103 protein-coding genes and 2 riboswitches (1 of these 105 only partly in view) are annotated in these 113,691 nt (G+C 67.0%); of the genes, 52 read left to right on the forward strand and 51 right to left on the reverse strand.

Going from position 1 to position 113,691, the window contains the following annotated elements:
* Positions 1-323: 323 nt before the first annotated feature.
* On the reverse strand, positions 324-1,178 hold the full coding sequence (locus EEB19_RS10355; protein ID WP_187585867.1) for an alpha/beta fold hydrolase: 855 nt from the start codon (positions 1,176-1,178) through the stop codon (positions 324-326).
* 72 nt (positions 1,179-1,250) lie between these two features.
* Between EEB19_RS10355 and EEB19_RS10360 the strand changes: the two genes are divergently transcribed.
* The 4 genes from EEB19_RS10360 (at position 1,251) to EEB19_RS10375 (ending at position 5,076) form a co-directional block, all read left to right on the forward strand.
* Positions 1,251-1,853, forward strand: coding sequence for a TetR/AcrR family transcriptional regulator (locus tag EEB19_RS10360; RefSeq protein WP_187585869.1), 603 nt, complete (start codon positions 1,251-1,253; stop codon positions 1,851-1,853).
* 108 nt (positions 1,854-1,961) lie between these two features.
* Positions 1,962-2,040, forward strand: a riboswitch (cobalamin riboswitch).
* A gap of 66 nt (positions 2,041-2,106) precedes the next feature.
* On the forward strand, positions 2,107-3,168 hold the full coding sequence (locus tag EEB19_RS10365) for an ABC transporter substrate-binding protein (RefSeq protein ID WP_187585871.1): 1,062 nt from the start codon (positions 2,107-2,109) through the stop codon (positions 3,166-3,168).
* A gap of 110 nt (positions 3,169-3,278) precedes the next feature.
* Positions 3,279-4,256, forward strand: a complete 978-nt coding sequence (locus EEB19_RS10370) for an iron ABC transporter permease (RefSeq protein WP_187586143.1) — start codon at positions 3,279-3,281, stop codon at positions 4,254-4,256.
* 25 nt (positions 4,257-4,281) lie between these two features.
* Positions 4,282-5,076: an ABC transporter ATP-binding protein gene (locus EEB19_RS10375; RefSeq protein ID WP_187585873.1), complete on the forward strand. Its 795-nt coding sequence runs from the start codon at positions 4,282-4,284 to the stop codon at positions 5,074-5,076.
* On the opposite strand, the gene EEB19_RS10380 is transcribed toward EEB19_RS10375, so the two are convergent.
* From EEB19_RS10380 to betT, 5 genes are all read right to left on the reverse strand, one after another.
* Positions 5,070-6,128, reverse strand: coding sequence for an ABC transporter substrate-binding protein (locus tag EEB19_RS10380; protein ID WP_262365564.1), 1,059 nt, complete (start codon positions 6,126-6,128; stop codon positions 5,070-5,072). The genes EEB19_RS10375 and EEB19_RS10380 overlap by 7 nt on opposite strands.
* A gap of 54 nt (positions 6,129-6,182) precedes the next feature.
* Positions 6,183-6,291: riboswitch (cobalamin riboswitch) on the reverse strand.
* Positions 6,292-6,323: 32 nt separating this feature from the next.
* On the reverse strand, positions 6,324-7,244 hold the full coding sequence (locus EEB19_RS10385) for a DUF5996 family protein (RefSeq protein ID WP_187585875.1): 921 nt from the start codon (positions 7,242-7,244) through the stop codon (positions 6,324-6,326).
* Positions 7,244-8,812 carry a GMC family oxidoreductase gene (locus EEB19_RS10390; protein ID WP_187585877.1) on the reverse strand — a complete coding sequence of 523 codons (1,569 nt, stop codon included), beginning with the start codon at positions 8,810-8,812 and terminating at the stop codon, positions 7,244-7,246. Before EEB19_RS10390 ends, EEB19_RS10385 begins: the two co-directional genes overlap by 1 nt.
* Positions 8,809-10,323: an aldehyde dehydrogenase family protein gene (locus EEB19_RS10395; RefSeq protein ID WP_187585879.1), complete on the reverse strand. Its 1,515-nt coding sequence runs from the start codon at positions 10,321-10,323 to the stop codon at positions 8,809-8,811. The genes EEB19_RS10390 and EEB19_RS10395 overlap by 4 nt, the downstream gene beginning before the upstream one ends.
* On the reverse strand, positions 10,320-12,473 hold the full coding sequence (gene betT / locus EEB19_RS10400) for a choline BCCT transporter BetT (protein ID WP_187585881.1): 2,154 nt from the start codon (positions 12,471-12,473) through the stop codon (positions 10,320-10,322). The genes EEB19_RS10395 and betT overlap by 4 nt, the downstream gene beginning before the upstream one ends.
* 420 nt (positions 12,474-12,893) lie before the next feature.
* Between betT and EEB19_RS10405 the strand changes: the two genes are divergently transcribed.
* Complete coding sequence (locus EEB19_RS10405; RefSeq protein ID WP_187585883.1) at positions 12,894-15,440, forward strand: ATP-dependent Clp protease ATP-binding subunit; 2,547 nt, start codon at positions 12,894-12,896, stop codon at positions 15,438-15,440.
* A gap of 136 nt (positions 15,441-15,576) precedes the next feature.
* Positions 15,577-16,422, forward strand: a complete 846-nt coding sequence (locus EEB19_RS10410; RefSeq protein ID WP_187585885.1) for an enoyl-CoA hydratase-related protein — start codon at positions 15,577-15,579, stop codon at positions 16,420-16,422.
* Positions 16,423-16,437: 15 nt separating this feature from the next.
* On the opposite strand, the gene EEB19_RS10415 is transcribed toward EEB19_RS10410, so the two are convergent.
* Complete coding sequence (locus tag EEB19_RS10415) at positions 16,438-17,097, reverse strand: DUF305 domain-containing protein (RefSeq protein WP_187585887.1); 660 nt, start codon at positions 17,095-17,097, stop codon at positions 16,438-16,440.
* Positions 17,094-18,650, reverse strand: a complete 1,557-nt coding sequence (locus EEB19_RS10420; RefSeq protein WP_187586147.1) for an LVIVD repeat-containing protein — start codon at positions 18,648-18,650, stop codon at positions 17,094-17,096. Before EEB19_RS10420 ends, EEB19_RS10415 begins: the two co-directional genes overlap by 4 nt.
* A 204-nt stretch (positions 18,651-18,854) precedes the next feature.
* Between EEB19_RS10420 and EEB19_RS10425 the strand changes: the two genes are divergently transcribed.
* Complete coding sequence (locus EEB19_RS10425) at positions 18,855-19,763, forward strand: SGNH/GDSL hydrolase family protein (RefSeq protein ID WP_187585889.1); 909 nt, start codon at positions 18,855-18,857, stop codon at positions 19,761-19,763.
* A 28-nt stretch (positions 19,764-19,791) separates the two neighbouring features.
* Here EEB19_RS10425 and EEB19_RS10430 read toward each other — a convergent pair whose 3' ends face one another.
* The 3 genes from EEB19_RS10430 to EEB19_RS10440 form a co-directional block, all read right to left on the reverse strand.
* On the reverse strand, positions 19,792-21,129 hold the full coding sequence (locus EEB19_RS10430; RefSeq protein ID WP_262365565.1) for an acyltransferase: 1,338 nt from the start codon (positions 21,127-21,129) through the stop codon (positions 19,792-19,794).
* Positions 21,130-21,363: 234 nt separating this feature from the next.
* The gene (locus EEB19_RS10435; RefSeq protein WP_187585893.1) at positions 21,364-22,677 is read right to left on the reverse strand and encodes an MFS transporter; all 1,314 of its coding nucleotides are present in this window, start codon (positions 22,675-22,677) and stop codon (positions 21,364-21,366) included.
* Between the two features lie 92 nt (positions 22,678-22,769).
* The gene (locus EEB19_RS10440; RefSeq protein ID WP_187585895.1) at positions 22,770-23,369 is read right to left on the reverse strand and encodes a TIGR03086 family metal-binding protein; all 600 of its coding nucleotides are present in this window, start codon (positions 23,367-23,369) and stop codon (positions 22,770-22,772) included.
* An 88-nt stretch (positions 23,370-23,457) separates the two neighbouring features.
* On the opposite strand from EEB19_RS10440, the gene EEB19_RS10445 reads away from it, so the two are divergent.
* The gene (locus tag EEB19_RS10445) at positions 23,458-24,396 is read left to right on the forward strand and encodes a YafY family protein (protein ID WP_187585896.1); all 939 of its coding nucleotides are present in this window, start codon (positions 23,458-23,460) and stop codon (positions 24,394-24,396) included.
* A 163-nt stretch (positions 24,397-24,559) separates the two neighbouring features.
* Positions 24,560-26,854, forward strand: a complete 2,295-nt coding sequence (locus EEB19_RS10450; RefSeq protein WP_187585898.1) for a pyruvate dehydrogenase — start codon at positions 24,560-24,562, stop codon at positions 26,852-26,854.
* A gap of 5 nt (positions 26,855-26,859) precedes the next feature.
* On the opposite strand, the gene paaI is transcribed toward EEB19_RS10450, so the two are convergent.
* The 4 genes from paaI to EEB19_RS10470 all read right to left on the reverse strand — a co-directional run bounded on the left by paaI (position 26,860) and on the right by EEB19_RS10470 (position 30,341).
* Positions 26,860-27,294, reverse strand: coding sequence for a hydroxyphenylacetyl-CoA thioesterase PaaI (paaI, locus tag EEB19_RS10455; RefSeq protein WP_262365566.1), 435 nt, complete (start codon positions 27,292-27,294; stop codon positions 26,860-26,862).
* Positions 27,284-27,604, reverse strand: coding sequence for an EthD family reductase (locus EEB19_RS10460; protein ID WP_187585901.1), 321 nt, complete (start codon positions 27,602-27,604; stop codon positions 27,284-27,286). The genes paaI and EEB19_RS10460 overlap by 11 nt, the downstream gene beginning before the upstream one ends.
* Before the next feature lie 5 nt (positions 27,605-27,609).
* Entirely contained in the window at positions 27,610-29,649 is a 2,040-nt protein-coding gene (paaZ, locus tag EEB19_RS10465) for a phenylacetic acid degradation bifunctional protein PaaZ (protein ID WP_187585903.1), read from the reverse strand.
* 80 nt (positions 29,650-29,729) lie between these two features.
* Positions 29,730-30,341, reverse strand: a complete 612-nt coding sequence (locus EEB19_RS10470) for a TetR/AcrR family transcriptional regulator (RefSeq protein ID WP_187585905.1) — start codon at positions 30,339-30,341, stop codon at positions 29,730-29,732.
* A 90-nt stretch (positions 30,342-30,431) separates the two neighbouring features.
* Here EEB19_RS10470 and EEB19_RS10475 point away from each other — a divergent pair, with 90 nt between their 5' ends.
* The 10 genes from EEB19_RS10475 to EEB19_RS10520 all read left to right on the forward strand — a co-directional run bounded on the left by EEB19_RS10475 (position 30,432) and on the right by EEB19_RS10520 (position 39,179).
* Entirely contained in the window at positions 30,432-31,160 is a 729-nt protein-coding gene (locus EEB19_RS10475; protein WP_187585907.1) for an enoyl-CoA hydratase/isomerase family protein, read from the forward strand.
* Positions 31,157-32,059, forward strand: coding sequence for a 3-hydroxyacyl-CoA dehydrogenase family protein (locus EEB19_RS10480; protein ID WP_262365567.1), 903 nt, complete (start codon positions 31,157-31,159; stop codon positions 32,057-32,059). Before EEB19_RS10475 ends, EEB19_RS10480 begins: the two co-directional genes overlap by 4 nt.
* Positions 32,056-32,835, forward strand: a complete 780-nt coding sequence (locus EEB19_RS10485) for an enoyl-CoA hydratase/isomerase family protein (RefSeq protein WP_187585909.1) — start codon at positions 32,056-32,058, stop codon at positions 32,833-32,835. The genes EEB19_RS10480 and EEB19_RS10485 overlap by 4 nt, the downstream gene beginning before the upstream one ends.
* A gap of 86 nt (positions 32,836-32,921) precedes the next feature.
* A complete protein-coding gene (paaA, locus tag EEB19_RS10490; protein WP_187585911.1) occupies positions 32,922-33,881 on the forward strand; it encodes a 1,2-phenylacetyl-CoA epoxidase subunit PaaA in 960 nt (319 codons plus the stop codon).
* Positions 33,882-33,982: 101 nt separating this feature from the next.
* Positions 33,983-34,303 (forward strand): 1,2-phenylacetyl-CoA epoxidase subunit PaaB, encoded by a 321-nt coding sequence (paaB, locus tag EEB19_RS10495; protein WP_187586153.1) that lies wholly within the window; start codon positions 33,983-33,985, stop codon positions 34,301-34,303.
* 8 nt (positions 34,304-34,311) lie between these two features.
* Complete coding sequence (paaC, locus tag EEB19_RS10500; RefSeq protein ID WP_187585913.1) at positions 34,312-35,229, forward strand: 1,2-phenylacetyl-CoA epoxidase subunit PaaC; 918 nt, start codon at positions 34,312-34,314, stop codon at positions 35,227-35,229.
* 1 nt (position 35,230) lies between these two features.
* Positions 35,231-35,743, forward strand: coding sequence for a 1,2-phenylacetyl-CoA epoxidase subunit PaaD (gene paaD, locus EEB19_RS10505; RefSeq protein ID WP_187585915.1), 513 nt, complete (start codon positions 35,231-35,233; stop codon positions 35,741-35,743).
* Between the two features lie 4 nt (positions 35,744-35,747).
* Positions 35,748-36,860 carry a 1,2-phenylacetyl-CoA epoxidase subunit PaaE gene (gene paaE, locus EEB19_RS10510; protein WP_187585917.1) on the forward strand — a complete coding sequence of 371 codons (1,113 nt, stop codon included), beginning with the start codon at positions 35,748-35,750 and terminating at the stop codon, positions 36,858-36,860.
* 29 nt (positions 36,861-36,889) lie between these two features.
* A complete protein-coding gene (gene paaK / locus EEB19_RS10515) occupies positions 36,890-38,203 on the forward strand; it encodes a phenylacetate--CoA ligase PaaK (RefSeq protein WP_187585919.1) in 1,314 nt (437 codons plus the stop codon).
* A gap of 4 nt (positions 38,204-38,207) precedes the next feature.
* Positions 38,208-39,179 (forward strand): helix-turn-helix domain-containing protein, encoded by a 972-nt coding sequence (locus EEB19_RS10520; RefSeq protein ID WP_187585921.1) that lies wholly within the window; start codon positions 38,208-38,210, stop codon positions 39,177-39,179.
* A 152-nt stretch (positions 39,180-39,331) separates the two neighbouring features.
* Here the strand turns inward: EEB19_RS10520 and EEB19_RS10525 are convergent, their stop codons facing one another.
* Positions 39,332-40,444, reverse strand: coding sequence for an NDMA-dependent alcohol dehydrogenase (locus tag EEB19_RS10525; protein WP_187585923.1), 1,113 nt, complete (start codon positions 40,442-40,444; stop codon positions 39,332-39,334).
* A 28-nt stretch (positions 40,445-40,472) separates the two neighbouring features.
* Entirely contained in the window at positions 40,473-41,960 is a 1,488-nt protein-coding gene (styD, locus tag EEB19_RS10530; protein WP_187585925.1) for a phenylacetaldehyde dehydrogenase StyD, read from the reverse strand.
* A 185-nt stretch (positions 41,961-42,145) separates the two neighbouring features.
* Here styD and EEB19_RS10535 point away from each other — a divergent pair, with 185 nt between their 5' ends.
* The 3 genes from EEB19_RS10535 (at position 42,146) to EEB19_RS10545 (ending at position 44,564) form a co-directional block, all read left to right on the forward strand.
* Positions 42,146-42,598 (forward strand): MaoC/PaaZ C-terminal domain-containing protein, encoded by a 453-nt coding sequence (locus tag EEB19_RS10535; RefSeq protein ID WP_187585927.1) that lies wholly within the window; start codon positions 42,146-42,148, stop codon positions 42,596-42,598.
* A 99-nt stretch (positions 42,599-42,697) separates the two neighbouring features.
* Positions 42,698-43,795, forward strand: a complete 1,098-nt coding sequence (locus tag EEB19_RS10540) for an enoyl-CoA hydratase/isomerase family protein (protein ID WP_187585929.1) — start codon at positions 42,698-42,700, stop codon at positions 43,793-43,795.
* The gene (locus EEB19_RS10545) at positions 43,788-44,564 is read left to right on the forward strand and encodes an enoyl-CoA hydratase (RefSeq protein WP_187585931.1); all 777 of its coding nucleotides are present in this window, start codon (positions 43,788-43,790) and stop codon (positions 44,562-44,564) included. The genes EEB19_RS10540 and EEB19_RS10545 overlap by 8 nt, the downstream gene beginning before the upstream one ends.
* Positions 44,565-44,662: 98 nt before the next feature.
* Here EEB19_RS10545 and EEB19_RS10550 read toward each other — a convergent pair whose 3' ends face one another.
* From EEB19_RS10550 to EEB19_RS10565, 4 genes are all read right to left on the reverse strand, one after another.
* The gene (locus tag EEB19_RS10550) at positions 44,663-45,589 is read right to left on the reverse strand and encodes a VWA domain-containing protein (protein ID WP_187586155.1); all 927 of its coding nucleotides are present in this window, start codon (positions 45,587-45,589) and stop codon (positions 44,663-44,665) included.
* A gap of 63 nt (positions 45,590-45,652) precedes the next feature.
* Complete coding sequence (locus tag EEB19_RS10555; RefSeq protein WP_262365568.1) at positions 45,653-46,609, reverse strand: MoxR family ATPase; 957 nt, start codon at positions 46,607-46,609, stop codon at positions 45,653-45,655.
* Positions 46,606-47,460, reverse strand: a complete 855-nt coding sequence (locus tag EEB19_RS10560; protein ID WP_187585933.1) for a mycofactocin-coupled SDR family oxidoreductase — start codon at positions 47,458-47,460, stop codon at positions 46,606-46,608. The genes EEB19_RS10555 and EEB19_RS10560 overlap by 4 nt, the downstream gene beginning before the upstream one ends.
* 62 nt (positions 47,461-47,522) lie before the next feature.
* The gene (locus tag EEB19_RS10565) at positions 47,523-48,350 is read right to left on the reverse strand and encodes a mycofactocin-coupled SDR family oxidoreductase (protein WP_187585935.1); all 828 of its coding nucleotides are present in this window, start codon (positions 48,348-48,350) and stop codon (positions 47,523-47,525) included.
* A 122-nt stretch (positions 48,351-48,472) separates the two neighbouring features.
* Here EEB19_RS10565 and EEB19_RS10570 point away from each other — a divergent pair, with 122 nt between their 5' ends.
* Positions 48,473-49,114: a TetR family transcriptional regulator gene (locus EEB19_RS10570; RefSeq protein ID WP_187585937.1), complete on the forward strand. Its 642-nt coding sequence runs from the start codon at positions 48,473-48,475 to the stop codon at positions 49,112-49,114.
* A 151-nt stretch (positions 49,115-49,265) separates the two neighbouring features.
* The gene (locus EEB19_RS10575) at positions 49,266-50,261 is read left to right on the forward strand and encodes an alpha/beta hydrolase family protein (protein WP_262365584.1); all 996 of its coding nucleotides are present in this window, start codon (positions 49,266-49,268) and stop codon (positions 50,259-50,261) included.
* A 79-nt stretch (positions 50,262-50,340) separates the two neighbouring features.
* Here EEB19_RS10575 and kstR read toward each other — a convergent pair whose 3' ends face one another.
* Positions 50,341-51,003 carry a cholesterol catabolism transcriptional regulator KstR gene (kstR, locus tag EEB19_RS10580; protein ID WP_187585939.1) on the reverse strand — a complete coding sequence of 221 codons (663 nt, stop codon included), beginning with the start codon at positions 51,001-51,003 and terminating at the stop codon, positions 50,341-50,343.
* Between the two features lie 120 nt (positions 51,004-51,123).
* On the opposite strand from kstR, the gene EEB19_RS10585 reads away from it, so the two are divergent.
* The 7 genes from EEB19_RS10585 to EEB19_RS10615 all read left to right on the forward strand — a co-directional run bounded on the left by EEB19_RS10585 (position 51,124) and on the right by EEB19_RS10615 (position 60,294).
* Positions 51,124-53,322 (forward strand): acyl-CoA dehydrogenase family protein, encoded by a 2,199-nt coding sequence (locus EEB19_RS10585; protein ID WP_187585941.1) that lies wholly within the window; start codon positions 51,124-51,126, stop codon positions 53,320-53,322.
* 118 nt (positions 53,323-53,440) lie between these two features.
* Positions 53,441-54,538, forward strand: coding sequence for an acyl-CoA dehydrogenase family protein (locus EEB19_RS10590; protein WP_187585943.1), 1,098 nt, complete (start codon positions 53,441-53,443; stop codon positions 54,536-54,538).
* Positions 54,528-55,691, forward strand: a complete 1,164-nt coding sequence (locus EEB19_RS10595; protein ID WP_187585945.1) for an acyl-CoA dehydrogenase family protein — start codon at positions 54,528-54,530, stop codon at positions 55,689-55,691. Before EEB19_RS10590 ends, EEB19_RS10595 begins: the two co-directional genes overlap by 11 nt.
* A gap of 319 nt (positions 55,692-56,010) precedes the next feature.
* Positions 56,011-57,033 (forward strand): bifunctional MaoC family dehydratase N-terminal/OB-fold nucleic acid binding domain-containing protein, encoded by a 1,023-nt coding sequence (locus EEB19_RS10600; protein WP_187585947.1) that lies wholly within the window; start codon positions 56,011-56,013, stop codon positions 57,031-57,033.
* Positions 57,030-57,443, forward strand: coding sequence for a MaoC family dehydratase (locus EEB19_RS10605; protein ID WP_187585949.1), 414 nt, complete (start codon positions 57,030-57,032; stop codon positions 57,441-57,443). The genes EEB19_RS10600 and EEB19_RS10605 overlap by 4 nt, the downstream gene beginning before the upstream one ends.
* On the forward strand, positions 57,443-58,624 hold the full coding sequence (locus EEB19_RS10610; protein WP_187585951.1) for a lipid-transfer protein: 1,182 nt from the start codon (positions 57,443-57,445) through the stop codon (positions 58,622-58,624). Before EEB19_RS10605 ends, EEB19_RS10610 begins: the two co-directional genes overlap by 1 nt.
* 26 nt (positions 58,625-58,650) lie before the next feature.
* Complete coding sequence (locus tag EEB19_RS10615; RefSeq protein ID WP_187585953.1) at positions 58,651-60,294, forward strand: acyl-CoA synthetase; 1,644 nt, start codon at positions 58,651-58,653, stop codon at positions 60,292-60,294.
* Here the strand turns inward: EEB19_RS10615 and EEB19_RS10620 are convergent.
* Both EEB19_RS10620 and EEB19_RS10625 read right to left on the reverse strand, forming a co-directional pair.
* A complete protein-coding gene (locus EEB19_RS10620; RefSeq protein ID WP_187585955.1) occupies positions 60,287-61,585 on the reverse strand; it encodes an SLC13 family permease in 1,299 nt (432 codons plus the stop codon). The two genes, EEB19_RS10615 and EEB19_RS10620, sit on opposite strands and share 8 nt — an antisense overlap.
* A gap of 6 nt (positions 61,586-61,591) precedes the next feature.
* Positions 61,592-63,310, reverse strand: coding sequence for an MFS transporter (locus EEB19_RS10625; protein ID WP_187585957.1), 1,719 nt, complete (start codon positions 63,308-63,310; stop codon positions 61,592-61,594).
* Between the two features lie 172 nt (positions 63,311-63,482).
* Between EEB19_RS10625 and EEB19_RS10630 the strand changes: the two genes are divergently transcribed.
* Positions 63,483-63,623, forward strand: coding sequence for a hypothetical protein (locus tag EEB19_RS10630; RefSeq protein WP_187585959.1), 141 nt, complete (start codon positions 63,483-63,485; stop codon positions 63,621-63,623).
* A gap of 65 nt (positions 63,624-63,688) precedes the next feature.
* On the opposite strand, the gene EEB19_RS10635 is transcribed toward EEB19_RS10630, so the two are convergent.
* The gene (locus EEB19_RS10635) at positions 63,689-64,120 is read right to left on the reverse strand and encodes a hypothetical protein (protein WP_187585961.1); all 432 of its coding nucleotides are present in this window, start codon (positions 64,118-64,120) and stop codon (positions 63,689-63,691) included.
* 68 nt (positions 64,121-64,188) lie between these two features.
* Complete coding sequence (locus EEB19_RS10640) at positions 64,189-64,974, reverse strand: SDR family oxidoreductase (RefSeq protein WP_187585963.1); 786 nt, start codon at positions 64,972-64,974, stop codon at positions 64,189-64,191.
* 102 nt (positions 64,975-65,076) lie between these two features.
* Between EEB19_RS10640 and EEB19_RS10645 the strand changes: the two genes are divergently transcribed.
* Entirely contained in the window at positions 65,077-65,661 is a 585-nt protein-coding gene (locus EEB19_RS10645; protein ID WP_187585965.1) for a TetR/AcrR family transcriptional regulator, read from the forward strand.
* A 247-nt stretch (positions 65,662-65,908) separates the two neighbouring features.
* Here EEB19_RS10645 and EEB19_RS10650 read toward each other — a convergent pair whose 3' ends face one another.
* The 4 genes from EEB19_RS10650 to EEB19_RS10665 all read right to left on the reverse strand — a co-directional run bounded on the left by EEB19_RS10650 (position 65,909) and on the right by EEB19_RS10665 (position 70,724).
* Positions 65,909-66,772: a MaoC/PaaZ C-terminal domain-containing protein gene (locus tag EEB19_RS10650; protein WP_187585967.1), complete on the reverse strand. Its 864-nt coding sequence runs from the start codon at positions 66,770-66,772 to the stop codon at positions 65,909-65,911.
* Between the two features lie 4 nt (positions 66,773-66,776).
* On the reverse strand, positions 66,777-68,519 hold the full coding sequence (gene kstD, locus EEB19_RS10655) for a 3-oxosteroid 1-dehydrogenase (protein WP_187585969.1): 1,743 nt from the start codon (positions 68,517-68,519) through the stop codon (positions 66,777-66,779).
* 95 nt (positions 68,520-68,614) lie between these two features.
* Positions 68,615-69,583 (reverse strand): tyrosine-protein phosphatase, encoded by a 969-nt coding sequence (locus EEB19_RS10660; protein WP_187585971.1) that lies wholly within the window; start codon positions 69,581-69,583, stop codon positions 68,615-68,617.
* Between the two features lie 79 nt (positions 69,584-69,662).
* Positions 69,663-70,724 carry a ferredoxin--NADP reductase gene (locus EEB19_RS10665; protein ID WP_187585973.1) on the reverse strand — a complete coding sequence of 354 codons (1,062 nt, stop codon included), beginning with the start codon at positions 70,722-70,724 and terminating at the stop codon, positions 69,663-69,665.
* Positions 70,725-70,921: 197 nt separating this feature from the next.
* On the opposite strand from EEB19_RS10665, the gene EEB19_RS10670 reads away from it, so the two are divergent.
* The 3 genes from EEB19_RS10670 to EEB19_RS10680 all read left to right on the forward strand — a co-directional run bounded on the left by EEB19_RS10670 (position 70,922) and on the right by EEB19_RS10680 (position 74,221).
* Entirely contained in the window at positions 70,922-71,722 is an 801-nt protein-coding gene (locus EEB19_RS10670) for a mycofactocin-coupled SDR family oxidoreductase (RefSeq protein ID WP_187585975.1), read from the forward strand.
* Complete coding sequence (locus EEB19_RS10675; RefSeq protein WP_187585977.1) at positions 71,722-72,549, forward strand: mycofactocin-coupled SDR family oxidoreductase; 828 nt, start codon at positions 71,722-71,724, stop codon at positions 72,547-72,549. The genes EEB19_RS10670 and EEB19_RS10675 overlap by 1 nt, the downstream gene beginning before the upstream one ends.
* A 172-nt stretch (positions 72,550-72,721) precedes the next feature.
* Complete coding sequence (locus EEB19_RS10680; RefSeq protein WP_187585979.1) at positions 72,722-74,221, forward strand: MFS transporter; 1,500 nt, start codon at positions 72,722-72,724, stop codon at positions 74,219-74,221.
* A gap of 265 nt (positions 74,222-74,486) precedes the next feature.
* Here the strand turns inward: EEB19_RS10680 and EEB19_RS10685 are convergent, their stop codons facing one another.
* From EEB19_RS10685 to EEB19_RS10705, 5 genes are all read right to left on the reverse strand, one after another.
* A complete protein-coding gene (locus tag EEB19_RS10685; RefSeq protein ID WP_187586161.1) occupies positions 74,487-75,338 on the reverse strand; it encodes an alpha/beta fold hydrolase in 852 nt (283 codons plus the stop codon).
* Between the two features lie 58 nt (positions 75,339-75,396).
* Positions 75,397-76,170 carry an SDR family oxidoreductase gene (locus EEB19_RS10690; protein WP_187585981.1) on the reverse strand — a complete coding sequence of 258 codons (774 nt, stop codon included), beginning with the start codon at positions 76,168-76,170 and terminating at the stop codon, positions 75,397-75,399.
* 287 nt (positions 76,171-76,457) lie between these two features.
* Complete coding sequence (locus EEB19_RS10695; RefSeq protein WP_187585983.1) at positions 76,458-78,122, reverse strand: FAD-dependent oxidoreductase; 1,665 nt, start codon at positions 78,120-78,122, stop codon at positions 76,458-76,460.
* Positions 78,115-78,513, reverse strand: a complete 399-nt coding sequence (locus EEB19_RS10700) for a nuclear transport factor 2 family protein (protein WP_187585985.1) — start codon at positions 78,511-78,513, stop codon at positions 78,115-78,117. Before EEB19_RS10700 ends, EEB19_RS10695 begins: the two co-directional genes overlap by 8 nt.
* Positions 78,514-78,572: 59 nt before the next feature.
* Positions 78,573-80,108 (reverse strand): FAD-binding protein, encoded by a 1,536-nt coding sequence (locus EEB19_RS10705; protein WP_187585987.1) that lies wholly within the window; start codon positions 80,106-80,108, stop codon positions 78,573-78,575.
* Positions 80,109-80,442: 334 nt separating this feature from the next.
* Here EEB19_RS10705 and EEB19_RS10710 point away from each other — a divergent pair, with 334 nt between their 5' ends.
* Positions 80,443-82,026, forward strand: a complete 1,584-nt coding sequence (locus EEB19_RS10710; RefSeq protein WP_316245468.1) for an NAD(P)/FAD-dependent oxidoreductase — start codon at positions 80,443-80,445, stop codon at positions 82,024-82,026.
* Positions 82,027-82,084: 58 nt separating this feature from the next.
* On the opposite strand, the gene EEB19_RS10715 is transcribed toward EEB19_RS10710, so the two are convergent.
* The gene (locus tag EEB19_RS10715) at positions 82,085-82,594 is read right to left on the reverse strand and encodes a flavin reductase family protein (protein WP_187586165.1); all 510 of its coding nucleotides are present in this window, start codon (positions 82,592-82,594) and stop codon (positions 82,085-82,087) included.
* A gap of 202 nt (positions 82,595-82,796) precedes the next feature.
* Between EEB19_RS10715 and EEB19_RS10720 the strand changes: the two genes are divergently transcribed.
* On the forward strand, positions 82,797-83,426 hold the full coding sequence (locus EEB19_RS10720) for a PadR family transcriptional regulator (RefSeq protein ID WP_187586167.1): 630 nt from the start codon (positions 82,797-82,799) through the stop codon (positions 83,424-83,426).
* Here the strand turns inward: EEB19_RS10720 and EEB19_RS10725 are convergent, their stop codons facing one another.
* From EEB19_RS10725 to EEB19_RS10745, 5 genes are all read right to left on the reverse strand, one after another.
* Positions 83,427-84,386: an alpha/beta hydrolase gene (locus tag EEB19_RS10725; RefSeq protein ID WP_187585989.1), complete on the reverse strand. Its 960-nt coding sequence runs from the start codon at positions 84,384-84,386 to the stop codon at positions 83,427-83,429.
* Positions 84,383-85,249 carry an IclR family transcriptional regulator gene (locus tag EEB19_RS10730; protein WP_187585991.1) on the reverse strand — a complete coding sequence of 289 codons (867 nt, stop codon included), beginning with the start codon at positions 85,247-85,249 and terminating at the stop codon, positions 84,383-84,385. Before EEB19_RS10730 ends, EEB19_RS10725 begins: the two co-directional genes overlap by 4 nt.
* A 201-nt stretch (positions 85,250-85,450) precedes the next feature.
* Positions 85,451-86,356, reverse strand: a complete 906-nt coding sequence (gene bphC / locus EEB19_RS10735) for a biphenyl-2,3-diol 1,2-dioxygenase (protein ID WP_187585993.1) — start codon at positions 86,354-86,356, stop codon at positions 85,451-85,453.
* A 43-nt stretch (positions 86,357-86,399) separates the two neighbouring features.
* On the reverse strand, positions 86,400-87,578 hold the full coding sequence (locus tag EEB19_RS10740; protein WP_187585994.1) for an acyl-CoA dehydrogenase family protein: 1,179 nt from the start codon (positions 87,576-87,578) through the stop codon (positions 86,400-86,402).
* Positions 87,579-87,642: 64 nt separating this feature from the next.
* Positions 87,643-88,815 carry a Rieske 2Fe-2S domain-containing protein gene (locus EEB19_RS10745; protein WP_187585996.1) on the reverse strand — a complete coding sequence of 391 codons (1,173 nt, stop codon included), beginning with the start codon at positions 88,813-88,815 and terminating at the stop codon, positions 87,643-87,645.
* A gap of 192 nt (positions 88,816-89,007) precedes the next feature.
* Here EEB19_RS10745 and EEB19_RS10750 point away from each other — a divergent pair, with 192 nt between their 5' ends.
* From EEB19_RS10750 to dmpG, 4 genes are all read left to right on the forward strand, one after another.
* Complete coding sequence (locus EEB19_RS10750) at positions 89,008-89,784, forward strand: SDR family NAD(P)-dependent oxidoreductase (protein WP_187585997.1); 777 nt, start codon at positions 89,008-89,010, stop codon at positions 89,782-89,784.
* An 87-nt stretch (positions 89,785-89,871) separates the two neighbouring features.
* Positions 89,872-90,660 (forward strand): 2-keto-4-pentenoate hydratase, encoded by a 789-nt coding sequence (locus tag EEB19_RS10755; RefSeq protein WP_187585999.1) that lies wholly within the window; start codon positions 89,872-89,874, stop codon positions 90,658-90,660.
* Positions 90,661-90,793: 133 nt separating this feature from the next.
* Positions 90,794-91,699, forward strand: coding sequence for an acetaldehyde dehydrogenase (acetylating) (locus tag EEB19_RS10760; RefSeq protein WP_187586001.1), 906 nt, complete (start codon positions 90,794-90,796; stop codon positions 91,697-91,699).
* Complete coding sequence (dmpG, locus tag EEB19_RS10765) at positions 91,696-92,772, forward strand: 4-hydroxy-2-oxovalerate aldolase (RefSeq protein ID WP_187586003.1); 1,077 nt, start codon at positions 91,696-91,698, stop codon at positions 92,770-92,772. The genes EEB19_RS10760 and dmpG overlap by 4 nt, the downstream gene beginning before the upstream one ends.
* A gap of 112 nt (positions 92,773-92,884) precedes the next feature.
* Here the strand turns inward: dmpG and EEB19_RS10770 are convergent, their stop codons facing one another.
* Entirely contained in the window at positions 92,885-93,685 is an 801-nt protein-coding gene (locus tag EEB19_RS10770; protein WP_187586005.1) for a VOC family protein, read from the reverse strand.
* 170 nt (positions 93,686-93,855) lie between these two features.
* Here EEB19_RS10770 and EEB19_RS10775 point away from each other — a divergent pair, with 170 nt between their 5' ends.
* Both EEB19_RS10775 and EEB19_RS10780 read left to right on the forward strand, forming a co-directional pair.
* Positions 93,856-94,449: a TIGR03086 family metal-binding protein gene (locus EEB19_RS10775; RefSeq protein WP_187586007.1), complete on the forward strand. Its 594-nt coding sequence runs from the start codon at positions 93,856-93,858 to the stop codon at positions 94,447-94,449.
* Positions 94,446-95,036 carry a hypothetical protein gene (locus tag EEB19_RS10780; RefSeq protein WP_187586008.1) on the forward strand — a complete coding sequence of 197 codons (591 nt, stop codon included), beginning with the start codon at positions 94,446-94,448 and terminating at the stop codon, positions 95,034-95,036. The genes EEB19_RS10775 and EEB19_RS10780 overlap by 4 nt, the downstream gene beginning before the upstream one ends.
* Here EEB19_RS10780 and EEB19_RS10785 read toward each other — a convergent pair.
* The 3 genes from EEB19_RS10785 to EEB19_RS10795 form a co-directional block, all read right to left on the reverse strand.
* The gene (locus EEB19_RS10785) at positions 95,004-95,507 is read right to left on the reverse strand and encodes an NlpC/P60 family protein (RefSeq protein WP_187586010.1); all 504 of its coding nucleotides are present in this window, start codon (positions 95,505-95,507) and stop codon (positions 95,004-95,006) included. The two genes, EEB19_RS10780 and EEB19_RS10785, sit on opposite strands and share 33 nt — an antisense overlap.
* A gap of 89 nt (positions 95,508-95,596) precedes the next feature.
* Entirely contained in the window at positions 95,597-95,995 is a 399-nt protein-coding gene (locus EEB19_RS10790) for a hypothetical protein (RefSeq protein ID WP_187586012.1), read from the reverse strand.
* 4 nt (positions 95,996-95,999) lie between these two features.
* Positions 96,000-97,223, reverse strand: a complete 1,224-nt coding sequence (locus tag EEB19_RS10795; protein ID WP_187586014.1) for a Rieske 2Fe-2S domain-containing protein — start codon at positions 97,221-97,223, stop codon at positions 96,000-96,002.
* Between the two features lie 236 nt (positions 97,224-97,459).
* Here EEB19_RS10795 and hsaA point away from each other — a divergent pair, with 236 nt between their 5' ends.
* The 7 genes from hsaA to EEB19_RS10830 all read left to right on the forward strand — a co-directional run bounded on the left by hsaA (position 97,460) and on the right by EEB19_RS10830 (position 104,223).
* Positions 97,460-98,683, forward strand: a complete 1,224-nt coding sequence (hsaA, locus tag EEB19_RS10800) for a 3-hydroxy-9,10-secoandrosta-1,3,5(10)-triene-9,17-dione monooxygenase oxygenase subunit (RefSeq protein ID WP_262365569.1) — start codon at positions 97,460-97,462, stop codon at positions 98,681-98,683.
* Between the two features lie 191 nt (positions 98,684-98,874).
* Complete coding sequence (hsaC, locus tag EEB19_RS10805) at positions 98,875-99,783, forward strand: iron-dependent extradiol dioxygenase HsaC (protein WP_187586016.1); 909 nt, start codon at positions 98,875-98,877, stop codon at positions 99,781-99,783.
* A gap of 16 nt (positions 99,784-99,799) precedes the next feature.
* Positions 99,800-100,372, forward strand: a complete 573-nt coding sequence (gene hsaB, locus EEB19_RS10810; protein ID WP_187586018.1) for a 3-hydroxy-9,10-secoandrosta-1,3,5(10)-triene-9,17-dione monooxygenase reductase subunit — start codon at positions 99,800-99,802, stop codon at positions 100,370-100,372.
* Positions 100,369-101,586 carry a hypothetical protein gene (locus EEB19_RS10815; RefSeq protein ID WP_187586019.1) on the forward strand — a complete coding sequence of 406 codons (1,218 nt, stop codon included), beginning with the start codon at positions 100,369-100,371 and terminating at the stop codon, positions 101,584-101,586. The genes hsaB and EEB19_RS10815 overlap by 4 nt, the downstream gene beginning before the upstream one ends.
* On the forward strand, positions 101,583-102,395 hold the full coding sequence (locus tag EEB19_RS10820) for an SDR family oxidoreductase (protein ID WP_187586021.1): 813 nt from the start codon (positions 101,583-101,585) through the stop codon (positions 102,393-102,395). Before EEB19_RS10815 ends, EEB19_RS10820 begins: the two co-directional genes overlap by 4 nt.
* A complete protein-coding gene (locus tag EEB19_RS10825; RefSeq protein WP_187586024.1) occupies positions 102,388-103,545 on the forward strand; it encodes a sulfotransferase in 1,158 nt (385 codons plus the stop codon). Before EEB19_RS10820 ends, EEB19_RS10825 begins: the two co-directional genes overlap by 8 nt.
* A gap of 66 nt (positions 103,546-103,611) precedes the next feature.
* Positions 103,612-104,223 (forward strand): TMEM175 family protein, encoded by a 612-nt coding sequence (locus EEB19_RS10830; protein ID WP_187586026.1) that lies wholly within the window; start codon positions 103,612-103,614, stop codon positions 104,221-104,223.
* Here EEB19_RS10830 and EEB19_RS10835 read toward each other — a convergent pair whose 3' ends face one another.
* Positions 104,224-105,237, reverse strand: coding sequence for a LacI family DNA-binding transcriptional regulator (locus EEB19_RS10835; RefSeq protein ID WP_187586028.1), 1,014 nt, complete (start codon positions 105,235-105,237; stop codon positions 104,224-104,226).
* A 77-nt stretch (positions 105,238-105,314) separates the two neighbouring features.
* Here EEB19_RS10835 and EEB19_RS10840 point away from each other — a divergent pair, with 77 nt between their 5' ends.
* Entirely contained in the window at positions 105,315-106,766 is a 1,452-nt protein-coding gene (locus EEB19_RS10840; RefSeq protein WP_262365570.1) for an MFS transporter, read from the forward strand.
* A 102-nt stretch (positions 106,767-106,868) separates the two neighbouring features.
* On the opposite strand, the gene EEB19_RS10845 is transcribed toward EEB19_RS10840, so the two are convergent.
* The 5 genes from EEB19_RS10845 to EEB19_RS10865 form a co-directional block, all read right to left on the reverse strand.
* On the reverse strand, positions 106,869-108,119 hold the full coding sequence (locus tag EEB19_RS10845; protein WP_187586170.1) for an alpha-hydroxy acid oxidase: 1,251 nt from the start codon (positions 108,117-108,119) through the stop codon (positions 106,869-106,871).
* Positions 108,120-108,121: 2 nt separating this feature from the next.
* Positions 108,122-109,609, reverse strand: a complete 1,488-nt coding sequence (locus EEB19_RS10850; protein ID WP_187586032.1) for a rhamnulokinase family protein — start codon at positions 109,607-109,609, stop codon at positions 108,122-108,124.
* Positions 109,606-111,642 carry a bifunctional aldolase/short-chain dehydrogenase gene (locus EEB19_RS10855; RefSeq protein WP_187586034.1) on the reverse strand — a complete coding sequence of 679 codons (2,037 nt, stop codon included), beginning with the start codon at positions 111,640-111,642 and terminating at the stop codon, positions 109,606-109,608. Before EEB19_RS10855 ends, EEB19_RS10850 begins: the two co-directional genes overlap by 4 nt.
* Before the next feature lie 46 nt (positions 111,643-111,688).
* Entirely contained in the window at positions 111,689-112,849 is a 1,161-nt protein-coding gene (rhaI, locus tag EEB19_RS10860; RefSeq protein WP_187586036.1) for an L-rhamnose isomerase, read from the reverse strand.
* A 95-nt stretch (positions 112,850-112,944) separates the two neighbouring features.
* Positions 112,945-113,691 carry the 3' portion of an MFS transporter gene (locus EEB19_RS10865; RefSeq protein WP_187586038.1) on the reverse strand. 630 nt of this gene lie beyond the right edge of the window, so 747 of the gene's 1,377 nt are visible here — the last part of the coding sequence; its start codon lies beyond the right edge, outside the window; it ends in the stop codon at positions 112,945-112,947.

A 113,691-nucleotide genomic window follows, 5' to 3' on the forward strand; every position in this document is an offset into this window, starting at 1 on the left:
CCATCGAACCCCGAGACGTCGCCTAACCAAACACCGGCCAACCAGGGTCGCAACCACCGACCCCATTCCAGCATGCCCCAGGGGGTCAGCTACCCAACTCACCTCACCGAACTCTTCGGATCAGGGACCACCTGGTGGGTGACGCTCGCAAGCTCGCTCCTCAGGGACCACCTGGTGGGTGACGCTCGCAAGCTCGCTCCTCAGGGATCACTTACACCGGTCCCTGAGGAGCCTCGCGAGGAACGAGCGAGGCGTCACGAAGGGTTCGTCTGTTCTGTGGTGTGGACGTGCGGAACGAAGCGCCGGCGAAGTGGCTCGAAGGGTCACACCCGGGTCGACGCCGCCACGATCGCGTCGGCGACCGCGGCCGGCTCGTCCAGCGAGACGAAGGTGCGTGCGCCCGGAACGTCGATGAAACGCGAGTCGCCGAAGACGGCGGCGAACCGACGCCCGTGCTCGGGGGTGAAGCAGCGGTCGTCGGCGCCCCAGACCATCGTCACCGGGAGCGTCACCCGCGACATCCGAGGCGTGACCGCGGCCAGTTCGGCGGGATCGATCTTCTTCAGAAAGGCGATGAGGTCGTCACGAATCCGGGCGTCGGTGCGCAGTGGCTGAAACACCGACCAGGTGAGGTCGGGGTCGGGGTGGGCGAGCAGGAGACCGACGCCGAGCGGCGAATGCCGCAGAGCGCGGAATCGCATGGATTCGATCAGCGGCTTGAGCAGAGGGCGCTGACGCAGTAGCGCGAACAGCAACCGGAACGGCTGCGGTGGGAACAGGTCGAACGCATCGCAGTTGGTGAAGACGAGCGCACGGACGAACTCGGGGTCGGCGTCGAGCGCGAATTGGGTGACCGCGCCGCCGGTGTCGTTGGCCACCAACGTCGCGTCGGAGAGATTCAGTTCCGCGACGAACTCACGCACGAGGGTCGCCGCGCCGCGCGGGCTGCGGTCGGCCTGGGAACCCCAGGGGATGTGATGCGATCCCAACGGGAGTGTCGGTGCGTAACAGCGATATCCGGCGTCGGCCAGCAGTTCGGCGACGGGTTGCCACAGGCGGTGGTCGACCGCGACGCCGTGTACGAAGACGACCGGTGGGTGGTCCGAGTCCTCCGGTCCGTAGGTCGCGTACTCGATGGTGCCGGAGGGGAGTGTGATGGTCGTGATCGTCGCGGTCATGGTCACGTGGCCTTTCGATTAGGCTGATCGTCAACTTACGAACACTTGGTATGAAAGTTACGTGCAACCTGTATGAAAGTCAATCGTCGTACGCAGGCGGAACGGACCGCCGCCACCCGGTCAGCGCTCATCGGTGCGGGCCGCACCCTCTTCGGTGAGCACGGCTACGCCGCCGTCGGGACGCAGGCCATCGTCGACGCCGCCGGGGTGACGCGCGGCGCGCTCTATCACCAATTCGACGACAAGAAGGGTCTGTTCACCGCGGTCTACGACCACGTCGAGCAGGACATCACGGCGGAGATCGCTGATCGAGTCGGCGAGCTCGCACTCACCGATCCGGTCGCGGCACTCAAGGCCGGAGTCCGCGTGTTCCTGGAGCGCGTGACCGACCCGGCCCTGCATCAGATCTCGTTGGTCGACGCGCCGTCGGTCCTCGGGTGGAGCGAGTGGCGGGCCCGTGGTGAGGAGTTCGGATTCGCCCTCATCGAAGGCATCCTGCAGGCGGCGATCGCGGTCGGCCAGATCGAGGACCAGCCGGTGCGTCCGATCGCTCACGTCGCGATCGGGGCGCTCGACGAGTCGGCGCTGTATGTGGCGGCGGCCGACGACAAGGATGCCGCCACCGCCGAGGTACTCGTCGTGCTCGACCGGATCATCGACTCGTTCGTGGGGTGAGCGAGGGGCGCACGGCCTCGCGTGGCGATGCAGCCCGATCCGGGCAATCTGGACGCGACCGGTGCGCGGTAAGGTGACGGCGGCCGCTCTGCGGCACCGATCGTCGAGGGAATCCGGTGCGAATCCGGAACTGACGCGCAACGGTGAGTGCTCTGCCCTGGTTCGGGCAGGGGGCGAGTCCGATTACTGGATCGATCGGGTCAGGTTCACCTGGGCTCCGCGAGTGAGCTCATGACCAGAAAGTTCTGCACTTATGCGCATGTCAGCGACCCGCTGCGCCATCGTCCTCGCCGCCTCGGCGCTCGTGTTCTCCGGATGCGGCAGTACGGACTCCGACTCCGACGACGGGTCGTCGGCCGGTGCGGGTGCCGGTGGCTATCCGCTGAGTATCGAGAACTGTGGGCGCACCGTCACCGTCGATGGCCCGCCGGAGCGGGTGGTATCGCTCAATCAGGCGTCCACCGAGATCCTCTTGTCTCTCGGACTCGCCGACCGGATGGTGGGCACCGCGACCTGGACCGACCCGGTGCGGGAGAACCTCGCCGCCGCCAACGCATCGGTGCCTCGCCTTGCCGACACGAAGCCGTCCCTCGAGACCGTTCTGAACGCGGAGCCGGACTTCGTCACCGCTTCGTTCGGCTCGTCCATCGGCGACGGCGGGACGGCCGGGCGGGACCAGTACGAGAAACTCGGTCTGCCGACCTATCTCTCGCCCACCGACAACGGGTGCTCGGGCCAGGTGTCGTCGGCGTCCAATGCCGATGGTGCGCGCACAACGCCCTACAGCATGGACAGCGTGTATCAGGAGATCCGGGATCTCGCTGCGATCTTCGATGTCCGTGACCGCGGTGAGAAGTTCGTCGGCGAGTTGCAGGACCGCTACGCGAAGGCGTCGGGCTCGACCGATGCGAAGGGAGTGTCGCTGGCGTACTGGTTCGCCGACACCAACACCCCGTACATGGCCGGGTGTTGCGGCTCGTCCGGCGCGATCACGAAGGCGGTCGGCGCGACGAACGTCTTCGCCGACACCACCGACGAGTGGCCGCAGGTGACGTGGGAGACGGTCGCCGACCGAAATCCGACGGCCATCGTGATGGCGGACCTGAGCCGACGAAGCATCGACGGCGATGCACTCGAGAGCAAGATCGCGTTCCTCGAGTCCAATCCGGTCACCTCCCAGATGCAGGCTGTGCGCGAGAAGCGCTACATCATCGTCAATGGCGCGGACATGAATCCGACCATCCGTACCGTCGACGGTGTGGAAAAGGTCTCCGCCGCACTCCAGAAGTGGAATCTAGCCACGCCGCAATCATGAACGCGCCCGTAGCCGAATCAGATGCCTCGACCGGATCGCCTGGGGCGGCACGAGGGCGCAGACCGCTGACCGAATCGACGACCGTCCTCGCCGGAACCCTCGTCGGCGGGATGGTCGTGCTGGTGCTGTCGATCGCGGTGACCGTCACCATCGGGCCCGCGAACCTGTCTGTGCGGGACGTGTATGCGGCGATTCTCGACCACTGGGGGATCGGGAACTCGGGATTGACCCGTCTGCAGGACGGCATCGTCTGGGAGTTGCGACTACCTCGGACGTTGCTCGCCGCCGTGTGTGGTGCGGGACTCGCCCTCTGTGGTGCGATCATGCAGTCGCTTCTGCGCAACCCGCTGGCCGATCCGTTCGTGCTCGGTATCTCCTCGGGTGCCTCGACCGGCGCCGTGTCGGTCGCGGTGCTCGGCGTCGGTGGTGGTCTGCTCTCGTTGTCCACCGGCGCCTTCGTCGGTGCAGTGGTGGCCTTCGTGGCGGTCATCGCGCTGGCCGCCGGTGCGGGTGGTGGAACCGCGAAGGTCATCCTCGCGGGAGTCGCAGGGACACAGCTGTTCTCCGCGCTCACGTCGTTCATCGTGATGTCGTCGGCCGACGCCGAGCAGACTCGTGGTGTCTTGTTCTGGCTACTCGGTTCACTCAGCGGCGCCGACTGGACCGACGTCGTACTCTGCGGGGCCGTCACGCTCTTCGGCATCGTCGTGTGCCTGGCCGTGTCGTCGTCGTTGGACGCGTTCACATTCGGCAACTCGGCAGCGGCGTCGCTGGGCGTGTCGGTCCGACGGATTCGGATCGTGCTGCTGACGGTGACGGCGCTGATCACCGCGTCGCTGGTGAGCGCGGCGGGCGCCATCGGATTCGTCGGACTGGTCCTGCCGCATGCGGCTCGGTTCCTCGTCGGCCCGCGCCACGGTCGGCTGCTGCCTGCGACCGCACTGATCGGTGCGATCTTCATGGTGTGGGTCGACGCAGTGGCCCGGACGCTGTTCGCGCCGCAGGAGATCCCGGTCGGTGTGGTGACAGCACTGGTCGGGGTTCCGGCGTTCGCCCTGATCCTCTTCCGGATGCGAGGTACCCCGTGACCGATCGTGGTCGGAGGTACTGCTGATGCCTCTGCACGCCAAGCACATCGGCTGGAGCCGAGGCGGGAGCCTGGTCCTCGACGGGGTGACCGTCGAGCCGCATCCCGGCGAGACCATCGGACTTCTCGGCCCGAACGGGTCGGGCAAGTCGTCGCTCCTCGGCGTCCTCGCCGGCGTTCACCGGCCGGACTCCGGCCACGTGTTGCTGAACGACACCGACATCCGTTCCCTCCGTCGGCGTCAGATCGCACGGCGCGTCGCGACCGTCGAGCAGCAGGTCGACACCGAGGTGGACATCACGGTCACCGATGTCGTCCGCCTGGGCAGGATTCCGCATCGCGGGACATTCGGTGGCGATGACGCCGCCGACGCCTCGGCGATCGAGCAGGCGCTGCGCCACACCGGCATGCTCGACCATCGACATCGTCGGTGGCACACGCTGTCCGGCGGCGAGCGCCAACGCGTGCAGATCGCTCGTGCACTGGCTCAGGAACCCGACGAACTGCTTCTCGACGAGCCGACGAATCATCTCGACATCTCTCATCAACTCGAGTTGCTGGCGCTGGTCTCCGCGTTGCCGATGACCAGCTACGTGGCCCTGCACGACCTCAATCTCGCGGCGATGTTCTGCGATCGCGTCGTCGTCCTGGACCGAGGATCGGTTGTGGCGATGGGCATTCCGGCGGCCGTGATCACCGAGGAACTCGTCGAGCACGTGTATTCGGTTCGGGCACAGGTCACCGTCGACGACGGGATCCCGCAGATCAACTATCGGCGGGCGGTGAGTACCCGGACGGCCGGGTCACGTTCGCGTCACTGACCGAATGACTGCAACCCTGCCGCCAGCTTTTCCACTGCATCGACTTCCCGGATGCCGGGATCGAGTTCGGAACCGCTGAGCACCACGTATCGCTGACCACGGACGGCATCGAGCCGACTCGTCACCGGGTTCGAGGCCAAGAACGCCTTCTTCGTGTCCAGCGAATCTCCCTCGATGCGCTTGCGGCTGAGGTCGCCCAGCACGAGGACAGACGGATTGCGGTCGGCGACCGATTCCCAGCTCACCTCCGGCCAGTCCTCCCGAGCATCGGCGAACACGTTGGTGGTACCGGTCTCGTTCGCGTACAGCCCTGGAGCGGAACAACATCCGGCCATGTACGGGGTGTCGATACCGGAGAACCAGAACGCGATCGTCGGGGACTGCCCGTCGGGCACCGCCTCTGCGGCCTGCGCGGTCGCCGCATCCATCCGACCCCGCAGCTCGGAAACCAGAGCGGCGCCACGATCGCGGACATCGAAGATGGCGGCGAGTTCCCGGATCTCCTGATACAGGGTGTCGATGGTCAGCGGCGCGGTGCGGGTCACCGTCTCGCCGTCGACCGTGGCATCGACACACACCGACGGCGACTGGTAGGTCGGTACTCCCAGCTGTGCGAATGGCGCGCGATCGGCGACGACACCGGGAGTGAACGTATGTGCGCTCGCCGACGTCACCAGATCGGGATCGGTGGCGAGCACCGTCTCCAGCGACGGGTCGTTGTCTGCCAGCCTCGGCACCTGTGCGTTCGCCGCGGCCAGCTGGGGAAGAACCGGGTCGAACCAGGTGGACGTCCCGACCATCCTGTCCTGGAGGCCGAGTGACAACAGGATCTCGGTGGAACTCTGGTAGAGCGACACGGTGCGTTGCGGAGGCCCGTCGAAGGTGACCTTCTCGCCGCAGTTCTCGATCGTCAGAGGGTAGGTCGTCGCACCGGTGGCCTCGAGATCGGGTGTGCTCGGAGTACTTGTGGAGTCGTCCGAGGCGCCGCATCCGGTCAGGAGCAACTGCATCGAACAGGCGATGGCGGGGACGACCTTGGACCAGCGGGGCACGGCAGCTGCCTTCTTCAGGGGCCCGTGCGCGGGGCCCGTGGACAGGGTTCGGCTCGTCGAGACACCGCATCCCGGAGGCATTCGGACTCGGGGACACCCATACCGTTGCGCGTCAGTTCCGGATTCTCACCGGATTCCCCTGCCGGGACCGGCTCACTGTAGCAAGTCGGACAAGGCCCGCTTCGTCGTCCGCGGTCACCGTTCGAGCGCGGATCGATCCCAGCCGCCGGCGTCGGCGGCCGCCACGTAGGTGCTCTGCAGGAACTCGAGGAGCAGGGCATCGGGGTCGGCGGCCTCGCGAACGGCCGTGTACGGCAGCAGGAACTCGCCGAGCGACTCGTCGAAGGATGCGGCGTCGGGGCCGACCCGAGCCGCACGGAACCCGTCGGGTTCGGGATACGCGTACGAGTAGAAGCTGCCCTCGCCGTCCGGGCCTGGCCAGTATCCGGCGCTGCTGACCTCGTGCGAATACGCCTCCCACATCACGTGCGGACCGCAGTTGGGCGCTCCACCGGGATGCTTCGGTGCGGATCGACCCGAGAAACGGGTGACGGCGAGATCGCAGGCACCCCAGAAGAAGTGGGATGGACTCACCTTGCCGACATAGCACGATCGGAACTCGTCGAAGACGCGATTCATCTGAACAAGGGCGAGCCAGAACCGGTGCACCGCGTCGGCGTCGTAGGCGACGTGATCGCGGTCGGCGTCGAACGGGATGGCGTCGGGTATCTCGACCGGCATGGTCCAGATGTCCGTCTGCAGACCCAGCTCGTCGAGCATGTCCATGACATCGCGATAGAAGTCGGCGATCGGGCGTTCGCGCAGCGGCAGGGAGCGCTCCCGGCCGTCGGTGGTGGTGATGACCAGACGGTGGTCGACGAAGTCGAGGTCGATCGTGAAACCACGACTGCCATACGGGACGAGGCCGGTGGTCAGTCCGCGACTCGAGACGTACAGGACGACGTTCCACCAGTGACTCATGAGCGCGGTGTTGGCCATCCGGACCTTACCCACGATCTGCGTCATCAGTTGGAGGGTGTCCCGCGTCTGGGACCACTCCTCGACCGGTATCGCCGGCCACGCCGACTCGGGCGTCGAGATCTGCGCTCCTGACATCAGTCCCTCTCCGCGGCGACGAGTTCGGCGCACCGCTCGCCGACCAGCATCACGGTGATGTTGGGGTTGACCGTCGTGTGTGCGGGGAACACCGAGGCGTCGGCGACGCGCAAGCCGTCCACGCCCTTCACCCGTAGTTCCGGGTCGAGCGGCGACATCGCGTCGTCGGCCGGGCCCATCCGGACGGTTCCCACCGGGTGATAGACGGTGTTGTGGGTGCGGCGGATGTAATCGGCGAGGTCGTTGTCGGACACCGCGTCGGGACCGGGATACAGTTCTCGGGCAACCCATTCCGTGAGCGGCGCCGCGGCGGCGATCTCGCGTGCCTTGCGGATTCCCGCGATCATCACCCGCATGTCATGACCGTCGGGATCGGTGAAGTAGCGGGGGTCGACACGTGGCTTGTCGCGGAAATCGCGGGACCTCAGACGTACCGTCCCGCGGGATCGGGCGTGGGTGACGTTGGGCGTGAGGCAGAAGGTGTTCTCGCTGGTGGGGTAGCCCTGCCGCAGCGTGTGCATGTCGAACGGGACACTGCCGTAGTGCATCATCAGGTCGGGCCGGTCGAGCCCGTCGGTGGTGGTCGTGAAGATTCCCGCCTCCCACCACTGTGTGGACTCCCGGATCATCGGCCGGGTGGTCTCGAAACCGATCACCCCCTCGGGGTGGTCCTGCAGGTTCGCGCCGACGCCGGGCGAGTCGACGAGGACGTCGAGGCCGTGTTCGCGGAGATGCACGGTGGGGCCGATCCCGGACAGCATCAACAACTTCGGGGTGTCGATCGCTCCGGTCGAGACGATCACCTCGCGGTCGGCATGTACCGTGGTCGTCCTGCCGAAGGCGTTGTCGGTGATGTCGACGCCGACGGCGCGCAGTCCCGCCGACGTGCGCTCGATGACGATCCGCTTTGCCCAGGCGCCGGTGCGGATCGTGAGGTTCGGGCGGTCCAGGATCGGATGCAGATAACTCACCGACGAGGAGGACCGGACCCCATCCGGTCGGCGATTGATCTGGAAGAAGTTGGCGCCGTTGATCACTGTGGTCCCGGTGTTGAACTCAGTGCGGGGGATGCCGACGGACTCGCACGCGTCGAGTACCGCGACCCCGCACGGATCGTTCGGCGGCACCGTCATCAGGTGGACCGGGCCGCTGCGACCATGATGCTCGCCAGGTGCGTCGTTGGTCTCGATCTGCGGATACAGTCGGTACACCGACTCCGAACCCCAACCGGTGCATCCGTGGACGCGCTCCCAATCGTCGAGATCCTCGCGCGGCGCCCAGAACGCGATACAGCTGTTGTGGGAACTGCACCCGCCCAACACCTTCGCGCGCGCATGCCGCATGAAGTCGTTGCCGTTCTCCTGCGGTTCGATCGGGTAGTCCCAGTCGTATCCCGACTCGAGGAGCTCCATCCACCGGTCGAGTTGCAAGATGGCGTCGTCGCCGACATCCGACGGACCGGCCTCGAGCAGACAGACTGTGACGTCGGGATTCTCGGACAGCCGGGAAGCCACCGCGGCACCGGCCGAGCCGCCTCCGACGACCACGTAGTCGAAGGTGTCGCTCACGCCTGTCCTCCTCGATCGACGAACCAACCGGTCACTGCCGGTCGGAGGTTCTCGTACACATGCTTGGCCTCGCGATACTCGTCGAGTCCCGACGGGCCGAGTTCGCGGCCGACGCCCGAGTGTCCGAACCCGCCCCACTCGGCTTGGGGGAGATACGGTCCGAAGTCGTTGACCCACACCGTCCCGTGCCGCAGACGGGCGGCGACGCGCCGCGCGCGGGCTGCATCCGACGACCACACGGCCCCGGCGAGCCCGTACTCGGTGTCATTGGCGATGGTCACCGCCTCGTCCTCGGTGGTGAACGTCTCGACGGTGACGGTCGGGCCGAATGCCTCGTCGTGGACGCACGCCATCGACCTGTCGGCGTCGTCGATCACGGTCGGCAGATAGAACCAGCCGTCGTCGAGATCGCCCGAACCCTGGTCGCCGGTGGCGAATCGGCCGCCGGTGCGGATGGTGGCGCCGTCGCTGCGCGCCTGCTCGACGTAGGCGTGGACCTTGTCGCGGTGCGCCTTCGAGATGAGCGGTCCGGTCTCGGTGCCGTCGGCGAACGGGAGACCCAGGCGAATCTGCTCGGCGCGGCGCACGAGTTCGTCGACGAAACGGTCGTGTGCCGACTCCTCGACGACGAGTCGTGCACCCGCCGAACATACTTGGCCCGAGTGCAGGAACGCGGCGTTGAGCGCGTTGTCGACGGCGGCGGCGAGACGGTCGTCGGTGTCGCACGCGTCGGCGAAGATGACGTTGGGATTCTTCCCACCCAGCTCGAGGGCGACCTTCTTGACGGTCGCGGCGGCCTCGCGGGCGATGACCTTTCCGGTCGCCAGGCCGCCGGTGAACGACACCAGGTCGACGTCGGGATGCGACGAGAGCGGCGCGCCGGCCGTGGCACCCGCGCCGGTGATCAGGTTCGCGACGCCCGGCGGGAGACCGAGGTCGTCGAGCACCCGCATGATCAGGATCGACGTGTGCGGGGTGAGTTCGGCGGGTTTGAGGACGAAGGTGTTCCCGGCGGCGAGCGCGGGTGCGATCTTCCAGGCCGCCTGCAGCAGTGGATAATTCCACGGAGTGATCATGCCGCACACGCCGACCGGCTCGTAGACGATGCGGGAGTCGACGTCGGGGGAGCCGGCGTCGACGACCCGCCCGGCGTCGTCGGCGGCCAGCTTGCCGAAGTAGCGGAAACAGTTGGCGATGTCGGTCATGTCGAGATCGGACTCGTAGGGCCGTTTCCCGGTGTCGAGGGTCTCGGCACGGACGAACTCGTCGCGGCGGGCGTCGATCTGGTCGGCCACCCGCAGCAGCAGGTCACCGCGCTCGGCGGCCGGTGTCGCGCGCCATACGCCCGCATCGAACGCGTTTCGCGCGGCCGCGATTGCGGCCTCGGTGTCGTCGGCGCCGGCCTCGGACACCACGGCAACCGGGGAGTTGTCTGCGGGACAACGGATCTCCCGTGTGTCGCCGGACGCAGCACCTCGCCAGGCGCCGTCGATGAACAGGGTGTCGGTCATGGGGCCGGGGTTCCTTCGGGATCGCTGTCGGGGACATCGGCCACGGTATCCGTCGTCTGATGACCGTTCGCGGACCGACGCAAGTGCAGGTAACCGAGATGCCGCTCGTACTGGTCGAGGACGTCGCCGATGATCTGCTCCTTGCCGTACCCGTTGAGCGAGTAGCCCTGCGACCCCTCCGACAGGTAGACCTCGCACCGGAAGTACCGATCATCGGAACGCTGCGACAGCACCGCGTAGGTCGGTGTCGGCGCCGACACCGGCCACACGCAGTAGTCGAACCGGGGCTCGTGGGCGAGGTCGACGATGAGCCGGGGCGAGGGGAGACCCTCGTTGCTGGCCGACTCGTCGACCGTCGCGGTGATGCCCTCCTTCGCGAACTCACCCGCCACCTCGCGCATCGCCGGGAGGATCGTTCGCGTGATGAACCGATCGGTCGCGGCGGGACCCGGGTAACGCAGGGTGCCGAGCAGTCGCTGTCGCCAGCTGCCGTGCTCGGCGGGGCCACGTCCGGCGGCGATGACCTTCGGCAGGGTCGTCCGATAGCTGTCGGTCTTGTAGGACTCGTTGCGGACCGAACGCAGCAGTGAGACACCGATGAGGGCGAGGACGAACGAGAACGGCAGACCCATGATCACCGTCGCCGCCTGCAGGGTGAGGATCGATCCGTCGGCGCCACCGGCGAACAGCATCGACAAGGTCAGCAGGCCGATGGCGAGGGACCAGAAGATGCGCAGCGAACGCGCACAGTCGGCCATCGGGTCCGGGAGTCGGGAGGTGAAGTTGCCCATCACGAGTGAACCGGAGTCGGCGCTGGTCACGTAGAACAGCAGCCCGGTGATGGTCGCGACCCCGATGAGCAGCGGCGCGCCCGGATACTGCTCGAGGAGCGTGTAGAAGCCCGCCTCCGGTGTCGAGGCGGTGACCTCGGCGAACGTCGCATCGCCGCGCGCGACCTCGAGCGCGCTGTTCCCGAAGATCGAGATCCACAGCAGGATGAAGCTGAACGGGACGACGAGCACGCCGAACACGAACTGACGCAACGTGCGGCCGCGCGAGATGCGGGCCAGGAACAGCCCGACGAACGGCGCCCACGCCACCCACCACGCCCAGAAGAACAGGGTCCACCCGTCGACGAACGCAGTGGCGTCGTTGCCCGGCGGTGGGTTGATCTGATCCCAGGCGAACGTGTCCAGGGTGCGGTCGAGGAAGGTCGAGATGTAGTCGCCGGTGTTCTGCGCCAGACCGTTGAGCAGGAAGTCGGAACGACCCGCGACGAGGATGTAGACGAGCAGGAGGATCGCGAGCACTACATTGAGTTCGGAGAGCCGTCGGATGCCCTTGTCGACGCCGGAGGTCGCCGACGCCGTCGCGATCACCACCGACAGCACGATCAGTCCGATCTGAGCGGCCTTCCCCTGCGGAATGCCGAAGATCTCGTTGAGTCCGAAGTTGAGCTGCACGACCCCGATCCCGAGGGACGTTGCGATCCCGAAGATGGTGCCGAGCACGGCGGCCACGTCGATGGCATCACCCCAGCGTCCCTCGACGCGTTTGCCGAAGATCGGATAGAGGGCCGCGCGGATCGTCAGCGGCAGATTGTGGCGGAACGCGAAGTAGGCCAGAGCGCCGCCCATCAGGGCGTACATCGCCCATCCGGTGACGCCGTAGTGGAACACCGTCCAGGTGACCGCCTCCCGGGCGGCCTCGTTGGTCTCCGCGGGTCCCACCGGTGGCGTGAGGAAATGCGTGACCGGTTCGGCGACCGAGAAGAACATGAGGTCGATGCCGATGCCGGCGGCGAAGAGCATCGCGGTCCAGGTGAAGAGGCTGTACTCGGGCCGCGATTCCTCGGGCCCGAGGCGATAGCGGCCGTATCGGCTGACGCCCAGGAAGACGACCAGGGCGACGATCCCGGTCGCGAGGATGAAGTACCACCAGCCGAACCACTGTGTGATGAAATCCCGGACGTCGCCGATGACGGTCTCGGCGGCCTCCGGCGCGGCGAGTGCCCAGATCGCGAAGGCGAGCACGATGGCCGCCGACGTGCCGAAGACGACCCGGTTCGTCGTACCCCGAGCAGCCTCGGGGTGTGTTTCGGCGGGCGGTTCGGACAGCGGTTCGGAATGAGGTGCAGCGCCGTCATCCATTTGTGGGAGATTACTCGGAATGTCCGTTTCCGGAGCGGATCGGCGAACTGCGACCCGCGCTCCGGCTGACCTGCTCGGAACCCGCGGGTGGGGCCGGATCACGCGCGTCGTCGGCGGCTCGCGGTCCCGCAGCGGTCCTGCAGTGCACCGGTGTCGGCCGAGGACGCCCGCGCGGAGGTCTTCTTCACGCCCGTTCGCTGTCGGCGTAGCGGCCATGGAACACAGCCCCCACGTGCATGGTTGTACTGCGCAGATCCCCGCCGAAGCAGTAACAGAAATGTCCCTGGAGCGACGTTAACTGTAGCTGCACGCACAGCGACCACTAGACTGAACTCAAGCTGGTGGTCTCTATCGACACCGCCGCATTTGTCGCCGCTGTGGTCACCGACGGCCGGGGCGCAAGCTATGTGAGGGAGAACAATGTTCGAACGGTTCACCGACCGCGCACGTCGGGTCGTCGTCCTGGCGCAAGAAGAAGCGCGGATGCTCAATCACAACTACATCGGCACCGAGCACATCCTCCTGGGTCTGATCCACGAGGGTGAGGGCGTCGCCGCCAAGGCTCTCGAGTCCCTGGGCATCTCGCTCGAGGGCGTCCGCAGCCAGGTCGAGGAGATCATCGGCCAGGGTCAGCAGGCGCCGTCGGGTCACATCCCGTTCACGCCGCGCGCCAAGAAGGTCCTCGAGCTCTCGCTGCGTGAGGCGCTGCAGCTCGGCCACAACTACATCGGCACCGAGCACATCCTCCTGGGACTCATCCGCGAGGGTGAGGGCGTCGCCGCCCAGGTACTGGTCAAGCTGGGCGCCGACCTCAACCGCGTCCGTCAGCAGGTCATCCAGCTGCTCTCGGGCTACCAGGGCAAGGAGCCGCAGGAGGCCGGCACCGGCGGACGCAGCAGCGAGACGGGCACCCCGTCGACCTCGCTGGTCCTCGATCAGTTCGGCCGCAACCTGACGGCCGCGGCCGCCGAGGCCAAACTCGACCCGGTCATCGGGCGCGAGAAGGAGATCGAGCGGGTCATGCAGGTGCTGTCCCGCCGCACCAAGAACAATCCGGTGCTGATCGGTGAGCCCGGCGTCGGCAAGACCGCCGTCGTCGAGGGGCTGGCCCAGGCGATCGTCAACGGCCAGGTGCCCGAGACGCTCAAGGACAAGCAGCTCTACACGCTCGACCTCGGGTCGCTGGTCGCCGGCAGCCGCTACCGCGGTGATTTCGAGGAGCGCCTGAAGAAGGTGCTCAAAGAGATCAACACCCGCGGCGACATCATCCTGTTCATCGACGAGCTGCACACGCTGGTCGGCGCGGGAGCGGCCGAGGGCGCGATCGACGCCGCGTCGATCCTGAAGCCGAAGCTGGCCCGCGGCGAGCTGCAGACCATCGGTGCGACCACCCTCGACGAGTACCGCAAATACATCGAGAAGGATGCCGCACTCGAGCGCCGGTTCCAGCCGGTGCAGGTCGGTGAGCCGTCCGTCGAGCACACCATCGAGATCCTCAAGGGCCTGCGCGACCGCTACGAGAGCCACCACCGGGTCTCCATCACCGACGGTGCGCTCGTCGCCGCGGCCACGCTGGCCGACCGCTACATCAACGACCGGTTCCTGCCGGACAAGGCGATCGACCTGATCGACGAGGCCGGTGCGCGCATGCGTATCCGCCGGATGACCGCACCGCCGGACCTGCGTGAGTTCGACGAGCGGATCGCCGATGCGCGCAAGGAGAAGGAGTCCGCGATCGACGCGCAGGACTTCGAGAAGGCCGCCAACCTCCGCGACAAGGAGAAGCAACTCGTCGCCGAGCGGGCCGAGCGTGAAAAGCAATGGCGCAGTGGTGACATGGACGTCGTGGCCGAGGTCGACGACGAGCAGATCGCCGAGGTGCTGGGCAACTGGACCGGTATCCCCGTGTTCAAGCTCACCGAGGAGGAGACCACCCGTCTGCTCCGCATGGAGGACGAGCTGCACAAGCGGATCATCGGCCAGGAGGACGCCGTCAAGGCCGTGTCCAAGGCGATTCGTCGTACACGCGCCGGTCTGAAGGATCCGAAGCGTCCGTCGGGCTCGTTCATCTTCGCCGGCCCGTCCGGTGTCGGTAAGACCGAGCTGTCGAAGGCCCTGGCGAACTTCCTGTTCGGCGAGGACGACGCACTCATCCAGATCGACATGGGCGAGTTCCACGACCGCTTCACCGCGTCGCGGCTGTTCGGTGCTCCTCCCGGATACGTCGGCTACGAAGAGGGCGGTCAGCTCACCGAGAAGGTGCGTCGTAAGCCGTTCTCGGTGGTCCTGTTCGACGAGATCGAGAAGGCGCACTCGGAGATCTACAACACGCTGCTGCAGGTGTTGGAGGACGGCCGTCTCACCGATGGTCAGGGCCGCACGGTCGACTTCAAGAACACCGTGCTGATCTTCACCTCGAACCTCGGTACCGGTGACATCTCGAAGGCCGTCGGCCTGGGCTTCACCCAGGGCGGCAGCGAGGGGTCGCAGTACGAGCGGATGAAGCAGAAGGTCAACGACGAGCTGAAGAAGCACTTCCGGCCCGAGTTCCTCAACCGCATCGACGACGTCATCGTGTTCCACCAGCTCACCCAGCAGGAGATCATCGAGATGGTCGATCTCATGATCAACCGCGTCGAGACGCAGCTGAAGAACAAGGACATGGCCATCGAGCTCACCGACAAGGCGAAGAAGCTCCTCGCCCGTCGTGGATTCGATCCCGTGCTCGGTGCCCGTCCGTTGCGTCGCACCATCCAGCGTGAGATCGAGGATCAGCTGTCGGAGAAGATCCTCTTCAACGAGCTCAACGCCGGCCAGATCGTCCTGGTCGACGTCGAGGGCTGGGACGGCGACGACGACGGTGAGGACGCGCGATTCGTCTTCTCCGGTTCGGAGAAGCCGCGTGAGCTGCCCGACGCACCGGCCGAACTGACCGGTGCCGGCGACAGTAAGGGCGAAACCGCCTAGCCAGTCCAGATACCCCGAAAAACGCGAATCCACCTTGCTTCGATTGCAAGGTGGATTCGCGTCTTTCGGGGTATCTCCGTCTCGGGATTTCGACGCCTTCACGAACGTTCGCTCGGTCATCGAGTAGGTTGGATCGGTGACCTCTCTCACCCAGCAGACCGACGACAAGCACATCGTTCTCGAACGCGACGACGACGTCGCGATCATCCGGCTGAACCGTCCCGACCGGCTGAACGCCTTCACCCACCAGATGGGCGAGGAGATCCAGGCCGTCTTCGACGAGACCGACGGCGACGACTCGATCCGTGCGGTCGTGATCACCGGCACCGGCCGCGCCTTCTGCGCAGGCGCCGACCTCGGCGGGGGTGCGACCACCTTCGAGCTCGACCAGCAGGAGCCCGGGGAGATCCCGCGGGACATGGGTGGTCAGGTCACGCTGCGGATCTTCGCGTCGCTCAAACCGGTCGTGATGGCGATCAACGGTGCGGCCGCGGGCGTGGGCGTCACCATGACGTTGCCCGCCGACGTCCGGATCGCCTCGGAGGATGCGAAGTTCGGCTTCGTCTTCGCGCAGCGCGGACTGGTGCCGGAGGCGGCGTCGTCGTGGTTTCTGCCCAAGCTGGTCGGACTGCCGACGGCGCTGCAGTGGGCGATGGGAGCGAAGATGGTTCCTGTCGCGGAGGCACACGACCGTGGGCTCGTGCAGCAGGTCGTGCCGAAGGACGAAGTGCTGTCGACGGCGATCTCGGTCGCGCGTGAGCTGACGTCGACAACGGCTCCTGTGTCGGTGGCTCTCACCCGACAGTTGTTGTGGCGCATGGCCGGGGCGCCGAGCCCGTGGGTGGCGCACGAGGCCGACTCCAAGGCGATCTTCTATCGCGGGACGATGGCGGACGTGGCCGAGGGCGTGACGTCCTTCCTGGAGAAGCGCCCCGCCGCCTTCACCGACCGCGTGTCGACGGATCTACCCGACATCTTCTGACGCCGGCGCCGAGCCTTATGCGGGAAGGGGCGCGGCGTCCCGCGCCCGCAGCAGCAGCGACATCTGGCCGATCTCGTCGCCTTGTTCACCGAGCATCGTCAGGGCCATCTGTTTGGTCGCCGAACTGGCCCGGGGATCGTTGAAGGCTGCCGTCGCCATCGTCATACCGCCGCGGTGATGGCGGATCATCAGCTGGAGGAAGATGATCTCCGCATCGTGTCCGCGGGATTCGGCGAGTCGGTTGAGGTCGGCGGTGCTCGCGAGACCCGGCATCGGCGGCTGATCCGACGCCGACGAGCCATCCGCATGGCCTCGATGGCCTGACGCGTGCCCGGCCATCCAGGCCATCGGCCGATCGGCGGTGACCGGTTCGGAGAACCACGTCAACCAGCCCCGTAGCGTCGCCACCTCCGCGGTCTGGGCGGCGACCATCCGCGCTGCCAGTCCGCGGATCTCGGGACCGACGTCGGTGGGCAGGCTGTTCGACATCAGGATCGCCTGATCGTGGTGTGCCGACATGTCCTGTGCGAAACCGACATCGGTGATGCTGGGTGTCACGCGCTGTCCGGCGTCATCTCGCTGGCTCTGCCAGAACACGCCGCCGGCAACGCCCACCGCGAGCAGCAGTGTAGCGATGCCCAGCGAACCGACGATCCGTACCCAGCCCGCGTTCATCCGATGTGCGAGTCCTGGTCGGCGGGCGGCGTATACACCTTCGGACTCAACTGCAGCGCGTAGAAGCCGCCGTCGGCGCAGGTGGTCCAGAGTTGATTGCCGCGCCACTCCGGTGGGGACAGGCACCAGTCGGTGGCCATGTCACCGCCGACCACCATGCCGGTGCGCGGTCCGATCGTGTCGGCGAGCGAGACCCTGCCGTTGAGGACCGCCATCCCGAAGCTGAGGAACTCGACGGCCGGCACGCCCGAGACCGATGCCAACACGTGCGGAGAATTCGGCAGGTCGGCGACGGTCGCGTTCTTCTGCGCGGGCGGGTTGAAGTAGCCGATCTCCCTGATCTTCGTGGTGTCGCGGATGTCGAAGACGCGTATTCCGGACGACTCCCACGAACAAGCCAGGGCGGTGGGATTCGTCGGACGGTCGACGGCACAGTAGTGCGGGTTGCTGCTGAACACGCTGCCGCCCATCGACGACCGCAGGTTGGTGTCGAGGTTGCGGGGCAGGTTGATCTCGAGTTTGATCTGTGCGACATACCGCGGCTTGTTCACCGAGGTCACGTCGAAGAATTTGACGCCGCCCGAGCCCAGTTCATCGATGGTCACGATGTGTGGACGCCCACCGTAGGTCACCGGGATCGTGTGCTGGTTGACCTGGCCATCCGGCCAGAGGTAAGCCGCGACGTGCGGCACCTGTGGGTAGGGCGCCCGGCGCTGCACCGCGCTGATGTCGAGCACGGTCACTCCCGCCGCGTTCGACAGATACATCCGGTTGCCGTCCGGGGTGATACCGAATCCGTGACCGAGGAAGCTGTGCAGACCTTGCCAGATCACCCGTGGCGCTGCGGGATCAGCGATGTCGATGGCGGTGAGATGCCCGGGGAAGATGCCCGAGGCCCAGTAGGTGCGTCCGTCGGGCGAGAACCCGCCCTCATGAGACGTGAACGGCAGCGGGGTCGCAGTTCCCGGACCGCGATTGAGCAGCTTGGGGTGCTCGCAGTCGGAGATGTCGTAGACGGAGAAGAACCCGCCACCCCACAACAAGGGCACCGACGTCGCCGCGAGGAGCTTGCGTTGCTTGTTGACCTTCAGGGTCTCCCAGGTACCGCCGCGCATCGCGGGTTCGGCGAGAGAACCGACGACTCGAGGCGACCGCGGGTTCGCGACGTCGACGACCTGCACGCCGGGCTGTGGCACCAGATTGGTCCCGGGGAAGAGGCTGCCGGTGTAGCTGCAGTGATCGAAGGTCGCCGACACGATCCCACCGCCCGACGCCCGGACATGACCCAGCGCGGACATGTTGCAGCGGTAGCCGAGCCGACTGCGTCCCGAATTGCGGTCCTCGGCACTGACGTCGCCCTGCAGGCCCTTCTCGCGCAGCACGTCGGACGCACAGTCCGCCTCGGCGACCGACTTCTCGGAGATGTCGGGAAAGTAGTGGGTGGCCGCCTGCGCGGGTACCGCGAACGCTGCGGCGAGAGTGACGGCGATCACCGCCACCGCGATCGTGAGACGGAGTCGTCGGCGGGTCCGCAGACGAGGTAGAGCGCGCATCATCAGATCGCCAGACATCCCCGACTCGCCCCCATGCGTAGGTCTCACCTGTGTGGTCGCCGACCCTAACCGCTCGGCGGGTCGGGCTCGCCGGTTTCGCGGATATACGTTCGGTCAGAGGAACACCGGTGCGGCGCGCGGTGTGGCGATCGCAACGCGTGCCCGGGCGCTGATCGGTGTCTGGGATATGTGAGACTTCGTGGCATGCGTCGAGCGTTGCTCTCCCGATTCGCGACCATTGTCGCTTCCGGTGCCGCGGTCGCGGCGGTGGTGATCCCCGGGACGGCGGCCACCGAGATGGCCAGCCCACCTGCGCAGGCACACGGCAGTCCCAAGTCGGGCATATCCGCCATGGCGGGCAAAAAGTATGTGGCACTGGGCAGTTCCTACGCCGCTGGTCCCGACGCCGCATCGGTGCAGAACCTGCCGTGCCTGCGTACGTCCGACAACTATCCCCACCAGGTCGCGAGGGCGGCCGGCCTCCGCCTGACCGACGCTTCGTGTTCGAGCGCGACCACCGCCAACGTGCTGAGCAAGCCCCAACCGCCGAGCGGTCGGGTCCCACAGATCGCTGCTGTCACCCCCGATACCGGGCTCGTCACGATCACCGTCGGTGGCAACGACATCGACTACATCGGTCGCCTGACAGCGATCAGTTGCGCCAATTCGCTCACCGCGGCCACACATTCCACCCAACGGTGCGAGAAGAAACACGTCGTGCGGTCCGAACCCGACGCCGACGATTTCGGGCGCGTGCAGGAGTCTCTCACCGAACTGATCATCGCCGTGCATGTCCGCGCGCCTCGTGCCCGTGTGCTCCTCGTCGACTACCCGCCGGTCCTGGAGCCGGGACATCCGCTGTGTGCCAAGCTGCCGCTGACCGCACCGCAGGCCGCACAGACCGCGCGCGTCTTCGACGGACTGGCCGCGGCGACCGCCCGCGCCGCCGAACGTGGGGGAGCGCGCCTCGTGCGGGCGTCGAAGGCCGGTGCCGCGCACACGGTCTGCTCCTCCGATCCCTGGCTGAACGGATTCGAGCTGCCCATCCCGTATCACCCGACGCCGTCGGGCAAAGCGGGTATGGCCCGCCTGGTGCTGGCTGCCCTGCGCTGACAGCGCGCCGACCGACGACCTCGCGGGGTCAGACGATCTCCTCGGCATAGAGCGGTTGATCGCGATGCGTCCACTGCTTGGCGGCGACCACTCCCGCCGACACGATCAGCAGTGCGCCCGCGGCGGCGAGCAGATCGCCCGCCGGTACGCCCATCGCGTCGCGGACGATGATGCCGATGGCCACTGCCGCCATACCGGTCAGGACGGAATGCACCGGATTCTGTGATCGCCAGTCGATGGTGCTGCGGCCCGTCGTGATGAGGCTGATCGGGCTGCGTCGCAGCACCTCGACGACGAACACCGTGAGCGCGACGGTGGCCACGAACGAGACGACGATCAGCAGGCCGGGCGAGGAGTCGAGGTGTTGGTGAATGGTCGGTTCGAGTTCGGCGAGAGCCAAGGCGTGCGCGAGGTAGATGCCGAAGGAGCGGTCGGCCGCGGTCCTCATCACGGTGTCGGCGATGGAGCCGGGTCGTCGGCGGTCCTGCCACATCGTGCCCAGCGAGTACAACATCAGGATGATTGCGACGTAGGCAAAGGAGTTGTGTGCCATGAAGACATTGGTGGCTCGGACGATCGGTTCCCCGCTGTCGACGTCGTGCAGGTAGTACACCAGGGTGCCGGTGATGACCGCGGTGCCAAGGGTGAGGAAGGTCCACCGCCATCGGATCATGAAGGCCTGGAAGGCTTCGTAATGCATGGCCGCGACGCCGCCGGCCAGGATGAAGAACTGGTAGGGCAGGATGGTGACCACCAGGTGCCGCATCAGTACCTCCTGCGGGCCGTGGGTCAGAAACGGCAGCGGTGGATGAACCATGATGTACAGCAACGTCATCTGGATCGCGAAACTCGCCGTGAGTAGATACCGGTGGGCGCCCCACGTCTTGCGAAGCAGCCACAGCATCGCCGGGAAGACCGCATAGATCTGCATGCTCACCGACAAGAAATACAGGTGATACCAGGCGTTCCCGGTGATGAGGTCGTACGCGATGCTCTTGGCCGACAGTCCGACGTCGGACACCGAGTCGACGAGGTCACGTAGTCCGCCGAAGCCGCCACCCTCGTATCGGCCGTACACCCAGTAGAACAGGCTCCAGACCACGAAGGGGAGTCCGATCAATGTGTAGCGTCGTCGCCAGAACTGCACCGGCCGCAACTCGCGATGACGGTACTGGTAGGTCAAGACGAATCCGGTCAGCGCGAAGAAGGAGTATCTGGTGTAGCGCAGGAAGATTCCCACACCTCCGGCGGCCACGTTCGTCGGCGTCGCGATACCGAGGATCACATGATCGGCGATCACCCCGGCAAACGTGACCAACCGGACGAAGTCGATCTGATGGAGGTGCTTGTCACGCGGTGCGGACAACGCGACAGGTTGGACTGTCGCGCTGGGGCTTTCGTCCGTTTCGGCGGATTTCGAGACATTCGCGGGTAGCGAATCTGCGACGATGACTGCCCCTCCGTCCATTCGGCCACCGGGCATTTCGGCACGCGGTGTCGGATGCCCGGGGAGACAGTACTCCCCGAACCTGTGAGGGGCTGCCGGGGTTGCGGGGTGGTCCGACGACAGGGTCCGATTCACCGGAAAAGCGAAGGGGGATCAGGTGGTCGGGTGATCGGCGGCGGTGGTCTCGCGCATCCTCGGCGGGGTCGTGGAGCGACGCCGCCAGACGAGCACGCCCAGGGCCGCGGCGAGGAAACAGGCCGCCGCGCCGACACCCAGGCCCACACGAGCGTTCGTCGCCTGGCAGATGGCACCGATGATCGGCCCACCGATCGGGGTGGATCCCATGAACGCCACCGACCACAGCGACATGACGCGCCCCCGCATCCGCGGATCGGAATTGAGTTGCAGAGTCGCGTTGCCGGTCGACATGAACGACACGCTCAGCCAACCCACGAAGAACAGGGCGATGATCGCCACCGGGAGGGACGGGGCGATCGCGGTGACGGCGATGGTGACACCGAAGCCGCCCGCGGCGATCGTGAGTGGACGCAGTCCCGTCGTTCCGCGGGCGGCGACCAGAAGACCTCCGACGACGGCGCCGACCCCCATCGCCGACGTCATGAAACCGAGAGCCTGTGGCCCGCCGTCGAACACGTCACGCGCCGCCGCCGGCAGTGACACCTGGAACTCGTACGCGAGTGTTCCGACCAAGGCCATCATCACCAACGGAATCCACAGCGTCGGCAGCCCGGCGACATAGCGAAGGCCCTCGCGGAGCTGGCCTTTGGCTCGTGCGATCGGCTCCTCGTGCTCGATCGAGGCCGTGTTCATCACGATCAGCGAGACGACGACCGCGACGAAACTGGCCGCGTTGATGGCGAAGCACCAGCCCGCGCCGACGGCGGCGAGCAGCACGCCGGCGACCCCGGGCCCGATCGCGCGGGCGGCGTTGACCATCACCGAGTTCAGCGTCACCGCGTTGCGGATCAGCGATTCGCCGACGATCTGATGGATGAACGCCTGCCGGGCCGGATTCTCGAACGCGTTGTTGAGGCCGAGGAGGAGGGCGAGACCGGCAACCTGCCAGATCTGCACCCATCCTCCCACCGTGAGGACCGCAAGCACGGCGGCGAGCACACCCATCACCGACTGCAGGATGATCATGAGTCGTCGGCGATCGACCCGGTCGGCGATGACGCCCGCATAGGGCCCGAGCAGCAGCACGGGTAGGGCCTGTAGGGCGACGATCAGGCCCAGCACAGAGGCCGAGCCGCTGAGGGTGAGTACCAACCACGCCTGCGCGGTGGCCTGCATCCAGGTGCCGACGAGCGACAGCGCCTGACCGAAGAAGTACAGCCGATAATTCGGATTCGACAACGACGCGAATGCGCCCGTGCGGCGTGGTGGGGCGGGATCGGATGCCCGAGTAGCCGACTCGCACATCTCGGGCATCCGGTCTTCTGTCATCGACAACCATCGTATGCCCGCCTGCTCAGGTCGGTTCCCACGACCTGTTTTGTGCAATGTGGGCCGAAATCCGGGGAGTTCGGCGGCTCATTTCACGCGCCGACCGCGACCCATCGGCTCGCATCCCGACCGGTCCAGTTCGCGAGCTGTTCGGTCGGGCCGGCGTCGGGCCGTGGCTCGACGACGGGACCGAACGGGACCTGCTCGTCGGCCCGGATCTCGGCCGGGATGAACTGCTTGGCGACGCCGAGCACCGGTTCGACCACGGCGGGGTCGGTTTCGGCGGGCTGCCCGGTGGCGACGGCCAGGTCCCACCCGTGCACGAGGGTCTCGCTGACGTAGCCCCAGAGGGCCGCCGCGCCGGGCACTTCACCCCACGGGACCGTGACCGGGGTCGTGAGGGTGGTGTCGTCGGACCACAATCCGACGGCTGTGGCGACCCTGGCCGCGTAGGTGTCGGCATCGTGCTCATCGGCGAGACGGGGCAGGGCCAGGGCGTCGGCGCCCTCGGCGAGGGCGACCGCGCGGTTGGCGGTGGCGATCAGATGTGCGCCCAGCGTCCGGACGTCGAATTCCTCGCACGGTGTGGGTGCGGTCCACTGCTCGTCGGTGACCCCGTTCAGGAGTTCGGTCACCCATGAGGTCGCGGCCGCGTAGGCCGGGCGGGGGTCGGCGATCTGCGTGTTCGTCATGATCATTCCTCTCGTTCTGGGCTGGTGACACCAGTCAATCGCGTAAACACGACATCTTCTGTCATGTTTTCGGGAGAAGATGAGAAACATGCGAGCCGAACGTCTGATAGCGGTGCTGATGCTGTTGAAGAAGCACGACCGCATGACGGCCACCGCCATCGCCGCCGAGCTCGGGGTCTCGGAGCGGACGGTGCTACGCGACATCGACGCACTGTCGCTGTCCGGTGTCCCGGTGTACGCCGAACGCGGCCGGCACGGCGGTTTCGCGCTGCTGCCCGGCTATCGGACCGATCTGACCGGCCTGACCGTCGATGAGGCGACGTCTCTGCTGGCGGGGACCGGTCGCCTCGATTCGCCGGCGTTCGCCAGCGCGATGCGCAAGGTGGCGGCAGCGCTCCCGGAGGCCCATCGCGATCGTGCGGTCAGTGCGGCTCAGCGGGTCCTGGTGCGTCCCGAAGGCTTCGTTCGCGAACCCGACCCGCTCGAGGCGCTCGAGCCCGTGCAGCACGCGGTGCTCGACGGGCGGCGCCTGCGGATGCGCTATCGGCGCCGCGGTGACGACGTCGACCGCGAACGCACGATCGACCCGATCGGCCTCATCGTCGCGGGCGACACCTGGTACCTGGTGGCGACCGCCGACGGCGCCGAACGGATGTACCGGGTCTCCCGGATGACGGAGGTCGAGGTACTCGACGACGAGGCGCGTCGGTCCGTCGACGTCGACCTCGGCGAGATCTGGGAGCGTCGCCGACAGGAGTTCCGGGCATCGTTCGAGTTCGTGGATGTGGTGATCGACTGTCGCTCGCGCGACGTCGAGGGGATCGTCGGGTTCGCCGACATCCTGTCGCGAACCGGGCGAGACGACGATGTGGTGCGTCTCGAGTTGCGGTTCGCCGATCGCCGCCATGCGATCCGGGTGTTGTGGACAGGCTGTTTCGACCGAACGTTCACGATCGTCGAACCGGAGTGGGTGCGCGAGACGATCCGAGATCGCCTCGCAGCTGTTCTCGCGGGCTTCGGCGAGTGAACGGTTGTGCGTCATCGCTGCCGCCACTGACCTCGCCGACCGTGTCCAGTTTTTCGCCGACCGTGTCCAGCCGACCGGCCACGTCCGGCCCCGACACCGCGCCCAGACACGGTCGGCGCGAAACAGGGCACGATCGGCGGGTGAGGCTTGCGAGAATGGGCTCATGAACTCCCAGCCGGACACGTTGCGCATCATCGAGGAGCGGGTTCTGTGGCTCTCGACGGCGATCATCCATCACGCGAACCGGGTCCGCCCGAACACGTCCGGGCTGAAGGTAGGTGGCCATCAGGCCTCGTGCGCGTCGATGGTGTCGATCATGACGTCGCTGTGGTTCGAGCATCTCCGAGCCGGTGACCGTGTGTCGGTGAAGCCACACGCGTCGCCGGTGCTGCACGCGATCAACTACCTGCTGGGTGAACTCGACGAGCGATACCTCACGACGCTGCGCGAATACGGAGGGCTGCAATCGTATCCGAGCCGTACCAAGGATCCTGATCCCGTCGACTACTCCACCGGGTCGGTCGGTATCGGCGCCACCGCACCGATCTGGGGGTCCATCGCCCGGCGATACGTCGACGCGAAGTTCCGGTCCACCGGTACCGGTCGGCAGTACTCGCTCGTGGGCGACGCCGAACTGGACGAAGGGGCCGTGTGGGAGGCCATCCTGGACCCGACCGTCCGCGACCTCGGTGAGATCGTGTGGATCGTCGACCTGAACCGGCAGTCGCTGGACCGGGTGGTCCCGCAGATCGCGGCCGGCCGGTTGGAGAGCATGTTCGGCGCGGCCGGGTGGCAGGTGCTCACGGTCAAGTTCGGTGCTCTGCTCGAAGACCTGTTCACGCATGCCGGAGGAGATGCCCTCCGGGAGCGCATCTCGAGCATGCCGAACCCGGAGTACCAGCGTCTGTTGCGGTGTGACGCAGACGAACTGCGCATCCGACTGCCGGGCGACGGAGCTGGCACCGACGAGATCGCCGGCCTGATCGCCGAACTCGACGACGTCACGTTGACCCGCGCGATCCGGAACCTTGGCGGCCACGACCAGGAGGCGCTGCGGAAGGCGTTCGCACAGATCGACGACGCCCGGCCGACCGTGGTCATCGCATACACGATCAAAGGCCACGGCCTGCCGACCGAGGGGCATCCGCAGAATCATTCGTCGCTGCTGACCGTGGAGCAGTTCGACACGCTGGCAACCGAGATGGCCATGGATGCGGCACATCCGTGGTCCCGCTTCGCCGCCGACAGCGAGGCCGGCAGGCTGTGTGCCGAGACGGCGCAGCGGCTCACCCGTGCACCTGTCGAGTTCCGCACGCCGCCGGAGGTTCCCGACGACCTCGGCCGGACGCCGTCAGGGACGTCGACGACGCAGGCGGCCCTCGGTCGTGCACTGCTCGCGCTGACTCGTGACGCACCCGCGGCAGCCGAGCGCATCGTCACGGTCAGCCCGGATGTCAGTTCCACCACCAACCTCGCCGGATGGCTGAACAAGGTGGAGGTGTGGTCGTCGACCGAGCGGCGCAACTGGTTCGACGACGACTCCGAGACGATCATGCACTGGCGCGAGAAGCCGACCGGCCAACACATGGAGCTCGGTATCGCGGAGACCAATCTTGTCGGCCTGATGGGGGAGCTCGGCGCCACGTGGAGTCGTTGGGGCGAGCCATTGTTCCCAATCGGAGTCATGTATGACCCGTTCGTGGAACGCGCTCTCGAGCCCTGGTCGTATGGCATTTACGCCGGTGGGCAGTCGATTCTGGTCGGCACGCCGTCAGGCGTGACACTGGCCGCGGAGGGTGGTGCGCATCAGTCGATCACCACTCCGTCGATCGGACTCGAGCAGCCCGGGTGTGTCGGCTATGAGCCCGCATTCGTGCTGGACACGGAGTGGACACTCCTGGCGGCGATGCGACGGCTCGGCCGAGAGGACGGCGGATCGGCGTATCTGCGACTCTCGACCCGGCCGGTGGACCAGAGTCTCGCGCGCGTACCCGACGATCCGGCGGCCCGGGAACGCCGACGACGGCAGGTGATCGCCGGTGCCTACGCCCTTCGGCGGGCGGAGTCGCCCGCCGTCACGCTGGTCGGGATGGGCGCTCTGGTGACCGAGACGCTTCACGCCGCAGATCGCCTGGCGGACCAGGGAATCCCGTCTGATGTCATCTGCGTGACCAGCGCGGGTCTGTTGTTCGAGGCGCTCCAGGCTCGTCGTGGACTCGACGACGCGCCGTCGTGGATCCTCGATCAGGTCTTTCCGGCCGACCGTGCGATCCCGATGGTCACCGTGCTTGACGGCCATCCGCACACCCTGTCGTTCCTGAGCGGAATCCATGGTGTCCGCGGCGCGGCACTCGGCGTCAGCCGCTTCGGTCAGGTCGGCTCCCTGGCCGACGTCTACCGTCACCACGGCATCGACACCGACGCCATCGTGCGTGCCGCGCTCGACCTGGTCAGGTGACCGCGTCAGTGACCGTCGGTCGCGATCGTCCGACTGTCCCCGCGGAACTCGGCGATCACTTCTCCGCCGACGCTCACCGTGACGTCGTAGATCCCGTTGCGGCCGAAGCGCCGTCGTTCGACGGCCTCCGCGACAAGCACATCGCCCTCACGGGTCGGACGGAGGAATCGGATGTCGGCGCGGGCCGCGACCGCGGCGTCGTCGTGGCTGTTGCAGGCGAGGGCGAACGTGGTGTCGGCGATGATGAACACGTAACCGCCATGGGTGATCCCGTGACCGTTGACCATCGACGAGGTCACCGTCATCGACGTCCGGGCACGGCCGGGACCCAGATCGTCGAGCGAGATGCCGAGCGCGCGGGACGCCGCGTCGTCGGCGAACATCTTCCGGGCGATCGGGTGCTCGGTGACGTCGTCGGCCATGACGGTGTCAGCTGCCATCGAGAACCGACACCTCTTCGTGGGTGAACAGCGTGGCGCCACCGGTCGCGAAGTTGGGGACGTCAGCGGCCGCCGCGCCCATCTCGGGTGACGTCAGACCTGCCTGGAGGGTCTCGGCGTCCGGAAAGTACAGGCTCGCCACCGAGTAGTACGGCGGTTCGGACCCGTCCAGCGAACCCGCCTTGGAGTAGGTGTATCCGGTCAGCCCGGGGACCTTGCTCGCCAGCGGGATGTGCACGCGCTCGTAGTAGTCATCGAATGCGGCGGGATCCTCGGGGCGGCCATAGCAGACGGCGACGCGAATGGTCATGTCCATCACTCCTTCTCGGCTTTGGCGACCAGCGTCAGGACGTCGTAGGTCGCGACGGGGTCGTCGTTCTGGTTGGTGACGACGGCGTCCCACCGAACCTCACCGTAGTCGGCGCTCTGACGCGGGGTGATCTGTTTCGCGGTCAGGGTCACCGTCAGGCTGTCGTCGGCCTTGACCGGGGTGAGAAATCGCAGCCCGTCGACGCCGAAGTTCGCCAGCACCGGCCCCGGCGCGGGATCGACGAAGAGGCCGGCGGCGAGCGACACGACGAGATAGCCGTGGGCCACGATCCCGCCGAACAGCGGATTGGCAGCGGCGGCATCGGGATCGGTGTGCGCATAGAACGTATCGCCGGTGAACTCGGCGAAGTGATCGATGTCGTCGCGTGTCACCGTGCGCGGTCCGCCGACGATGGTGTCGCCGAGAACCAGTTCCGCGAGGTTCTTCCGGAACGGATGGATGTCGCCGATCACGCGGTCCGCACCGGCGACCCACCGTCGTCCGACGCTGGTGAGCACATCGGGCGTGCCCTGGATCGCGGTGCGCTGCATGTGATGCAGGACGCCGCGTATGCCGCCGAGCTCCTCGCCGCCGCCCGCCCGTCCGGGGCCGCCGTGCACGAGGACCGGCAGCGGCGAACCATGACCGGTGGATTCCTTCGCATCCTCGGAGTTCAGGACCAGAATCCGTCCGTGATAGGGCGCGAGACCACGGACGACCTCACCGGCGAGCTGCGCGTCCTTGGTCACCAGGGACGCCACCAGGCTGCCCTTTCCTCGTGCCGCGAGGTCGACCGCATCGGCGGAGTCGGTGTAACCGATGACTGTCGCGACCGGCCCGAAGGCCTCGATGTCGTGCGGCTCCGGTGCGGTCTTGTCATTCGCGCGCAACAGGATCGGCGACAGGAAGGCCCCTGATGCGCCGTCGGCCCCCACGACGTCGACGTGATCGGGATCGCCGAACACGATGTCGGCCGACTTGGTCAGACCGCGCAAGGATCGCAGCACCTCGTCGCGCTGCTCGACACTCGCCAGCGCGCCCATGCGGACACTCGGGTCGGCCGGGTTGCCGACGGTGATCGCGGCGAGACGGTTGGACGCCGCGTCGACGACCTGATCGACGAGCGCTTCCGGGACGAGGGCACGGCGGATGGCGGTGCACTTCTGACCGGCTTTCACGGTCATCTCGGTGACGAGCTGCTTCACGAACAGGTCGAACTCCGGATCCTCCACCGCGACATCGGCTCCGAGGATCGAGGAGTTGAGTGAGTCCGCCTCGGCGGTGAAGTGCAGACCGGAGGAGACGACCTGGGGATGCGCTCGCAGGGTCGCGGCGGTGTCGGCCGAACCGGTGAAGGCCACCGAGTCCTGGCCGTCCAGGTGGCCGAGCAGATCACGGGCGCTGCCGCACAGCAGCTGGACGGAACCGTCGGGCAGGATGCCGCTCTCGATGATGCGACGGAAGACCAGTTCGGTCAGGTAGGCGGTCTGGCTGGCCGGTTTCACGATCGAGGGCACGCCGGCGATGAAAGCGGGTGCCAGCTTCTCCAGGAAGCCCCACACCGGGAAATTGAAAGCGTTGATCTGTACCGCGACACCCTGCCGCGAGGTGTAGATGTGCTGACCGAGAAAGGTGCCGGCCTTGCCGAGCTGCTCGAGGGCACCGTCGAGGACAACTGTGTCGTTCGGCAGTTCGCGACGTGCCTTGCTCGCGTAGCTGAGAATCGTGCCGAAACCGCCGTCGATGTCGACCGCCGAGTCGCGATCGGTCGCCCCGGTGTGGCGGGACAGCTCGTAGAACTCGTCCTTCCCGGCCATCAGGGTGAGACCGAGTTGCTTGAGGAGTGCGGCTCGCTCGTGGAAGGTGAGCGCGGCCAGGGCCGGTCCGCCCACCTCGCGGCCGTAGGCGACCATGCCCGCCAGATCGAGTCCGGTCGAGGAGATGCGGGCCACCTCGTGACCGTCGACGGCACTCGCCAGGGGGGTGCCCTCGTCGGACGCGGTGAACCACCGGCCCTCGGCGTAGCTCTGCAGCAGGTTGCTCACGATCACTCCATTCCACCGTCCATTCGGTCGGTAATTACCATCGCCGCATTCCAGTGCCGTTGTCAAGGAGTGCGGGTGGGCTACTTGCGACGGAGCCCGTTGAAGGTCATGCCGACGACGGCATCCGCGAGCTCGTTCGCGGACGTGCCGGCCCGGGGTCGGTACCACTCGATGAGGGAGTTCACGGTGCCGAACAGCAGGCGGGCCACCAGTGCGGGATCGATGTCCGGATCGAGATCGCCCTCCTCGGCGGCGGCGGACACCAGATCTCCGACGAAGGCGTCGAACTCGCGCCGACGAGCCAGTGCGCGTCGCTCGACGGCGCTGTTGCCGCGCACGCGCAGCAGCAGCGTGACGTAGGGGAGTTCGGCGACGAGGATCTCGACACTGCGTCTGACCAGGTATTCCAGCCGATCGATGTAGCGGCCGTCGGTCGCCTGCGCCTCTGTCGTCGCGGCGAACAGGGCGTTGAGGGCGCGGTTGAGTGCGAGCTCGAGCAGATCCTGCTTGCCGGCGACGTGATGGTAGATCGACGACTTGCTGAGCCCGAGACGCTCTGCGAGGACGTCCATGCTCGTGCCGTCGTAGCCCTTCTCGTTGAAGACCTTCACGGCGACGGCGAGGAGGGAATCGAGGTCGTAACCGGGACGCCCCGGACGTCCGGTCCTGCGAATCGCCGGTTGGGTGCTCATGGGCTCATCCTTTCATCCAGGCCTCGGAAAGCTCGACCGATCGTCGCCGAGGACTTGTATACCGACCAAAGGTTCGGTTATTAATGAGGGGTGACGACGAACACCATCCGGATCGACGAGACCGAGCATCGCTATGTGGTGACCCTCGACCGCCCGTCGCGGCGCAATGCGATCAACGCCGAGATGATCCGTGACCTGCACGACGCGTGCGAGCGGATCGAGCGTGCACCCAAGCCGGTCCTGCTGAGCGGCGCGGGTGAACACTTCGCGGGCGGAGCCGATATCGGCGAGCTCCGCGACCGCGGCCGAGCCGAGGCGCTGGCAGGCATCAACCGCACCCTGTTCGACCGGATCGCCGCACTCCCGCTACCGACCGTCGCCGCGGTGTCCGGGTACGCGCTGGGCGGCGGTGCCGAACTCGCCTACGCCTGCGATCTGCGGATCGCCACTCCGACCGCCGTGTTCGGCAACCCCGAACCGGGTCTGGGCATCCTCGCCGCGGCAGGTGCGAGCTACCGGTTGCCCGCGTTGGTGGGGCATTCGGTCGCCAAGCAGGTGTTGCTGGCAGGCGCCACCCTCGACGCCGACACCGCCCTGCGCACCGGCCTCGTGATGTCCGTCGTCGACGACCACGTCGCGGCCGCACACGCGGTGATCGACCGGATCAACCGCCAGTCCCCGTTGGCGTTGCGCTTCACCAAGACCGTTGTCGACGCACCGGGATCGCACCCGTGGGCCGCCGACATAGCACAGGCGGTGCTGTTCGAGACCGAGGACAAGAACCGCCGCATGACCGCATTTCTGGAAGGGGCCCGATGAGCACAGCCACGAATCCGGTGACACCGGCGTCACCGGCCACGCGGATGCCGACGACGGTCGGAGTGATCGGCGGCGGCCGCATGGGTGCCGGGATCGCGCAGGTCTTCGCCACGCTCGGGTCGGCGGTCACCATCGCCGAGAGCCACGATTCCGAGGCCGCGCTCGACCGGGTACACACCGGACTGTCCCGCGCACACGAGCGCGGGGCGCTGAACGGGCGTGATCCTCACACGATCGCCGAGCGGGTGTCGACCGTCGACGCCGTCGAGCACCTTCCCGGAGATCTGGCGCTGGTCATCGAGGCCGTTCCCGAGCAGCCGTCGCTCAAGATCGAGGTGCTCGCTGCCGCCGAGAAGGTCGTCGGAGACACCGCGGTGATCGCATCCAACACCAGCTCGTTGTCGATCGCCGAGCTCGGTGCCGCGCTGCGGCTTCCGGGGCGTTTCCTCGGACTGCACTTCTTCAACCCGGTACCGGCGTCGTCGCTTGTCGAGATTGTCCGGTCCCCGGACACGTCCGACGACACCGTTGCCGCGGCGAGGGCCTGGGTTCGCGCACTCGGCAAATCCGAGGTCGTGGTCAACGACGCCCCGGGATTCGCCACCAGTCGTCTCGGCGTCTGCCTTGGGCTCGAGGCGATCCGGATGGTCGAGGAGGGCGTCGCGTCCCCGGCGGACATCGATCGGGCGATGGAACTCGGCTATCGACATCCGATGGGGCCGCTGCGCTCCACCGACCTGGTCGGCCTCGATGTGCGGCTGGCCATCGCCGACCACCTGGCGCGGGAGCTCGGCGATCGGTTCGTTGCGCCGAAGCTGTTGCGTGACAAGGTGTCCGCAGGTGAACTCGGACGCAAGTCCGGACAGGGATTCTACGACTGGAAAGCAGGTGCACGATGACGGTCACCGTGACCACGGCCGACGAGCTCGCCACGATCACGCTCGCGCGGCCCGCGGCGCACAACGCGCTCGACGTCACCACCAAGGTGGCATTCCTGGAGGCGGTGCGCTCGGTGGCAGACGACCCTGCCGTACGCGCTGTGCTGCTCGCCGCCGAGGGCCGGAACTTCTGTGTCGGACAGGATCTCGGCGAGCACGTGTCGGCGCTCGAGGCGGACCCCGCCACCGCCATGGACACCGTCGGCGAACACTACAACCCGCTCATCCGAGCGCTCGCCGGTCTGCGGGTTCCCGTCGTCGTCGCCATCCAGGGCGCCTGTGTCGGTGCGGGTCTCGGCATTGCGCTCACCGGGGACATCCGCGTGGCCGGTGAGGGCGCGTCGTTCGCGACGGCGTTCACCGGGATCGCGCTCGCCGCCGACTCGGGTCTCAGTCACAGCCTCGTCGCGGCACTCGGGCCGAGTCGGGCGTCGGGGCTCATGTTGCTCGGCGACAAGGTCGGCGCCGCTACGGCGGCGGACTGGGGTCTGGTGCACCGCGTCGTGCCCGACGACGCTGTCCTCGGTGCCGCCACGGAGATCGCGGCCAGGCTTGCGGCCGGCCCCACCGAGGCCTTCCGGCAGGTCAAGTCGCTCATCACGCATCCGTCGCCTGACCTCGACCACGCGCTCGATCGGGAGGCCACCGCGCAGTCCGCCCTCGGCGTCACCGTGGACCACAAGGCCGCGGTCGGCGCGTTCCTGGCCAAGCAGAAGCCGGAGTTCGTCGGCCGCTGAGCCGTCGTCGAGCCACGCCTTGTGTTGTGGCTCACTCTCCTGCATACTGATAACCAACCGATCATTCGGTATTGAAAGTAGGAAGTATGACCACGTCACGTGCCATGAGTGCCGACGCGCATGACGAACATCAAGAACTCTTCGACGACACCATCGCCCACGATCAGCGCATCGAGCCGCGCGACTGGATGCCCGAGGGATACCGCAAGACGCTCATCCGGCAGGTCGCCCAACATGCGCATTCGGAGATCATCGGAATGCAGCCGGAGGGCAATTGGCTGACCCGGGCGCCGTCGCTGCGCCGCAAGGCGATCCTGATGGCGAAGGTGCAGGACGAGGCCGGTCACGGCCTGTATCTGTATTCCGCTGCGGAGACACTCGGTGCCGATCGGACCGAGCTCACCGAGAAGTTGATCGAGGGCAGGCAGAAGTACTCGTCGATCTTCAACTATCCGACGCTGACCTACGCCGACGTCGGCACCATCGGTTGGCTCGTCGACGGCGCAGCCATCTGCAACCAGGTCCCGTTGTGTCGCAGCTCTTTCGGGCCGTACGCGCGGGCGATGATCCGGGTGTGCAAGGAGGAATCGTTCCATCAGCGGCAGGGCTACGAGTTGCTCACCACGATGATGCGCGGGACCGCGGCGCAGCGCGAGATGGTGCAGGAGTCGGTGAACCGATTCTGGTGGCCGGCGCTGATGATGTTCGGCCCGCCGGACGACCAATCGCCGAACACCGAGCAGTCGATGGCCTGGGGTATCAAACGACACACCAATGACGAACTGCGACAACGATTCGTGGACATGAGTGTGCCGCAGGCACAGGCGCTCGGAGTCAGCTTCCCGGACCCGGACCTGGTGTGGAATCCCGACCGTGGGTCCTACGACTTCGGCGAACCCGACTGGAGTGAGTTCACCGCGGTGGTGAAGGGCAACGGACCCATGAACGTCGAGCGGATCGCGGTGCGCCGGGCCGCCCACGAGGACGGTGCGTGGGTCCGCGAAGCCGCCACCGCATTCGCCGCACGACAGGAGACGAACCGATGAGCGAGAACAGCCGCAGTGCTCCGATCGCTGAGGAGCGAGCTAGCGAGCCTCGTGATGTCTCGATCCCTGAGGAGCGAGCTAGCGAGCGTCACGAAGTCTCGATCCCTGAGGAGCGAGCTCGCGAGCGTCACGAAGGGCCACGCGCGGACTGGCCCCTGTACGAGGTCTTCGTCCGCGGCAAGCGCGGGCTCAACCACGTCCACGTCGGTTCGCTGCGCGCCGCCGACGACGAGATGGCCTTGCGGCACGCACGCGACGTCTACACCCGCCGCAACGAGGGCGTCAGCATCTGGGTGATCAAGTCGGAGTCGATCATCGCCACCAGCCCGTCGGAGAAGGATCCGTTCTTCGCGCCGAGTGGAGACAAGGTGTATCGGCACCCGACCTTCTACACGATCCCCGACAACGTCCCCCACATGTGAGTGAGCCGATGACACAGCACGACAATGCCTACGACGGCCTCGTCGACGAGGACTCGCACGGACAGTGGGCCTTCGGGACCAGTTTCGACGATCCCCTGGCCGGGGTGGACACCACGGTCCCCGAGGACGTGGACCTCACGGCGCTGAGCGCCTATTGCCTGATGCTCGGTGACGACGCGCTCGTGAGCGCGCAGCGACTGGCCGAATGGAGCACGCACGCACCGGAACTCGAGGAAGAGGTGGCCCTGGCCAACGTCGGACTCGACCTCCTCGGTCAGGCCCGGTTGCTGCTTGCCCGCGCCGCGGCCGCCTCCGACACCCATGTACCGACGCTCCCGGAGAGCTCGCCGGTGCCCGCGGAGGACGCGCTGGCCTTCTTCCGTGATGAGCGACAGTTCCGCAACGTGCACCTCACCGAGCTGCCCAACGGTGACTTCGCGACGACGATGGTCCGCCTTCTGGTCATGACGACATGGCGGCTTGCCCTGTTCACCCGACTGCGGACCTCCCGCGACCCGGTCCTGTCGGCGGTGGCCGACAAAGGTGTCAAGGAACTCACCTATCACCGCGACTACGCGGCCCGGTGGGTCGTCACGCTCGGATGCGGGACCGACGAGTCACGCCGACGCCTGATCGCCGGACTCGCCCAGGTGTGGCCCTACACCGACGAACTGTTCATCCCGACGAGCGAGGAGCTCGCCCTCGCCGCGGTCGGCGTCGCCGTCGACCCACGAGAACTACGCGACGAGTTCGATCAGATCATCGGACAGGTTCTGCACGCCGCGGAGGTGACAGCCCCCGACGGGCCGCAGGTCGGACGCGTCGGCGGTCGCGCCGGACGGGCCGGTGTGCACACGGAGTGGATGGGCTACATCCTTGCCGAGATGCAGAGCGTTGCACGCGCTCACCCTGAGGGGGTGTGGTGACATGTCCTGTGCCACAGCCCTCTCCGCGCGATCGGTGGTCGCCGAGATCCTCGATCCCGAGATGCCGATGGTGACGCTCGATGACCTCGGGATCATCCGCGACGTCGAGGAGATCGCCGCAGACGGATCCGTGATCGTGACCATCACCCCGACCTATTCCGGGTGCCCGGCGATGGGGACGATCCGCGACGACATCACCACGGCCCTGCGTCGCAACGGTTTCGGTAGTGTCCAGATCCGGACGAGTCTGCATCCCGCGTGGAGCACCGACTGGATCACCGACGACGGCCGACGCAAGCTCGCGGACGCGGGCTACTCCCCGCCGGGTCCCACACCCCGGCGCGACGCGGGCCCGATCCCACTCACCCTCACCGCCCGCCCGCGGATCGTCGCGTGTCCGCAATGCGGATCCGAGGACACCCGAGTGGTGTCCGAATTCGGTGCGACGCTGTGCAAGGCACAGTATCGATGCCTGGAGTGCGATGAGCCGTTCGACCACGTGAAGGAGATCTGAGGACATGTCGAGCAGCCCGGTCCTCGAGACCACCGCGGTGCCGGTGGACACGAAGCCACACACTCGCGGATTCCACACGCTCACCGTCGCCGACGTCGAGTCGTTGTGCGACGACGCGGTCGCGGTGCGATTCGACATACCGGACGACCTGTCGTCCGAGTTCGACTTCCGGCCCGGCCAGTCGCTGACCCTGCGACGCACCGTCGACGGAGTGGAACATCGCCGGAGCTATTCGATCTGTGCGCCCGCCGGACGGGCACCGCGGGTGGGGGTCCGCGAGGTCAACGGTGGGCTGTTCTCGAGCTGGCTGGTCCACGAGGTCCGTGCCGGTGATCGTATCGACGTCCAGGCTCCCTCCGGCACGTTCCAGGCCGACCCGTCAGCCGGCGGACGACATCTGTTGATCGCTGCCGGTTCGGGGATCACACCGATGCTTTCCATCGCCGCGTCCATGCTCGAACACCCGGACGCCGAGGTGACCCTGATCTACGCCAACCGGCGTACCCGCTCGGTCATGTTCGCCGAGGACATCGCCGATCTCAAGGATCGGCACGGCTCCCGGCTCGACGTCATCCACGTCCTGTCGCGTGAGCCGCGAGAGGTGGAACTGTTCAGCGGTCGACTCGATCGCGAACGGCTCGACGAGATCCTCGACTCCGTCGTGCCGACCGCCGACATCGACCATTTCTGGCTGTGCGGACCCCTCGGGATGGTCGAGACCGCGCAGGAGGCCATCGCCGATCGCGGAATCCCGAAGGACCGCATCCACTTCGAACTGTTCTACGTCGAGGCGACGCCGCCACCCCAGGAGAAACACCGGGAGTCCGGGACCACCGGTCCGACCAGCGAGGTCACCATCGTTCTCGACGGCCGTTCGGTCAGCGGGACCCTGCCTCGCGACGAGTCCATCCTCGACGCAGGCGAGGAACTGCGCTCGGACCTGCCGTTCGCCTGCAAGGGCGGCGTGTGCGGCACCTGTCGCGCCAAGGTCGTCTGCGGCGACGTCGACATGCGGCGCAACTACGCGCTCGAGGAATCCGAGGTCGCCGACGGATTCGTCCTGACCTGCCAGACCTTCCCCGTCGGTGACCAGGTCACCGTCGACTTCGACGCCTGAACCCACCCGAGACGACCCCCGGAGATCCCATGACCAGCACCCTGCCCGCTCCGCAGGCCCACGACAGCGCCGACATCGAGTACGCGTCGCGCGACCGTATCGCCGCACTGCAGCTCGATCGCCTGCGGTGGTCGTTGCAGCACGCCTACGACAATGTTGCCCACTATCGGAAGGCGTTCGACGAGAAGGGGGTTCATCCGTCGGACCTGAAGGACCTGTCGGATCTGTCGCTGTTCCCGTTCACGGGCAAGGCCGATCTCCGCGAGAACTACCCGTTCGGAATGCTGGCCGTTCCGCAGGAACAGGTCTCCCGCATCCACGCGTCGTCGGGGACCACCGGGCGGCCGACCGTCGTCGGGTACACGACCAACGATCTGGACAGCTGGGCCGATCTCGTGGCGCGCAGTCTCCGGGCGGCGGGCGTGCGCCCCTCCGACAAGGTGCACGTCGCCTACGGGTACGGACTCTTCACCGGCGGACTGGGTGCACACTACGGCGCGGAACGACTGGGCTGCACGGTGATCCCGATGTCAGGCGGGATGACCGACCGACAGATCCAGCTCATCGAGGACTTCGCGCCGGACGCGATCATGGTGACGCCGTCGTACATGCTGACGATCCTGGATGCCATGATCGCCAAGGGCATCGACCCAGCGGCCACCTCACTGCGGACCGGGGTGTTCGGCGCCGAGCCGTGGACCGAGCAGATGCGTCGCGAACTCGAACAGCAACTCGGTATGGACGCCGTCGACATCTACGGTCTGTCCGAAGTGATGGGACCCGGTGTGGCACAAGAATGTGTCGAGACCAAAGACGGCCTGCACATCTGGGAAGACCATTTCTACCCGGAGATCATCGATCCGATGACCGGCGAGGTCCTGCCCGACGGGGAGGAGGGCGAACTCGTGTTCACCTCGCTCACCAAGGAGGCCATGCCGATCGTGCGCTACCGCACCCGCGATCTGACCCGGCTGCTGCCGGGGACGGCGCGGACGATGCGGCGGATCCAGAAGATCACCGGCCGCAGCGACGACATGATCATCCTGCGCGGGGTGAACCTGTTCCCGACACAGATCGAGGAACTGATCCTGACCGAGCCGGCGCTCGCACCGCAGTTCCAGTGCGTTCTGGAGCGCCCGGGGCGAATGGACACCCTGACGGTGCATGTCGAGTACCGTCCCGAGGTGTCGAGTGACCAGCATGTCGCCGCGGCGGCGTCGTTGAGGAAGCTCATCAAGAACCGGATCGGCGTCACCGTGGACGTGGCCGTCGCCGCGCCGGGCACGTTGCAGCGTTCCACCGGAAAAGCTCGACGACTGGTGGACAACCGGCCGAAGGACTGATGCCATGATCGCGACCACAACGTCTGCAGACGAACCGTTGCGCGACATCGGTTTCGACGGGTGGCGAGCTGCGATCTCCGAAGCCTTCGTGCCGCTCGACGCCGCGCCGATGGCCGGGCAGGCGTCCGCCTTCCGGGGTGGGCTGTCGAGCGTCGGACTCGGTCCGCTGCAATTGTCGGATGTCGTGGGCGCCCGGGTACACGTGCGCCGGTCCGCCTCGACGATCCGTCGTTCCGATCCCGGCGTCATCAAGGTGGGCGTGCAGATGCGGGGGACCTCGACGGTGTCGCAGCACGATCGAGAGGCCCGGCTCAGCGCGGGTGATCTGGCGATCTACGACACCAGTGAACGGTACGAACTCGCGCTCGGCGACTCGTTCGACATGCTCGTCGCGGTCATCCCGCGAGCCTCGCTGCGGGTGACCGACAATGAGCTCCACGAGGGCACTGCGCGCACGATCACGTCGAGCACGGGCATCGGTGCGTTGATCACGCCGATGCTGGTGTCGCTGCGGTCGCAGGCGCTGTCCGGGTCGGGCGCATGCTCGTCACCTCTGGTCGGCGATGCCGTCGCAGACCTGGTGAGCGCCGCGCTGCGGGCATCCGCTCCCGACGACACGTTGGGAGCAGGGGAGACCGTGCTGCTGTCAGCCCGGTCGTACATCGAGGGCAACCTGAGCGACAGCGGGTTGTCGCCCGCGAAGGTGGCCGCGCACCATCACGTGTCGGTGCGGTATCTGCAGAAACTCTTCGCCCACGACGGGCACACCGTCGCTGGTTTCATCCGGCAGCGCCGGCTGGAACGGTGCCGGCGTGATCTGACGGACGCGACGCAGTTGCATCGCAGTGTCGGATCGATCTGCGCCGCCAATGGATTGGTCGACGCCGCGCACTTCTCGCGGCTGTTCAAGAGTACGTACGGGATGACACCGCGGGAGTTCCGCGAGAGTCGTGGAGGTGTCGCCGGCCCTTCGTGACGCTCGCACGCTCGCTCCTCAGGGAACATTCGGTCCCTGAGGAGCCCGGAGCCTGCGGAGGGCGTCACGAAGGGGTTTCCCACCCGGTCCCTGAGGAGCCCGGAGCGTGCGGAGGGCGTCACGAAGGGGCATCCTCGGGGACCGAAGCGATCTCAGTACATGATCACGCCGCGCACATTCTCCGCCTTGCGCATCGCCTCATACCCATCGTTGACCTGATCGAGCGAGTACGTGCGGGTGATCATCTCGTCCAGCTTGAGATGACCCTCCATGTACAGACGCAGCAGGTGGGGGATGTCGAAGCGGATGTTGGCATTGCCGAACCAGGCGCCCTTGAGCGTCTTGCGCATGGCGGTGAGATCGAACAGGCTCAGGCTGACCTCGGTCTGGGTCAGATCTCCGACCGAGACCTGAACGCAGATACCGCCTTTCGCGACCAGGCTCATCGCCGGCGCGATCAGGGCACCGTCGGCGACGTCGACGGTGATGAGCACCTTGTCGGCCAGTTGCCCCCAGGTGAGATCCTGCAGCAGCGTCAGCGCCTCGTCGACAGTGGCGACCGCGTGCGTCGCGCCGAACACCTTGGCCTGATCTCGCTTGAACGGAGAGGGGTCGACGAGCACGACGTGCCGGGCGCCCGCCAGGGCCGCTCCCTGCACGGCGCCACAGCCGACACCACCCATGCCCAGGACGACGACGGTCTCACCGGCAGACACCTCCGCGGCGTAGACCGACGAACCCCATCCGGTCGTGACACCGCAACCGACCAATGCCGCCTTGTCGAGCGGGATGTCCTTCGTCAGCTTGACGCAGGAGGCCTCGTTCACGACGGTGACCGGCGCGAAGGTGCCGAGCAGACACATGAGTCCGGCGTCCTGGCCGTTCACGTGATGACGCGCGGTTCCGTCGGAGAGCTGCACGCCGGCAAGGAGATTGGCGCCGAGGTCGCAGATGCTGGACTTGCCGGTCGCGCACGACGGGCAACGGCCGCACGCCGGGATGAACCCCAGGGCGACGTGGTCGCCGACCTCGACCGTCGTCACGCCCGGGCCGATCTCGGTGACCACACCGGCGCCCTCGTGCCCGCCGATGTAGGGGTACATCCCCACCGGTACGCTGCCGTCGCGGACGTGCTCGTCCGAATGGCACATCCCGGACGCGGCGAGTTCGACCTTCACCTCGCCGTACTTCGGCGCGTCGAGCACGAGTTCCTCGATCTGCCAGGACTGACCGGGCTCCCACAGAACTGCTGCTTGGGTCTTCATGATTGGTGTCTCCTTCTCGTGGTCACCGTCAGAGGACGACGGTGACGACCTTCTCCTCGGTGTTGGCGACGATCCCGGCCCAGCCGAGTTCGCGGCCGACACCGCTGGTCTTCATGCCGCCCCACGGCAGGGCGGGATCGATTGCGGCCCATCCGTTGACCCACACCGCACCCGCGCGGACCTTCGACGCCAGCGAATGGGCGTAGGAGACGTCGCGAGTCCAGATACTCGCGGCGAGACCGTAATCGGTGTCGTTGGCGATCCGGATGGCGTCCTCGACCTCGTCGAAGGGAATCACCGTGCCGACGGGACCGAAGATCTCCTCGCGGGCGATGGACATCTCGTTGGTCGCATCGGCGAAGATCGTCGGCTGCACGAAGAACCCGGTGTCGGAACCCTTCTCGCCACCGGCGACGACGCGTGCGCCCTCCCGGGTGCCTGCCGCGATGTACTCCAGCACGGTGTCGCGCTGTTTCGCGTTGACCAGGGCACCCATCGTCGTGCCCGGATCCAGTGGATCGCCGAGGACCTGTGCGTTCGCGGCCGCGGCCAGACCCTCGACGACCTGGTCGTAGAGCGACCGGTGCACGAGCACCCGCGTGCCGGCGGCGCACACCTCGCCCTGATTGAAGAACAGTCCCATGGCGGTTCCGTTGACCGCGGTCTCGACGTCGGCGTCGGCGAGGATGATCTGCGGCGACTTGCCGCCGAGTTCCAACGTGGTGCGCTTGAAGGTGTCGGCCGCCGCCTTGGCGATGTGCCGTCCGACGCGCGGCGACCCGGTGAAGCTGATCTTGTCCACATCGGGATGGGTCACCAGAGCCTCACCGGCCACCTCGCCGAGGCCGGGCACGATGTTGACCACACCGTCGGGCACGCCGGCCTCCTGCAGGAGCCGACCCAGATGCAGGATGGACAGCGGGGCGTCCTCCGGCGGCTTGACCACGACGGTGTTGCCGGCGGCCAGTGCGGGTGCCAGCTTCCACGCGGTGATCATCAGCGGGGTGTTCCACGGGATGATCGCGCCGATGACGCCCACCGGTTCACGCACCGTGTAGGAGTGGGTGGGCTGACCGAAGTAGCCTGCCGTCGGGATCGTCTGACCGGTGATCTTGTCGGCCCAACCGGCGAAGTGGCGGAAAGTGGCTGCCGCGTTGGGGATGTCGAGCATGGAGGGCTGCCCGACCGGCTTGCCGATGTCGAGCGCCTCGAGACGGGCGAGCAGATCCCCGTCGCGCTCGATCAGGTCGGCGACCGCGTTGAGGATCTTGCCCCGCACGACCCCGGGTGTCGCCGACCACTCACCCGACAGTGCCCTCCGGGCGGATCGCACCGCGTCGTCGACATCGGATGCGGTGGCGGAGGCGACCGTCGCGAGCAGCTCTTCGGTCGCCGGGTTGAGATCACTGAAAGTCGCGCCTTCGGCGGCCGCGCGCCATCGCCCGTCCACGAAGAGTTCTGTCGCCGTCGAATCCGGCAGTGTTGCACGGACTCTGGTGTCGTCTACCGCAGTCATGGTTCTCCTTGCCTCGCAGGTGCAGACCGGTCACGAACGCTCGGTTGTGACCGTTGCCACAAGTCTGGGCACCGGGGAACGCGGATACTTGCACGGATGCGCATGGATCCTTGTCGGATCGCGCACGGGTCGGGGGACGAGCGCCGGACACCCTCCCGCCATCGCCTCCGGATAGCCTTCGCACTGTGAACGAGACCCCGCGCCCCGCCTACGCCGACGACCTCCGGATCGGACACGTCTACCGGCTGGGGTCGCATTCCGTCGGCGAGGATGACCTCGTGGACTTCGCGCGGCAGTGGGATCCGCAGAGCTTCCACGTCGACGCCGAGGCCGCGGCGGCCGGCACGTTCGGCGGATTGATCGCCAGCGGTATCCATACCCTGGCGATCTTCCAGCGACTCGCGGTGCAGGGCGCCTTCGCCGACTGGCAGGTGATTGCGGGCCGACGGCTCCTCGATGTCGAGTTCCGCCGGCCCGTGCGGCCAGGCGACGTCCTCACGGGCTCGATGACCATCGACGACATCGTCGTCGACGAGCGTGGTCGCGCGCTGGTGACGGCAGCTGCGGCGTTGGTGGATCAGGATGACCGGACGGTGCTGACCACCGTCATCGAGGTCCTCGTCCGGGCTCACCCCTGATCGTGCGTCCGGGGGTGACGGGACACCCCCTGTACTCCTTTACTAGGATATGCAACTATCGGTTGGGGTAATCGGACAATCATGCGAGGAGACCAGGTCATGACGGTCGAACCATCTGTGCTGTCGGCGGTCGATGCCGGGGTTGCGACCCTGACGCTGAACCGTCCGAAGTCGATCAACGCGCTCGACCACCCGATGGTCACCGCGATGGATGAGTTGCTCCGCGGCTGGGCCGCGGAGGCCGACGTCAGTGCGGTCGTTCTCGCCGGCGCCGGTGAGCGCGGGTTGTGCGCCGGTGGCGACATCGTCGCCATCCACCGCGACGCATCGGCGCTGAGCGGGTCGGACGCCGGTGACGATGAGGCGGCCGCATGTGCGTCTGCACTCTTCTGGGCCGACGAATACCGACTCAACGCCGACATCGCGCGCTACCCGAAGCCGTACATCGCGATCATGGACGGAATCGTCATGGGTGGGGGCGTCGGCATCTCCGCCCACGCCAACACCCGCGTGGTCACCGACCGCACGCGTCTCGCGATGCCCGAGGTCGGTATCGGCTTCGTTCCCGACGTCGGCGGCACGCATCTGCTCGCCCGGGTCCCGGACAATCTGGGCGTATACGCCGGTCTCACCGCGACGCACCTGTCGGGTGCCGATGCACTCGCGCTCGGCCTGGCCGATCACTTCGTCCCCGCCGACGACCTGGACGCGTTCCGGCGGGCCGTCGGCGAGGCGGGACCGGCCGACGCCCTGGCGAAGTACGCGCAGGAGCCGCCCGAATCCGCCGTGGAAGGCCGACGCGACTGGATCCGTGATGCGTTCGCTGCCGACACGGTGGCCGAGATCATCGAGCGTTGCCGTGCGGTCGGGACTGAGGACGCCGACAAGACCGCCGCTTCGATCGCGGGGAAGAGCCCGACCGCGCTGGCGGTGACACTGCGTTCGCTGCGCGACGAGAAGCCGACCCTGGTCGAGACGCTCAAGCGTGAGTACCGCGTATCGCTGCGCAGCCTGCTGCATCCGGACATGGCCGAGGGGATCCGCGCCCAGGTCATCGACAAGGATCGCACCCCGTCGTGGCGTCACACCGAGCACCGCGACGTCCCGGCGGCCGAGATCGACGCCTACTTCGCGCCGCTCCCGGATGACCTGGAGTTGACCATCAACGCTGCACCACAGGAGGATTCGAGTGTCTGATCACGAGACGATCATCGTCGAACGCGACGGGCGGGTCGGTGTCATCACGCTGAACCGGCCGAAGGCCCTCAACGCGTTGAACACCACCCTGATGACCGAGGTCGTCGGCGCTGCCACCGAGTTCGACAAGGACGCGGGAATCGGGGCGATCGTCATCACCGGCTCGGAACGCGCGTTCGCCGCCGGTGCCGACATCAAGGAGATGTCGTCCAAGAGCTACAGCGACGTCGTCGGCGAGCAGTTCTTCGGTGCATGGGACGATCTCTCGCGGCTGCGCACGCCGATCGTCGCCGCGGTCACCGGGTATGCGCTCGGCGGTGGGTGCGAGCTGGCGATGATCTGCGACATCCTGATCGCCGGTGACAACGCGGTCTTCGGGCAGCCCGAGATCAACCTCGGTGTGATCCCGGGAATCGGTGGCTCGCAACGACTCACGCGTGCTGTCGGCAAGCCCAAGGCGATGGACATGATCCTGACCGGCCGGAACATGAAGGTCGACGAGGCCGACAAGCTCGGCCTGGTGTCGCGGGTGGTTCCGGCCGAGGACTGCCTCACCACGGCCAAGGAGGTCGCGGCGACGATCGCGTCGAAGTCGTTCATCGCCGCGTCGCTGGCCAAGGATGCGGTCAATCGCGCCTTCGAGTCCGGTCTGGCGGAGGGGATTCGCGCCGAGCGCGCACTGTTCTACTCGACCTTCGCCACCGACGACCAGTCCGAGGGAATGGCCGCGTTCGTCGAGAAGCGGGACCCGGCTTTCACGCATCGCTGAGAAGTGATCCCTGAGGAGCGAGGCGCCAGCCGAGTGTCACGAAGGGCCCCTTCGTGACGCTCGCAAGCTCGCTCCTCAGGGATCGGGTGCCCCCACCCTCACCCAGCGAAGATCCGACGCAACGCGGGCGCGACGTCGTGATCGGTTCGGATGGGTATCGCCCGGCCGCGCCCGACGCGGGCGAGGTCACGTCCGAGGTCGGTGTCGTGCTCGCCTGACACATCGAGCAGGACGTCGAGACGGGGGAGCGTCGCAGCGACGATCCGAGGATCGGGTCCGGCGTTGTGAACGCAATCGCTGAGCAGCAGGACGCGAGCGTCCGCGGAGGGCGTCCCACGCAACTGTTCGGCGGCCACCGAGAGGGCGAACGACACGTTGGTCAATCCCTGCGAAGTCAACGTGAGCAGCTGATCGACAACACGATCGGGCTCGATCGGCTCCCCGAGCGGCGAGATCAGCGCTGCCGCCGACCAGAAGGCGATGACGCCCACGGCGTCTCGGCTCAGCTCACCGACCAGGGCACCCACCGTCGCCGCCGCGGTCCGGACCTGTTCGCCGCGTGCCGATCCCGAGATGTCGACGACGAGCATGATCGACCGGCGCCGGCGAACCCGTTGCCGGACCAGGATGTCGTCGTCGGTGGGGAGCGGATTCGCGGCGATCGCCTCGAGCGTCGCGTCGAGGTCGATCTCGTCGGAGTCGCCACGCCACCGCCGGGTCACCAGTGTTCCGGTCGCACCCCGCGGCGCGTGTCTCGTGTGCAGGACCTGCGCGAGTGCCAGTTTCCGGGCGATCCGGCGGGCACGGTGCCGCGCGACGTCGTCGACGACGAGAGAGTCTGCCTCCGTGGCCACTTCACCGTCCTCGTCGGTCGCCGACGGCGCGCCGGGCCCGCCGGGCGGCGCGGTCGAGCCGGGCTTCCCGGGTCGATGATCCGTGACCACGAATCCGCCACCCGACGACGATGCGACGAGGAGGTCGGGTTCCTCCTCGAGGGTCTTGGGTCGTCGGCGTAGAGGTTTCAGTGTCCGCGAGGGTCGCTCCCGAGAGGAGCGTCGCGCCAGTGGGGAGTCCGCCTCGACGGCTCTTCAACCGGGCTCGGCGGCGGCCGGATTCAGCAGGAAGTGATCCTGCCAGATCTCGGTGAGGATGCCCTCGGCGGTGGTGAAGGCCGTGTCGTCGAGGTGGATTCGGCCGGAGAGTGTCACCAGCATGGCGTCGAGGAACGCCGTCGTGTAGTCGGTCGGGAGATCGCGCGGAGGGTCGATGCCCGGCGCCGCCGGGACCGTGACACCGCGCATCGCGCACAGTTGACCGACCACCAGCGCCAGGTCGATGGCACCGCGGACGCTGCTGCCCTGACGGACGTCGTCACGGTCACGCGTGGCGCGGGTGACGGTGACGGCGTCGGCAGTGACCCGCATGTCGACCGGAGCGGCTCTACGTGAGACGATCTCGCGCTCGGCCCCCGCATCCTGATAATCGACGACGAGTCGGCACATCCGATCGTGGACCGACGTGGACAGACGGGTGGTTCCCACGTTGTCGTACGGATTCATCGATGCGACGATGCGGAACGTCGGATGCGCGGCCACCGCGCCCACGCGGGGCACGGTGATGACCCGCTCGGCCATCGCCGTCAACAGGGTGTCGATGGTGTCCTCCGGGGCACGGTTGAACTCCTCGACGTAGAGGAACCCGCCCCCGCGCATAGCCTCGAGCAGTGGGCCGTCGACGAAGTTGGCGGCGCTGTAGTCCTCCCGCAGTACTCTCGACGGATTGTGATGACCGACAAGCCGACTCGGCGTCAGGTCGGCATTGCCCTCCACCAGGACCAGCGGGATGCCCCACTCGGCGGTGATCGCGCGCAGCACAGTGCTCTTCGAGGTGCCGGGCGGTCCCTCGAGGATGAGGTCGCGGCCGGCGGCGACCGCTGCGAGCACGAGGTCGAGTTCACGGTCACGACCGACGACCTGCGCGGCGATCCGGCTCCGGATCGCGGCGAGGTCGTCGACGCCGTGACGCACCGAACCGTTGACGGTCACGTCACCGGTTCCTGGTTGACGCCGGTCAGCAGCATGTGGCCGGCATCGACCGGGATGGTCACGCCGGTCACCGTCGCCGCGAGATCGGAGTTGAGGTACAGCGCCGTGTTCGCGATGACCTCGGGCGGCATGAACGTGGTGGCCTTGAGTGCATGGAAGCTGTAGCCGCCGGCGACCAGATCGTCGCGCGTGCCTCCCTCGTGCCCGGCGAACATGTCCCAGGCCGCTTGCTGATTGGTCATCGGCGTGAGGATCGCGCCCGGATTGATGGAGTTGCAGCGCACTCCGTGCGGCGCGAGTTCGAGCGCGATGTTCTTCATCAGACCGATGACCCCGTGTTTGGTGGCCACGTAGTGCGCATAGTTCATGCCCGGTTCGAGGCCGTTGACCGACGAGGTGATCACGATCGACCCGGTCTGCCGCTCGATCATATGGGGCGCCACGGCTTTCGCCGATTTCCAGACACCGGTGAGGTTGACATCCATCATGTCCTGCCACATCTCGTCGGTCATCTCCCAGAACGGGGCGCGGGTCCAGATGCCCGCGTTCGCGATGAGGATGTCGATCTTGCCGAACTCGGCGATACCTCCGGCGACGACCTCGTCGAGCTGTCCCTGATCCCGGACGTCGGCATCGAACGAGAGTGCCCGCCGGTCGAATTGCTCGACCTGCCGGACGGTCTCGGCCATGTCGTCGGCGGTGGCGAGCGGGTAGTTCGCCGAATCGATCTGTTCGGTGATGTCGAGGAGGATGACGTCGGCACCCTCACGCGCCGAGGTCACGGCGTGCGCACGACCCTGCCCGCGGGCGCCGCCGGTGATGAGTACTGTCTTGCCGTCCAAGAGACCCACGGTGACTCCTTTGTCGTTGTGGAGGGCTGGTTTTCAGCCAGGGGAAGTCGATCGTCGGCAGATCAGAGTCGCCCGCCGGCGTCGACGACATGGGTCGTTCCGGTGACGTACCGGCCGTCGTCGGAGACCAGGTAGAGGACGGCGTTGGAGATGTCGATCGGCTCGACCATCGCGACCGGCAGGGTGTTCATCTCGCGAGCGGCCTCCTCGTAGTCGGCGCGGCTGGGGTGCTCGAGATCGGGCCGGAAGAGCTGATAGGTGGCGTCGTTGAGGACCATGTCGGTGGCCACGGTGGTGGGGTGCACCGTGTTCACCCGGATTCCCTGCGGGCCCAGCTCTTTCGCCAGCGTGCGCATCAGACCGACGAGTCCGTGTTTGGCGGCGGAGTAGTGCGCGATGTTCTCGTAGGCGATGACGGCGGCCAAGGAACTGGTCAACACGACCGACCCGCCACGGCCACCGGAGACGATGTGTGGAACCGCGGCCCGGACGGTCTTCCACACGCCGGTGAGATTGATGCCGATCATCGTGTCCCACATCTCCTCGGACATCTCGATCGTCGGTGACATGGTGCTGATCCCGGCGTTGGCCAGGACGATGTCGAGCCGGCCCAGTTCGGCGACACCGTCGTCGGCGGCCTTCTGCAGCCCGGCGAGGTCGCGCACGTCGACCTCGGAGGCGATGATCCGTCGATCGAGTGCCTCGACCTCCTTGACGGTCTGATCAAGATCGCCCGGACGTGCGGTGTCGTAGGGGACCGTCGCGATCTGCTCGCTGACGTCGACCGCGATGATGTCGGCGCCTTCCTGCGCGAGGCGGATCGCGTGACTGCGTCCCTGACCTCGCGCTGCTCCGGTGATGAAGGCGACTTTGCCGTCCAGCTTGCCCATGTGACCTCTCCCTTTCGCTGTGACGTGTGAGCCACGTCTCAGTCGAAGGATATGTCACTCGGTGTCACAACGCCAGGGTGTCACGCCGGGATTTCGGGGCGCGGGGGTGAGACGATGGTCAGATGGCTGAGCAGCGCGTGCCGACCGGTGCGGGGGTCGACGTCCACGCGGAGGTCGACCGGGGTGGCCGACCCGCGAGCACCAGTGCACACGCGCTCGCCGCCGCCGCCCAGCGACTGTTCCTCCGGGACGGCTTCGATCAGACCACCGTCGAGGACATCGCCGCCGCTGTCGGTGTCAGTCGTCGTACCTTCTTTCGGTACTTCGCGACCAAAGCCGACGTCGTCTGGGTGGAATCCGACGCCGAGCTGGCCCACTTCCGCGAGATGATCCAGGCGGCGCCGAGGTCCGCGAATCCTGCCGACGTCGTCGAAGAGGCCTTCATCGGCGCCATCGACCACCGTGGCGCAGAGCTCGAGTGGGCACGTCAGCGCGCTCAACTCATCCTGCACACCCCGGCTGTCCAGGCCCACGCCAACGCGGTCTACCGGCAGTGGCGATCGGTTGTCGCGGACTTCGTCGCACAGCGGACGGGCACCGTACCGGCCGACGAGTACCCGATGGCCGTTGCCTTCGCGGTGCTCGCGGCGTCGTCGGCGGGCCACGAACGCTGGCTGGCCACTCCTGATGCGGACCTGGCTGATTGTTTGCGTGCGATGTTCGGATTGATGGTCCCGCGCACGCCGCACGTCACAAACGCCTAACAAGGCCGTCCTCGGCTTGGGGCGCATCACTCCCGGCGGATACGATCTGAGACGGTTGTGACAATTGTTACTGAAGGGAATAGCGGTGGGCGCACGTTCGGGTCGGGGACGGTTGGCGTGGGTGGGTGCCGGAGTGGCGGCGGCGGTCGCGCTGACCATCGGTGCAGCGGCGGCGCAGGCGGCGCCCACACCGGATCCGAATGTGTCTCGGATCGACACGATCATCCACGACAACAAGCAGCAGGTCACCGCGATCGTGTACTCGGCCGCGATGCGGAAGATGATTCCGATCACCGTGCTCCGCCCGCGCGATGCGAGCAAGCCGCGACCCACCTTCTACCTCCTCAACGGTGCGGGCGGCGGTGAGGACTCGGCGACCTGGGCTGCGAAAACCGACTATGTGAAGTTCTTTGCCGACAAGAACGTCAATGTGGTCACGCCGATCGGCGGGGCCTTCTCGTACTACACCGACTGGCAGCGCGACGACCCCGTTCTCGGTCGCAACAAGTGGCAGACGTTCCTCACCAAGGAACTCCCGCCGCTCATCGACAAGGAGTTCGACACGACCAAGGTCAACGCGATCGCCGGGATCTCCATGGCCGGCACGTCCGTGCTGAACCTCGCGATCGCCGCCCCGCACCTCTACAAGTCGGTCGCCGCCTACAGCGGGTGCGCGCGTACCAGTGATCCGGTGGGGCAGGCCTACATCCGGATGGTCGTGGCGGATCGTGGGCAGGGCAGCCTCGACAACATGTGGGGACCGGTCGGCGGAGCGGGCTGGCGACAGAACGACCCGTTCGTCAACGCAGCCAAATTGCGCTCGACGAAGGTCTATATGACCACCGGCACCGGGCTGCCGGGTCCGTACGACCGGCCGGAAGCCCGTCTGATCCAAGGCAATCCGCTGACGCTGGCCAATCAGGTCGTCCTCGGCGGGATCATCGAGGCCGCGGTGAACCAGTGCACTCAGCAGATGGCGCAGCGGATGCGGAGCCTGCGGGTGCCGATGACGATGCTGTCGAGGCCGAACGGCACTCACTCGTGGGAGTACTGGGAGTCGGACCTGCGTCGTACGTGGCCGAAGATCGCGGCCGATCTCACCCCGAAGGCGCCGGCGAAGAAGGTCGCGGCGGTCGCCGGTCGCTGAGTGCGCAACTGGACCCGATCGGCGAGATTCTGGGCACGGTCGGCGCGAAATTGGACACGGTCGGCGCCGTTGACTCCGACTACAGGCGGTCCTTGAGCAGCAACCGAACGGTCAGCTCGAGGCGATTGGTGACGTCGGTGGCCGATGCGCGACGCGTCAGCCACTGCACCAGATTCGACATCCACACGTCGGCGAGGACGCGTGCGACCGCGAGATCCTCCTCGGTGGGCTCACCTTCGTCGACCATCGCGCCGGCGAGTAGCCGGTCGATGATCCCGGCGACCTGATCGACCTCGGCGGTGGCCGAGGCGTCGGCGAACATGAATGCGCGCGTCATCGCCTCGGTGAGGAGCGGATCCCGTTGCATCGCATAGGTGATCATGTCCAGGACGTGTCGCAGGCGTTCGACGGCGTTGTCGCCGCGCAGTTGTGAGCGGTCGACCCGTGATTCGACCCGTCCGAGTTCGCGGGCGAGCGAGGTGACCAGCAGGTGGACCTTCGAGGGGAAGTACCGGTAGAGCGTGCCGACGGCGACGTCGGCCTTGTCGGCGACGGTCCGCATCTGGACTGCGTCGTAACCGCCCTTGGACGCCAACGCGAGGGTGGCGTCGAGGATGCGGCGACGGCGTTCACGTTGGGCAGCCGAGCCGGTCTCGGTTCCCACGGACGTCGACGTGCCGTTGGACGGGGCGGCGGTGGCCGCCGAGTCGACGGACGCGTTGGCCGGTGCAGAACGTGCCATGTGTTCGCAGACATCCTCACGTGATCGGTCGAGACGGGGTGCCTACCGGTCGGCATTCACCCATGGCATATTAGAACAGGTTCTATTTGCCCGTCACAACCTGACATACAGAGGAATCACGTGACAATCGCCACGTCTACCGAACAGATCGCCGTCTGTGACGCGATCTCCACCTGGGCGCAGGGTGTCCACACCACCGAGCTGGTGCGCGCCGACATCGACAAACCGGCCGACCAGTGGTCGGGCCTGCTGCCCCAACTCGCCGAGTTCGGCGTCTTCGCCGGCGCTCTGCCGGAGGATCGCGGCGGCTTCGGTGCCACGTTCACCGATGTCGCCGCGATGGTCGAGCAATGCGGGGTCAGCCTCGTGCCGGGGCCGATCGGCCCGATCGTCGCCGCCGCCATCGGTCTGTCTCGCAGCGCCGACGAGGGTGCCGCTGATCTGCTGGCCCGCGTGGTCGCGGGCGAGGTGGCGGTGGCGACCCCCGCACGGGCACATGCAGGACATGATCCGCTCGACATCGTCGACGGAAGCGTCGATCTCGGATTGGTACCCGCGGCCGTCGACGACTGCGCGTTCGTGGTGCCGATGACCGTGCCCGGTCGTGCGGGCACGTGGTGGATCGTCCCGCCGGGCACGGGTGCCCGCGACATCGCGCCGCACGTCCCGGTCAGCGGCACCGAGTCGGTGTCGACGGTTCGGCTGTCGGGTCTGCTCGCCGACGATCTCATCGCGCTCGGCGATGGTGGACCGGGCGACGCGGAGCTGATGGCGGGCGTGCTGTCGGCGATGTCGGCGGCCTATCAGAGCGGCGTGGCGCGCTGGTCGCTCGACACCGCCGTCGCCTACGCGAAGGTGCGTACCCAGTTCGGTTCGCCCATCGGCTCATTCCAGGCGATCAAACACATCTGCGCGGACATGCTCTGTCGCAGCGAGGAGCTCACGGCTGTCGCGTGGGATCTCGCGCGTGCGGTCGACGAGATGCTCTTCGGCGCGGCCGACGAGAACGCCATCGCCCAGCTGGCCCTCAGCCGGTATGCGGCCGACGTGATCGTCGCCGACGCCGCCGTCGCCAACTCCAAGGACTGCGTGCAGATCCTCGGGGGCATCGGCTTCACCTTCGAGCACGACGCGCATCTGTACCTGCGGTCGGCGACGACGGCACGGTCGGCTCTGGGGCAGGCCACGCGCTCCCGACGTGCCCTCGGGCAGTTGGGACTCGACGGTGCCCGACGCGATTTCGAGATCGACCTGTCGTCGGTCGAGGACCGGCGGGCCGAGGTCAGGGAGGAGGTGGCGCGCATCGCGGCCACCGAACCCGACCGGCAACGACAGGTGCTCGCCGAGTCCGGCTACCTGATGCCACACTGGCCGCGCCCGTACGGGCTGGCCGCGGAACCGGCACTGCAATTGCTGATCGACACCGAGTTCGACCGCGCAGATGTGGTCCGCCCCGATCTCGTGATCGGCGCCTGGGCGATCCCGACGATCCTCGAACACGGCACCGACGCCCAGCGTGAACGGTTCGTCGGTCCGACCCTGGCCGGCGATCTCGTATGGTGTCAGCTTTTCAGCGAACCCGAGGCGGGATCGGATCTGGCCGCCCTGCGTACCCGGGCCACCCGCGTCGACGGGGGATGGTCTCTCACCGGGCAGAAGATCTGGACCTCGCAGGCCCACAACGCGACCTGGGGTGTGTGTCTCGCACGCACCGACGCGGACGCGCCGAAGCACAAGGGCATCACCTACTTCCTGATCGACATGGCCGCCTCGGGCATCGACATCCGTCCGCTGCGCGAGCTCACCGGCCGGGCCAATTTCAACGAGGTCTTCCTCGACGACGTGTTCGTCCCCGACGAGTGCGTCGTCGGCGAGATCAACGGCGGCTGGCGACTCGCCCGCACCACGCTCGCCAACGAGCGGGTGGCGATGGGTGGCTCGGGCCTCGGCAAGGAGATGGACGCCGTGCTCGGCCAGATCTCCGGGTCCGGCCGCGACCTCGAACCCGGCGAGTTGGCGACCCTCGGCGGCCTCGTCGCCGAGGCACACGTCGGCCGCGTCCTCGACGCACGAGCGGTCACCCAGCGGCTCGCCGGGCACGACCCGGGGGCGCTGTCGAGCGTGCGCAAGCTCATCGGCGTCCGCCACCGTCAGGCGGTCCCGGAGTTCGCTCTCGATCTTCTCGGCGTGGACGGCATTGCCGCCGGCGAGGCCTCCGACCTGTTCCTGCAGAACCGGTGCCTGTCCATCGCGGGCGGAACCACGCAGATCCTGCGCACCGCGGCGGCGGAACGCATTCTCGGTTTGCCGCGCGGCTGACGGCTCGCGCCGCCCCGGAAAGCCTCGAATCGGCAGTTGAGGACCCATACCGACCCCTGGGGTCGTGACGTCTGATACAACTAGAACAGGTTCTAATTTGTCGCAAGGAGGCAGTGGGGTGGACTTCGCCCTCGACGACACGGCCGTCGCTGTTCGCGACGCGGCCGCGGAGGTATTCGCCCGGCATCAGCCGGATTGGGAGAGCAGGTTCGATCAGCCGGGGGGCGGTGGCTTCGACGACACCCTCTGGGCGTCGGTCACGGGCGCCGGACTGCTGGCGCTGCCGTTGCCGGCCGATCTCGGCGGCGACGAGGTGGCGGTGAACGATCTGCTCCCGTTGCTGCGGGCCATGGGGTCGGCCGCCGCGGTGACACCGGCGATCGGCACGCTCGTCTCGGCGCTGACACTGCGTCACGCGTCGGACGCGGCGACCGCGAAATGGGGTCGCACGCTCGCCGACGGTGGGTGGCACGCGACAGCGATCGGAGAGCAGGGCGACGCTCTGACCTCCACACCGCACACCACCATCCGCGACGGCAGACTGACCGGGACCAAGACCGGAGTGCTGCATGCCGAGGGTGCGGCTGCGCTGGTCGTCGCAACCGACGGTGGCGTGGTCGTCGTCAGCGGCGACAGCCCGGGGGTGACCCTCACGCGCACCCCGTCGTCGGCCGGCTGGGGCGAATACACCGTCCGCTTCGACGACGTGCAGTTCGACGAGACCGATGTGCTGACCGCGGATGTCGATGTGCTGCGTGACCACTACCGATTGCTGCTGGCGGCCTATGCGGACGGGCTCGTCGACGGCGCCGCCCGTCTCACCGCCACGCATGTCACGCAACGCGAGCAGTTCGGCAAGCCGATCGCGCTGTTCCAGGCCGTCGGCCAGCAGCTCGCCGATGTCTACATCGTCGGCCGGTCCCTCAACCTCGCCACCACGGCGGCCGCCTGGCGGATGACCGAGGGCCTGGACGCCGCACAGGATCTCGGCATCGCGGGTTATTGGCTGGCAGCCGAGGTCCCGGCGACACTGCGGACGATGACGCACCTGCACGGCGGGATCGGCGTCGACGTCACCTATCCGCTGCACCGGTACTTCTCCATCGCCAAGGATCTCGCCCGCCTCGTCGGCGGCGCCGATGCGCGACTCGACGAGGTCGCGGACGACTCCGACGCGCGCCTCGACCCGAAAGCGCAGGCAGCACATGTTCATTGATCTCACACCGGAACAAGCCGCGTTGCGTGCCGAACTCCGCGAGTATTTCGCCGGGCTGGTCAGCCCCGCAGACGCAGAGGTCATGCTCACCGAACGCCATGGTGAGACCTACCGCAAGGTCATTCGCCAAATGGGCAAAGATGGCTGGCTCGGCGTCGGCTGGCCGAAAGAGTACGGCGGCAAAGGGTTCGGCCAGATCGAGCAGCAGATCTTCACCAACGAGGCCGTCCGCGCAGACGTCCCTCTGCCGGCCGTCACTTTGCAGACCGTCGGCCCGACGCTGCAGGAACACGGCACCGATGAGCTCAAGCGGAAGTTCCTGCCGGACATCCTCGCCGGGGAGGTTCACTTCGCGATCGGCTACACCGAGCCCGGAGCCGGTACCGATCTCGCGTCGCTGACCACGAGCGCAGTTCTCGACGGCGATCACTATGTGGTGAACGGACAGAAGATCTTCACCACCGGCGCACACGACGCCGACTACATCTGGCTGGCCGTGCGCACCGACAAGGAGGCGCCCAAGCACAAGGGCATCTCGATCCTCATCGTCGACACGACCGATCCCGGATTCAGCTGGACGCCGATCATCACCGCCGACGGTGCCCACCATGTCAATGCCACCTACTACAACGACGTGACGGTGCCCGTCTCGATGCGGGTCGGAGACGAGGGTGAGGGGTGGAAGTTGATCACCACCCAGCTCAACCATGAGCGCGTCATGCTCGGCCCGGCCGGTCGGATCGACGGGCTGGCGGCGCGGATACGCGCCTGGGCGCAGCAACCCGGGCCCGACGGGACCGTGATCGCCAAGCATCCCGACGTCCGGCGCGCCCTCGCCGAGATCGAGGCCTATGCCCGGATCAACGAACTGCTCAACTGGCAGGTCGCGTCGAGCGGTGAGTCGATCTCGATGGCGGACGCCGCGGCGACCAAGGTCTTCGCCACCGAGCGACTCCAGCACATCTGCCGACTCATCAACGAGATCGTCGGCCGCCACGGCGATTTCACCGATCCCGCGACCGCCGCGCTGGTCGACTGGCTCGATGTCCAGCAGAAGCGCAACGTTGTCATCACCTTCGGTGGTGGTGTCAACGAAGTCATGCGCGACATGATCGCCACCGCCGGACTGGGATTGCCGAGGGCCAAGCGATGACTGTGTGTGCATCCCCGAGGAGCGAGTGTGCAGGTGATGGGACTGTGTTTCGGTCCCTGAGGAGCGAGCTTGCGGGTGACCTGACTGTGTTCGGGTCCCTGAGGAGCGAGTATGCAGGTGAAGGGACTGAGTTCGGGTCCCTGAGGAGCGAGTGTGCGGGTGACTTGACTGTGTTCGGGTCCCTGAGGAGCGAGCTTGCGAGCGTCACGAAGGGCGATGCTGCTGAGGTGACGAGACCCTTCGTGACGCACGCTCCTTCGTCGCGGGCTCCTCAGGGGGCGGGAGACGGTGCCGGACTGGGATTGCCGAGGGCCAAGCGATGACCGCATCGACCGCCGATGAGATCCGCGCGGCCGCCGACGCCATCAAGGCCGGCGGCCCCAGTGCGCCGACCAAGGGGCGCGACCCGATCAACCAGCCCATGATCCACAACTGGGTCGAGGCGATGGGCGACGAGAACCCCATCTACGTGGACGAATCCGCGGCCCGCGCCGCCGGGCATCCGGGGATCGTCGCACCGCCCGCGATGGCACAGGTGTGGACGATGCGCGGCCTGCACGGTCGCCGCACCGCCGACGATCCGCTGGGACGGGCCAGCGAACTGTTCGACGAGGCCGGCTACACCTCGGTTGTCGCGACCAACTGCGACACCGTGTACCACCGCTACACACGTCCGGGCGAGGAGGTCACGCTCTCGGCCGAACTCACCGACGTGGTCGGTCCCAAGAACACCGCGCTCGGGGAGGGATGGTTCTTCACCACCCGCAACATCTGGTCGGTCGGTGAGGAAGTCGTCGCAGAGATGTCCTTCCGCATCCTCAAGTTCCGCCCGCCTGCGCAGGCCGATCCCGCTCCCGGGGATGCCACGGCGTCGTCGGTCCCCGACGATCTCGATCCCGCACGGATGCTGCGCCCCAGTGCCTCTCGTGACACCGAGTTCTTCTGGGAGGGCGTCGCAGCGCACGAGCTACGCATCCAGCAACTCGAGGACGGGACGCTGCGGCACCCGCCGATCCCCGCCATCTGGAAGTCACGACACCCGGATGGCACCGTGCCGCGAACGGAGTACGTCGTCGCATCGGGACGCGGCACCGTGTTCAGTCACGTGGTGCATCACGCACCGAAGGTCCCGGGCCGGCAGCTGCCCTTCGTGGTGGCCCTCGTCGAGCTCGACGAAGGCGTGCGGATGCTCGGTGAGCTCCGCGGGATCGCTCCCGAGGATGTCCGGATCGGACTTCCGGTCGAGGTCACCTTTCTCGACTTCCCGGCCGACGACGACACAGGGACCGCTGGGTGGACCCTGTACGCGTGGACACCGATCGACAACGAGGAGCAGAAGTGACCAGCGTTGCGACACAACCGGTCCGAGTCGCCGACACGCTGCCTCCGCTGACCGTCGACGCGAGTCCGACGTTCGTGGTGGCGACCGCCCTGGCCACCCGTGACTTCCAGGATGTCCACCACGACCGTGACCTCGCGCAGGCCAAGGGTTCCAAGGACATCTTCGTCAACATCCTCACCGACACTGGCCTGGTCGAGCGGTTCGTGACCGACTGGGCGGGGCCGACGGCGCGTATCCGGTCGATCAATCTCAAGCTCGGCGTGCCCTGGTACGCCTACGATTCGGTGACCTTCACCGGTGAGGTCGTCGAGATCACCGACGCCGTGGTGACGGTGTCGGTGACCGGGACCAATTCGCTGGGCAAACACGTGATCTCGACGGTCACCGTGACATTCGGCGGTGACGTCTGATGGCCGGGCTCTCCGGAAAGGCGGCGATCGCGGGGATCGGGGCGACCGAGTTCTCCAAGGACTCGGGCCGCAGCGAGTTGAGATTGGCCGCCGAAGCGGTGTCTGCCGCCGTCGCCGACGCAGGCCTGAGTCCCGAGGATGTCGACGGCCTGGTGTCGTTCACGATGGACACCAACGCCGAGATCGCCGTGGCGCGTGCGGTCGGTATCAAGGAGATGACCTATTTCTCCCGAATCCACTACGGGGGTGGCGCGGCGTGCGCCACGGTGCAGCAGGCCGCGATGGCGGTCGCGACCGGAGTCGCCGATGTCGTCGTCGCCTACCGCGCCTTCAACGAACGGTCGGGACTGCGGTTCGGTCAGGTGAACAGCGCTGTCGCGAACCAGGAGAACTCGTCGGGCACCGACAACGCGTTCGTGTATCCCCACGGACTGTCCACGCCGGCGGCATTCGTCGCCATGGTCGCGCAGCGGTACATGCACGAGTACGGGGCGACCAGTGAGGATTTCGGCCGAATCGCCGTCGTCGACCGCAAGCACGCCGCGGTCAACCCGAACGCCTTCTTCCATGGCAAGCCGATCACCTTGGAGGACCACCAGGCCTCGCGCTACATCGCCGAGCCACTGCACCTGCTCGACTGCTGCCAGGAATCCGACGGCGGTGTGGCCATCGTCGTCGTGTCGGCCGAGCGTGCGCGGGACCTCCCGCACACCCCGGCGGTCATCGCCGGCGCGGCGGCGGGAAGCGCCGACGACCAGTTCATCATGTCGAGCTACTACCGGGACGACCTCGCCGGCCTACCCGAGATGGGTCTGGTGGGACGCCAGCTGTGGAAGCAGTCCGGGCTGGGGCCGTCGGACATGGACATGGCCATTCTCTACGACCACTTCACGCCGTACACATTGATGCAGCTCGAGGAGCTCGGCTTCTGCGGTCGTGGTGAGGCGAAAGACTTTGTGCGCCAACCGGGTGCACTCGAGGTCGGGGGTCAGCTTCCGCTGAACACCCATGGGGGACAGCTCGGCGAGGCCTACATCCACGGGATGAACGGCATCGCCGAGGCGGTCCGGCAGATACGCGGTGACTCGGTCAATCAGGTCGAGAACGCCGAGAAGATCGTGGTCACCGCGGGCACGGGCGTTCCCACCAGCGGTCTGGTGCTCACACAGTCCAGCCGATAGCGGCGAGCTCAGCAGAGGGAGTAGACATGAAGTTCAATCTGGCCGATGTGTTCGAGACGGTTGCCGACGCGGTGCCCGAGCGCATCGCGTTGAGTTATGAGGGACGGCAGATCAGCTATGCCGAACTCGACGGTCTCGCCAACCAGGTCGCACATCTGCTGTCGGGCGCCGGGATCGGTGCGCACGACAACGTGTCGCTGTTCCTCAAGAACAGCGTGGAACACGTGACGAGCCTGCTCGGACTGCTCAAGATCCGTGCCGTACCCGTCAACATCAACTATCGCTACACCAACGCTGAACTGCAGTACATCTTCGACAACTCCGACTCGCGCGCGATCATCGTCGAGGTGCCCGAGCATCAGCGCAGTGTCGCCGCCCTGCTGCCCGAGTTGTCCACGGTGCGTGCCGTCTTCGTGATCGGCGAGGTCGTCGACGAGTTGGCCGCGGCGGCGGCCGACCTGCCAGGCGGACGTACCGTGCAGATCGTGTCGTTCGCCGATACTGCGCAGCAGTCCACCGAGCGGGACTTCGAGGCCCGCAACGGTGAGGAGCTCTACCTGCTGTACACGGGTGGCACCACCGGATACCCGAAGGGTGTCATGTGGCAACACGACGACTTCTTCCGCAAGCCGCTCTCGGGTGGCAACCCGTACGGTGACGCGCGCAAGGACCTCGACGAGATCGCCACGGCGGTCAAGGATTTCCCATCGATGGCGTTCCTGCTGGCAGCGCCGCTGATGCACGGTGCCGCGTCGTACTCACTGTTCACGTTCTTCACCCTGGGCGGGCGACTCGTCATCCAGCGGGACTTCAACCCGGAGGCGATCGTGTCCGAGGTGGAGAAGGAGAAGGTGCAGATCATCCTCATCGTGGGCGACGCGATGGGTATGCCGCTCGTCGAGGAGTTCGAACGTCGCGCCGGCGAGGTCGACCTGTCGTCGCTGTTCTCGGTCACCTCGGGTGGCGCCATCTGGTCGCAGCACGTGCGTGACCGGTTCCTCGGGGTGAAGCCGGATCTGGTGCTGCGCGACAACTTCGGTGCCTCGGAGTCCGGAAACGACGGCGAGATCATGATGGACGACAACGGCAACCTGCGGGTGCCGCCGACCGAGAAGATGATGGTCGTCGACGAACGCCACAACAAGATCGAGCCGGGCTCCGGCGAGGTCGGCTACATCGCCCGCATCGGCAACGTCCCGCTCGGCTACTACAAGGACGAGGAGAAGAGCGCCAAGACGTTCCCGACCCTGGCCGACGGCACGCGCATATCGATTCTCGGCGACATGGGTACCGTCGAGGCCGACGGCAGCATCGTGTTCCTCGGTCGCGGCTCGCAGTGCATCAACACCGGTGGTGAGAAGGTGTACGCGGAAGAGGTCGAAGCCACGCTGCACGCCCACCCGGCGGTGGCGGATGCGTTGGTGGTGCCGGTACCGGACGAGCGATACGGCCAGCGTGTCGCAGCGGTCATCGCGGTCGCCGACGGTGCGATCGAGCCGACACTGGACGAGATCCAGGAGCACTGCCGCGAAACCCTGGCCCGCTACAAGGTGCCCCGCACCGTGGTCTATGTCGACGAGGTCAAGCGGACACCGGCCGGCAAGGCCGACTATCGGTGGGCGAAGTCCGCGGCGGCAGCGGCGGGAGAGACCGCAGGCGCGGCTAGCTGATCGACAACCCCGCCCAGAGCGCGACGACCGCCGCGGCCAACGTCGGCGGAACCGTCAACGCACCCAGCATCAAGTACTGACGTGATGCCGGGTGCGCGCTCTGCCGGTGCATCACATCGCGCCACAAGAGGTTTGCCAGCGACCCGAAGTAGGCGAGGTTCGGGCCGATGTTCACCCCGAGGAGTACGGCGAGCACCAAGGCCGGCTGGTGGGCCACCAAGGGCACGAGGAGAAGGGTCGCGGGCAGGTTGTTGAGCAGGTTCGCCAGAACCGCCGCGAGCGCCGCGACTCCCAGCAGTGCGAACAACCCTGTGCCCGAAGGGATCAACGAGCTGACGGCGTCACCCAGCGGTCCTTGACGGACGGGCAGGATGATGACGCCCAGCGCGGCGACGAAGGCCAGGAACGGCACGTTGATCGCTCGGACCGTGTGGGCGAGGGTCTCTGCCGGCGCGCGGAACAACAACGGCGTCACCATGATCAGCGCCCCGATGCCGGCAACCGCCGCCAGCGGGATGCCGAGCGGTTCGGCGACGACGAAGGCCACCAGCAGCAGTCCCAACGCGATGAGGACGGCACGCGGAGTGTGCGGGGCCGGAACCTCCGGCGCAGTTCTCGAGCTGTCCGCGCACTCGGCGCCGTCCCCGTCGCCCCGCCGCGGAGAGGGTGCCGCGAGCGCGTCGGCGAAGAACCACCGAAAGATCAGATACTCGACGACGATCGCGACCACCCATGGCGCTGCCATGAGGCCGGTGAAGCCCAGGAACGTCAGGCCGGTGGCGCCGAAGGCCAGGAGGTTGGTCAGGTTCGAGACCGGGAACAGCGTGGACGCGCTGTTGGCGAGGTGGTTGCTGGCGTAGGCCACCGGCGCGATCCGCGCACCGACACGGCGAGCCGTGGCGACCGCCACCGGGGTCAACAACACGATCGTCGTATCGATGGACAGGACGGCCGTCGTGGCGGCGGCCACCAGGAAGACGATGCGCAGCAAGCGATTCGGCGATGACCGGCTCCACCCCGCAAGCACTGTACCGATCCAGGTGAAGACCCCGGTGCGGGCGCACACATCCGCGACCACGAGCATCGCTGCCAGGAAACCGATCGTCGGTGCCATGAACCAGATCTCGTCGAGGGCGTCGTCGAGATCGGTCAGGCCCAGCAGCACCACCAGCACGGCGACGGGCACCGCGACGAGCGCGGCCGGAATCCGCCGTGCACCGACCGTCGCGATGATGACGATCACCAGGAGCGCGACGGCGATGATGCTGCCGACGACGCCGGAGGCCGACACGACCGGTCAGTCCGCAGTGGTGTCCGTGCGCGACGGCGCCGAGGCATCGGTGGTCCGCGCGCCGACACCGACGTCCTCGTGCCGCTCACCGTCGGCTTCCGTGCCGTCGTCGGTCCTCGGGGCATCCGGCGAGACGGCGACAACCCGGCGAGGGGCGAGCCACGCGAGGACGAACGCGCTCGCGACGAGGATGGCGCCGAGGACGATGTACGCCTGTCGCATCGGCTCGAGGAACGCGTTCTGGGCGTCGTGGGCGATCTGCGTCGCCAGTGGTCCGGCGCGGTCCGCGAGGCGCTCGACGACGGCCGTCGCCTCGGCGAGCGAGCGTCGGATGTGGTCGGCGGCCTGACCGGCCTGCTGCACGAGCATCTGACCCCCGAGCTGATCTCCGGCGGCGATGCGTTGTTCGCCGGCGGCGGTCAACTGGGTGCGTGCGTTGTCGGCGACGGCACCGATCCGGTTCGAATAGCCCGCCGCCATGATGCTGCCGGCCACCGCGATCCCGATGGCCGCGCCGATCTCGCGTGCCGTGTCGTTGACGGCGGACCCGATCCCCTGGTTGTCCAGGGGTGTGTTCGACATGATGGCGGTCGTCGACGATGCCGTCGCGAGTCCGATCCCGATGGCGCACAACACGATGATCCAGATCGCGGTCCAGTACGTCTCGTAGTGGACGACCCCGAGCAGGACGATGCCCACGCCGGCCAGCAGGATGCCGCCGGCCAAGACGAAGCGCAATGCGTCGAACCGGACCGCCAGCCAGTTGCCCAGCAGGGCGAAGGTGCCGACTCCCGCCACCATCGGCATGAGCGCAAACGCCGACTGCAACGGGGAGTACCCGAAGACCAGCTGCAGCTGCTGCAGCATCAGATAGAACACGCCGAACGACGCGAAGAACTGCATGGCGATCGCCAGAGAGCCCGACCCGAATGCGCGGTTGGTGAAGAGGCGGACGTCCAGGAGTGGTGATTCCCGGCGCAATTCGAGGAACACGAACGCGACCACGAGGATGACTCCGCCGATCAGCCCGATCAGGACCAGCGGATCGGCCCAGCCGCGGTGCGGTGCCTCCAACAACCCGAGCACGACACCGGTGATGCCCAGGATCGACGTCAGTGAACCGGCGACGTCGAACCGTCCGGGGCTGCTGTCGCGGGAACTGCCGATGGTGAAACACAGTGCCGCGGTCACGACCGCCGACGCGGCGAACGTGATGAAGATCGAATGCCAGGTGAAGAACTCCAGCAGGATGCCGGTGACGAGGAAACCGGCGATCGCACCGCCGCCCGCAACAGCGGCCCAGATGCTCACCCCGAGCGCGCGGCGACTCTCCGGCACACCGGAGGTGATCAGCGACAGCGTCGTCGGCATGATCAGTGCGGCGCCCACGCCCGCGAGCACCCGGGTGGCGATCAGCTGCGTCGGATCGCTGATCCACACGGGCAGCACCGACGCCACGGCGAAGACGAACAGTCCGACGATGAGGACACCGCGTCGTCCGAACCGGTCACCGATCGCACCGGCCGGCAGCAGCAGCGCGGCGAGGGCGAGCGTGTAGCCGTCGACGATCCAGGTCATCTGGCCGGAGTCGGCGCCGGTGTCGATCGCGATATCGGGGAGCGCGGTGTTGAGCGCGGCCATCGCGGCGACGACCATGCTGACCGCGGCGCATGCGATCGTGATCAGCCAGACCGAGCGGAGATCGGTGGAACGCAACCTCGTCATCGTCACCCTTCGAAGCGGTACCTGCCGAACGTGTTGCCTGATCGTTATCGCGACACGCAGTGTGGGAGACCACCATCTTGATGCAACATGTGACACATTTATCACTGCAGTAACAAGAACCCGGCAGCTGTCCTCTTGGTCAATCGTCCGGGACTACCGAAAGTGAGAGATCATGGCCTCACCTCAGGTCGCCTCTTCACAAGGTACCGACTACACACCTGTTCGCGTACATGTATGGCGTGTGGTGTCGATGCTCGCGGCACTGGTCGCGGTCGTCGCCGGCCTCCTCGTCATCGTGACGTCGGCGGCCTGACTGCGCCAGACGTGACTGCGCCCCGCCGAGCGGACTCGACGAGGCGCAGCGGACGAACTCGTGGGTCAGGCGGCGTGCTTCTCGATGACGCCGCCGACGCGGGGCAGTGCCGCGATGACGTAGCCCTTGGCCTTGCCGCGCAAGGAGTTGTAGGCCTTAGCGAGCGCAGGCTTCGCAGTGGCCGCCTGATCGTCGGTGACGGTCAGCAGTGCCTCGGCGACCGCGTCGTCGTTGGCGACGAGATGATCGGCGAAGGCGATGCCCGTGGGACGCGAATCCCAGAACGGCGCGAGGGCCGACAGGAAGTCCGGCAGCATCTTGTCCGTCGCGGACGCGACCACCCCCGGCTTGACCTTCTGGGCGGCCGCGTAGGCCGTCTTGACGGCAGCGCCGCCCAATCCCTTCTGGTCGGACACCTCCGCGTCGATGACGTCGGCCAGATCGGCGACCACGGCGGCGCGGTCGGTGTCGAGCAGGGACTGAAGCGAATCACTCATGGGATCTCCTCGGTGCCCGGGCGGGCATCAACTTCTCGGCGGATGTGGTCCGCGTCGAGGTTAGCCGATCAGTACTTCTCGGACTGACCTCCGTCGATCGGCACGACCGTGGCGTTGATGAACGACGCCTGCTCGGACAGCAGGAAGGCGACGAGGGCACCCACCTCCTCCGGACGGCCGAAACGCTTCATCGGGTTGCTGCTCACGAACTCGCGGCCGACCTCTTCCCAGTTGTCGGCATCGATCTGCTTGAGCGATCCCTCGACCATCGGGGTCATGATCGCCCCGGGGGCAATGGCTTTCACGGTGATGCCGAACTGCCCGTACTCGATCCCCGAGTTGCGGGTCAGTCCGACGACACCGTGCTTGGCGGCCGCATAGCCCGACTGGTTGCCGACGCCGCGGATCCCGCCGACCGAGGCGGTGTTGACGACACTGCCGGAACCCTGCTTCTTCATCACGGCGAGAACGTGCTTGAGCCCCAGGAATACCCCGCGCAGGTTGATTGCGACGACCTTGTCGAACTCCTCGGTCCCGAAGTCCTCTGTCAGGTCCTGCTTGCCCTCGATGCCGGCATTGTTGAAGAAGCCGTCGATCCGGCCGAAGGTGGAGATGGTCTCCGCGACATAGCGAGCCACGTCCTCCTCCTTCGACACGTCGGCGACGATCTGGATCACCTTGGCGGCGGAGGCGACGTCGGCGATCTGTGCCGCGGTCTCCGCGAGGCCCGCCTGGCTGACGTCGACGAGTGCGAGTGATGCACCCTCCGCGGCGATCTGCGTGGCGGCGGCGCGACCGAGTCCTGACCCGGCCCCGGTGATGAGAACGACCTGATCGGTGAAACGTGCGGTCATGGTGGACTACCTTCTTTCGTCAGAGATCCGCCCCGTCGCAGCGGCGGGACGTACAGTCAGAATAACGAGACACGCAGTCTCGATATTCCGGGACGGAGGAGCATGGCCGAGCCGAACGATGCGCAACCCGAGGGGCGGGGTCGTGGTCGACCGCGCGACCCGGACCTCGACGCGCGCATTCTCGCGGCGACCCGTGCACTCGTCGGCGAAGTCGGATATCACCAGGTGGGGATGGAGTCGATCGCTGCCCGAGCCGGCGTGGGCAAGGCCAGCATCTACCGACGATGGCCGACCAAGGCGGCCGTGATCACCGATGCGTTCGCCGTCGAACTCTCGGCGCCACCGATTCCGGACACCGGTTCGGCCGGCGAGGACGCCCTGGGATATCTCCGCGACCTGGTGCACACATTGACTCTGCTGGGTGGGCCCACCGTCGTCGCAGGTGCGCTCGCCGAGCGCGGCGAGGAGGGACAGGCCGGCCTCCGCGACATCCTGCGCGCGCGGTTCGAGCCGGGCGCGACACTGTTGCGCCGCGGCATCGATCGGGGGGAGTTGCCGGCGTCATTGCCCGTGGATGTCGTCGTCGACGGATGGGCCGGGTACCTGCTCTACCGTGTGGTCTTCGTGAGGGAGGTCCCCACCGACGACGATCTGCGGGCGCTGATCGAACTGTTGCCGAGGCGGTGAGCGCGGTGATCTCGATACGACGCCTCGCCTGGCGGCTCGGTGTCTACTCGATCAACGGAAGGAGCGAAGCGTCTCCTCGATCCCTGAGGAGCGAAGCGTCTCCTCGATCCCTGAGGAGCGAAGCGTCACCTGATCCCTGAGGAGCGAAGCGTCTCGAAGGGCCTTCGTGACGCTCGCAAGCTCGCTCCTCAGGCACCGTGGTGACGCTACTCCTCAGACGCAGTGGTGACCTGGTCGTCGAAGAACCTCAATCGGCCACGGACAGAACGACATTGCCCAGGGCGGGCGCGCCGTCACGGTCGGCCACCGATGCCGCGATCAGGAGTCGGCCGTTCTCGTCCCAGATGTCGACATCGAGTGTCTCGCCGGGGAACACGACGCCGGCAAAAGTGGCCGAGAAGTCGGCCACCGCCGCGGCCTCGCCGTCGAGTACGGCGTCGGTGACAGCTCGGCACACCGTGCCGTAGGTACACAGGCCGTGCAGGATCGGGCGGGGGAATCCGGCGTTCGAGGCGAATGCGGGATCGGAGTGCAGCGGATTGCGATCGCCACACAGCCGGTAGAGCAGGGCCTGCTGCGGAAGGGTGGGGACCGAGAGTCGGTGATCCGGTGCGCGATCCGGGTAGGCGACCTTCGACGATGTCCCGCGTTCGCCGCCGAAACCGCCCTCACCCTTGGCGAAGATGGAGGACCGCGCCGTCCACAGTGGGCTCCCGGTGTCGTCGACGGTGACCGACTCCTGGATGATCACCGCGGCCGATCCTTTGTCCTGGATCTCGGCGATGGTGGTCCGGGTCGTCGCCTTGCCGCTCGCCGGCAGTGGCTGATGCGCGGTCACCTGCTGGCTGCCGTGTACGACCTTCGCGAGGTCGATGTCGATCCCCGGGAACGAGACCTTGGGCGCCTCGGTCGCGTGGAACGATGCGGCAACAGTGGCGAAGGAGGGCAACACCTTCGGCGACACGTCGTCGACGTAGGCGAGTCCCGCGGTGTCCATCGGGTCGGCGGCCGCACCGACGGCGAGGTGATAGAGCGCGACATCAGAGGCCGACCACTCGAAGCTGACCTCGGGCAGTTCGGCGCCGAGCGCCACGGACGGATCGATGGGCACGGTCTCAGGCTCCTGTACTGGTCGGGGTGGCGGACGATGACGAGGCCTTGGCGGCCGCATCGAGGGCTGCGAGATACCCGAACACGAGTGCGGGTCCGATGGTCGCGCCCGGACCGGCGTACGTGTGGCCCATGACCGGGGCGCTGGTGTTGCCGGCCGCGTAGAGGCCCTCGATCACTGATCCGTCGGCGCGCAGAGCTCTTCCGGCGGAGTCGGTCTCGAGGCCACCCTTGGTCCCGAGATCGCCGGGCACCATCTTGACCGCGTAGAACGGTGCCTTCGTGAGAGCGCCCAGACTCGGATTGGGCTTGTTCGTGATGTCGCCGTAGTAGTGGTCGTAACCACTTGTGCCACGACCGAAGTCGGCATCGACACCCGAGCGCGCGAATCCGTTGAAGCGTTCGGTGGTCTGTGCGAGCGCGTCGGCGGACAGTCCGATCTTCTCGGCGAGTTCGCGGATGGAGCCCGCCTTGACGACGACGCCGGAGTCGAACCACTTCTTGGGAAGTGGTTGCCGTGCATTGATTCCGGCGAAGAGGTAGCGGTTGCGGCAGGTCTGGTCCATGATCAGCCAGGCCGGAACGTTCTCGCCCGGACCGTCGCCCTGGCCGTACTCGCCGCCGTACATCTGATGGACCGCTTCGACGTAGGGCAGCGATTCGTTCATGAACCGCTGACCACGCTCGTTGACCATGAACGTGCCGGGAACGGCTCGTTCGGACAGTGCGAACCACGGACCGCGCGGGAGCGGGATGGTCGGGCCCCACCAGGCGTCGTCCATCAGGGCCACGGACGCGCCGATCTTCAGGCCCGCGTTGATGCCGTCACCGGTGTTCGACGGTGCGCCGGTCGTCCAGTCGGAACCGATCGGCTCCCGCTGATACTTGCGACGCATCTCGGGATTGTTCTCGAAGCCGCCGCACGCCAGGATCACGCCGTGCCGCGCATGGATCGGATAGGTGGCACCATCGGATTCGGCGATCACGCCGACGACCCGCCCGTCCTCGGTGAGCAGATCGGCGAGGCCGGTGTTCAGGCGCAGCGGCACGCCGAGCTGCCGGACACCGAGCAGGAGTTCGGCAGCCAGCGCGGCACCCATCGCGATGAGCTTCTTGCCCCGCGAGCGGGCCCAGAAGAAGCGCGAACCGACCTTGGCCATCCGCACCGGGCCTCGCCAGTGCCGTAGACCGGTGTTGAGCCATCGGTAGTCGGACTGCAGCACCACCATGTTCAGCGGAGCCTTCGTGTACTGCGGGTGCAGCGTCTTCAGGTCGTCGCCCAGGGCGCGGGCGTCGAAGGGCCGGGGCTCCACGGACCGCCCGGCGAGCCGGCCGCCGGGGGCCTCGGGATAGTAGTCGGAGTAGTTCTTGACCCATTCGAGGTCCAACGGGGCGTGCTTCATCAGGAAGTCCAGCGCCTCGGGGCCGCGATCGATGTAGGTGTCGATCCGTTCGGCCGGCGCGTGTTCGCCGATGATGGCGTGAACGTACTCGCGGGCTTTCGCCACCGTGTCGTCGACGCCGTCACGCTTGAGTACCGAGTTGTTCGGAATCCACACACCGCCGCCGGACCGCGACGTCGAGCCGCCCCAGTACGGGGATTTCTCGATGATCACCGTCTTCAGCCCGCTCGCCGCCGCGGTGATGGCCGCGCTCAAGCCGGCCGCGCCGGCACCGACGACGATGACGTCGAACGTCTCGGGAGAGGAGGGGGTGTTCTGTGCTGCGGGTTCGGTCGCGCCGGCCATGGGGATCCCTTCATGCGCCACGGGTGGAACGTGTTCTTCCTAGAATTAGAACACGTTGCAGAAATAGGGCGCCAGGGGCGGGCCCGGTGAAGTGCTCATCCGGCACTACCGGAGGCCACCGATCCCGCGAAGGGCATGGTCGGACCTCGCTGGATCAAGCGCGACCGGAGTGCGCGGAGATCGTGGTCGGACAACTGCAGGCCTGCGGTGAGGAACCGATCGAACGAGCCGTATGACCTGCGGATCTGGTCGAACGACGCGTCGAGGAAGTCGCGCTGGACCCCGAGGATCGGCGCGAAGAGAGCCGGATCGGCGACCAGGCCCTTCTCGACGAGGTAGGCCATCTGCGCACGATTGCCGGCCGCCAGGTAGGTAGTGGAGGCCAGGTAGTCGCGGCGGACCGTCTGCTGATCGACGCCGAGGGCGGTGAGCATCACCGCCGACAACAACCCGGTCCGATCCTTACCGGAGGTGCAATGGAACAGCACCGGGGTCGGCGACGCCCCGATGTCGCGCATGGTCTGGGCGAGTGCGGAGCGTGATGTCGCGCTGGTGATCATCCATCGGTAGTAGTCACGCATGAGCCTCGCTGCACCGCCGTCGCCGAGCGCTGCCTGCTGTGCTGCGGGCCCTTTCGCGATGATGCGGTTGACCGTGAGATAGAAATCGGCGCCGGAGTCCCAGATGGGTCGTCGGATGTAGGCCACCGGAGGCAGGTTGTCCGGATTGGCGGCGACCTCGTTGGGGGAGCGCAGATCGATGACGGTGCCGATCCGGCGCGCGACCATCGTCTGCTTGTCGGCGTCGGTGAGGGTGGTGAGGGCATTGCTCCGATACGCGACGCCGGTGCGGACGGTCGCGCCGGAGCGCGTGCGATACCCGCCGACGTCACGCGCGTTCGCGGCCGAGATGCCCAGGGTCGGTGCGGCGGCGGTCGGTGTGGCTGCGATCGGCGCGGCCGCCGACCAGGCGGCGGTCGTCAGGCTCGGTGCGGCAATGGTGGCAACGGCGAGGGCCGCGACGGTGAATCGACGGGTGGCCGACGGGCTGTGGCGGGGCGACATGAAAGGTCCTGTTCTCGTGGGAGTCGGGCGGTCGGAGGATGGATGAGTCGGAGGGGGATGAGTCGGGGTTGCCAGCTGGTCAGAAGCGGATCCGTGCGACGGCGCTGTCGGGTCGGGCCTGGCAGGCGAGTACGTAGCCTGCCTCGATGTCGTCGGCGTCGAGAACCCCCGGGTCCGTCATCACGACGTCCCCGCTCACGACGGTGCAGGCGCAGGTTCCGCAGCTGCCCTCGCGACAGGAGTACGGCACCTCGAGTCCGTGCGAGATCATCACGTCGACCAGGTTCGACGAGCGTGGCCACGACAGGCGGTGTGTCTGACCGTCGGTCTCGACCTCGACGACGGTCGCGTCACTCGTGTCGTCGGCGGTACCGGAACCGCCGGACGTCGGTGCGGCGAACGGGTCACCGGTCAGGGAGGTGAAGATCTCGGCGTGAACACGGGAGCGGTCGACGTCGAGGCGACCCAGTGCGTCCTTCGCGGCGGCCATGAAACCGCCCGGCCCGCAGATGTATGACTGACGGTCGGCGAACGGAGCTGCGAGGGCGGCGAGCTGCTCGGCTGTGGGCACATCCAGAAGTGACTCGAGCCAATGGATGACGGTGAGCCGATCGGGGTGACGAGCGGCGAGGCGGCGCAGGTCATCGGCGAAGATGACCGAATCCGGGTCTCGGTTGGCGTAGATCACGGCGACGCGCCCGCGGCCGCCGGCGAGTGTCGCCTTCAGGATCGAGAAGAGCGGCGTGATGCCGCTGCCCGCGCCCCACAGGAGCAGGTCGTCGTCGGGTGAGGAAGGCGTGAAGACGCCCGACGGTGGGAGCACATCAAGTTCGTCACCCGCGGATACGTTGTCGCACAACCAATTCGACCCGTAGCCAGAGCGGGTGCGCTTGACGGTGACCATCAGGTGGTCGTCCACACCGGGAGCACTCGCGAGTGAGTAGCAGCGTGCGACGGACCCGGTGCGCGCGCTCGGCACCCGCACGGTCAGGAACTGGCCCGGGCGATAGGCGAACTGCGTGGCGGCCTCTGCCGGCACCTCGAAGACGAGTGATCTGGCATCGGCCGTCTCGTCGATGACGCGGGCCACACGGACCGTCACCGAACGTGGCCGTGCCGGGGGTGGCGCGATGGTCGTCACAGGCGAACCTCCTTCAGTCGCTTCGTGAATGCTGGGGCCCGCCTGGTGGTCTCGCCGGTGACGGATTCTGCTGGCCGGGAGGAAATCTCCGACGACCCGCTGAGCGGGAACACGCCATCGCCGATGTCCAGAACTCGGTCGTACGGTCCGCGCATGAGTGGATACAGACAGTCGCGACGAGCAGGGAAAGAGCGCCGATGAGCAGGATGGCAGGACGGGTCGCCGTGGTGACCGGGGCCGCGCGGGGGATGGGGCGCAGTCACTGTGTGCGGCTGGCGGAAGAAGGTGCCGATGTCGTGGCGATCGATCTGATGTCTGCGGCCGACGACCTGGCGGACACGGCAGCGGCGGTGGAGCGAACCGGACGGCGCTGTCTGGTGGGAACCGCGGACATCCGCGACCTCGACGAACTGTCGGGAGTTGTCGCTTCCGGGATGGATCGCTTCGGCCGGATCGATGCGGTCGTGGCCAACGCCGGGGTGTATCCGACCGCTGCCTCCACCTGGGAGCTCGACATCGACACCTGGCGCGATGTCCTGGGGGTGAACCTCACCGGCGCCTGGCACACCGTGAAGGCGTGCGTACCGATGATGTCTCCCGGCGGGGCGGTCGTGCTGATCGGATCGACGAACGCGATCAAGGGCGCGTCCGGAGTCGCCCACTATTGTGCGAGCAAACACGGTGTGATCGGTCTGGCTCAGACACTCGCGAACGAGATGGGTGCCCAGGGGATTCGGGTGAACACAGTCAACCCGGGCTCGGTCGGGACCTCGATGATCCTCAACCACAACGTGTTCGCGCGACTGCGACCTGATCTGGAGGTGCCGTCGGCGGAGGACGCCGCGCAGGCGCTTGCCTCCCGGAATCTCCTCGGTGTGCCCTGGGTCGAGCCGGAGGATGTCAGCAACGCGGTGGTGTTCCTGCTGTCCGACGACGCGCGGTACATCACCGGTACGAATGTCGTCGTCGACGCCGGACTTCTGGCGAAGGCCTCGTGATGGGCCGGGTTGCGGGAAAGGTCGCCCTGGTCACCGGAGCCGCGCGCGGGATCGGGCGCGCCCAGGCAGTGCGCCTCGCCGAGGAAGGTGCCGATGTCATCGTCGTCGACATCTGCCGACACATCGAGACGACGGTGACCCCGCCGGCGTCCCGGGAGGAACTCGAGGAGACCGCCCGCCTGGTCGAGAAGCAGGGTGGGCGAGCGACAGTCATCGTCGCGGACGTCCGGGAGCGAGACGAGCTGGCAGCGGCTGTGGACGCTGCAGTCGTCCGGCTCGGTGGCCTCGACATCGTCTGTGCAACAGCCGGTATCACGTCCAAGGGTGCAGCTGTCGAGCTGACCGATGAGGCCTGGGACACCATGCTGGACGTCAATCTGACCGGGGTCTGGGCGACGTGTGCGGCAGCGGCGCCGCATCTGATCGATTCGGGTGGAGGAGCAATGGTCCTCACCAGTTCGATCGCCGGGCTCCGCGGACTGCCCGGTGTGGCGCACTACACCGCGGCGAAACACGGTGTCGTCGGGTTGATGCGCAGCCTCGCGAAAGAGCTGGCACCGCACGGCATCCGCGTCAACACCGTCCACCCCACCAACGTGGACACGCCGATGATCCAGAATGCGGCGGTTCGCTCGTCGTTCCGGCCCGACCTCGCCGAACCCACGCGCGAGGAGTTCGCGGTGGCAGCACGCACGATGAACATGCTGCCGGTGCCGTGGGTCGAACCCCGTGACATCGCCAACGCGACGTTGTTCCTGGCATCCGACGAGGCGCGATACATCACCGCGGCGACGTTGGCCGTGGATGCGGGCGCCACTCAGATCTGAGCTCGTGGGCGTCGAATGACCCTTGCGCGCACCATCTCCCGCCAGGTGGGAGATGCCGGTGGTGTTGTGTGCGGCGGCCGACTGTGATGTGACTGGTGCCACACTGTGTAGCACTTCGGATTCAGATCACAGTCGGCCGTTGAGGTTTCGACTGATCCACGAAAGGTATGCGATGCCTGCTCACCCCATTCCGACCGGCCCCGACGGCACCCCGTCGACCGTCGCGTCGTCGGCCGACGACGGGACGTGGTCACCGCGTCTGGTTCTCGGCCTCATCTCGCTCGTGCTGCTGCTCGAAGTCCTCGCAATCAGCTATCTGATGATCTCGACGGCGTTGCCGTTCATCGTGACGCACTATCAGACGACGCAGGGCGCGTGGCTGCTGACGGCGTTCCTCCTCACCGGAGCCGTGACCTCACCGGTGATCGGGCGGCTGTCGGATCTCTACGGCAAGCGCCGTCTGCTCCTCGTCTGCGTGGCGCTTGCTGCGGTGGGCTGCCTGTTGTCGGCCATCGCCCCCGGCTACGGCGTGATGATCGCGGGCCGTGCACTGTCGGGATTTCTCGTACCCTGTCTGTTCCTGGGGTATTCGCTCATCCGGGACGTGTTCCCGCCCCGAGCCGTCGCCTTGTCGGTGAGCATCGCGACGACCGGCATGGGATTGGTCGCTGTGCCCGCCCCGTTCCTGACCGGCTGGCTCATCGACGATTTCGGCTTCCGGGCGATCTTCTGGTTCCTGTTCGCATGTGTGATCGCGATCGGGTTCGCCATCGCGGTGACGGTCGACGAGTCGCCGCTGCGGGTCCGGACGTCCGTCGACCTGATCGGGGCGGTCCTGTTGGGTGGTGGGCTCGCGGGTGTGCTGATCGCCGTGAGTTTCGGCCCGACGTGGGGGTGGACGGCGTCGGAGACCCTGACATTCCTCATCGGTGGCGCCGCGCTTGTCGTCGCGTGGCTGGTGTCGGCACGTATCGTGTCCCAGCCGTTGATCGACCTCGCAGTCCTCGCTCGACGTCCGGTCTACCTGACCACGGTCAGTGCCGGTGTCGCCTACGGAATCTCGGGCCTGTTCGCGATCCTGGTGCCGATGATGGTGATGGTTCCCGGCATGATGCAGCTCGGATACGGGTGGGGCCTGTCCGCCGAACAGTATGCGGTCTTCCAGTTGCCGATGGTCATCGCCATCGTCGTCGGTGGTCTGCTCGTCGGGGTCCTGGCGAGCCGGCAGTTCCCGCCGCGCCTGCTGATGTCCGCCGGTCTGGCGTTCATGGCCGCCGGTCTCGCGGTTGTCGCAGTCGATCATTCGGAGAAGGCGACGATCATCCTCGCGGCCACCATCCTCGGATTCGGGCAGGGCATGTCGTATGCGGCCGTGCCGAACCTGGTGATCGAGGCGGTGTCGCCGCAATTGCAGGCGACCACCGCGAGCATCGTCGCGGTGAGTCAGAGTGTGTTCCCGGCGGTCCTGTCGGTGGTCGCGTTCACCGTGCTCAACAACTCCCACGTCGCGATGGTCGCGCAGGGGGTCGCGTTCTATGACACCGACGGCTTCAGCGTCGTGTTCCTGATCGGTGCGATCGTCTCCGTGGTCGGGGCGGCGGTGACCCTCGCGATGCCCCGTCGGGCCGCAGTTCCGGTCGGCGCGGCGATCCCGGCGGTCGGTGCGGCCTGATCGTTCCACGCACTCGTGGTGGCCGGTCACTCGATGAGTGGCCGGCCATCGGCGTTGCGGAGCACTCCGAAAGCGAGCGCCCCGCACCGCCATCGCGGAGAAATGCCATGGCGATGTATCTCGGAAACGCGCCCTGGACATCCACCCGCTGCGACAGCCGCCGTCGACATATCGTCGACGGCGGCTCTGCGTGGGGCGGGTGTCCGGAGTGCTTCTCCGGGAGGTGGGGCCGGTACCCGGTGGATGGGGTGAGGACGGGGTCGGGTCAGGATCTCTGCAGAAACGAGAGGACGGTGTCCTCGAAGGCGGACTTCTGTTCGATCATGGCCCAGTGTCCGCACTGCGCGAAGACGTGCAGCTCCGCATTCGGGATGGTGCGCATCGGCACCAAGGCCATGTCCAGCGGGCTCACTCGGTCGTCGCGCCCCCAGGTGATGAGCACCGGCGCAGACACGGTGTGCAGCATCGACCACGGCGGCGGGGTCGTCGAGTTCTCCATCGCCGCCATCATCGCCGCGAACGCCGCCGATCCGTACATGCGTCGAGCGCTCTCGAGTGTTGCGGGATCGGTGGCCTGGGCCCATCGTTCCTCGATGAGGGCATCGGTGATCAGAGCGGAATCGAACACCATCGAATGCAGCCACCGGACAAGCCGTTCCCGCGAGGGATCGTCGGTGAACTCCTGGAGTAGGCGTATCCCTTCACTCGGGCCGGGACCGAAGACGTTCTTACCGATCCCACCGATGGTGACCACTCGGGACACCCGATCAGGATGTGCCGACGCGTAACTCAATGCGACACCGCCCCCCATCGAGTTCCCGACGATCGCCACGGTGTCGAGCGCGAGGGCGTCGACGAGTTCGACCACCGCCTCGAGGGCGGTGTGCATCGGATGTCCACCGAAGTCGTCGCTCACGCCGAAACCGGGGAACTCCAGCACGATGCAGCGGAAGTGCTCGGCGAAGCGGGGCAGGTTGTCGCGGAAGTTGCGCAGTCCGGTGACCCCCGGCCCCGAGCCGTGCAGCATCAGCAGCGGTGCTCCCTCACCGATCGTGTGGTAGCGGAGTGCGCCACGCGGCGTGGAGATCTCGCGTGTGGTCAACTGGCTGTTCGTCATTGTGTCGGTCGGTGGGGTCACCGTGGTTCCTCGTCTCGTCGTTCGTGTGTGGAAGGAGTCATCGGCCCATCGTGTAGGCGACGGTGGGTCCTGCGGTCCAGCCGCCGTCGACGGCGATCTCGGCGCCGGTCACATAGGAGGAGTCGTCGGACAGGAGAAAGGCGACGGCACCGGCGATCTCGTCCGCGACGCCGACGCGGCACATGGGTGTGTTGGGATAGCCGCCCTCGCCCTGCTCGATGCCGATCGCCGACGTCATCGGGGTGTAGGTCATGCCCGGGTGCACCGAATTGACCCGTATCCGGTCCGCGGCGAGCTCGACGGCCGTGATCTTGGTCAGGCCTCGCACGGCCCACTTCGACGCCCCGTACCCGCTGGTGAGTGGCAGACCGGTGAGTCCGGCGGCGGACGAGATGTTGACGATCGAACCCCCGCCGGCCGCGCGCATCGGTGCGATGGCCGCTCGGATGCCGTTGAACACACCGACGAGGTTAACCTCGAGAACCGTTCTGAAATGGTCGATGTCATCCTTCTCGACGAGTTGGCCGGTCGAGATCCCGGCGTTGTTGACGACTCCGGTGAGACGACCGAACCGATCCTCGGCCAGCCGGACGGCGTCGTCCCACTGCGCCGGATCCGTGACGTCGAGATGCGTGTACTGCGCGGCATCACCGAGCTCCTCGGCGGTCCGCGCACCGTCCGCATCGAGGATGTCGCCGACGACAACGGTGCCGCCTCGTTCGGTGATGCGGCGGGCGAATGCGGCTCCCAGTCCTCGTGCGCCGCCGGAGATCAGGGTGACGGTTCCCGCGAGTGAAGGTGCGGTGGTCATGATCAGGTCCTTTCGTGAGCAGCGATCAGTTGCCCGCGTGCGGGTTCGGAGCGCCTCGAGTCGGTGGCGAGCAGTCCGGATCGGGCCGACCGCTCGATGGAGTCGCGGAGTGCCGGACACGTCGGAATTGAACTGGGATGCATGCCCGCAGCGACCTCACGGGCAATGCGTGGGCATTCTCGTGCCGCGTCGTCGAGCCATTGCACACTGGTGTGGCTCGGGCTGAACTTCTCGACCAGCACGGTCGTCGCGCAATCGGCGCAGGTGATCTCTTGCATGATGGTGCCTCACCGACCCGCGGCGGCCGTCTGCGCGGCCACATATCCGAAGACCATGGCCGGACCGATGGTCGCACCCGCCCCGGCGTAGTCGTTGCCCATCACCGATGCCGACGTGTTGCCCGTGGCATACAGGCCTGCGATGACGGACCCGTCGGAACGCACGACCCGTGCCGAGGCGTCGTGTACGAGACCGCCCTTGGTGCCGAGGTCACCGGCGCGCATTCGTAAGGCGTAGAACGGGCCCCGATCGATCACGTCCAACGTCGGGTGCGCCAGGCTGGGGTCGCCGTAGTAGTTGTCGTAGGCGCTCTGTCCCCGGCCGTGATCGAGGTCGCGGCCGTCGCGCGCCATTGTGTTGTAGCGACTGACGGTGTGCGACAACGTGTCGCCGTCGACGCCGATCGCGGCACCCAGTTCGTGGAGCGACGCAGCCGACTGGATCAGTCCGGACGCGTACCACTCCTCTGGGAAAGCCTGACCGGGCATGATCCCGCCGATCGGGTAGCGGGCCTTGGCCGTGCGGTCGAAGACGAACCACGCCGGGTCGTGTCCGCCCGCGATCTGGGCATGAACGAAGGTCACGTACGGGGCGGCCTCGTTGGTGAACCGCCGGCCGTGCTGATCGACGATGATCGACCGCGGGACCGACCGTTCCGAGACCAGCACCTGATTGATGCCGTCGGGCCGCTCGAACGACGGCATCCACCAGGCGTCGTCCATGAGATCGGTCGCGGCGCCGACGGCCACCCCGGCGGTGATCCCGTCGCCGGTGTTGTCCACAGAACCTGCGCTGTAGTCGTCTCGTCCACCGGCGGGTAGATGCTGTTTGCGCATCTCGTGGTTGTGCTCGAAACCGCCTGAGGCGAGCAGCACTCCGGCGCGTGCGCGGATACGCAGCGGCCGACCGTGCTGCTCGGCGACGACTCCGACGACAGCACCCGCCTCGTCGGCCACCAACGTCTGCATCGGTGTCTCGAGCAGCACCGGAACGCCGGCGTCGTTGACGGCCAGGCGCAGGCGCGCGATCAGCGCCCGGCCGAGCGTGTCCATGCGTCGACGCAGCAGGAGTGCCGTCACGGCGCGCAGACCGGTGAGCAGCGCGGTCCGCCGTCCTTTCCACGTGCGCATCACCATGTTCAGCGCGACGAAGTCCTTCGACGTGATGAACAACCCGGGCGGTGTGGCCAGCGCAGCCGGGCGCAGAGAGTCCTCGTCGTCGCCGAGACGACGCAGGTCGATCGGCAGCGGCTCGATGGACCGGCCCTCCGCGCGGCCACCGGGCCGCTCCGGGTGATAGTCCGAATAGCCGGGGCACCACTGGAACCGCATGTGTGGACTGGCGGCTTCGAGGAACTCGAGCATCCGGGGACCCTGATCGATGAACGTGTCGATGTTCGCCGATGGGACGCGATCGCCGACGACGGCATCCAGGTAGGCGCGGACGTCCTCGCGCGTATCGACGATGCCCTCACGCACCAGGGTGGGATTGTTCGGTATCCAGATACCGCCGCCGGACAGGGCGGTGCTGCCGCCGTAAAAGGCGGCCTTCTCGATCACGAGGGTCGACATCCCGGCGGCAGCCGCCCCCAGTGCCGCGGTCAGACCTCCCGCTCCGCTTCCGACGATGAGGAAGTCGACGTCGCGATCCCAGTGTGTACGTGTGTCATTCATGGTCTGCTCCGGCCGCGCGGGATTCGATGGAGAGGTCGTCGGATGACCAGATGGCGCGCATGCTGGTGATCCGGGCATCGGCGTCGAAGGTCATGACGTCGATGGGCTCGACGACGATGACCTGATCGGCCGTCCGGGTGGTCACCCGGAAGTGGAAGGCGGCGGTGTCACCGGCGACGCGCAGACTGATCAGTTCGGTGTCCCGGTCGACGCCGTCGAGTGCGCCATAGAACTCCTCGATGGCGGAAAGACCGCTCCGGATCTCGGCGCCGACAGGGTCCTCGACCGTGGCGTCCGGTGCGTACAACGCTGCGATGTCGGCGGGGCGGCCGGCGCCGACCGCCGTCAGGTAATCGGCGACCCGTCCGCGGATCGTCTCGGTCGATGGCATGGGAACTCCTGGAGGTGTGGTGTGTGATCTGGCGGGCCGCATGTGCGGTGGTCGAGGTGTCATGGCTGGGCGAGCATGTCGAGAACGGCGAGGTGGCTGAAGAGGACCGACGCGCCGATGGGGTTTCCGCCGCCGGGGTAGGTGGTCCCGCTGACCGCAGCCATCGTGTTGCCCGAGGCGTAGAGGCCGCGAATTCGTTCTCCGTCGGCGGTGAGGACCGCGGCGGCCGTATCGGTCCGCAGTCCACCTTTGGTGCCGAGGTCCGACAGCCCGAATGCTGCTGCGTGGAACGGAGGCTGGTCGATCGGGACCAGTGGGGACTCGCCCCCCGAGAAGGCGCGGTCGTAGGCCTCGTCGCCCCGGCCGAACTCGGGGTCGGCACCCGCAGCGACCATCGAGTTGTATCGGGCGACGGTATCGGCGAGCCCGTCCGGGTCCACCCCGATGATCTCGGCCAGTTCGCCGAGGGTGTCGGCGGTGTGCCAGAGCCCGGCGGCCGCGTACTCACGGGCCTCGACCATCGAGACGTTGGGGGCCTTCACCGGGGGGACCGCGCCGTCCCGGTCGTCGTAGATCATCCAGAAGGGCAGCGAGGTCGCGCCGTCCCCGATGGATCGGATGATCTCGCGGCCCAGGCGGTCGTAGGGTGCCGACTCGTTGACGAAGCGCCGGCCGTCCTGGTTGACGAAGATGCCGCCGGTGAACCACAGCGCGAAGGCCGCGCGACCGTCGGGGTGGATCAGACCGGGGGACCACCACGCCTGATCCATCAGGTCCAGATCGGCGCCGATCGACTCCGCTGCCCGGTGGGCCGCGCCCTGATTGGTGTTCGGCCCCATCGTGTCCCGAGATCGTCCGGGGACACCGTGGGCGTCGCGCATCGCCTGATTGTGTTCGAATCCGCCCGCGCCGAGCAACACACCTCTTCTTGCCCGGATCGCGCGCCGGGAACCATTGTGTTCCACGACCGCGCCCAGTACGGCGCCGTCGTCGACGATCAGCTCGACGAGGGTGGTGTCCAGATGCAGCCGTGCCCGGGGGAAGCGTGTGAGGGCGAGCAGGAATCGCCCGATCAGTGCACGTCCGCCGATCAGGAGATCGGGTGGTGGTGTACCGAGTCGGTCGGTGTCGAGGGGACCACGTACACGCTCGGCGAGGTCGCCGAGCGTCTCGGCCGGAAGCGGGACGGGGATGATGTGCCGCTGTCCGTCGAGTCTCGCGTGCGGTGCGGCACCGAAATAGTCCGGCCACGGGTACATCTGGAACTCGAACGCGTCGTCACTCTCGAGGTACTCGACCACGTCGGTGCCGCGGCGAACGTAGGTCTCCCGCAGTTCGTGCGGGGTTCGATCGCCGACGACCGCGTGAAAGTACTCGAGGGCGTGCTCGATGGTGTCGTCGGTGCCCGCCCGACGCAGGACGGGGTTGGCGGGGAACCACATACCGCCGCCACCGGAGTACGCGGTGGTCCCGCCGAAGGTGTCGCCGGCCTCGACCACTGTCACCCGCACGCCCTCGCGAGCGGCGGTGTAGGCGCCGCACAGCGCACCTCCCGAACCGGCGACGAGGACGTCGGTCTCGGAGTCCCAGTGCATGTCGCCTCCCTCGTCGTGCTCCATCCCAACCGGTTGCGGCTGATCCCGTTGCATCTGATCCCCTTTCGTGATCCGGAACCGACGCTAGGACAGCGCCGGGTGTCGGGAGTCGCCGTCTCCCGATGATCGGGAGGCGGTCTCTCCGATCGCGCGGACCGATCAGCGGGAGGCCGGGGTGGCGGATCGCGTCCAACCCCGGTTGTCTTCTCGCGATCCCATCGGACACATCGATCGGCCCTCGGGAAGGAAGCCCTCTGTGCGTATCTCCGACACATCACCGACCACACCCTCGTCTCCCGCATCACCACGCCCCCGCGACCACGTCGACGTCGTCGTGGTGGGCGCGGGCATCGCCGGACTCTATGCGCTGCACCGACTTCGATCGGACGGATGGTCGGTACGTGTCTTCGAGGCCGGGCCCGACATCGGCGGTGTCTGGTTCTGGAACCGGTATCCGGGTGCCCGCTGCGACGTCGAGAGCGTCGACTATTCGTACTCCTTCGACACAGCACTGCAGCAGGAGTGGGACTGGAGCGAGAAGTACGCCACCCAGCCGGAGATCCTGCGGTATCTGCATCACGTCGCCGACCGTTTCGACCTGCGCCGCGACATCACTCTGGACACCCGTGTCGTGGACATGTCGTTCGACGAATCGTCGTCGAGTTGGACGGTGCGTACCGACCGCGGTGAGGAGGTCACCTCCCGGTTCTGCGTACTGGCCGTCGGCCCGCTCTCGAGTGCGAACATCCCCGAGATCCCGGGACTCGACTCGTTCTCGGGTCAGATCGTGCACACCTCGTCATGGCCCGAGGACGTCGATCTGACCGGTAGGCGGGTCGGTGTCATCGGTACCGGATCGTCGGGCATCCAGGCGATCCCACACATCGCCCGCGAGGCGGGGGACCTCTACGTCTTCCAGCGCACGGCCAATTTCAGCATCCCGGCAGGAAACCGCCCGCTGGATGCGCAGACCCGTGCGCAGTACAAGCGCTCCTACGACGAACGTCGGCGCCTCTCGATGGAGAGCGGAGGCGGGTCGCCACACCGCCCGCACCCGGAGTCGGCACTTGCCGTCACCGACGACGAACGTCGCATCGCCTACGAGAAGCGTTGGCAGTTGGGCGGTGTGCTGTTCAGCAAGACCTTCCCCGATCAGCTCACCGACCGCGCCGCCAACGACACCGCGCGATCGTTCTGGGAGCAGAAGATCCGTGCCGTCGTGGACGACCCGGCCGTTGCCGAGCGTCTGATCCCCGGCGACCATCCCATCGGCGCGAAGCGGATCTGTACCGACGACAACTATTTCGAGACCTACAACCGTGCGAATGTCCACCTCGTGGACGTCCGGCAATCGCCGATCGACTGCGTCGTCGCCGAGGGGATCAGGACTGCCGGCGAGACCATCGGACTCGACGTGATCGTGTTGGCCACCGGGTTCGACGCGATGACCGGGTCCATCGACCGGATCAACATCGTCGGTCGGGACGGCCAGACCCTCAAACAGGCGTGGAGCGCCGGTCCGAGAACGTATCTGGGCCTGGGCGTCGACGGCTTCCCGAACCTGTTCAACATAGCGGGTCCGGGTAGCCCGTCGGTGCTCGCCAACATGGTGCTCCACGCCGAACTCCACGTCGACTGGGTGGCCGACGCGATCGGCCACCTGGACGCGGCCGGACGTCGCAGCATCGAGGCGACCACCGAGGCGGTCGACGCGTGGGTCGCCGACTGTGCCGACCGCGCGGACAATACCCTGATGCCGCAGGCGAACTCGTGGTACCTGGGTGCCAACGTCCCGGGCAGGCCGCGGGTGTTCATGCCGTTCGTCGGTGGCTTCGGCGTCTATCGAGAGATCATCGCCGACGTCGCGGCAGACGGATACCGGGGCTTTGCCCTGATGCCCGCCGAGGAGCTCACCTGACCCGGCCGGCGCCACAGACGAACGAGGGCTCCCCGCCACGGTCGGGGAGCCCTCGTCGTCATCGGCCCGAGAAGCCGCCGAACGTCCCGCGGAAGAACAGGAGCGGTGGCTGATCCTCGTCGGAGGTGACGCCGGTGACCCGGGCCAGCGCGATGGTGTGGTCGCCGGCGTCGTACTCGCCGACGACCGTGGCGTCGATGTGGGCCATCGCGCCGCGAACCGCCGGCGAGCCGTTACCGGTCGGGGCCCACTCGACGTCGAGGAACTTGTCTGTCCCGGTGCGTGCGAATGCCCGACACAGATCGTGCTGGTCGTGGGCGAGGATGTTGACGCACAGTGCACCCACGGTTCGCAGTCTGGGCCAACTCGTCGAGGTGCGGGCCGGGCAGAAGGACAGCAGCGGGGGATCGAGGGACACCGAGACCAGCGACTGGCAGGTGAATCCGATCGGTTCCCCGTCGTCGAGGGCGGTGACCACCGCCACGCCCGTGGCGAAACTGCCCCACACCCGGCGGAGATTGGGCGCACTCAGGTCCTCGTCGAGGAGCAGGACGTCGTCGGTGTTCATCATTCCTCTTCCTCCGAAAGTTGTTTCCTCCCAGAAGGATCAACGATCGGACCGGTCGGGTACAACCATCCGTCCCGGTCAGCGGCGACCGCGTCGGGACGGCCCCGTGACGACGGGTTGGTAGCATCGTGCGGTGACCTCGGGATCAGTGCGCTTCGAGGATCTGCCCGATCTTCCACCGACCAGCTGGGCGGTCCTCGGCATGCTCTCGTACGGCGAGGAGGTCTCCGGGTACGACATCAAGAAGTGGACGGACTGGAGCATCCGTCACTACTACTGGAGTCCGTCGTTCAGTCAGGTCTACTCCGAGCTGAAGCGCCTGGAGAAACATGGCTTCGCGACCTCGCGCATGCTCCAGGGCGACGGTGCCCGCCAGCGTCGGATGTACACGATCACCGACGCCGGGCTGGCGGCCATCGCCACGTGGGAAACCCAGGCGCCCGTCGATGCCCCCATGTTGAAACATCCGGTGCTGTTGCGGGTGGCCTTCGGTCACCTCAGTACGCCTGACCGGCTCCGGGAGATGTTGCGCCGGCACATAGAGCGGGTGGACTCGCTGGCGCATCGGGTCCGGGTCGATTCCACCGCGGCGGAAGCCGAGCCGGCCTGGGCGTACGCGCGGATCGCGATGCGATGGGCCGAGCGGTACTACGCCGCCGAGCGGGAGCTCGCGCTGGCGCTGATGGATGAGCTCGACGGCGCCGCCGAGGTCATCGCGGCGGCTGAACCGGCCGAGGGGCGATTCCCGGTTCCGCGCCCCGGACACTGGCGTGAGGTCGAGCAGCAGGTGCGCGAGATCGATGCGGACGAGGCCCGCGGCACCGGTAGCTGATCATCCCGGCGTGGGTGATCGTCGGACGCGAGTCGTCGAGAGCATCCCGCGCAGGTCGAGCCACGTCCGCTCCCGTGCCTCGGCGCAGATCGTGAGTGTCGGCATCGTCATGAAACCGTGGATCGCGCCCGGATGATCGCGATGGATGGTCGGGACACCGGCCGCGTCGAGCGCCCGGCTCAGCTGCGTCCCTTCCGACCAGAGCGGATCGTGTCCAGCAGTGACGATCAGGGTGGGGGGCAGGCCCGTCAGGTCCGCGTGCAGTGGCGAGGCGTGGGCGTGGCCGCGATCATCGGTCGACGGGACGTATTGATCCCAATACCAGCGCATGGCGGACTCGGTGTTGTAGAAGCCTCGACCGAACCGTCGATAGGAATCCGTTGTGAAGTCCGCGGCCACAACGGGATACAGCAATGCCTGACCGCTGAGCACCGGACCGCCGCGGTCGCGGATGAGTATCGCGGCGACGGCCGCGAGGTTTCCGCCGGCACTGTCCCCGGCGACCACGACCCGATCGGCATCGATGCCCAGTTCGACGGAGTGGGCGTTCACCCAGCCGATCGCGGCGGCGACGTCGTTCGCAGCGGCCGGCCACCGGTGCTCCGGGGCGAGTCGGTAGTCCACCGAGATCACCACCGCGCCGACGCCGTTGGCCATTGCCCGGCAGAGATCGTCGTGGGTGTCGAGGTCGCAGAAGACGAATCCCCCGCCGTGGGCGAACACGATGGCGGGCAGTGACGCCGTGGAGGAGTCCGGCGCCGGCTGGTAGATCCGGACCGGCAGATCCCCACCCGGGCCGGGGATGGTGCGGTCGTCCACCCGATGCATCCGCACCGGCGTGGGGTTGCGGCGGAAGCGTGCACGGATCGCCTTGCGCGCCTGCGGCCCCGTCATCGACTCGACCCGGGGAAAACCCGCCTCGAGTGCGTCGAGCAGCGTGGCGGTCTCGCGGTCGATCATCGCGCCAGCAGGGTCGGCACGGCTGGTCGAGAGCTTCCGGTCACGCCGGACATGCCGGGGCGCATGCCCATCCGCAGACGGGGGGAGCGCTGCAGCGTCGGTGCGACGCGATCCGAACCGTCTTCCAGGTTGCGCCAGATCGCCAGCGCGGTCATCCGGACAGGCCCGGCGAGTCGATGATCGAAGGTCATCCGGTCGGTCGGCCCGCACACCGAGACTGCCGCGACGGCATCGCCGATGTCGCCGACGGGCGCCGCCACGCAGCCGATCCCGGGTACCGATTCCTCACGCTCGTAGGCGATCCCATGGGCACGCACCTTGGCCAACTCGGCGGAGAGCTGGGCACGCGTTGCCAGGGAGTACCGCGTCTTGCGGGGCATCGGCTCGGGCACCGTGATGTCGGCCGCCTCGTCGAACGCGAGGATCGCCTTGCCGACCGCCGTGCAGTTCGCCGGCTGTCGGCCGCCCACGCGGGTCGGGATGGATGCGGCCAGTACGCCGCCGATCTTCTCCAGATAGAGGACGTCCGAACCGTCGAGGATGGCGAGGTGGACGACGAACCCTGTCGCCCGGTGCAGTTCGTGCAGGAACGGGGTCGCGGCCTGATGGAGGCGGTCCTGGTGCACCGCGATGGAACCCAGCTCCATCAGTCGGGTGCCGAGTTCGTAGTCGCGGCCGTGTCTGCGCAGCCACTTGAGTGCGACGAGACGCTCGAGCATGCGATGTGCCGATGAGCGCGGCAGGCCTGTGCGGCGGACGATCTGGGCGAGCGTGAGCCGGCCGGGGCCGTCGAAGGCGTCGAGGACGAGTGAGAGTCGGTCCAGGGTCGCATGCGGGGTGGACGCTTCGAGTTCGATGGTCATGGCGCCTCCAGGGGCTGGTCGAGAGGCCGGCGAGTCACCGGTATTTCTAATAGGCATATGCCTAATAGGAATATAGAGTGTGTTGCCAGTCACATCAAGTGCCCAGGTGGCTGCGGCGCCACGACTGATCGACAGGGATGCCGACGATGAGAGCGCCCGTCCGGTGGACGGGCGCTCTCAACCTCGATTGCAGGTGCCTGCTCACATGGCGGCGAGTGGTTCGCTGCCCGTCCAGTCGTGGCCCCAGTAGCTGTCGGCGGTGATCTCCTCGGCGGTGTAGTGCGCCTCATCGACCTTCATGCCCTCGGTGCCGAATTCGATGTCCCAACCACCCGGTGCGCGGACATAGAACGAGACCATCTTGTCGTTCGTGTGGCGACCCAGCGTCGACGAGACCGAGAAACCGTCCTTGATCACGCGGTCGAGCGCCTGACCCACGGCATCGAGGGTGTCGACTTCGACCATGACGTGGATCAGTCCCGGCGCGCCACCGTGCGGTGCAGGGCACAGTGCGAGGCTGTGGTGACGCTCGTTGACGCCGAGGAACCGGATGCGCATGGGCCCGGCCTCCGGCGGTGCGGGAAGCCTCATCGCCCCGCGCGGCAGGAAGCCGAGCACCTCGGTGTAGAAATCGAACGCGCCCGACGGGTCGACGGTCGGCAGAACCACATGCCCGAGCCCCTGCGAGCCGGTGACGAACGCCGATCCGAATGGTGTGACGACCGGACTGTGGTCGAGGACAGGGCCGTGGAAGATCTCCACCGTCGCGCCGGTGGGATCGGTGAAGCTGATCGCCGACTCCACGCGCCGGGCGTCGGCCTCCTCCACCGAGAGCGGCTTGACTGCTACCCTCGCTCGTTCCAGGGCGACCTGTACCCGCTCGAGTGCGGCGGCATCGCGCACCTCCCAGCCGATGTCGACCACCTCGTCGGACTCGCCGCGCACCACCACGATGCGGGCGGCGCGCTCGTCCATGCGCAGGTAGAGCGCATCCTCATCGGGGCCGGAGCCCTCGGCGAAACCGAGGACGTCGAAGGCGAATGTGCGCCAACGATCGATGTCGTTGGTCTGGATCTTGATGTAGCCGAGACCTCTGATCTCTGTCATGACGGTGTCCTTTGTCGCGGTGTGATGGTGGTCGTGAGGTGGGTCAGATCATCTTCTGCAGCGTCTCGGGCGGTTCGACGCCGAGCGAACTGAGCGACGACGCGTGGTAGACGGTGCTGGGCACGTGGATCGCGTGATTGAGGCCCGCATGGGCATCCCGCCAGAATCGTTGCAGAGGTTTGTCCATGCGCAGGGCGTTGCCGCCGGACCGTGCGAAGATCTGATCCACCGCCATCACCGCTCGCCACGCGGCGCGGACCTGGGTGCGACGGCCTGCGGCGCGCTGTGCGAACGAGACCTCGCGACCGGAATCGACCAGGTCCCACATGGTGTCGACGGTCGCGAGCAGTTCTTGGCGAGCCGCGTTGATGTCCGCTGCGGCCTCGCCGATGGCGAACAGCACGTAGGGATCGTCCTTGACCGCGGTTCCCTGGGCGCCGACGCGATCGCGCTGATAGTCCAGGTGTGCGGCGAGCGCGCCCTCGGCGATACCGATGACCGCCGAGGTGATCCCTAGTGGGAACATGTTGGACCACGGCATCTTGTACAGGGTCTCGGTGGCGCCGTAGTCGCGTTGTGCGGTCCCGTCGATGACCTCGTCCCCGTTCATGACGCGATACGACGGCACGAACGCATCGGACACGATGATGTCCTTTGAGCCGGTGCCCTTCAGGCCCACGACATTCCACGAGTCGTCGACGATCTGGTAGTCGCTGCGCGGGAGGATCATGTGCAGCATCGTCGGCGGTTCGGCGATGCTGCCGTCGGCGTTGCCGAGCATCGCGCCGAGGAAGATCCAGTCGCAATGGTCGGTGCCCGAGCTGAACTGCCAGCGACCGTTGAAGACGTAACCGCCGTCGACCGGTACCGCGATACCCGTGGGGGCGTAGGGGGAGGCCATCCAGGTGTCGTTGTCGGCACCCCAGACCTCCTCCTGGACACGGGGAGCGGCGAAGGCCAGCTGCCACGGGTGCACCCCGACGATGCCGCACACCCATCCGGTCGCGCCATCGAGGGCGGCGGCGGCCATCACGGTCTCCGCGAACTCGCGCGGATGGGCTTCGAACCCGCCGTACCGCTTGGGCTGCAGCAGTCGGATCGGGCCGGCCGCCTTGAGCTTCTTGGCGGTGTCGTCGGGCAGGCGGCCGAGCAGCTCGGCTTCGTCGGCCTGCGCACGGATCTCGTCGGCGATCGCGGTGAGATTGTCGAGTGCTTCGTTCATGATGTCCTTCTCGTTCTGTTCGGTTGCTCAGGCGTGAGGTGGGCCGCGCCACGTGGCGCAGGCCTCAGCTGGTCTGCAATGTCCTGCCGCCGGCGATGTTCTCGGCGACCTCGGCCTCCCAGCTCTGCACGGCGCGTTCGGTGTCGATCTCGAACTCGAAGCGGTTCGTCATCTCCTCGGTGACGTCATCGACGTCGACGTAGAACTGCTCGTACCAGCGACGCAGCTGATAGACGGGCCCGTCCTCCTCGGAGAGGAGAGGATTGTCGATGGGCGCCTTGTTCTTCCAGATCTCGATGTCCTGTTCGAACCCGACCTCGACGCCGGCGGCGAACTGCGCCGCCATCGCCTCGGCCGCCTCGTCCGACATACCTGCCGGCTTCTTGACCATCGCGCCGTACTGCAGGACGAAGGAGTTCGCCGATACCGGGTAGTGGCAGTTGATCAGGACGGTTTCGATGGTCATGCCCTGCGCCTCGCTCCACAGGCGGTCGATCATGTACGACGGACCGAAATACGATGCGTCGGAACGCAGTGTCGAGTTCGGGTCGTCGTAGTTGGTGCCGACCTCGATGTCGTGGCGAGGTGTCGAGCGCATGTACTGGGTGGCGACGTGGCCCTCGAAGACGTTCTTGAAGTAGCGCGGGAAGGCGTAGTGCACATAGAAGAAGTGCGCCATGTCGACGACGTTGTCGACGATCTCCCGACAATGCGAGCCCTCGACGAGCAGCGAGTTCCAGGTCCAGTCCGTCCACTCCGACGACCCGTATCCGTCGATCTCCGGGATGGTGACGTCGTCGGTGGGTCTGCTGCCCTGCGGATCATGCCACACGAACAGTTGTCCATTTCGTTCCAATGTCGGCCAGGAACGTGTCTTCGCGAGCGGTGGAACACGTTTGGCGTACGGGATGTCGGTGCATCGTCCGTTGCCACCCCACCTCCAATCGTGGAACGGGCAGGCGATCGAGTCGCCCTTGACCGTGCCGAGGGCGAGGTTGCCGCCCATGTGCCGGCAGTAGGCGTCCAAGACGTGCAGGCGACCGGTGCTCTCGGCACGGAAGACCACCAGGGTCGTACCGAACGCCTTCACCTGATGTGGCTTTCCGTCCCGGAACGATGACAGGAGGCCGAGACAATGCCATCCGCGCGCGAATCGCGTCGGGGCGGCGGCGGCCTCGATCGTCCTGAATTCTTCTGTTCCCGAATGAGTCCGACCATTCGCGGGGTGAACCGACATCGAGACCTCCAACTGTTGCGGGCTGTGGTGTGACGGGATCGATGGTCGTCGTCGACGGGTGTCGGCGGATGTGGCGTCTCCCGGTCAGCGGACCGCGATCTCGGAACTCCCGCTCAGTGGTTGGTGAAGCGCCGGCGTCCGGCATCCGGTGATGAGATGCTCAGGTCGATCAGAAGATGAGGAGCTGTCGAGATGCAACGATTTGCGGGGCGACGCGCCCTGGTCAGCGGAGCGGGTTCGGGTATCGGGCAGGCCACCGTGCTACGTCTGCTCGCCGAAGGGGCGACGGTGGTCGGTGCCGACGTCAGCGAGGCCGGCCTGGCCGACACCGCCGAGAAGGCCGGTGCGTCGACATCGTTGCGGACAGTCGTCGTCGACGTCGGCGACGAGGCGTCGGTACGCGCCGCCGTGGCGTGGGCGGTGGATGCCCTCGGCGGGTTGGACGTGCTGGTGAACGCGGCCGGCATTCTCCGGTCGGCGCACGCCCACGAGACCTCGCTGGCGGACTTCGAGACCGTCATCCGGGTCAACCTCACGGGCACGTTTCTGATGATCCGGGAGTCCATCCCGGCACTGCTGCTGGGTAGGGCACCCGCCGTCGTCAATTTCAGCTCGACGTCTGCGGCGTTCGCACACCCGTACATGAGTGCGTACGCCGCGAGCAAGGGCGGCATCCAGGCGATGACCCACGCGCTGGCTGCGGAGTACGGCAGGGCGGGTGTCCGGTTCACCGCCGTGCAGCCGGGCTCGATCGCCTCGGGCATGACCGACGGCTCCGGGGTCAGCCGGCAGAGCGTGGGGCCGGGCCTACCCGACGATGCGGACTTCTCGCTGTTCCCCGCCCCACTCCTCGGCCAGGGATTCGCCGGACCCGAGACAGTCGCCGGCGTCGTCGCGATGCTGGCGAGTGAGGACGCGGCCTTCATCACCGGGACCGAGATACGCGTCGACGGCGGTTCGCACGCGTGAATGACACCGTGTCGTCGATCGGGCATGTTGCCGAACTGCAACATGTTCTAAACTAGAACACGTTCACTCGATGGGATTGGGGAGAAAATGGCGGTCGATCAGGCAATTCGCGAGCAGATCGCGGCTGATCTGTGGAACGCGGAGCAGACCGCGGTGGCGATCGACCGGCCGACGGATGCGCACCCGGGCCTCGACGTCGTCGATGCCTACGAGATCCAGCTGATCAACATCCGCAAGCGTCTCGAGGCCGGGGCGACGGTGGCCGGGCACAAGGTGGGGCTGGCTTCCGAGGCCATGCAGAAGATGATGAATGTCGACGAGCCCGATTACGGCCATCTTCTCGACGAGATGCAGTACTTCGAGGGGACGCCCATCGATCGGTCGAGCCTGTGCTTCCCGCGGGTGGAGGTCGAGGTGGGGTTCATCCTCGGCAAGGACCTGCCGGGTGCGGGCTGCACCAACGACGATGTCATCGACGCGGTGGAATGGGTCGTGCCGTCGATCGAGCTGATCGATTCGCGCATCACCGACTGGAAGATCACGCTGTGCGACACGATCGCCGACAACGCGTCGTCGTGCGGGTGGATTCTGGGGGAACAGCGTGTCCCGATCAGCGAGATCGACACCGGGGACATCGACGCGGTGTTGCACCGTAATGGGGAGATCGTCGCGAAGGGCAACTCGTCGGCGGTGCTGGGTCATCCACTGAATGCGGTGTCGTGGCTGGCGCGCAAGGTCGAGGGTTTCGGGGTACGTCTGCGCAAGGGTGACGTGATCCTGCCGGGCACGGCGACCCGCGCCATCGACATCAGCTCCGGAGACCATTTCGTGGCCGAGTTCGCAGGCCTCGGTTCGGTCACTCTCGACTTCGACTAGCAGATTTTCGGTCCCTGAGGAGCGAGCGTGCGAGCGTCACGAAGGGATGCGCAGGGGCGGTCCTTCGTGACGGCCCTCCGCAAGCTCCGGGCCTCCTCAGGAGCCGGACGTAACCAACGAGAGGAGTTGTTACATGGCAGCCAAGCTGACCGCAGCGATCATCGGGTCGGGCAACATCGGCACCGACCTGATGTACAAGCTGCAACGATCCGAGGTCATCGAACCCCGCTGGATGGTCGGCATCGACGCCGACTCGGAGGGCATGAAGCGTGCCGCCGACCACGGGCTCATCACGATGAGCGGTGGCGCGGACGAGTTGCTCGGTTCGTCCGACAAACCGGACCTGATCTTCGAGGCGACCTCGGCCTATGTGCATCGTGAGTACGCACCGAAGTACGAGGCAGCCGGGATCACCGCTGTCGATCTCACTCCCGCGGCCGTCGGGCCCGCAGTGGTCCCGCCGGCCAACCTGCGTGAGCACCTCGACGCACCGAACACCAACATGATCACCTGCGGTGGACAGGCCACCATCCCGATGGTGCACGCGGTGTCCTCGGTGGTGCCGGTGCCCTACGCCGAGATCGTCGCATCGGTGGCGTCGGTGTCGGCAGGGCCGGGGACCCGTGCCAACATCGACGAGTTCACCAAGACCACGTCGAAGGGTATCGAGACCATCGGCGGTGCCGTGCGCGGCAAGGCGATCATCATCCTGAATCCGGCCGACCCGCCGATGATCATGCGCGACACCATCTTCTGCGCGATTCCCGAGGATGCCGACACGGATGCCATCGCGGAGTCGATCCACAAGCGCGAGAAAGAGATCCAGTCGTACGTGCCGGGTTATCGGCTGCTGCAGGATCCGCAGTTCGACCCGCCCTCGGCGATCAACGGCGGCCACGCCCGCGTCTCGATCTTCGTCGAGGTGGAGGGTGCCGGCGACTTCTTGCCGCCGTACTCGGGCAACCTCGACATCATGACCGCCGCCGCCACCAAGGTGGGCGAAGAAATCGCGAAGACCAAGTTGGGAGCATCGGCATGACAACCGCCACCCCGGATCTGATGGCCAACGCCCGCAAGTACTCCGACACCCTCGACATCCGTATCACCGACTCCTCGTTGCGCGACGGCAGTCATCACAAGCGGCACCAGTTCACCGAGCAGGAGGTGCGCGACATCGTCGGCGCGCTCGATGCGTCGGGTGTGCCGGTGATCGAGGTGACCCACGGTGACGGGCTGGGCGGATCGTCGTTCAACTACGGCTTCTCCAAAACCCCGGAGCAGCAACTGATCAAGGCCGCGGCGGAGACGGCGAAGCAGGCCAAGATCGCGTTCCTGATGCTCCCCGGGCTCGGCACCAAGGACGACATCCGTGCCGCGCAGGACAACGGTGGACAGATCTGCCGGATCGCCACGCACTGCACCGAGGCCGACGTCTCCATTCAGCATTTCGGTCTTGCCCGTGATCTGGGGCTGGAAACCGTCGGGTTCCTCATGATGAGCCATTCCCAGCCACCGGAGAAGTTGGCCGAACAGGCCCGCATCATGGCCGACGCCGGGTGTCAGTGTGTGTATGTGGTGGACTCCGCGGGGGCCCTCGTCCTGGAGGACGTGACCTATCGGGTGCAGGCGCTGCGCGCCGAACTGGGCGACGACGCGCAGATCGGTTTCCACGGACACGAGAACCTCGACATCGCGGTGGCCAACTCCATCAACGCGATTCGTGCCGGAGCGCAGCAGATCGACGGCTCCATCCGTCGCTTCGGTGCCGGCGCCGGTAACACGCCCACCGAGGCGTTCGTCGGGGTCTGCGACAAGCTCGGCATCACCACCGGTGTCGACTTCATGAAGATCGCCGACGCCGCACAGGATGTCGTGCGCCCCGCCATGCCGTCCGAGTGCCTGGTCGACCGGTCGGCGATGATGATGGGCTACGCGGGCTGCTACAGCTCATTCCTCAAGCACGCCGAGGGCCACGCCGAGCGTTACAACGTCTCGGCCGCCGAGATCCTCATCGAGGCCGGCAATCGGAAGTTGGTCGGCGGTCAAGAAGATCAGCTCATCGACATCGCGCTGGAACTGCGCAAGAAGCAGGACGCCAACGCCGGCGTCTGACAAGCACCTCATCTCGACGCGACCGGTTTTCGCATGAAAGTCACCGCAGGGCTCGGACAGGTGGACTATCCACTCGACCCATGGCTGCGGTGACTTTCATGCGTCCCGCTGTCTACATCCCGGCCGGCGGATGCCCCAGGCAGATCAGCGCACCGTTGGGATCCTTGATGGCCGCGAGCGTGCCGTAGGGCGTCACCTCGCCGGCCATCACGATCTCGGCGCCGAGCGACTCGGACTGCTTCACCGTGGCCGCGACGTCGTCGACGGTGATGTACACCTGCCAGAACGACGGGACCTCGGGCGGAAAGACCTTGACCGCATCCATGATCCCGGAGTACGAGCTCTCGCCGACGAAGATCTGCCCGTAGAAGTCCGGTCCGACGGCATCCGGATCGCCTCCGGTACCGACCTCCTCGATCCGCGCGCCGATGACGTCGGTGTAGAACTCGATGGACTTCTTGTAGTCCTTGCTCTGGCACTCGAACCAGTACGGGGTGCCGTGATCGCCCCATTCGGTGAACCCGACGTGGCTGCCGGGCTGCCAGAAACCGATGACCGCGCCGGCCGTATCGGTCACCACCATCATCGACCCCATGTCGCCGATCGGCATCGGCGGCACCATCGTCGATCCGCCGGCGGCCTCGGCCGCCTTCATGGTCGCGTCGGCGTCGGCGGTGTGCAGGTACACCGACCAGATGTTGGGCGGGCCACCCGCCTCCTCCCAGTACGGACTCAGTCCCGCGACGCGTTTCCCGTTCTTGGTGAAGTTCTGATAGCCACCGAACTCCTCCTGGGGCGGACCCTCCACCTCCCAGCCGAAGATCGCGTTGTAGAACTCCGCGGCCTTGCCCGTGTCGCTGCTCATGAGGTCGAACCAGATCGGCGCCCCGAGAGGCGCGGAGTAGTCGGACATGACGGATCCTTTCGAGAGGGTGTCGATTCATAGCGGCTGACATCCAGCGTGCGCAAAACTCATCGCCCGTGTCGCCGATTCGTCTGTTCGTCATCAGTTCGTCGTCGATGAGTTCCGACGACGAACCCGGTCACACCTGTTGACGACCACCGCCGACGACAGGAACCGCCATGTACACAGCCCAGATGCAGGCCGCCGCCGAGGAGATGGTGAGGCTCGCCGCCAAGGTCCCCGACGAGTCCCTCGAACGGCCGACCCCATGCGCCGACATGGATCTGGCCGCGCTGCTCGGCCACGTCGTGGGTCTGTGTACTGCTTTCGCGGCGGCGGGCCGCAAGGAGTTCGGCCCGCTGACCTCCACTCCGCCGGACCCGAGTGCATCCGAACTGCCCGGCGACTGGCACGAGCAGCTCACGATCAACCTGCGTGACCTCGTGCAGAGCTGGCACAGCCCGGGGGCCTGGGAGGGCATGACGCAGGCCGGTGGCGTCGACGCGCCGGCCGAGATCATGGGGACCATCGCATTGAGTGAACTGGTGTTGCACGGCTGGGATGTCGCACGCGCCATCGGCGTCGACTACGGGGCCGACGACAGTGTGCTGGCGCCGGTCTTCGATCTCCATCACCCGCCCCAACCGCAGAGCGAACGCGAGGGCATGTTCGGTCCGGTCGTGGAGGTGCCCGACGACGCACCTCTCCTGGATCGGCTCGTCGGACTCTGTGGCCGGGAGCCCTTCTGGCCCCATGGCACCCTGGAGGGGTGAGGAACCCGACCGCTCCCGCCGACCGGGTGGGCCCGACATCTCGCATCGACCCGGTCCGGCGCATCCTGTGGCCCGCCTCGTTCATCGGGGGCCTGCTGCTCGTCGCGTTCGGCCTCGCCCCATGGGGAGTGTCCGATCAGGGTGTCCGGCCGAAAGTCAGTGGCGTGGGCCGTGTCTCGGTGCCCGGCGCCGGCCCCGAGGATGTGGCGTTCCTGGAGAACCACACGCAGCGGCCGGCCCTCGTCGTGATCGTGCTCGCGGTTGTCATCGTGCTCGCGGCCGTCGTCGGGTGGTGGCGGCAGCCGGTCTTCTGGCCGGCCACCGTTGCGGTGGCCGTCGGCTCGGCGGCGGTGACGGTGTGGACCGCGATCGTGTTGACCGCGCCCGACGAGCACCTGTTCGACGACAACGTGCTCGGGGCGCTCGACGCGCCGTCGACGATCCTGATGCCCGGCTACGGACTGATCGGGGCGCTGGTCGTCGCGGCTGTCGTGCTGATCGGTTCGGTCATCGCGATGGTCATGCGTCTGGGCGTACGCGGCCTGCCCGTGCCGTCAGCCGAACCGCCGGATCGTCTTGATGTGTGACCAATGGTTCAGTGGGGTGAACCCGATCGGCACACCGTTCGGGCCATACGCATTGAACACCTGACCGAAACCGGCGTAGATGCCGACGTGGCTCGCGTCCCGGTAGAAGACGATGATGTCGCCGGGCGCCAGCGCCGACAGCGGGATCGCATGCCCGACCTTCGCCTGTTGCTGGCTCGTGCGGGGCAGCCGGATACCCGCGGTCGAGAAGGCCCACTGGATCAGCCCCGAGCAGTCCCATGCCCAGGGGCCGGTCCCGCCCCATTGGTATGGCCGGCCGACCTGCGTCATCGCCGCCGTCAGGGCTTGCATTCCCGCCGGGCTGGGGACGGGTAGGTAGATCTCGACCGAACCCGACGACCCGGACGACCCGGTGTCGGCGAACACGGGTCCGGTCGCAGTGAACGAGACGCCCGCGGCCACGCACGCGGTGCAGAGAACGCCGACCGCGCGGCGCCGGAGACTGACCATGCCCACCAGGGTGACGGACCGTTCTCCGCTTGTCTCAACCTTTGCTTGAGAGTGGTGAAGATGTTACCGAAGTGGTGAACGGGACGTGTTCACCAGTAACCGTCCGGGTCGGAGTCCGGTGACTCCGCCGGGATGATTCCCTCGGCCACGCCGTGATCGATACTCGCCGACAATCGCGGACAGGTCGGCATCATCGCTCCGGGGAGCAGCGCCTTGCCGGAGTCGTCGGCCGGCTCGAGTTCGTTGCACCGCTCGCGCGCGTCGGTCGTCCACTGCACGCTGGTGTGGAACGAGCTGGTCTTCTTCACCAGCACGCACGCGTGGCACGATCGGCATTCGATCTCGCTCATCCCGCCACGCAGGTAGTGGGCGCGGTCGCGTGCGGTCGCCGCGCTGACCGCAGCGAGCCGATCGGGGTCACCGTGGAAGTCGGGAGCCTTGGCCCATTCCCCGCCGGTGATCCCGTCGCGTTCGACCGCCCGCGTCATGAGATCAGACCTCCGCCTTCTCCGACGACTCGGCGGTCTCCGGGGAACTCTCGGCCGCGGACGCCTCCTCCTGCTGGCGCCTTAGGTTCTCCTCGATCTCGATTCCCCAGCTCTCGAGTGCCTTGGAGGTGTCGATCTCGTACTCGAAACGCTGGGTCATCTCGTCGTCGACGTCGGCCTTGTCGACATAGAACTGGTCGTACCAGCGTCGGAGCTGATAGACGGGGCCGTCCTCCTCGACGAGCAAGGGATTGTCGATCCGCGTCTTGTTCTTCCAGATCTCGACGTCCTGCAGGAAGCCGACCTCGACGCCCGCAGTGATCTTCTTCGCCATCTTGTCGGCCTGCTCGGCGGTGAGTCCGTCGGGCACCTTGGCCATCACGCCGTACATCAGCACGAACGAGTTGGAATCGATCGGGTAGTGGCAGTTGGTCAGGATCGTCTCGACCGCGTACCCGCCGTAGTACTGGACCATCGGGTTCAGCATGTAGGACGGGCCGTAGTACGCCGCGATCGACTCGAGACGGCTGTCCCCGTAATTGGTTCCGAGGGTGACGTCGGGCCGACCGTGCGAGTTCATGTACTGCGCGGCGATCTCTCCCTCGAAGACGTTCTTGAAGTAGTCGGGCAGGGCGAAGTGCACATAGTAGAAGTGCGCCATGTCGACGACGTTGTCGATGATCTCGCGGCAGTTCGAGCCCTCGATGACGATGCGATTCCACGTCCAGTTGGTCCACTCGTCGGAGTCGACCTCGTCGAGTTCGGGGATGATGCACTCGTCCGGCGGTGGGTTGCCCTCCGGATCGTTGTAGACGAACACCTGCCCGTTGCGGATCATCGTCGGCCACGCCCGGGTCTTGGCGAGCTTGGGGTTGCGCTTGGCGTACGGCACACCTGCGCACCGTCCGCTGCCCTTCCACATCCACCCGTGGAACGGGCAGGCCACGTTGTCGCCCTTCACGACGCCCTGGGACAGATCCCCACCCATGTGACGGCAGTACGCGTCGAGGACGTTCACCTCACCCTTCTGGTCGGCCCACACCACCAGCTTGGTGCCGAAGATGTGCACCGAGTGGGGCTTGCCGTCCCTGAACTCCTCGGCCAGTCCGAGGCAGTGCCATCCGCGCGCGAAACGCGTCGGGGGTGCCCCGGTGTCGATCTCGCGTACGTCGACGTCGTCGCCGCCAGGGGCTGCCTGGCCGGTCATCGTCTCGGGTGTCGCTGACATCCCTCACTCCTGTCCTCTGGCGCGTGACTCGCTCGTTCGGTGCGAATCGCCTCGATCCAATACTAGAACATGTTACAAAAATGGGGAGCCGATCTCGGCCCCGGGTCGTGATCGGGCCAGGAAATGGGCACAAAGGCCCAGTGCTCGACATAAATGAGAACGTGTTCTAATCTCATGAACAGACGAGAACCAGGGGCGACCGGAGGGTCGTCGAGCAACGAGTAGGAGCGGGCGACATGCCAGCACAATTCGGCGCCGGGAGCGCAGCCAGCGGGTCCGGTCACGGGCGGAGCGAAGCGGCCGAGCAGGTCCTGGAGAAGATCAGCGCCCTGCTCCCGGAACTGGAGCAACGGGCTCAGCAGACCGAGGACCTGCGTCGAATCCCGGACGAGACGATCTCCAGCCTGGAGGGTGCCGGCTTCTTCAAGCTGATGCAGCCCGAACAGTGGGGTGGCTACCAGGTCGACCCCGTCACCTTCTACGAGGCGGTCCGCCGGATCGCATCGGCGTGCGGGTCCACCGGCTGGGTGTCGGGCATCATCGGCATCCACAACTGGCACCTGGCGCTGTTCGACCAGCAGGCGCAGGAGGACGTGTGGGGGGCCGACACCAACGTCCGGATCTCGTCGTCCTACGCCCCCATGGGAATGGGTGAGGTCGTCGACGGCGGGTACAAGGTGAACGGCTCATGGGCGTGGTCGTCGGGCTGCGAGACCGCGGACTGGGTCTTCGTCGGTGGTCCGGTGATCAAGAACGGCAAGCCCGTCGACTTCGTGAGCTTCCTCATCCCGCGCAGCGACTACACGATCAAGGATGTCTGGAACGTCGTCGGTCTACGGGGCACGGGGTCCAACACGATCGAGGTGAAGGACGTCTTCGTTCCGCGTCACCGCATGCTCAGCATGCGCACGATGAGCATGGGCGAGAGCCCCGGGCTCGAACGCAACACCGCGCCGGTCTACAAGATGCCCTGGGGCACCATCCATCCCAGCACCATCGCGTCGCCCATCGTCGGAATGGCCTACGGCGCCTACCACGCTCACGTCGAACATCAGGGCAAGCGTGTGCGCGCGGCCTACGCAGGCGAGAAGGCCAAGGAGGATCCCTTTGCCAAGGTGCGGATCGCCGAGGCCGCCAGCGACATCGACGCGGCATGGCGGCAGCTCTCGGGCAATCTGCAGGCCGAGTACGACCTCATCCTCGCCGGCGAGGAGATCCCGATGGAACTACGTCTGGCCGCTCGCCGGGATCAGGTGCGCGCCACCGGGCGTGCGATCGCTGCCATCGACCTGCTGTTCGAGAACTCGGGTGCCCACGCACTCGAGAACGGCACGCCCATCCAGCGCTTCTGGCGTGACGCTCACGCCGGTCGCGTCCACGCCGCCAACGATCCGGAGCGCGCCTACGTCGCCTTCGGCAACGGTGAGTTCGGGATTCCCATTGGCGACACCATGGTCTGAGTTCTCATGTCATCGTCGAACGTTCGGTCCCTGAGGAGCAGGCGAGGAACGAGCGTGTGTCACGACGGATCGCCCCTTCGTGACGCTCGCAGGCTCGCTCCTCAGGGAGCAATCCGAGGCGGACCTGCTCCACGGGGAGCGATCCGGGCACGCGCGCTCCGCACGGGGGCGCAACACAGAGGGGTCAACACATGAGTGACAGTCCGATCAGGTCTCTCGGCTACATGCGGATCGAGGCCACCGACGTCGAGGCGTGGCGCGAGTACGGACTCAAGGTGCTCGGCATGATCGAGGGGAAGGGCCTCACGGAGGGGGCGCTCTATCTGCGGATGGACGACTTCCCCGCGCGGCTGGTCATCGTGCCGGGGGAACACGACCGCCTGCAGAGTTCTGGCTGGGAGTGCCCGAATGCCGAAGCGCTGCAGGACGTCCGTGATCGGCTGGCGGCGGCGGGTGTCATCTTCCGAGAGGGGAAGGAAGAAGAACTCGCCGACCGACGGGTGGTGGAGATGGTCGTCTTCGACGACCCGGCCGGCAACACCATCGAGGCCTTCCACGGTGTCGCACTGGAACACCGGCGCGTCGTCAGCCCGTACGGGCACCGATTCGTCACCGAGGAACAGGGACTCGGGCATGTCGTCCTCACCTGCGACGACGACAAGGCTGCGTTGGCGTTCTACCGCGACGTCCTCGGGTTCTCGCTGCGCGATTCGATGCGGCTCCCGCCGCAGGCGGTCGGTCGGGAAGAGGACGACGAGGCACCGTGGCTGCGCTTCCTCGGGTGCAATCCACGACACCACTCGCTGGCATTTCTGCCGATCCCGAACAGCACCGGCATCGTCCACCTGATGGTCGAGGTCGAGAATTCCGACGACGTCGGACTCGCGCTCGACCGGGCGCTGCGCAAGAAGGTCAAGATGTCGGCGACGCTGGGCCGCCACGTGAACGATCTGATGCTGTCCTTCTACATGAAGACGCCAGGCGGGTTCGACATCGAGTTCGGCTGTGAGGGAAGAACAGTCGACGATGAACAGTGGATCGCGCGGGAGAGCACCGCGGTCAGCCTGTGGGGCCACGACTTCACCGTCGGGTTCCGCTGACATGTCGAGCCCCGACATGACGCGCACTCCCTACGGCTCCGCGGAGTTCGACTCGCGGCAGTTCCGCACGGCGATGGGCCAATTCTGCACGGGCGTCACCGTGATCACCACCATCGATCCGGGCGGCGCGCCGGTCGGCTTCGCGTGTCAGTCCTTCGCCGCCCTGTCGCTCGATCCGCCGCTGGTGTTGTTCTGCCCCAAGAAGACCTCGCGCAGCTGGCCGGTGATCGAGGCGGCCGGCAAGTTCTGCGTCAACGTCCTCTCGAACCGGCAGCAGGACGTCAGTGCGGCGTTCGGCGCGCCGGGCGACGACAAGTTCCGCAACGTCACCTGGGATCCGTCTCCGGCCGGACTGCCCGTCATCCGGCACGCGCTCACCTGGGTGGAATGCGACGTGGACCAGGTCACCGACGGCGGCGATCATCACATCGTCATCGGTCGGGCGCTCACGTTGGGGGAAGTCTTGCAGGACAAGCCGTTGCTGTTCTACCGCGGCGGCTATCTGTCCACCGAACACCCGCGGGTGACTCCCGCACAGGCCGAACTGGAGAACTTCCTCACCTGGACCGGAGGCGATACCTGGCTATGAGCACCGAGGCGCAGACGACGACCGGAACCGCCGTCGAACGACCCGTGGACGTCACCCGACCGCTGACCGAGGCGATCGCGGAATCCGAGAAGCTCATCGCGTCAGCGGAATTCGTCGAGAGCCAGCAGGATCTCGCAGAGGGCTACGACTACTTGGCCGGCAGCATCGCCGCCATCGTCCAACTCGTGCGGTCTCGGCAGAAGAGCCACCCCAACTTCATCACGTCGACCGGACCGACGACGAAGATGGGGTTGGACAACCCCGACACCCTCTACTACCACGCCGATGTGGAGCCCGGTGGTACGTATCTGGTTCGTGGACATCGGGGTACCACGGCGGATCTGAGCTTTCAGGTGCTCAGTGGCGATTACACCCCGGACGCGGTACCGGGCGGAGACGAGGCGTTCGATGACCGCCGCATCCCCATCGATGCCGACGGCGACTTCGCCATCACCTTCGGCCCGCCGATGGATGCCAAGCGGGACGACTATTTCGTCCTGCCCGACAACGCGTCGATGCTGGCCGTCCGCGAGGTCTACGCCGACTGGACCCAGACCAAGGGCACGATCTCGATCGAGCGTGTCGACACCGTCGGGACACCGCCGCAGGAGCCGGATCTGGCGCGGGTGACCCGCCGCTACGCGACCGCCGGCAAGATGCTGACCTCCCGGATCAACACCTGGTTCAACTTCCCCAAGTGGTTCTATCTCGACGAGCCGGTCAACACCTTCACCGCCCCACGACTGACGCCGGGCGGTCTGGCCACACAGTACTCGTCGGTCGGACACTTCCGGCTGGCCGACAACGAGGCCATGGTGATCACGGTGCCGCGGTCGGACGCTCCCTATCAGGGCTTCCAACTCGGCAGCATGTGGTACATCTCGCTGGACTACGTCAATCACCAGACGAGTCTGAACTCCGCTCAGGCGCAGGTCGATCCGGACGGGATGATCCGGATGGTGGTGTCGCGGCGAGATCCCGGGGTCGCCAACTGGATCGAGACCACCGGCCGCGTCACCGGGATCATGCAGTTCCGATGGCAGCGTGTCGACCATCCGATTCCGCCGGAGGGCGGACCGAGTGCCCAGGTGATCGACATCGACGACGTCGAGGCCCACCTGCCGTACTTCGCACACAACACCATCGGCCCGGCAGGGTGGGCCGACCGTATCGCCGCGCGGCAGCGCGCCTTCGCCGAGAGGATGCTGGGATGACGGCCGACAGCAGTGGGGACGCCGCGACGGGTGGCCTGCTCGCCGACAAGGTGGTGGTGGTCTCCGGTGTGGGGCCGGGACTGGGCCGGTCGATCTGTCTGCGGGCCGCGGCGGCGGGGGCGAAGGTCGTGCTCGCGGCCCGGACGGAGTCGCGACTGAAGGAGGTGGCCGCGGAGATCGATCTGGCCGGCGGGACCTCGTTCGTGGTGCCGACCGACATCACCGACGACACCGCAGTCGACGGACTCGTCGCCGCGACCACCGATCAGTTCGGCCGAGTCGACGTCGTCGTCAACAATGCCTTCGCGCTGCCGTCGATGAAACCGTTGGCCCGCACCGATTTCGACCACATCGCCGCCAGCCTGGATCTCACCGTGCTGGGCACCCTGCGTGTGATCAAGGCCTTCACCGAGTCCCTCGCGACCACGAAGGGTGCCATCGTCAACATCAACTCGATGGTGATCCGGCATTCCGAGCCGCGCTATGGCAGTTACAAACTCGCGAAGTCCGCGATGCTGGCGATGTCGCAGACCCTGGCCACCGAGCTGGGCGACAAGGGGATCCGTCTCAACACGGTGGCGCCCGGCTACATCTGGGACGACCAGCTCAAGTGGTACTTCGGTGAGGTGGCGAAGAAATACGGGATCACCCCCGAGCAGGTCTATGAACAGACGGCGAGCAAGTCGGATCTCAAGCGGCTGCCGGAGCCCGACGAGATCGCGGAGGCCGTGGTGTTCCTGGCCTCGCCGATGGCCAGTGCGATCACCGGCCACACGCTGGACGTGAATTGCGGTGAGTACCATGACTAGTCCGACAGCGAGCGGGCCGCGTACCAACGTGGGCACGGTCGACGATCTGCACGAGGCGGCTACCCGCGCAACGGGTCTCGACGACTTCGGTGACCGTGGCGACTACATCGAGGCGCTCGAGGTGCTGTTGGAGTCGTATGCGCGCGACGCCGACCTCACCGAATTGGGCAGCAAGATGTTCCGGTTCTTCCTCAAGGGCGCGCTGATCGCCCGCCTGCTGTCGGAGGCGTCGTGGAAAAACAATCCCGACTACGCCGACGTGCCGATCACGCGACCGATCTTCGTGACGGGGCTGCCGCGTACCGGGACGACCGCGCTGCACCGTCTGCTCACCGCCGACCCGTCCCATCAGGGTCTCGAGATGTGGCTGGCGGAGTTCCCCCAACCGCGGCCTCCACGCGAGACGTGGGCGTCGAATCCCGTGTTCGAGCAGATCAATGCCGGACTCGAGAAGCACCACGTCGACAATCCGGAGTTCATGGGTCTGCACTACATGGATGCCGCCGAGGTCGAGGAATGCTGGCAGTTGTTGCGGCAGAACGTCATGTCGATCTCGTACGAGTCGCTGGCCTTTCTGCCCACCTACTCGCGGTGGCTGGCCGGGCAGGATTGGACGCCGACGTATCGACGGCATCGACGGAACCTGCAGATGATCGGACTCAACGATCCGGAGAAGCGTTGGGTCCTCAAGAACCCGAGTCACATGTTCGCCCTCGACGCGTTGATGGAGGCCTATCCGGATGCGTTGGTGATCCAGACACATCGGCCGCCGGAGACGATCATCGCGTCGATGTGCAGCCTCGCCGAGAACGCGACACCGGGATGGTCGACGACCTTCGTCGGCGAGACCATCGGGGCGGCGCAGCTGGAGCTCTGGTCACGCGGACTGCGCGAGTTCGAGTCGGCACGGACGAAATACGACCCGGCTCAGTTCGTCGACGTCGACTTCGGAGATCTGCGGAGCGATCCGTTCGGGACCGTGGAGCGGGTGTATGAGGCGCTCGGTGCCGAGGTGTCCGACGACGCTCGCGCCGCCATGGTGGCACTCGACGATGACAGCAAGTCGGGAGACCGCAAGCCGCAACACCGGTACAGCCTCGCCGACTACGGACTGACCGAGGCCGCCGTCGCGGACGCGTTCGCCCGCTGAGCTGCTCGGTCGCACCTCTTCTGCCGCAGCGCAGCGGCCCGCCGCCGGCGGCAGTACTGTCCCACCATGGCGGGTGAACGTCAGACCGAAGAGGGATTCCGGCGACTGATCGCATTCTCGGATGCGGTGGTCGCCATCGCGTTGACGCTGCTGGTGCTGCCGCTGGCCGACATCCCGGAGCAGGTCCGCGAGGACACGTCGGTGAGCGATGTGTTCTCCGGCCACTTGCAGGCGATCGTCAGTTTCCTGATCAGCTTCGTGGTGATCTGGGTGCTGTGGCGTCATCACCACCGGACCATGGAACACTTCCGTGCCTACGACCACACGCTGTTCGAACTGCACTTCGTGTGGCTGTTGACGATCGTCGTGTTGCCGTTCGTGACGGCACTGATGGACAAACGTGCCATCGCCTATTCGAACGTGCTGTACATCGGGGTGTTGGCGATCTCGATCCTCGCATTGCTCGCAATGGTGGCGTGGGGTCGACGACATCCTGAGCTCGTGGTGTCCGACGATGCCACCGACAGTTTCCTGCGGTCGTCGTCGGGTGCAGTGACGTTCGCGCTGCTCGTGGTGGCGCTCGTGATCGCGGCGATCTTCCCGACATCGGGTGTGTGGCCGCTGCTCCTGCTTCTGTTGTCGGGTCCGATCGACGGCGCGCTGCGGCGAGTGCGCTAGCTAGCCGCCGGTCGATGCGCGAGCGACGAGTTCGGGCTGGAAGACCGGATTCGACGGCATGTGCCGCCGGGGGTCGTCATCGGCGGCGGCGATCAGGAGATCCACGGCGGTGGCACCGATCCGGGCGGTGGGCTGGCGAATCGAGGACAGCGGAACGACCGCCGATCGGGCGAAGTCGATGTCGTCGTAACCGATCAGGGCGATGTCGTCGGGTACCCGCACCGGGCCGCCGAGCATCGTGAACGCCTGCAGGACACCGATGGCCAGAAGATCGTTGGCGCAGAACACGGCGTCGGGCCGGTCGTGCGGCCCCCGACGGATCAGCGCGGCACCGATCTCACGTCCGGCCAGCACACTCAGCGAGGCCGTCTCGACGACCTCGAGCGTCGCCCCGTCGACATCGGCGACGGCGTCGGCCGCCCCGCGCCGACGATCGGCGACCTGCCGCAGACCCGCAGGCCCGCCGACGAAGGCGATGCGGCGACGTCCGGTGGCGCACAGGTGGGACACGGCGAGGCGCCCGCCGGCGATGTCGTCGACGGCGACGGAGTCGAACGGGGACCCGCCGGCATCGCGGTCGACGAGGATGACCGGGGTGCCGCGACGGCGGAGCGCATCGAGGCGGTCGAGGTCGTCACCGATGGGGGAGACGAGCAGCCCGAAGACTCGTTGCTCGTCGAAGGCATCGATGTAGGCCTGCTCGCGGGACACGTCGTCGTCGGACGTACCGAGCAGAACGGTCAGGTCGTGATCGCCGGCCCGACGCTCGGCGGCGCGCGCGATGTCGGTGAAGAACGGGTTGCCGACGTCGAGCACCACGAGTCCGACGCACCGCGACCGCCCGGCCCGCAGCTGGCGGGCGGCGTCGTTACGGACGAACCCCAGACGGTCGATCGCCGCCTGGACACGCGCCACCGTTGCCGGTGCGACCTTGTCGGGGGAGTTGAGCACGTTGGACACCGTGCCGACGGACACCGACGCCGCGGCGGCGACGTCACGCATGCTCACTCCCATGCGTTCATTGCACCAGATCGGGTGCTGTCGAGCGGGCCGCCCGACACGCTGCCGGATGGTTCACTACAAGGATGTCGATGTCCACCGACCCGTTCTCCGATCAGTACCAGCCGGATCCGCGCCGGTGGAAGGCGTTGGCCGTCTGCCTCGTCGTCGGTTTCATGACGCTGCTGGACGTCTCGATCGTCAACGTGGCGCTCCCGTCGATCGAGAAGGGGCTCGGCGCCACGTCGGCGGACCTGTCGTGGGTGGTGTCCGGCTATGCACTGACCTTCGGCCTCGTGCTGGTGCCGGCCGGCCGGGTCGGCGATGCGCGCGGCCGCAAGACCACCTTCCTCGTCGGTCTGACGTTGTTCGTCGTCGCCTCGGCGTCGTGCGGTTTCGCCCAGGGGCCGGGGATGCTGGTGATCTCGCGGCTCGTGCAAGGTGTCGCGGGCGGCATCCTCAGCCCGCAGGTGTCGGGTCTGATCCAGCTGCTGTTCCGCGGCGCCGAGCGGGGCCGGGCCTTCGGCATGTTCGCCGCGACGATCGGGATCTCCACGGCGGTCGGCCCGCTCCTCGGCGGCATCCTGATCCAGCTCGGTGGTGTCGAGCACGGTTGGCGCTGGGTGTTCTTCGTCAACGTGCCCATCGGGATCGTCGCCTTCGTCGCCGCGGTCCGGCTGATCCCCGCGCGACCCGCCGACACGAAGCAGCCACTGCGGGCGTCGTCGTTCGACCCGTTGGGTGTGCTGCTGCTCGGCGCAGGCGTCGTCGCTCTGATGCTGCCGCTGGTGCAGGAACGGCAATGGCCGGGCGCCGGGAAATGGTGGTTGCTCGTCGTCGCCGCGGTGTTGGTGGTGGCATTCGTGTTCTGGGAGCGTCATCAGGGGCGTCGGGGTCATCAGCAGCTGATCGACCTGTCCCTGTTCTCGCTGCGGTCGTACTCGCTGGGATGCGTCATCGCACTCGTCTACTTCGCGGGATTCACGACCGTCTTCTTCATCTACACGCTGTATGTGCAGCAGGGCCTGGGGTATTCGGCGTTGATGGCGGGCCTGGCGGTCACCCCGTTCGCGCTCGGATCGGCGGTGTCGGCCAAGATCGGCGGCGACATCGTCAACCGGGTCGGGCGGCGTCTCGTCATCGGAGGACTGCTCCTCGTGTTCCTCGGGATGGTCGGCACGATCATCGCCGCGCACCTCGTGCCCGGTCAGCATGTCGGCTACGCGGCGGCGTTCCCGATGCTGATCGCGGGAGTCGGCTCGGGGCTGGTCATCTCGCCCAACCTCACCCTCAGCCTCGACGAGGTCCCGGTCTCGAAGGCAGGCATCGCCGGCGGCGTGTTGCAGACCGGTCAGCGGATCGGGTCGGCAGCGGGGATCGCACTCGTCGGTGCGGTCTTCTTCGCGCAGGTGGCGAGCACGCACGGCGACTGGGCCAAGGCATTTCAACTCGGGTTGTCGACCGCGGCGCTGCTGGTCCTGGTCGCGTTGGCCGTCGGCCTGGCCGACCAGATCGCGGAGCGTCGGTCGGCCGTGATGAGGTGACGGGGCGCCGGTCGACACCAGGATCACCGCTGGGTGGTCATCGACTGGATGGTCCGGTCGTCGACGCGTCAGCGGTGATCCTGATGTCGAGGAGATGCGGGGTCAGCGTGGCCGTGGCACGAGTCGTTGGAGTTGAGTGACGTGGCCGGGCTCGAGTTCGTCGAGACTGGACACCCCGAGCAGTCGCATGGTGCGGGTGATCTGTTCGGTGAGGATCTCGATCATGCGGTCGACTCCGGCTTCGCCGCCGGCCATCAGGCCGTAGAGGTAGGCACGCCCGACGAGGGTGAAGCGGGCGCCGAGGGCGATGGAGGCGACGATGTCGGCGCCGGAGGAGATGCCGGTGTCGAGGATGACCTCGGTCCGGTCGCCGACCTCGCGGGCGACTTCGGGTAGCAGGTGGAACGGGATCGGAGCCCGATCGAGCTGTCGTCCACCGTGGTTGGACAGCACGATGCCGTCGACGCCGAGGTCGGTGACGGCCTTGGCGTCGTCGAGGGTCTGAATGCCCTTGACCACCAGCTTGCCCGGCCACTGGCTCTTGATCCACGCGAGATCGTCGAAGGTGACGGTCGGGTCGAACATGGTGTCGAGCAGTTCGGCGACGGTGCCCGACCAGCGGTCCAGGGATGCGAACGCCAACGGCTCGGTGGTGAGGAAGTCGATCCACCACTGTGGTCGTGGCAGTGCGTTGAGCACGGTCTTGGCGGTCAGCGCCGGTGGGATGGACATGCCGTTGCGTTTGTCGCGCAGCCGGGCTCCGGCGACGGGGACGTCGACGGTGACCAGCAGGGTGTCGTAGCCGGCGTTGGCGGCGCGCTCGACCAGTGCCATCGACCGTTCGCGGTCTTTCCACATGTAGAGCTGGAACCAGTTGCGGCCGTGCGGGTTGGCCTCCTTGACGTCCTCGATGGAGGCGGTGCCCATGGTCGACAGGGAGAACGGGATGCCGGCACGGGCGGCGGCGTGGGCTCCGGCGTACTCGCCCTCGGTCTGCATCATCCGGGTGAATCCGGTCGGTGCGATGCCGAACGGCAGTTCCGAGCGTCCACCGAGGATGGTGCAGGAGGTGTCGACCTTGGACACATCGCGCAGGATGGCCGGGTGGAACTCGATGTCGGAGAACGCCTGCCGCGCACGGGCGATGGACAGTTCGGCCTCGGCCGAGCCGTCGGTGTAGTCGAATGCGGCCTTGGGCGTCCGACGTTTGGCGATCGTGCGCAGATCCTCGATCGTCAGCGCCGCATCGAGCCGACGCTTCCTCGCGTCGAACTGCGGCTTCTTGAACTGCATCAGCGGTGCCAGGTCGCGGGGCCGGGGGACGCGGCGCCGGGTGTGCTTGTTGCCCTGCATGGTCATGCCTTTCCTGCCCCGACCGCAGCGTGCGGACTCGTGCTGCGGCTGTGTCGGGGTGCATAGTGTTGCGGCGGGAACCTATCGGCGACAATAGTCCGCATCGCCTCGAGGTCGCCATCGATCAGTTCGTGGGCTCGTGCCGTGATCAGCACGTTGCCCAGGGCGGTCGCCTCCACGGGACCCGCCTGCACGGGCAGTCCCAGCCGATCGGCGGTCAACTGACAGAGCAGTCGGTTCTGCGATCCGCCCCCGACCAGATGGACGGTTCGTACGGCGGTGCCGGACAGATCTGCAGCCTGCCGCACGGTGTCGGCGAACGCCGCCGCGAGGCTCTCGACGATGGCGCGGACCATCTCGGGTCGCGTCATCGGCGGACGCATGCCGCGTTCGGTGTACCAGCCGCGGATGCGGCCGGGCATGTCGCCGGGCGGCAGGAAGCGCGCGTCGTCGGTGTCGAAGACGTCGAATCCGGGGGTGACGTCGGCGGCCTGGGCGAGCAGCTCGGACAGGTCCGCACGATAGCCGTCACGGTGATACTGCCGGACGGTCTCGCTGAGCAACCACAGTCCCATCACGTTGTGCAGGTAGCGGATTCGACCGTCGGCGCCGACCTCATTGGTGAAGTTGGCCTTCCATCCGGCCCGCGACACATTCGGCGATGCCAGTTCCACGCCGACGAGACCCCAGGTGCCACAGGAGATGTACGCCGACGACGACGGATCCATCGGGATGGCCGCGACGGCCGATGCGGTGTCGTGGGAGGCGACAGCGATGACGTGCGGTCGCGCCGCCAGCCCGAGACGGTCGGCGACGTCGGTGAGCAGCGGGCCCTGGTCGGCCCCGGTCTCGACGATGTCGGGAAACAGCCCGACCGGCAGGTCGAGCCGTTCCATCATCGCGTCGTCCCACTGCCCGTTCACACCCAGCAAACCGGTCGTCGACGCATTGGTGCGCTCGGTCCCGCGACGTCCGGTGAGCCAGTAGGTGATCAGGTCGGGGATCAGCAGTGCGCCGTCGGCCTGATCGAGCAGGCCGTCGGCCTTCTCCGCCGCCAGCTGGTAGATGGTCGTGAACGGCAGGAACTGCAGTCCGTTGCGCAGGTACAGATCGACCGGTCCGAGCTCGGCGTGGACTGCCTCGACGCCGTCGGCGGTCCGCTCGTCACGGTAGTGATGCGGCAGACCGAGCATCCGACCCTCGCGCATCAGTGCGTAGTCGACGGCCCACGAATCGATGCCGACCCCGACGAGGTCGTCGGAGCGACGACCGGCCTCGGCGAGTCCGGCGCAGGCGTCGCGGAAGAGGCCGGGCAGATCCCAGTGCAAGGCGGTCCGCTTGCCGTTCCAGATGTGCACGGGCTCATTGGCGAACCGCGCCACCTGTTCGAGTTCGAGACGGCCTCGCGAGATGTCGGCGAGCATCACGCGTCCGCTGGTCGCGCCCAGGTCGATTGCCGCGACCTGGGCGGACCGGGTGGAGCGACTCATCGGAGGAACGCGGCCGCGACACCCGCATCGACGGGGACGTGCAGACCCGTGGTGTGCGAGAAGTCGGAGGTGCAGAGCGCGAACGCGGCGTTGGCGATGTTCTCCGGCAGCACCTCTCGCTTCAGCAGGGTGCGCTGGGCGTAGAACTTGCCCAGATCCTGTTCCTCGACGCCGTAGACCGCGGCGCGCTGGGCGCCCCAGCCGCCGGCGAAGATCCCCGAACCACGCACCACGCCATCGGGATTGATGCCGTTCACCTTGACACCGTGCTCACCGAGCTCGGCCGCGAGCAGCCGCACCTGATGAGCCTGGTCGGCCTTGGTGGCCGAGTAGGCGATGTTGTTCGGGCCCGCGAACACCGAGTTCTTCGACGAGATGTAGAGGATGTCGCCGCCCAGCTTCTGGTCGATCAGCGCCTGTGCCGCGGCCTTGCTCACCAGGAACGAACCGCGTGCCATCACGTTGTGCTGCAGGTCCCAATCGGCGGCCGTGGTGTCGAGCAACGACTTCGACAGGGACAGACCGGCGTTGTTCACCACGAGGTCGATGCCGCCGAAGGCGAGGACCGTCGCGTCGATGGCGGCCTGGACGGCGGACTCGTCGGTGACGTCGGCCGCCACGCCAATCGCGACGTCGGTGGAGCCGATCTCCTCGGCCGCGGCCCGAGCCTTCTCGGCGTCGAGGTCGGCGATCACGACGCAGGCGCCCTCGGCGGCCAGACGCTGCGCGATCGCCTTGCCGATCCCCGAAGCCGCGCCGGTGACCAGCGCGATGCGTGTCGCGAGCGGCTTGGGCTTCGGCATGCGGGCGAGCTTCGCCTCCTCCAGAGCCCAGTACTCGATGCGGAACTTCTCCGACTCATCGATGGGGGAGTAGGTCGAGACGGCCTCGGCGCCGCGCATCACATTGATGGCATTGAGGTAGAACTCGCCTGCCACACGGGCGGTCTGCTTGTCCTTGCCGAAGCTGAACATGCCGACGCCCGGGACGAGGACGATGGCGGGATCGGCACCGCGCATCGCCGGACTGTCGGCGGTGGCGTGACGCTCGTAGTAGCCGCGGTAGTCGGCGCGGTAGGCCTCGTGCAGCTCGGCGAGACGTTCCTTGCATTCGTCGACGGTCGCGGTGGCCGGGAGGTCGAGTACCAGCGGCTTGACCTTGGTCCGCAGGAAGTGGTCGGGACAGCTGGTGCCGAGCTCGGCGAGACGCGGATGCTCCTCTGCGGCAAGGAACTCCAGCACCGGGGCGACGTCGGTGAAATGGCCGACCTGCGGCCGGTCCATCGACGCGAGACCGCGGATGAACGGCGCGAGGGCTGCCGCCTTGGCCCGACGTTCGTCGGCGGGGAGAGCGCGGTAGCCGTCGAGTTCGGCACCGAACGGCTGTGGGCGGCCGTCGGCGGCGATGTACTGCTCGGCGGTTCGGATGATCTCCAGCGAGTGGGCCTGCGCCTCCTCGGAGGTGTCACCCCAGGCGGTGATGCCGTGTCCGCCGAGGATGCAGCCGATGGCCTGCGGGTTGGCCGACTTGATCGCGGAGATGTCGAGGCCGAGCTGGAAGCCGGGACGACGCCACGGCACCCACACGACCCGGTCACCGAAGATCTTCTGCGTCAACGCCTCACCGTCGGCCGACGTCGCGATCGCGATGCCCGAGTCGGGATGGAGATGGTCGATGTGTGCGGCATCGACGAGCCCGTGCATCGCGGTGTCGATGGACGGTGCAGCGCCTCCCTTGCCGTGCAGGCAGTAGTCGAACGCGGCGACCATCTCGTCTTCGCGGTCGAGGCCCGGGTACACGTCGACGAGCGCGCGCATGCGGTCGAGACGCAGCACGGCCAGGCCGGACTCGGTCAGGGTGCCCAGGTCACCGCCGGAGCCCTTGACCCACAGCAGGTCGACGTTCTCACCGGTGACCGGGTCGGTGTCGGTGCCCTTGGCAGAGGTGTTGCCGCCGGCGTAGTTGGTGTTCTTCGGGTCGGAGCCGAGCCGGTTGGAACGCGCGATCAGCGCGGCAACTGTCGGGTTGGTCATGGGAGGGTGCTCCTCGATGTGTCAGAAGGTGTCGGGGTGGATGGAGTCAGGCGCCCCAGGAGGACTGCGTGCCACCGACGCGCTCCTCGGCGATGCGTGCGGCGTGGCCGGAGGACGCGTAGGCAGCCATCGGATCGGCGGGCAGCCCGCGGGCTTCACGACGCCGTGCCAGCATCGGGCGGACGTCGGTGTAGAAGGCATCCATCAGGATGGCGTTGGCGCCCAACACGTCTCCGGCCTCCTGCGCCGTCGTCAGCGCATCGGTGTCGACGAGGAGCGCACGCGCGGTCATCTCCTGGACGTTGAGCACCGAACGGATCTGCCCGGGGATCTTCTCCTCGACGTTGTGGCACTGGTCGAGCATGAGGGCCACGGGCGAGCCGTCGTCGAGACCGCCGCCGCGGATCACCTCGAAGAGGATGCGGAAGAGCTGGAACGGGTCCGCGGCGCCGACGATGAGGTCGTCGTCGGCGTAGAAGCGGGAGTTGAAGTCGAACGATCCGAGCTTCTGCAGGCGCAGCAGTTGCGCGACGATGAACTCGATGTTGGTGCCCGGCGCGTGATGTCCGGTGTCGAGGCAGACCATCGCACGCTCGCCGAGAGCGGTCACCTGTGCGTACGACGTGCCCCAGTCCGGGACATCGGTCATGTACATGGCGGGCTCGAAGAACTTGTACTCCAAGACGAGTCGCTGTTCGTCGCCGATGTGTTGGTAGATGGTCGCGAGTGACTCGGCGAGACGATCCTGGCGTCCACGGATGTCGCCCTGCCCGGGGTAGTTGGTGCCGTCGGCCAGCCAGATCTTCAGGTCGCGCGAACCGGTCGCGTTCATCACGTCGATGCAGGCGATGTGGTGGTCGATGGCCTTCTGCCGCACGGTCTTGTCGGTGTGGGTGAGGCTCCCGAACTTGTAGTCGTCGTCCTGGAAGGTGTTCGAGTTGATCGTGCCCAGGCGGACGCCGAGGTCCTCGGCGTAGACGCCGAGTGCGCGATAGTCGTCGACGGTGTCCCACGGGATGTGCAACGCGACGGCAGGCGCGAGCCCAGTGAGTTCGTGCACCTTCGCAGCGTCGGCGATCTTCTCTTCGACGGTGCGTGGGGTGCCCGGGGTGCCGAACACCTTGAACCGGGTACCGGAGTTGCCGAAGGCCCAGGAGGGGAGCTCGATCTCGAGATTGTCGAGGATCGTCTCGTCAATGGTGGTCATGAGATGTCTTTCGTGTGGGTTCCCCGCCGCCGACGTCGGTGACTGCCGGCGGCGGGGAGGTGTGAATCGTTTCAATCAGGCGGGATGGTGCGCGGTCACGCGAGGGTGCGCGCCGACGGCTCATCGATCGCGACGTCGCCGGTGGTCGGCTGTCCCGAGCTCGAGCCCGCGTCGTCAGTGAGTTCGGGCGACAGCGGTGCACCGTAACGCTCGACCTCGATCTCCTGCAGCGTCTTGCCCTGGGTCTTCGGCGCCCAGATGGCGCCGATGACGAGGGCGACGGTGAGCAGGCCGACGAGCAGGATGCCCACGGTGGTCAGCCCGGTCGCCGCGAGCATCGTCGGGAAGAAGTAGCTCAGCAGGCCGGTCGCGGCGCGGACGACGAAGAACATGACACCCTGGGCGCTCGCCCGGTACGGCGTCGCGAACATCTCGCTCGCCCACAGGCTGTAGAAGGCCTGCGCGCCGATGCCCGAGGAGACGCCCCACAGGATGGCGAAGACCAGCATGGTGGCGATGCCGCTGTCGGTGAAGGCGACCAACACGATCCAGGCGACGATGCCGAGTGCGGCGCCGAAGACGTAGAGAGCCTTCTGGGAGACGCGGTCGGCGTAGCGCATGAACCCGAAGTAGGTGGCGAGGACGGTGCATCCCCAGACCAGAACCTGCAGGAGGTTCTGCTGGACGGCGCTGTGCAGGCCGGCGGTCTCGTAGACGCGAGGCATGAAGATGCCCGCCTGTCCGGCCACGGTGTTCCAGAAGAGGTAGATGCCGCCGAGGAACAGCAGCGCAATGATGTTGACCCGCTTGGAGAACAGGCCCTTGACGCCGCGGACGCCGAC

Source organism: Gordonia sp. OPL2, assembly GCF_003797825.1.
Classification (GTDB): Bacteria; Actinomycetota; Actinomycetes; order Mycobacteriales; family Mycobacteriaceae; genus Gordonia.

What these genes read in the sequence shown, in the direction of transcription:
- EEB19_RS10750 (WP_187585997.1), top strand. Translation starts at nt 89,008, where the DNA reads ATGCAACGATTTGCGGGGCGACGCGCCCTGGTCAGCGGAGCGGGTTCG.
- EEB19_RS10635 (WP_187585961.1), bottom strand. Translation starts at nt 64,120, where the DNA reads ATGAGTGATTCGCTTCAGTCCCTGCTCGACACCGACCGCGCCGCCGTG.
- EEB19_RS10415 (WP_187585887.1), bottom strand. Translation starts at nt 17,097, where the DNA reads ATGAACGCGGGCTGGGTACGGATCGTCGGTTCGCTGGGCATCGCTACA.
- EEB19_RS10855 (WP_187586034.1), bottom strand. Translation starts at nt 111,642, where the DNA reads ATGACCAACCCGACAGTTGCCGCGCTGATCGCGCGTTCCAACCGGCTC.
- EEB19_RS10610 (WP_187585951.1), top strand. Translation starts at nt 57,443, where the DNA reads ATGGCCGGGCTCTCCGGAAAGGCGGCGATCGCGGGGATCGGGGCGACC.
- EEB19_RS10690 (WP_187585981.1), bottom strand. Translation starts at nt 76,170, where the DNA reads ATGACCACCGCACCTTCACTCGCGGGAACCGTCACCCTGATCTCCGGC.
- hsaC (WP_187586016.1), top strand. Translation starts at nt 98,875, where the DNA reads ATGAGTGACAGTCCGATCAGGTCTCTCGGCTACATGCGGATCGAGGCC.
- paaC (WP_187585913.1), top strand. Translation starts at nt 34,312, where the DNA reads ATGACACAGCACGACAATGCCTACGACGGCCTCGTCGACGAGGACTCG.
- kstD (WP_187585969.1), bottom strand. Translation starts at nt 68,519, where the DNA reads ATGGCCGGCGCGACCGAACCCGCAGCACAGAACACCCCCTCCTCTCCC.
- EEB19_RS10725 (WP_187585989.1), bottom strand. Translation starts at nt 84,386, where the DNA reads ATGATCGACCGCGAGACCGCCACGCTGCTCGACGCACTCGAGGCGGGT.
- EEB19_RS10640 (WP_187585963.1), bottom strand. Translation starts at nt 64,974, where the DNA reads ATGACCGCACGTTTCACCGATCAGGTCGTTCTCATCACCGGGGCCGGG.
- EEB19_RS10525 (WP_187585923.1), bottom strand. Translation starts at nt 40,444, where the DNA reads ATGAAGACCCAAGCAGCAGTTCTGTGGGAGCCCGGTCAGTCCTGGCAG.
- EEB19_RS10395 (WP_187585879.1), bottom strand. Translation starts at nt 10,323, where the DNA reads ATGACCGACACCCTGTTCATCGACGGCGCCTGGCGAGGTGCTGCGTCC.
- EEB19_RS10835 (WP_187586028.1), bottom strand. Translation starts at nt 105,237, where the DNA reads ATGGGAGTGAGCATGCGTGACGTCGCCGCCGCGGCGTCGGTGTCCGTC.
- EEB19_RS10540 (WP_187585929.1), top strand. Translation starts at nt 42,698, where the DNA reads ATGACGGTCGAACCATCTGTGCTGTCGGCGGTCGATGCCGGGGTTGCG.
- hsaA (WP_262365569.1), top strand. Translation starts at nt 97,460, where the DNA reads ATGCCAGCACAATTCGGCGCCGGGAGCGCAGCCAGCGGGTCCGGTCAC.
- EEB19_RS10375 (WP_187585873.1), top strand. Translation starts at nt 4,282, where the DNA reads ATGCCTCTGCACGCCAAGCACATCGGCTGGAGCCGAGGCGGGAGCCTG.
- EEB19_RS10420 (WP_187586147.1), bottom strand. Translation starts at nt 18,650, where the DNA reads ATGCGCGCTCTACCTCGTCTGCGGACCCGCCGACGACTCCGTCTCACG.
- EEB19_RS10630 (WP_187585959.1), top strand. Translation starts at nt 63,483, where the DNA reads ATGGCCTCACCTCAGGTCGCCTCTTCACAAGGTACCGACTACACACCT.
- EEB19_RS10645 (WP_187585965.1), top strand. Translation starts at nt 65,077, where the DNA reads ATGGCCGAGCCGAACGATGCGCAACCCGAGGGGCGGGGTCGTGGTCGA.
- styD (WP_187585925.1), bottom strand. Translation starts at nt 41,960, where the DNA reads ATGACTGCGGTAGACGACACCAGAGTCCGTGCAACACTGCCGGATTCG.
- EEB19_RS10705 (WP_187585987.1), bottom strand. Translation starts at nt 80,108, where the DNA reads ATGCACTGGGACTCCGAGACCGACGTCCTCGTCGCCGGTTCGGGAGGT.
- EEB19_RS10850 (WP_187586032.1), bottom strand. Translation starts at nt 109,609, where the DNA reads ATGAGTCGCTCCACCCGGTCCGCCCAGGTCGCGGCAATCGACCTGGGC.
- EEB19_RS10740 (WP_187585994.1), bottom strand. Translation starts at nt 87,578, where the DNA reads ATGAACGAAGCACTCGACAATCTCACCGCGATCGCCGACGAGATCCGT.
- paaK (WP_187585919.1), top strand. Translation starts at nt 36,890, where the DNA reads ATGACCAGCACCCTGCCCGCTCCGCAGGCCCACGACAGCGCCGACATC.
- EEB19_RS10840 (WP_262365570.1), top strand. Translation starts at nt 105,315, where the DNA reads ATGTCCACCGACCCGTTCTCCGATCAGTACCAGCCGGATCCGCGCCGG.
- EEB19_RS10660 (WP_187585971.1), bottom strand. Translation starts at nt 69,583, where the DNA reads ATGTCGCCCCGCCACAGCCCGTCGGCCACCCGTCGATTCACCGTCGCG.
- EEB19_RS10760 (WP_187586001.1), top strand. Translation starts at nt 90,794, where the DNA reads ATGGCAGCCAAGCTGACCGCAGCGATCATCGGGTCGGGCAACATCGGC.
- EEB19_RS10435 (WP_187585893.1), bottom strand. Translation starts at nt 22,677, where the DNA reads ATGACAGAAGACCGGATGCCCGAGATGTGCGAGTCGGCTACTCGGGCA.
- EEB19_RS10425 (WP_187585889.1), top strand. Translation starts at nt 18,855, where the DNA reads ATGCGTCGAGCGTTGCTCTCCCGATTCGCGACCATTGTCGCTTCCGGT.
- EEB19_RS10565 (WP_187585935.1), bottom strand. Translation starts at nt 48,350, where the DNA reads ATGGGCAAGCTGGACGGCAAAGTCGCCTTCATCACCGGAGCAGCGCGA.
- EEB19_RS10470 (WP_187585905.1), bottom strand. Translation starts at nt 30,341, where the DNA reads ATGAGCACCCAACCGGCGATTCGCAGGACCGGACGTCCGGGGCGTCCC.
- EEB19_RS10485 (WP_187585909.1), top strand. Translation starts at nt 32,056, where the DNA reads ATGACGGTCACCGTGACCACGGCCGACGAGCTCGCCACGATCACGCTC.
- EEB19_RS10385 (WP_187585875.1), bottom strand. Translation starts at nt 7,244, where the DNA reads ATGTCAGGAGCGCAGATCTCGACGCCCGAGTCGGCGTGGCCGGCGATA.
- EEB19_RS10615 (WP_187585953.1), top strand. Translation starts at nt 58,651, where the DNA reads ATGAAGTTCAATCTGGCCGATGTGTTCGAGACGGTTGCCGACGCGGTG.
- EEB19_RS10715 (WP_187586165.1), bottom strand. Translation starts at nt 82,594, where the DNA reads ATGAACACCGACGACGTCCTGCTCCTCGACGAGGACCTGAGTGCGCCC.
- EEB19_RS10680 (WP_187585979.1), top strand. Translation starts at nt 72,722, where the DNA reads ATGCCTGCTCACCCCATTCCGACCGGCCCCGACGGCACCCCGTCGACC.
- EEB19_RS10685 (WP_187586161.1), bottom strand. Translation starts at nt 75,338, where the DNA reads ATGACGAACAGCCAGTTGACCACACGCGAGATCTCCACGCCGCGTGGC.
- EEB19_RS10675 (WP_187585977.1), top strand. Translation starts at nt 71,722, where the DNA reads ATGGGCCGGGTTGCGGGAAAGGTCGCCCTGGTCACCGGAGCCGCGCGC.
- hsaB (WP_187586018.1), top strand. Translation starts at nt 99,800, where the DNA reads ATGACGCGCACTCCCTACGGCTCCGCGGAGTTCGACTCGCGGCAGTTC.
- EEB19_RS10770 (WP_187586005.1), bottom strand. Translation starts at nt 93,685, where the DNA reads ATGTCCGACTACTCCGCGCCTCTCGGGGCGCCGATCTGGTTCGACCTC.
- EEB19_RS10815 (WP_187586019.1), top strand. Translation starts at nt 100,369, where the DNA reads ATGAGCACCGAGGCGCAGACGACGACCGGAACCGCCGTCGAACGACCC.
- EEB19_RS10520 (WP_187585921.1), top strand. Translation starts at nt 38,208, where the DNA reads ATGATCGCGACCACAACGTCTGCAGACGAACCGTTGCGCGACATCGGT.
- EEB19_RS10730 (WP_187585991.1), bottom strand. Translation starts at nt 85,249, where the DNA reads ATGACCATCGAACTCGAAGCGTCCACCCCGCATGCGACCCTGGACCGA.
- EEB19_RS10755 (WP_187585999.1), top strand. Translation starts at nt 89,872, where the DNA reads ATGGCGGTCGATCAGGCAATTCGCGAGCAGATCGCGGCTGATCTGTGG.
- EEB19_RS10795 (WP_187586014.1), bottom strand. Translation starts at nt 97,223, where the DNA reads ATGTCAGCGACACCCGAGACGATGACCGGCCAGGCAGCCCCTGGCGGC.
- paaI (WP_262365566.1), bottom strand. Translation starts at nt 27,294, where the DNA reads ATGGCAGCTGACACCGTCATGGCCGACGACGTCACCGAGCACCCGATC.
- EEB19_RS10365 (WP_187585871.1), top strand. Translation starts at nt 2,107, where the DNA reads ATGCGCATGTCAGCGACCCGCTGCGCCATCGTCCTCGCCGCCTCGGCG.
- EEB19_RS10445 (WP_187585896.1), top strand. Translation starts at nt 23,458, where the DNA reads ATGCGAGCCGAACGTCTGATAGCGGTGCTGATGCTGTTGAAGAAGCAC.
- EEB19_RS10695 (WP_187585983.1), bottom strand. Translation starts at nt 78,122, where the DNA reads ATGAATGACACACGTACACACTGGGATCGCGACGTCGACTTCCTCATC.
- betT (WP_187585881.1), bottom strand. Translation starts at nt 12,473, where the DNA reads ATGGATGACGGCGCTGCACCTCATTCCGAACCGCTGTCCGAACCGCCC.
- EEB19_RS10790 (WP_187586012.1), bottom strand. Translation starts at nt 95,995, where the DNA reads ATGACGCGGGCGGTCGAACGCGACGGGATCACCGGCGGGGAATGGGCC.
- EEB19_RS10775 (WP_187586007.1), top strand. Translation starts at nt 93,856, where the DNA reads ATGTACACAGCCCAGATGCAGGCCGCCGCCGAGGAGATGGTGAGGCTC.
- paaA (WP_187585911.1), top strand. Translation starts at nt 32,922, where the DNA reads ATGACCACGTCACGTGCCATGAGTGCCGACGCGCATGACGAACATCAA.
- dmpG (WP_187586003.1), top strand. Translation starts at nt 91,696, where the DNA reads ATGACAACCGCCACCCCGGATCTGATGGCCAACGCCCGCAAGTACTCC.
- EEB19_RS10720 (WP_187586167.1), top strand. Translation starts at nt 82,797, where the DNA reads ATGCTCTCGTACGGCGAGGAGGTCTCCGGGTACGACATCAAGAAGTGG.
- kstR (WP_187585939.1), bottom strand. Translation starts at nt 51,003, where the DNA reads ATGGCACGTTCTGCACCGGCCAACGCGTCCGTCGACTCGGCGGCCACC.
- EEB19_RS10845 (WP_187586170.1), bottom strand. Translation starts at nt 108,119, where the DNA reads ATGCAGGGCAACAAGCACACCCGGCGCCGCGTCCCCCGGCCCCGCGAC.
- EEB19_RS10370 (WP_187586143.1), top strand. Translation starts at nt 3,279, where the DNA reads ATGGTCGTGCTGGTGCTGTCGATCGCGGTGACCGTCACCATCGGGCCC.
- EEB19_RS10460 (WP_187585901.1), bottom strand. Translation starts at nt 27,604, where the DNA reads ATGACCATTCGCGTCGCCGTCTGCTATGGCCGCCCCGAGGATCCCGCC.
- EEB19_RS10405 (WP_187585883.1), top strand. Translation starts at nt 12,894, where the DNA reads ATGTTCGAACGGTTCACCGACCGCGCACGTCGGGTCGTCGTCCTGGCG.
- EEB19_RS10480 (WP_262365567.1), top strand. Translation starts at nt 31,157, where the DNA reads ATGAGCACAGCCACGAATCCGGTGACACCGGCGTCACCGGCCACGCGG.
- EEB19_RS10450 (WP_187585898.1), top strand. Translation starts at nt 24,560, where the DNA reads ATGAACTCCCAGCCGGACACGTTGCGCATCATCGAGGAGCGGGTTCTG.
- EEB19_RS10595 (WP_187585945.1), top strand. Translation starts at nt 54,528, where the DNA reads ATGTTCATTGATCTCACACCGGAACAAGCCGCGTTGCGTGCCGAACTC.
- EEB19_RS10785 (WP_187586010.1), bottom strand. Translation starts at nt 95,507, where the DNA reads ATGGTCAGTCTCCGGCGCCGCGCGGTCGGCGTTCTCTGCACCGCGTGC.
- EEB19_RS10820 (WP_187586021.1), top strand. Translation starts at nt 101,583, where the DNA reads ATGACGGCCGACAGCAGTGGGGACGCCGCGACGGGTGGCCTGCTCGCC.
- EEB19_RS10600 (WP_187585947.1), top strand. Translation starts at nt 56,011, where the DNA reads ATGACCGCATCGACCGCCGATGAGATCCGCGCGGCCGCCGACGCCATC.
- EEB19_RS10825 (WP_187586024.1), top strand. Translation starts at nt 102,388, where the DNA reads ATGACTAGTCCGACAGCGAGCGGGCCGCGTACCAACGTGGGCACGGTC.
- bphC (WP_187585993.1), bottom strand. Translation starts at nt 86,356, where the DNA reads ATGACAGAGATCAGAGGTCTCGGCTACATCAAGATCCAGACCAACGAC.
- EEB19_RS10700 (WP_187585985.1), bottom strand. Translation starts at nt 78,513, where the DNA reads ATGCCATCGACCGAGACGATCCGCGGACGGGTCGCCGATTACCTGACG.
- EEB19_RS10670 (WP_187585975.1), top strand. Translation starts at nt 70,922, where the DNA reads ATGAGCAGGATGGCAGGACGGGTCGCCGTGGTGACCGGGGCCGCGCGG.
- rhaI (WP_187586036.1), bottom strand. Translation starts at nt 112,849, where the DNA reads ATGACCACCATTGACGAGACGATCCTCGACAATCTCGAGATCGAGCTC.
- EEB19_RS10355 (WP_187585867.1), bottom strand. Translation starts at nt 1,178, where the DNA reads ATGACCGCGACGATCACGACCATCACACTCCCCTCCGGCACCATCGAG.
- EEB19_RS10830 (WP_187586026.1), top strand. Translation starts at nt 103,612, where the DNA reads ATGGCGGGTGAACGTCAGACCGAAGAGGGATTCCGGCGACTGATCGCA.
- EEB19_RS10570 (WP_187585937.1), top strand. Translation starts at nt 48,473, where the DNA reads ATGGCTGAGCAGCGCGTGCCGACCGGTGCGGGGGTCGACGTCCACGCG.
- paaD (WP_187585915.1), top strand. Translation starts at nt 35,231, where the DNA reads ATGTCCTGTGCCACAGCCCTCTCCGCGCGATCGGTGGTCGCCGAGATC.
- EEB19_RS10745 (WP_187585996.1), bottom strand. Translation starts at nt 88,815, where the DNA reads ATGTCGGTTCACCCCGCGAATGGTCGGACTCATTCGGGAACAGAAGAA.
- EEB19_RS10360 (WP_187585869.1), top strand. Translation starts at nt 1,251, where the DNA reads ATGAAAGTCAATCGTCGTACGCAGGCGGAACGGACCGCCGCCACCCGG.
- EEB19_RS10625 (WP_187585957.1), bottom strand. Translation starts at nt 63,310, where the DNA reads ATGACGAGGTTGCGTTCCACCGATCTCCGCTCGGTCTGGCTGATCACG.
- EEB19_RS10440 (WP_187585895.1), bottom strand. Translation starts at nt 23,369, where the DNA reads ATGACGAACACGCAGATCGCCGACCCCCGCCCGGCCTACGCGGCCGCG.
- paaE (WP_187585917.1), top strand. Translation starts at nt 35,748, where the DNA reads ATGTCGAGCAGCCCGGTCCTCGAGACCACCGCGGTGCCGGTGGACACG.